Annotated in this window: 96 protein-coding genes and 5 pseudogenes (2 of these 101 cut by a window edge); 44 read left to right on the top strand and 57 right to left on the bottom strand. The window is 67.9% G+C overall.

The window, feature by feature from the left end:
• From OV079_RS02955 to OV079_RS02940, 4 genes and pseudogenes are all read left to right on the top strand, one after another.
• Positions 1-1,262: the 3' portion of a DUF4215 domain-containing protein gene (locus OV079_RS02955; RefSeq protein WP_267766098.1), read on the top strand. It extends 985 nt beyond the left edge of the window; 1,262 of the gene's 2,247 nt are visible here — the last part of the coding sequence; the start codon falls outside the window, past its left edge; its stop codon occupies positions 1,260-1,262.
• A pseudogene (locus OV079_RS57135) lies at positions 1,156-2,472 on the top strand (DUF4215 domain-containing protein); the annotation flags it as partial. The gene OV079_RS02955 and the pseudogene OV079_RS57135, both read left to right, overlap by 107 nt.
• Before the next feature lie 238 nt (positions 2,473-2,710).
• Positions 2,711-3,655: a DUF4215 domain-containing protein gene (locus OV079_RS02945; protein ID WP_267766096.1), complete on the top strand. Its 945-nt coding sequence runs from the start codon at positions 2,711-2,713 to the stop codon at positions 3,653-3,655.
• Between the two features lie 101 nt (positions 3,656-3,756).
• A pseudogene (locus tag OV079_RS02940) lies at positions 3,757-4,008 on the top strand (VOC family protein); the annotation flags it as partial.
• A gap of 9 nt (positions 4,009-4,017) precedes the next feature.
• On the opposite strand, the gene OV079_RS02935 reads toward OV079_RS02940, so the two are convergent.
• From OV079_RS02935 to OV079_RS02825, 23 genes are all read right to left on the bottom strand, one after another.
• A complete protein-coding gene (locus tag OV079_RS02935) occupies positions 4,018-6,111 on the bottom strand; it encodes a S9 family peptidase (protein WP_267766094.1) in 2,094 nt (697 codons plus the stop codon).
• Positions 6,112-6,256: 145 nt separating this feature from the next.
• Complete coding sequence (locus tag OV079_RS02930; protein ID WP_267778441.1) at positions 6,257-7,846, bottom strand: right-handed parallel beta-helix repeat-containing protein; 1,590 nt, start codon at positions 7,844-7,846, stop codon at positions 6,257-6,259.
• A 2-nt stretch (positions 7,847-7,848) separates the two neighbouring features.
• Positions 7,849-9,786, bottom strand: coding sequence for a DUF6519 domain-containing protein (locus OV079_RS02925; RefSeq protein ID WP_267766093.1), 1,938 nt, complete (start codon positions 9,784-9,786; stop codon positions 7,849-7,851).
• 40 nt (positions 9,787-9,826) lie between these two features.
• On the bottom strand, positions 9,827-10,117 hold the full coding sequence (locus OV079_RS02920) for a hypothetical protein (RefSeq protein WP_267766092.1): 291 nt from the start codon (positions 10,115-10,117) through the stop codon (positions 9,827-9,829).
• Between the two features lie 48 nt (positions 10,118-10,165).
• A complete protein-coding gene (locus tag OV079_RS02915) occupies positions 10,166-11,710 on the bottom strand; it encodes a right-handed parallel beta-helix repeat-containing protein (protein WP_267778439.1) in 1,545 nt (514 codons plus the stop codon).
• Positions 11,711-12,578: 868 nt separating this feature from the next.
• Positions 12,579-13,730 carry a hypothetical protein gene (locus tag OV079_RS02910; RefSeq protein WP_267766090.1) on the bottom strand — a complete coding sequence of 384 codons (1,152 nt, stop codon included), beginning with the start codon at positions 13,728-13,730 and terminating at the stop codon, positions 12,579-12,581.
• A gap of 40 nt (positions 13,731-13,770) precedes the next feature.
• Positions 13,771-17,262: a right-handed parallel beta-helix repeat-containing protein gene (locus OV079_RS02905; protein WP_267766088.1), complete on the bottom strand. Its 3,492-nt coding sequence runs from the start codon at positions 17,260-17,262 to the stop codon at positions 13,771-13,773.
• A gap of 805 nt (positions 17,263-18,067) precedes the next feature.
• Positions 18,068-19,477: a hypothetical protein gene (locus OV079_RS02900; protein ID WP_267766087.1), complete on the bottom strand. Its 1,410-nt coding sequence runs from the start codon at positions 19,475-19,477 to the stop codon at positions 18,068-18,070.
• Between the two features lie 15 nt (positions 19,478-19,492).
• The gene (locus OV079_RS02895) at positions 19,493-21,967 is read right to left on the bottom strand and encodes a baseplate J/gp47 family protein (RefSeq protein WP_267766086.1); all 2,475 of its coding nucleotides are present in this window, start codon (positions 21,965-21,967) and stop codon (positions 19,493-19,495) included.
• 77 nt (positions 21,968-22,044) lie between these two features.
• Positions 22,045-22,407, bottom strand: coding sequence for a hypothetical protein (locus OV079_RS02890; protein WP_267766085.1), 363 nt, complete (start codon positions 22,405-22,407; stop codon positions 22,045-22,047).
• Between the two features lie 623 nt (positions 22,408-23,030).
• Positions 23,031-24,620, bottom strand: coding sequence for a baseplate J/gp47 family protein (locus OV079_RS02885; protein ID WP_267766084.1), 1,590 nt, complete (start codon positions 24,618-24,620; stop codon positions 23,031-23,033).
• An 865-nt stretch (positions 24,621-25,485) separates the two neighbouring features.
• Positions 25,486-25,860 carry a GPW/gp25 family protein gene (locus OV079_RS02880; protein ID WP_267766083.1) on the bottom strand — a complete coding sequence of 125 codons (375 nt, stop codon included), beginning with the start codon at positions 25,858-25,860 and terminating at the stop codon, positions 25,486-25,488.
• A 13-nt stretch (positions 25,861-25,873) separates the two neighbouring features.
• The gene (locus OV079_RS02875) at positions 25,874-26,194 is read right to left on the bottom strand and encodes a hypothetical protein (RefSeq protein WP_267766082.1); all 321 of its coding nucleotides are present in this window, start codon (positions 26,192-26,194) and stop codon (positions 25,874-25,876) included.
• Entirely contained in the window at positions 26,101-26,634 is a 534-nt protein-coding gene (locus tag OV079_RS57130; RefSeq protein ID WP_420829492.1) for a phage baseplate assembly protein V, read from the bottom strand. Before OV079_RS57130 ends, OV079_RS02875 begins: the two co-directional genes overlap by 94 nt.
• Positions 26,635-26,749: 115 nt before the next feature.
• Entirely contained in the window at positions 26,750-27,868 is a 1,119-nt protein-coding gene (locus tag OV079_RS02865) for a phage late control D family protein (RefSeq protein ID WP_267766079.1), read from the bottom strand.
• 1 nt (position 27,869) lies between these two features.
• Positions 27,870-28,142: a hypothetical protein gene (locus OV079_RS02860; RefSeq protein ID WP_267702643.1), complete on the bottom strand. Its 273-nt coding sequence runs from the start codon at positions 28,140-28,142 to the stop codon at positions 27,870-27,872.
• Entirely contained in the window at positions 28,135-28,677 is a 543-nt protein-coding gene (locus tag OV079_RS02855) for a hypothetical protein (protein ID WP_267766078.1), read from the bottom strand. The genes OV079_RS02860 and OV079_RS02855 overlap by 8 nt, the downstream gene beginning before the upstream one ends.
• Positions 28,678-28,825: 148 nt before the next feature.
• A complete protein-coding gene (locus OV079_RS02850) occupies positions 28,826-29,062 on the bottom strand; it encodes a hypothetical protein (RefSeq protein WP_267766077.1) in 237 nt (78 codons plus the stop codon).
• Positions 29,055-31,085, bottom strand: coding sequence for an ATP-binding protein (locus tag OV079_RS55515; protein ID WP_267766076.1), 2,031 nt, complete (start codon positions 31,083-31,085; stop codon positions 29,055-29,057). The genes OV079_RS02850 and OV079_RS55515 overlap by 8 nt, the downstream gene beginning before the upstream one ends.
• The gene (locus tag OV079_RS02840) at positions 31,082-31,885 is read right to left on the bottom strand and encodes a hypothetical protein (protein ID WP_267766075.1); all 804 of its coding nucleotides are present in this window, start codon (positions 31,883-31,885) and stop codon (positions 31,082-31,084) included. Before OV079_RS02840 ends, OV079_RS55515 begins: the two co-directional genes overlap by 4 nt.
• A gap of 38 nt (positions 31,886-31,923) precedes the next feature.
• Complete coding sequence (locus tag OV079_RS02835; RefSeq protein WP_267766073.1) at positions 31,924-32,400, bottom strand: Pvc16 family protein; 477 nt, start codon at positions 32,398-32,400, stop codon at positions 31,924-31,926.
• Between the two features lie 15 nt (positions 32,401-32,415).
• Positions 32,416-32,841, bottom strand: coding sequence for a hypothetical protein (locus tag OV079_RS02830; RefSeq protein WP_267766071.1), 426 nt, complete (start codon positions 32,839-32,841; stop codon positions 32,416-32,418).
• A 430-nt stretch (positions 32,842-33,271) separates the two neighbouring features.
• Entirely contained in the window at positions 33,272-33,397 is a 126-nt protein-coding gene (locus OV079_RS02825; RefSeq protein ID WP_267766070.1) for a hypothetical protein, read from the bottom strand.
• Between OV079_RS02825 and OV079_RS02820 the strand changes: the two genes are divergently transcribed.
• A complete protein-coding gene (locus tag OV079_RS02820) occupies positions 33,392-33,694 on the top strand; it encodes a hypothetical protein (protein ID WP_267766069.1) in 303 nt (100 codons plus the stop codon). The two genes, OV079_RS02825 and OV079_RS02820, sit on opposite strands and share 6 nt — an antisense overlap.
• A 466-nt stretch (positions 33,695-34,160) precedes the next feature.
• On the opposite strand, the pseudogene OV079_RS02815 reads toward OV079_RS02820, so the two are convergent.
• Positions 34,161-34,652 (bottom strand): annotated as a pseudogene (locus OV079_RS02815) (phage tail protein); the annotation flags it as partial.
• Between the two features lie 49 nt (positions 34,653-34,701).
• Positions 34,702-36,759 carry a phage tail sheath family protein gene (locus OV079_RS02810; protein WP_267766068.1) on the bottom strand — a complete coding sequence of 686 codons (2,058 nt, stop codon included), beginning with the start codon at positions 36,757-36,759 and terminating at the stop codon, positions 34,702-34,704.
• A gap of 969 nt (positions 36,760-37,728) precedes the next feature.
• Between OV079_RS02810 and OV079_RS02805 the strand changes: the two genes are divergently transcribed.
• Entirely contained in the window at positions 37,729-38,211 is a 483-nt protein-coding gene (locus OV079_RS02805; protein WP_267766067.1) for a hypothetical protein, read from the top strand.
• Between the two features lie 322 nt (positions 38,212-38,533).
• Positions 38,534-40,846, top strand: coding sequence for an Eco57I restriction-modification methylase domain-containing protein (locus OV079_RS02800; protein ID WP_267766066.1), 2,313 nt, complete (start codon positions 38,534-38,536; stop codon positions 40,844-40,846).
• Here the strand turns inward: OV079_RS02800 and OV079_RS02795 are convergent.
• Both OV079_RS02795 and OV079_RS02790 read right to left on the bottom strand, forming a co-directional pair.
• A complete protein-coding gene (locus tag OV079_RS02795) occupies positions 40,824-41,072 on the bottom strand; it encodes a hypothetical protein (RefSeq protein WP_267766065.1) in 249 nt (82 codons plus the stop codon). The genes OV079_RS02800 and OV079_RS02795 overlap by 23 nt on opposite strands.
• Positions 41,057-42,172: an AraC family transcriptional regulator gene (locus tag OV079_RS02790; protein ID WP_267766064.1), complete on the bottom strand. Its 1,116-nt coding sequence runs from the start codon at positions 42,170-42,172 to the stop codon at positions 41,057-41,059. The genes OV079_RS02795 and OV079_RS02790 overlap by 16 nt, the downstream gene beginning before the upstream one ends.
• A gap of 514 nt (positions 42,173-42,686) precedes the next feature.
• On the opposite strand from OV079_RS02790, the gene OV079_RS02785 reads away from it, so the two are divergent.
• Both OV079_RS02785 and OV079_RS02780 read left to right on the top strand, forming a co-directional pair.
• Positions 42,687-43,484: a hypothetical protein gene (locus OV079_RS02785; RefSeq protein WP_267766063.1), complete on the top strand. Its 798-nt coding sequence runs from the start codon at positions 42,687-42,689 to the stop codon at positions 43,482-43,484.
• A gap of 657 nt (positions 43,485-44,141) precedes the next feature.
• Positions 44,142-44,489, top strand: coding sequence for a tyrosine-type recombinase/integrase (locus OV079_RS02780; RefSeq protein WP_267766062.1), 348 nt, complete (start codon positions 44,142-44,144; stop codon positions 44,487-44,489).
• A gap of 1,266 nt (positions 44,490-45,755) precedes the next feature.
• Here OV079_RS02780 and OV079_RS02775 read toward each other — a convergent pair.
• A complete protein-coding gene (locus OV079_RS02775; protein ID WP_267766061.1) occupies positions 45,756-46,244 on the bottom strand; it encodes a protein kinase domain-containing protein in 489 nt (162 codons plus the stop codon).
• Between the two features lie 183 nt (positions 46,245-46,427).
• The gene (locus OV079_RS02770) at positions 46,428-48,053 is read right to left on the bottom strand and encodes a serine/threonine-protein kinase (protein ID WP_267766059.1); all 1,626 of its coding nucleotides are present in this window, start codon (positions 48,051-48,053) and stop codon (positions 46,428-46,430) included.
• Between the two features lie 432 nt (positions 48,054-48,485).
• Between OV079_RS02770 and OV079_RS02765 the strand changes: the two genes are divergently transcribed.
• Positions 48,486-49,793 carry a metallophosphoesterase family protein gene (locus OV079_RS02765; RefSeq protein WP_267766058.1) on the top strand — a complete coding sequence of 436 codons (1,308 nt, stop codon included), beginning with the start codon at positions 48,486-48,488 and terminating at the stop codon, positions 49,791-49,793.
• A gap of 291 nt (positions 49,794-50,084) precedes the next feature.
• Positions 50,085-50,816 (top strand): CHAT domain-containing protein, encoded by a 732-nt coding sequence (locus OV079_RS02760; protein ID WP_267766057.1) that lies wholly within the window; start codon positions 50,085-50,087, stop codon positions 50,814-50,816.
• 7 nt (positions 50,817-50,823) lie between these two features.
• Here OV079_RS02760 and OV079_RS02755 read toward each other — a convergent pair whose 3' ends face one another.
• The gene (locus OV079_RS02755; RefSeq protein WP_267766056.1) at positions 50,824-53,256 is read right to left on the bottom strand and encodes a serine/threonine-protein kinase; all 2,433 of its coding nucleotides are present in this window, start codon (positions 53,254-53,256) and stop codon (positions 50,824-50,826) included.
• 514 nt (positions 53,257-53,770) lie between these two features.
• Here OV079_RS02755 and OV079_RS02750 point away from each other — a divergent pair.
• Together OV079_RS02750 and OV079_RS02745 are read left to right on the top strand one after the other, a co-directional pair.
• On the top strand, positions 53,771-54,109 hold the full coding sequence (locus tag OV079_RS02750; protein ID WP_267766055.1) for a hypothetical protein: 339 nt from the start codon (positions 53,771-53,773) through the stop codon (positions 54,107-54,109).
• A 663-nt stretch (positions 54,110-54,772) separates the two neighbouring features.
• Positions 54,773-56,998, top strand: a complete 2,226-nt coding sequence (locus OV079_RS02745; protein WP_267766054.1) for a hypothetical protein — start codon at positions 54,773-54,775, stop codon at positions 56,996-56,998.
• Positions 56,999-57,215: 217 nt separating this feature from the next.
• On the opposite strand, the gene OV079_RS02740 is transcribed toward OV079_RS02745, so the two are convergent.
• Positions 57,216-57,977, bottom strand: coding sequence for a tetratricopeptide repeat protein (locus tag OV079_RS02740; RefSeq protein ID WP_267766053.1), 762 nt, complete (start codon positions 57,975-57,977; stop codon positions 57,216-57,218).
• Positions 57,978-58,562: 585 nt separating this feature from the next.
• On the opposite strand from OV079_RS02740, the pseudogene OV079_RS02735 reads away from it, so the two are divergent.
• Positions 58,563-59,938 (top strand): annotated as a pseudogene (locus OV079_RS02735) (IS3 family transposase); the annotation flags it as partial.
• 118 nt (positions 59,939-60,056) lie between these two features.
• On the opposite strand, the gene OV079_RS02730 reads toward OV079_RS02735, so the two are convergent.
• The 4 genes from OV079_RS02730 to OV079_RS02715 form a co-directional block, all read right to left on the bottom strand.
• Positions 60,057-61,931 (bottom strand): serine/threonine-protein kinase, encoded by a 1,875-nt coding sequence (locus OV079_RS02730; protein WP_267766052.1) that lies wholly within the window; start codon positions 61,929-61,931, stop codon positions 60,057-60,059.
• Between the two features lie 21 nt (positions 61,932-61,952).
• The gene (locus OV079_RS02725; RefSeq protein WP_267766051.1) at positions 61,953-62,555 is read right to left on the bottom strand and encodes an RNA polymerase sigma factor; all 603 of its coding nucleotides are present in this window, start codon (positions 62,553-62,555) and stop codon (positions 61,953-61,955) included.
• Between the two features lie 216 nt (positions 62,556-62,771).
• Positions 62,772-63,731 (bottom strand): hypothetical protein, encoded by a 960-nt coding sequence (locus OV079_RS02720; RefSeq protein ID WP_267766050.1) that lies wholly within the window; start codon positions 63,729-63,731, stop codon positions 62,772-62,774.
• Between the two features lie 287 nt (positions 63,732-64,018).
• Positions 64,019-64,216 carry a hypothetical protein gene (locus tag OV079_RS02715; RefSeq protein ID WP_267766049.1) on the bottom strand — a complete coding sequence of 66 codons (198 nt, stop codon included), beginning with the start codon at positions 64,214-64,216 and terminating at the stop codon, positions 64,019-64,021.
• A gap of 45 nt (positions 64,217-64,261) precedes the next feature.
• Here OV079_RS02715 and OV079_RS02710 point away from each other — a divergent pair, with 45 nt between their 5' ends.
• From OV079_RS02710 to OV079_RS02700, 3 genes are all read left to right on the top strand, one after another.
• On the top strand, positions 64,262-66,160 hold the full coding sequence (locus tag OV079_RS02710) for a DEAD/DEAH box helicase (RefSeq protein WP_267766048.1): 1,899 nt from the start codon (positions 64,262-64,264) through the stop codon (positions 66,158-66,160).
• Positions 66,161-66,328: 168 nt separating this feature from the next.
• Positions 66,329-67,498 (top strand): AfsR/SARP family transcriptional regulator, encoded by a 1,170-nt coding sequence (locus tag OV079_RS02705; RefSeq protein WP_267766047.1) that lies wholly within the window; start codon positions 66,329-66,331, stop codon positions 67,496-67,498.
• The gene (locus tag OV079_RS02700; protein WP_267766046.1) at positions 67,414-69,234 is read left to right on the top strand and encodes a hypothetical protein; all 1,821 of its coding nucleotides are present in this window, start codon (positions 67,414-67,416) and stop codon (positions 69,232-69,234) included. The genes OV079_RS02705 and OV079_RS02700 overlap by 85 nt, the downstream gene beginning before the upstream one ends.
• A gap of 266 nt (positions 69,235-69,500) precedes the next feature.
• Here OV079_RS02700 and OV079_RS02695 read toward each other — a convergent pair whose 3' ends face one another.
• The 7 genes and pseudogenes from OV079_RS02695 to OV079_RS02665 form a co-directional block, all read right to left on the bottom strand.
• A complete protein-coding gene (locus tag OV079_RS02695; protein WP_267778437.1) occupies positions 69,501-69,881 on the bottom strand; it encodes a DUF6339 family protein in 381 nt (126 codons plus the stop codon).
• 163 nt (positions 69,882-70,044) lie between these two features.
• Positions 70,045-71,419: pseudogene (locus OV079_RS02690) on the bottom strand (IS3 family transposase); the annotation flags it as partial.
• 506 nt (positions 71,420-71,925) lie between these two features.
• Complete coding sequence (locus OV079_RS02685) at positions 71,926-72,264, bottom strand: hypothetical protein (protein ID WP_267766045.1); 339 nt, start codon at positions 72,262-72,264, stop codon at positions 71,926-71,928.
• Complete coding sequence (locus OV079_RS02680; RefSeq protein WP_267766044.1) at positions 72,261-73,238, bottom strand: hypothetical protein; 978 nt, start codon at positions 73,236-73,238, stop codon at positions 72,261-72,263. The genes OV079_RS02685 and OV079_RS02680 overlap by 4 nt, the downstream gene beginning before the upstream one ends.
• Positions 73,235-73,732 (bottom strand): hypothetical protein, encoded by a 498-nt coding sequence (locus OV079_RS02675; protein WP_267766043.1) that lies wholly within the window; start codon positions 73,730-73,732, stop codon positions 73,235-73,237. Before OV079_RS02675 ends, OV079_RS02680 begins: the two co-directional genes overlap by 4 nt.
• Positions 73,733-73,936: 204 nt before the next feature.
• Positions 73,937-74,749 (bottom strand): hypothetical protein, encoded by an 813-nt coding sequence (locus tag OV079_RS02670; protein WP_267766042.1) that lies wholly within the window; start codon positions 74,747-74,749, stop codon positions 73,937-73,939.
• A 20-nt stretch (positions 74,750-74,769) separates the two neighbouring features.
• Positions 74,770-75,078, bottom strand: coding sequence for a hypothetical protein (locus OV079_RS02665; RefSeq protein WP_267766041.1), 309 nt, complete (start codon positions 75,076-75,078; stop codon positions 74,770-74,772).
• A gap of 228 nt (positions 75,079-75,306) precedes the next feature.
• Between OV079_RS02665 and OV079_RS02660 the strand changes: the two genes are divergently transcribed.
• The 3 genes from OV079_RS02660 to OV079_RS02650 all read left to right on the top strand — a co-directional run bounded on the left by OV079_RS02660 (position 75,307) and on the right by OV079_RS02650 (position 77,820).
• Positions 75,307-75,849 carry a hypothetical protein gene (locus tag OV079_RS02660; RefSeq protein ID WP_267766039.1) on the top strand — a complete coding sequence of 181 codons (543 nt, stop codon included), beginning with the start codon at positions 75,307-75,309 and terminating at the stop codon, positions 75,847-75,849.
• 87 nt (positions 75,850-75,936) lie between these two features.
• Positions 75,937-76,569, top strand: coding sequence for a hypothetical protein (locus OV079_RS02655; RefSeq protein ID WP_267766038.1), 633 nt, complete (start codon positions 75,937-75,939; stop codon positions 76,567-76,569).
• A gap of 555 nt (positions 76,570-77,124) precedes the next feature.
• Positions 77,125-77,820: a hypothetical protein gene (locus OV079_RS02650; RefSeq protein WP_267766037.1), complete on the top strand. Its 696-nt coding sequence runs from the start codon at positions 77,125-77,127 to the stop codon at positions 77,818-77,820.
• 66 nt (positions 77,821-77,886) lie between these two features.
• On the opposite strand, the gene OV079_RS02645 is transcribed toward OV079_RS02650, so the two are convergent.
• From OV079_RS02645 to OV079_RS02615, 7 genes are all read right to left on the bottom strand, one after another.
• Positions 77,887-78,825: a PIN domain-containing protein gene (locus tag OV079_RS02645; RefSeq protein WP_267766035.1), complete on the bottom strand. Its 939-nt coding sequence runs from the start codon at positions 78,823-78,825 to the stop codon at positions 77,887-77,889.
• Positions 78,826-79,029: 204 nt separating this feature from the next.
• Positions 79,030-79,827, bottom strand: a complete 798-nt coding sequence (locus OV079_RS02640; protein ID WP_267766034.1) for a hypothetical protein — start codon at positions 79,825-79,827, stop codon at positions 79,030-79,032.
• Positions 79,817-80,869, bottom strand: a complete 1,053-nt coding sequence (locus tag OV079_RS02635; RefSeq protein WP_267766033.1) for a peptidoglycan-binding domain-containing protein — start codon at positions 80,867-80,869, stop codon at positions 79,817-79,819. Before OV079_RS02635 ends, OV079_RS02640 begins: the two co-directional genes overlap by 11 nt.
• Positions 80,870-81,233: 364 nt before the next feature.
• A complete protein-coding gene (locus OV079_RS02630; RefSeq protein WP_267766032.1) occupies positions 81,234-83,243 on the bottom strand; it encodes a sigma-70 family RNA polymerase sigma factor in 2,010 nt (669 codons plus the stop codon).
• Positions 83,244-84,169: 926 nt separating this feature from the next.
• A complete protein-coding gene (locus OV079_RS02625) occupies positions 84,170-85,045 on the bottom strand; it encodes an AAA family ATPase (protein WP_267766031.1) in 876 nt (291 codons plus the stop codon).
• A gap of 64 nt (positions 85,046-85,109) precedes the next feature.
• Entirely contained in the window at positions 85,110-86,117 is a 1,008-nt protein-coding gene (locus OV079_RS02620; RefSeq protein WP_267766030.1) for a hypothetical protein, read from the bottom strand.
• 118 nt (positions 86,118-86,235) lie between these two features.
• Positions 86,236-86,571: a hypothetical protein gene (locus OV079_RS02615; RefSeq protein ID WP_267766029.1), complete on the bottom strand. Its 336-nt coding sequence runs from the start codon at positions 86,569-86,571 to the stop codon at positions 86,236-86,238.
• Between the two features lie 708 nt (positions 86,572-87,279).
• Between OV079_RS02615 and OV079_RS02610 the strand changes: the two genes are divergently transcribed.
• Positions 87,280-87,579 carry a hypothetical protein gene (locus tag OV079_RS02610; RefSeq protein WP_267766028.1) on the top strand — a complete coding sequence of 100 codons (300 nt, stop codon included), beginning with the start codon at positions 87,280-87,282 and terminating at the stop codon, positions 87,577-87,579.
• A gap of 149 nt (positions 87,580-87,728) precedes the next feature.
• On the opposite strand, the gene OV079_RS02605 is transcribed toward OV079_RS02610, so the two are convergent.
• The 3 genes from OV079_RS02605 to OV079_RS02595 form a co-directional block, all read right to left on the bottom strand.
• Complete coding sequence (locus OV079_RS02605; protein ID WP_267766027.1) at positions 87,729-88,010, bottom strand: hypothetical protein; 282 nt, start codon at positions 88,008-88,010, stop codon at positions 87,729-87,731.
• Entirely contained in the window at positions 88,007-88,165 is a 159-nt protein-coding gene (locus tag OV079_RS02600; RefSeq protein ID WP_267766026.1) for a hypothetical protein, read from the bottom strand. Before OV079_RS02600 ends, OV079_RS02605 begins: the two co-directional genes overlap by 4 nt.
• A 121-nt stretch (positions 88,166-88,286) precedes the next feature.
• Complete coding sequence (locus tag OV079_RS02595; RefSeq protein WP_267766025.1) at positions 88,287-88,514, bottom strand: hypothetical protein; 228 nt, start codon at positions 88,512-88,514, stop codon at positions 88,287-88,289.
• A gap of 335 nt (positions 88,515-88,849) precedes the next feature.
• Here OV079_RS02595 and OV079_RS02590 point away from each other — a divergent pair, with 335 nt between their 5' ends.
• The 5 genes from OV079_RS02590 to OV079_RS02570 all read left to right on the top strand — a co-directional run bounded on the left by OV079_RS02590 (position 88,850) and on the right by OV079_RS02570 (position 93,501).
• A complete protein-coding gene (locus OV079_RS02590) occupies positions 88,850-89,548 on the top strand; it encodes an RNA polymerase sigma factor (RefSeq protein WP_267766024.1) in 699 nt (232 codons plus the stop codon).
• Between the two features lie 11 nt (positions 89,549-89,559).
• The gene (locus OV079_RS02585; RefSeq protein ID WP_267766023.1) at positions 89,560-90,903 is read left to right on the top strand and encodes a serine/threonine protein kinase; all 1,344 of its coding nucleotides are present in this window, start codon (positions 89,560-89,562) and stop codon (positions 90,901-90,903) included.
• Positions 90,904-90,980: 77 nt separating this feature from the next.
• Complete coding sequence (locus OV079_RS02580; protein ID WP_267766022.1) at positions 90,981-91,805, top strand: hypothetical protein; 825 nt, start codon at positions 90,981-90,983, stop codon at positions 91,803-91,805.
• A 14-nt stretch (positions 91,806-91,819) separates the two neighbouring features.
• Positions 91,820-92,263 carry a hypothetical protein gene (locus tag OV079_RS02575; RefSeq protein WP_267766021.1) on the top strand — a complete coding sequence of 148 codons (444 nt, stop codon included), beginning with the start codon at positions 91,820-91,822 and terminating at the stop codon, positions 92,261-92,263.
• Entirely contained in the window at positions 92,251-93,501 is a 1,251-nt protein-coding gene (locus tag OV079_RS02570) for a hypothetical protein (RefSeq protein WP_267766020.1), read from the top strand. The genes OV079_RS02575 and OV079_RS02570 overlap by 13 nt, the downstream gene beginning before the upstream one ends.
• Positions 93,502-93,509: 8 nt before the next feature.
• Here the strand turns inward: OV079_RS02570 and OV079_RS02565 are convergent, their stop codons facing one another.
• Entirely contained in the window at positions 93,510-94,589 is a 1,080-nt protein-coding gene (locus OV079_RS02565) for a hypothetical protein (protein WP_267766019.1), read from the bottom strand.
• 1,790 nt (positions 94,590-96,379) lie between these two features.
• Here OV079_RS02565 and OV079_RS02560 point away from each other — a divergent pair.
• From OV079_RS02560 to OV079_RS02550, 3 genes are all read left to right on the top strand, one after another.
• Positions 96,380-97,222: a hypothetical protein gene (locus OV079_RS02560; protein WP_267766018.1), complete on the top strand. Its 843-nt coding sequence runs from the start codon at positions 96,380-96,382 to the stop codon at positions 97,220-97,222.
• Positions 97,223-97,599: 377 nt separating this feature from the next.
• On the top strand, positions 97,600-97,788 hold the full coding sequence (locus tag OV079_RS02555; RefSeq protein ID WP_267766017.1) for a hypothetical protein: 189 nt from the start codon (positions 97,600-97,602) through the stop codon (positions 97,786-97,788).
• Positions 97,789-98,019: 231 nt separating this feature from the next.
• On the top strand, positions 98,020-98,469 hold the full coding sequence (locus OV079_RS02550) for a hypothetical protein (RefSeq protein WP_267766016.1): 450 nt from the start codon (positions 98,020-98,022) through the stop codon (positions 98,467-98,469).
• A 54-nt stretch (positions 98,470-98,523) separates the two neighbouring features.
• Here OV079_RS02550 and OV079_RS02545 read toward each other — a convergent pair whose 3' ends face one another.
• A complete protein-coding gene (locus OV079_RS02545; protein ID WP_267766015.1) occupies positions 98,524-99,435 on the bottom strand; it encodes a peptidoglycan-binding domain-containing protein in 912 nt (303 codons plus the stop codon).
• Positions 99,436-99,816: 381 nt separating this feature from the next.
• On the opposite strand from OV079_RS02545, the gene OV079_RS02540 reads away from it, so the two are divergent.
• Complete coding sequence (locus OV079_RS02540; RefSeq protein WP_267766014.1) at positions 99,817-103,215, top strand: Clp protease/crotonase-like domain-containing protein; 3,399 nt, start codon at positions 99,817-99,819, stop codon at positions 103,213-103,215.
• A 129-nt stretch (positions 103,216-103,344) separates the two neighbouring features.
• Here the strand turns inward: OV079_RS02540 and OV079_RS02535 are convergent, their stop codons facing one another.
• Positions 103,345-103,809, bottom strand: coding sequence for a hypothetical protein (locus tag OV079_RS02535; RefSeq protein WP_267766013.1), 465 nt, complete (start codon positions 103,807-103,809; stop codon positions 103,345-103,347).
• A gap of 12 nt (positions 103,810-103,821) precedes the next feature.
• On the bottom strand, positions 103,822-104,529 hold the full coding sequence (locus OV079_RS02530) for a hypothetical protein (RefSeq protein WP_267766012.1): 708 nt from the start codon (positions 104,527-104,529) through the stop codon (positions 103,822-103,824).
• Positions 104,530-104,941: 412 nt separating this feature from the next.
• Here OV079_RS02530 and OV079_RS02525 point away from each other — a divergent pair, with 412 nt between their 5' ends.
• From OV079_RS02525 to OV079_RS02515, 3 genes are all read left to right on the top strand, one after another.
• Positions 104,942-106,570: a hypothetical protein gene (locus OV079_RS02525; RefSeq protein WP_267766011.1), complete on the top strand. Its 1,629-nt coding sequence runs from the start codon at positions 104,942-104,944 to the stop codon at positions 106,568-106,570.
• Positions 106,567-106,929, top strand: a complete 363-nt coding sequence (locus OV079_RS02520) for a hypothetical protein (RefSeq protein WP_267766010.1) — start codon at positions 106,567-106,569, stop codon at positions 106,927-106,929. Before OV079_RS02525 ends, OV079_RS02520 begins: the two co-directional genes overlap by 4 nt.
• A 377-nt stretch (positions 106,930-107,306) precedes the next feature.
• On the top strand, positions 107,307-107,879 hold the full coding sequence (locus tag OV079_RS02515; protein ID WP_267766009.1) for a hypothetical protein: 573 nt from the start codon (positions 107,307-107,309) through the stop codon (positions 107,877-107,879).
• Positions 107,880-107,962: 83 nt separating this feature from the next.
• Here OV079_RS02515 and OV079_RS02510 read toward each other — a convergent pair whose 3' ends face one another.
• Positions 107,963-108,094 carry a hypothetical protein gene (locus tag OV079_RS02510; protein WP_267766007.1) on the bottom strand — a complete coding sequence of 44 codons (132 nt, stop codon included), beginning with the start codon at positions 108,092-108,094 and terminating at the stop codon, positions 107,963-107,965.
• 689 nt (positions 108,095-108,783) lie between these two features.
• Between OV079_RS02510 and OV079_RS02505 the strand changes: the two genes are divergently transcribed.
• The 11 genes from OV079_RS02505 to OV079_RS02455 form a co-directional block, all read left to right on the top strand.
• Positions 108,784-108,912, top strand: a complete 129-nt coding sequence (locus OV079_RS02505; RefSeq protein ID WP_267766005.1) for a hypothetical protein — start codon at positions 108,784-108,786, stop codon at positions 108,910-108,912.
• A gap of 823 nt (positions 108,913-109,735) precedes the next feature.
• Positions 109,736-110,206 carry a hypothetical protein gene (locus tag OV079_RS02500; protein WP_267766003.1) on the top strand — a complete coding sequence of 157 codons (471 nt, stop codon included), beginning with the start codon at positions 109,736-109,738 and terminating at the stop codon, positions 110,204-110,206.
• A gap of 81 nt (positions 110,207-110,287) precedes the next feature.
• Entirely contained in the window at positions 110,288-110,665 is a 378-nt protein-coding gene (locus tag OV079_RS02495; protein WP_267766002.1) for a hypothetical protein, read from the top strand.
• Positions 110,662-111,012, top strand: coding sequence for a hypothetical protein (locus OV079_RS02490; protein WP_267766001.1), 351 nt, complete (start codon positions 110,662-110,664; stop codon positions 111,010-111,012). Before OV079_RS02495 ends, OV079_RS02490 begins: the two co-directional genes overlap by 4 nt.
• 298 nt (positions 111,013-111,310) lie before the next feature.
• Positions 111,311-111,805, top strand: a complete 495-nt coding sequence (locus tag OV079_RS02485; protein WP_267766000.1) for a hypothetical protein — start codon at positions 111,311-111,313, stop codon at positions 111,803-111,805.
• A gap of 9 nt (positions 111,806-111,814) precedes the next feature.
• Complete coding sequence (locus OV079_RS02480) at positions 111,815-112,540, top strand: hypothetical protein (protein WP_267765999.1); 726 nt, start codon at positions 111,815-111,817, stop codon at positions 112,538-112,540.
• A 36-nt stretch (positions 112,541-112,576) separates the two neighbouring features.
• Positions 112,577-113,002: a hypothetical protein gene (locus OV079_RS02475; RefSeq protein ID WP_267765998.1), complete on the top strand. Its 426-nt coding sequence runs from the start codon at positions 112,577-112,579 to the stop codon at positions 113,000-113,002.
• On the top strand, positions 112,999-113,319 hold the full coding sequence (locus tag OV079_RS02470; RefSeq protein ID WP_267765997.1) for a hypothetical protein: 321 nt from the start codon (positions 112,999-113,001) through the stop codon (positions 113,317-113,319). The genes OV079_RS02475 and OV079_RS02470 overlap by 4 nt, the downstream gene beginning before the upstream one ends.
• Before the next feature lie 191 nt (positions 113,320-113,510).
• Positions 113,511-114,755 (top strand): hypothetical protein, encoded by a 1,245-nt coding sequence (locus OV079_RS02465; RefSeq protein WP_267765996.1) that lies wholly within the window; start codon positions 113,511-113,513, stop codon positions 114,753-114,755.
• A 14-nt stretch (positions 114,756-114,769) separates the two neighbouring features.
• Positions 114,770-115,165, top strand: coding sequence for a hypothetical protein (locus OV079_RS02460; protein WP_267765995.1), 396 nt, complete (start codon positions 114,770-114,772; stop codon positions 115,163-115,165).
• 51 nt (positions 115,166-115,216) lie between these two features.
• Positions 115,217-115,343: the 5' end (the start) of a hypothetical protein gene (locus OV079_RS02455; protein WP_267765994.1), read on the top strand. Its footprint extends 188 nt past the window's final position; only the first 127 of its 315 coding nucleotides appear in the window; the start codon lies at positions 115,217-115,219; its stop codon lies beyond the right edge, outside the window.

Here is a 115,343-nt window from a genome sequence, read left to right as displayed (position 1 = left end):
GCACCGATTGCGCGCACAACGTCTGCGGCGACGGCGACCTCGGCCCCGGCGAGGCCTGCGACGACGGTGACCTCGTCGGCGGCGACGGCTGCACCGCGACCTGCACGCTCGAGGCGTGCGGCAACGGCATCGTCGATCCCGGCGAGCCGTGCGACGACGGGGCCGACGGCGACCAGGACGACGGCTGCACCGACGAATGCACCGTGCCCGCGTGCGGCGACGGTCACGTGCAGGCCAGCCTCGGCGAACAGTGCGACGCCGGCGTCGGCAACAGCGACGGCGGCGCCTGCACGCTGAGCTGCGAGCACGCCGTGTGCGGCGACGGCCTCGTGTGGCTCGCCGAGGAGCAGTGCGATCAGGGCGCGAACAACGGCGCCGACAAGCCGTGCAAACTCGACTGCACCGGGGCGCTCTGCGGCGACGGCGTCGTCGGCCCCGGTGAGGCCTGCGACGACGGCGACGAGGACGACGACGACGAGTGTACCAGCGCGTGCAAGGCCATGACCTGCGGCGACGGCGTCGTCCAGGTCGGCGAGCAGTGCGACGACGGCCCGGCCAACGACAACGCCGGCGCCTGCACCCTCACCTGCTTGCAGGCCAGCTGCGGCGACGGCTTCGTCCAGGCCGGCGAGCAATGCGACGACGGCGACGACGACGACAGCGACGCCTGCGTCGCCTGCCAGGCGGCCGCCTGCGGCGACGACGCGCTGTGGGTCGGCCACGAGCAGTGCGACGACGGCAACACCGTCAGCGGCGACGGCTGCAGCGACGACTGCACCGTGCCCAAGCGCGTGTTCATCACCGGCATCGGCTACACCGGCAACCTGGGCGGAATCGCCGGCGCCAAGGCCAAGTGCCAGGCCCGCGCCGACCTGGCAGGCCTCGGCGGCGTCTGGGACGCCTATCTCGCGTCTTCGGTGAGCGCCCCCGCCAACCGCTTCGCCCACTCCGCCACCGGCTACCAGCGCCTCGACGGTACCATCGTGGCCGACGACTGGAACGACCTCGTCGACGGGTCCATCGACGCGACGATCAGCGTCAACGAATTCGGCGGCCACGTCGGCATCGAATGGGTGTGGACCGGCGCCGGCGCGATGCTGGACAACTGGTGGTACACGACTTGCAACGATTGGTCCATCAGCGACCAGATCACCAATGGTCGGGTCGGCCAGACCTATTTGCTCGACGCCCAGTGGAGCCTTCATTCCAACCAGATCCTCTCGTGCAGCGAGCCCCGCCGCCTGTACTGCTTCGAGCAGTGACCCGTCCGCGCGACCCCAATACATCCCAGGAGACTTTGACATGAAGAACCACACCATCCTTCGTACTCTCGGCATTCGCGCGGCCCTGTTCACCGGCGCCCTGCTGCTCGCGGCCGCCGGCTGCGACGCCGACGTCGCCGTCGACCTCGACGTCGACCCACCGAACCTCGGCGGCGGCGGCGGCAGCCTCGGCGTCTGCGGCGACGGCCAGCTCGGCCTCGGCGAGCAGTGCGATCACGGCCCGAACAACGGCCCCGGCCAGCTCTGCCGCAGCAACTGCCAGCTCAACGTGTGCGGCGACCTCGAGCTCGGCCCCGGCGAGGAGTGCGACCAGGGCTCCGCCAACGGCGACCACAAGCCCTGCACCTCGCAGTGCCTGCACGCCGTCTGCGGCGACGGCCTGGTCGGTCCGGGCGAGGCCTGCGACGACGCCAACACCGTCGACGGCGACGCCTGCACCAACGCCTGCGTCCTCGCCTCGTGCGGCGACGGCATCGCCCAGCCGCCCGAGACCTGCGACGACGCCAACACCGTCGACGACGACGCCTGCCGCAACACCTGCAAGGCGGCCAGCTGCGGCGACGGCGTGCTGCAGACCGTCGTCGGCGAGCAGTGCGACCTCGGCCCGAACAACGGCCCCGCCGCGGCCTGTCGCGCCAATTGCCTGCTCAACGTCTGCGGCGACGGCGACCTCGGCCCCGGCGAGCAGTGCGACAACGGGGCGAACAACGGCGACCACGCCGGCTGCAAGCTCGACTGCACGATCAACGTCTGCGGCGACGGCCACGCCGGGCCCATGGAGGGCTGCGACGACGGCAACGCGGTGAACGACGACGGCTGCACCAATACGTGCGCCGTCCCGACCTGCGGCGACGGCATCGTCCAGGCCACCGAGGCGTGCGACGACGGCAATCCGATCGACACCGACGCCTGCACCTCCGCCTGCACCGCCGCGGCCTGCGGCGACGGCTTCCTGCAGGCCGGCGAGGCCTGCGACGCCGGCGCGGGCAACAGCGACGGCGGCGACTGCACGCTGGGCTGCGCGCTCGCGGTGTGCGGCGACGGCCTCGTCCACGATCAGGGCAGCGGCGACGAGGCCTGCGACAACGGCCCGAACAACGGCCCGAACAACGGCTGCCTCGCCGGTTGCCAGCTCAACGTGTGCGGCGACGGCAAGCTCGGCCCCGCCGAGGGCTGCGACGACGCCAACCTGATCGCAGGCGACGGCTGCAGCTCCGTATGCACGCTCGAGACGTGCGGCAGCGGGGTCGTCGATCCCGGCGAGCAGTGCGACGACGGCGTCGATCACGACCAGGACGACGGCTGCACCGATCTGTGCCGCCCCCCTGTGCGGCGACGGCTTCACCCAGCCGAGCCTCGGCGAGCAGTGCGACCACAACGTCGCCAACAGCGACGGCGGCGCCTGCACCCTGAGCTGCCAGCAGAACGTGTGCGGCGACGGCCTGCGGTGGGTCGGCGTCGAGCAGTGCGACGGCGGGGCGGACAACGGCGAGGACAAGCCCTGCAAGCCCGACTGCACCGGGGCCATCTGCGGCGACGGCTTCGTCGGCCCGGGCGAGGCTTGCGACGACGCCAACCTCGTCAACGAGGACGGCTGCACCAACGCGTGCAAGCTGCCGACCTGCGGCGACGGCTTCGTCCAGGCCGGCGAGCAGTGCGACGCGGGCGCCGGCAACGACAACACCGGCAGCTGCACCCTCGCGTGCAAGGTGTCGGCCTGCGGCGACGGCTTCGTCCAGGCCGGCGAGGGCTGCGACGACGGCAACCTCGTGCAGACCGACGACTGCCCGAACCACTGCCAGTTGCCCGTCTGCGGCGACGGCTACGCGTGGGCCGGCCACGAGCTGTGCGACGACGGCAACGCCACCCAGGGCGACGGCTGCTTCGAATGCCTGCCCGCCAAGCGAGCGTTCGTCACCAGCACCACGTACGACGGCAACCTCGGCGGCCTCGCAGGCGCCGCGGCCAAGTGCCAGACGCGGGCCGACGCGGCCGGCCTCGGCGGCACCTGGGACGTATGGCTCAGCACCGACGCCAGCTCCCCGTCGACGCGCTTCCTGCCGTCCCTGCCCGGCTATCGACGCATCGACAACGTCATCGTCGCCAACACCCTCGCCGACCTGACCGACGGGACGATCGACATCGCCATCAGCGTGACCGAGCTCGGCACCACGCCCAGCGCCTCGGACGTGTGGACCGGCTCCGGCCCGAACGGCCAGGCCACCACCGCCACCTGCACCAACTGGACGACCAACAGTTCGGCGGTCACCGGCGAGTACGGCCGCAGCAACGGGTCCAATGCCGTGTGGAGCGACAACGGCAACCCTGCGACCTGCAACGGGCTCCGCCGCCTGTACTGCTTCGAGTTGTAGTCGCGACGAGAGCCCGCGAGTCGCAGGACTCGCGGGCTTCGATCGGCGCCGCGAGCGCGCTATCTACGCAAAATTCCCGATGGACACCGTCCCGATGCAATAACTGGTTCAGGGTGATGGCATACGACGTGCCCGCTCGCCTGCCGTGGGACCCCGGAACGAACGCGTTCCTCGTCTCGGTGCGCGGCGACTCGGCCGCGGAGATCGCGGCGCTGTGGGACAAGCTCGCCGAGGGAGCGACCGTGGCGCAGCCGTTCGCGCCGTCGGGCTGGACGCCCCTCTACGGCATGCTCAAGGACCGCTTCGGCGTCACCTGGGTCCTGGACGTGGCGACCGAGTCCAAGGCGCCCTGACCCGCCCCATCACTTGCCGCGGGCCTTCAGCGCCTCGGCGAGGCCCGGCACGTGCTCCGCGCCGACCTTGACCTCCAAGGTCGCGCCATTCTTGAAATCGTCGCCGATCGGCTGATAGGAGCCGCCGAGGCAGCGGGCGAGGAACGCCTCGGTGACCGCGTTGAACGAGATCTCGTTGGCGGGCCGCTGGAAGCCGTGGCCCTCGTCGGGATACAGCACGTAGGTCACCGGCAGGCCCTTGGCCTGCATCGCTGCGACGATCTGGTCCGACTCGGCCTGCTTGACCCGCGGGTCGTTCGCGCCCTGGCCGATCAGCAGCGGGCGCTCGATCTCGTCGACCCGGTGCAGCGGCGAGCGCTCGTGCAGCAGCGCGCGGCCCTCCTCCGTGCCGATGTCGCCGACGCGGGCGGCGAACCGCGCCGCCTTGGCGGCCCAGTACGGCGGCACGCTCCGCAGCAGCGTCTCGAGGTTCGAGGGGCCGACGACGTCGACGCCGCAGGCGAACGCGTCCGGCGTGAAGGTCAGGCCGACGAGCGTCGCGTAGCCGCCGTAGCTGGCGCCCATGATCGCCACGCGGGCGGGGTCGCTGATCTTCCTGGCGTTGGCCCAGGCGACCGCGTCGAGCAGGTCGTCGTGCATCTTGCCGGCCCACTCGTGATCGCCGGCGTTCAGGTGGCGCTTGGTGGAGCCGGTCGAGCCGCGGAAGTTGACGCTCATCACCGCGTAGCCGCGGCTGGCGAGCCATTGATGCAAGGGGTCGAAGCCCCACTCGTCGCGGTACCACGGGCCGCCGTGGACCAGCAGGACCAGCGGGACGGGCGCGCTCGGCGTGCCGTCGCCGTCGGGATCGGCGGCCGCCGGCAAGGTGTAGAAGCTGACCAGCTCGAGCCCGTCGCGCGCGGGGATGACGACCGGGTGCATCGCGCGGAGGTCGAGCGCGGCGAGCTCGGCGTCGGCGACGAACAGCAGGTCGGCCCGGCGGGTCGTGCGGTCGTAGCGGTAGTAGCGATTCGGGCCGGTGTCGAGGCGGTAGGCGACGATCCACTGGCGGCCGTCGAGCGTCTGGCTGGTGACCGTGAAGTCGCCGCCATGGACCTCGCGCAGCGCCGCGAGGTCGGCCTCGACCGCCGGGTCGAGCGCCTGCCACCGCTGCCGCGTATGCGTGAAGGTGACCGCGAGCGGGCGATGGGTCCGGGGCTCGGTGAGGACGAATTCGACGCCGGTCTTCGCGTCCTCGGCGAGCACTTTCTGCGCGCCGGTGCGGACGTCGCGGGCGACCAGCGCCGCGGTCTCGCGGTCGCGGCTGTCGAGCAGGTACAGCGTCCGGCCGCTCGCGTCGACGCCGATCGGGCTGGTCGTCATTCCGTCGGCGAGGTCGATGGCGAGCACCCGCTGCCAGTCCTTGCCCTTCGGCGCGAGCAGCTCGCTGCTGCCGTCGGCGAGCTCGCGCATGGCGAAGCGAAGCTCGTACTGATCGTCGGCGATGTAGCGGGCGATCCGCTGGTCGTTGCGGTGGACCAGGGTGCGCGCGCCGGTCCGCACGTCGACGCGGTAGAGGTCGTGCCAGGCCGGATCGCGGTCGTTCATGCCGACCAGGATCTCGCGCGGCCGACGCGGGCTGATCTCGACGATCTGCGCGCGCACGCCGGCGTGCGGGCTGAGGTCCCGCGACTCGCCGGTCGCCGGGTCGACCGCGTACAGGTGCCAGTTCTCGTCGCCGCCCCGGTCCTGCAGGTAGAGCACGCGATCGCCGTCGGCGCTCCACTCGGCCTCGTAGATGCCGCGAAGACGGTCCTGGGTGATCGGTCTGGCCGCGTCCGGCTGATCGGCGGGGCCGACCCAGACGTTGAGCACGCCGTCGACCGGCGCGAGGTACAGGAGCCGCGCGCCGTCGGGGCTGAGCTGCGGGGCCTCGCGGTCGGGGTTGCCGAACAGCACCGCGCGCGGGATGAGCGTCGGGTCGGCCCGCCCGGCCGGAGCCGCAGCGGCGGGGGCGACCGCCGGCGCCTCTGCGGGCCCGCTCGCGGAGGCGCCGGGGCGCAGCGCGCAGGCGAAGGCGGTCAGGGCGAACGAGGTGAGCAGGAGTCGGGGGCGGGCGAGCATCGGTGGACCGCGCCGGCGCGCCGGCGAGGATGCTTGGACCCGAGGTCGGCGACGCGCGGTTTCAGGTCGGCGCCCGCGGCCGCAGAACCTCGCTCGCGCGGCGAGTCCGCTCGCCGCGCGATGGGCCGACGGTCCCGGCAGTCGCTCACGGCCCGAACAGCTCCGCGAGCGGCGGCATCGCCGTGCAGTCTTCGATGTCGAAGACCTGATTGTCGTCGTCGATCGGGCTGTCGGCGTCGTCGTTCTCGGGCAGCCCGTAGACGTGAATGCAACGGGTCGCCTGATTGAGGCTGGTGACGTTCATGAAGCCGACCGTCGTCGCCGACACCGTCGTGATGTGCGGGCCGGATCGAGTGATCCGCCCCGGCGGGTCTTCCCAGCGGTTGAGAGTGACGCGGGTCGACCACCCGGCCACCACCGTGTCGTGCAGCAGCAGCCCGTCGTCGGGCGCGAGGTTGGTGAAGAACTGGTTGCCCAGCACCGCGACGTCGCCGTACGACAGGATCCGCGTGGCGCTGAACACGTCGAGGCCGGCGCGCGCGACCGGGCTGAAGCGGACCTGGTTGCCCGTGAACAGCACCCGCCCGTCGTGCAGGGTCCACTCCGGCGAGATCGGCCGGGGCAGCGCCGGCCGCGGGAACGTGGTCATGAACTCCGGGAACGAGGTCAGCAGGATGAGCTCGCTCGATTGACCGATGTTGTGGATCTCCACACAATGGCCCGCGAACCTGCGCTCGTCGGGCGACAGGCCGACGAGCCCCTCGCTGACGAGCACGTTGCCCTCGACGAACATCGGGCCGACGCCATAGATCTGCAGCGCCCGGCCTGCCGGCTGCGCGACCACGTTGCCGCGGACGCGCGCCGCCGGCAGCCCGCTCTCGGCCTCGACCGTGAACGAACTCGGGCGCTCGCCCGGGGTGACGCGCCGGCCGACCTGCTGCAGCGCGATGCCGGCGCGATGCCCTGATTGACCGCCATCGTCGGCGACCCGCGGCCCGTTGCCGCGGATGTCGTTGTTCTCGATCACCAGGTTCTCGCCGTGCAGCACGTAGATCCCGCAGACCGGGTGGCGGTGGTCGCCGCCGTTGTTCCAGACCTTGTTGTCGTGGATCCGCAGCCGCTCGACGTCCGCGAGGACGATCCCGCCGAACGCCACCACCGCCCGCAACCCCTCGTCCGGGGCGCGCTCGCTGGGGTGCGCATAATTGTTCTCGATGACGTTGTCGGCGATGACCAGCGAGCTCACCGCGATCTGCTGCACCACCCGCCCTTCCTCCTCCGGGAAGAAGCCGAGCACCGAGATCCCCGAGCTGCCCATCTTGTGGATCCGGTTGTTGTAGATCCGCACGTCGGAGGGTCCGAGGTCGGCGAGGAGCCGAACCGACGCTTGATCGCCGGCGTCGAAATCGGACAGCCCCCCGCCGACGCCCGGGCAATCTCCGCCCGGATCCACGGCGCTGGAATTATCGGGCGGAGTCGTGGGTGGCGTGCTGGACGGCCCGCCCGCGGCGGGCACCCGCCGGACGCTGCCGAGAGTGATGCCATGACCGAGGCCTTCGCGGATCTCGCAGCGCTCGACCAGCACGTCGTGGCAAAACCCCGCGATGTGCAGGCCGCCCCAGGCCCGGCTGATCGCCGCGACCCCGGGCGGGGTGGCGATCAGGCAGTCGCGCACCACGACCTGGGCCGACGCGACGAGCAGCACGTTGGCGGCGGCGCTGAGGTCGCCGATCATCGTCAGCTCGCAGCCGAGGATCTTGAGATCGATCGCACCGATCGCGCCGACCGTGCAGAGCGGGAACGCGGCGATGTCGTCCGTGATCGCCAGGTCGTCGACCGTCGGCCGATCCTGCGTGGCGTCGCGCGAGGTCGTGACGACGAGGTCCTCGAGCGTGATCCGCGTCGAGGGCACCGGCGCCGCGCTGCCGGCCACCACCCCGCCGACGACCCCGATCCCGAACTGACCGACGGCCTCGACGGCGAAGCTCCGCGCTGGATGTCGTCGCACCGCTCGAGCGTGAAGATCGCCTTCGACAGGGTGTCGCCGGGCGGCGATCGCAGGATCGTGCGCGGACCGCAGCCCTCCACCACGATGTTGCGGCGCCCGACGACGTGGACGCGCTCCTCGTAGACGCCCGGGAGGACGCAGACCTTGCCGGGCTCGTTCGGCGGCAGGGCCAGGATCGCCTGCTGGATGCTCGTGTAGTCGCCGTGGCTGGTCGCGCCGTCGCCGACGGTGACGCTGCAGCAGCCCGACAGGCGCGTCAGCGGCCGGAAGGTGCGACGGCACGACTCCGCCGCGACCTGCAGCACTTCACCGGCGAGCGTCCAGCGGACGATCGCCAGCGGACAATAGAAGCGCCGAGGGCCGCTCGGGGCCGCGCCCGTCGACTTCAGCGCCCACGGGACGACCTCCTCGGGGGTGTTGGGGCGGGCGGCGACGATCCAGTAGTCGCCGACGATGCCGACCTGATTGAACGCGACCTTGATCCCGGTGCCGGGCAGCGCGACCGCCGGATCGTTCGGCACGAACACGGTGCCGTACGTGTCCACGCCCTCCGGCTTCGGGCCGCCCGGGTTCCACACGCGCAGGTAGAGGAACCGGTCGGCCTCGGGGATCGGACCCAGCCAGGTGAGCATGTTCGTCAGCAGGGCCGCGTCCTCGATGCTCGCCTTCAGCGTCTTGGTGCGTGGGTTGTACGAGGTGGTGACCCGCGCGAGCACGCCGCCGCCGATGTTGGCGTCGATGCGGTGATCGGCGACGCGCTCGCCGTTGGCGATCTGCGCGCCCCACGGCAAGATCTCGAGCACCTGCCCCTTCAGCGGGAACTGCTCCTGCTGCCACGGCGCCGTCATGAACTCCACCGTGACCTCGCTGCCGGTGACGCTCGCGCGGACGCGGAACAGCGGCGCCGCGTTGTCGTAGCTCCACAGGTACATGTTCGGCGCGAACAGCTGGATCCGGATCGCCTGATTCTCGTGGCCCCTGTAGCCGTTTCCGGCCGGGCTGCACAGGTCGTCCGGCGTCGGGACGGCTTCGAAGCTGACCGTGAGGCGCGCGCCGGACTTGAGCTCGCCGCTGGCCCAATCGTACGAGTGATTGAGCGCGATGAACGGGCCGACGAAGCCCTCGAAGGCCGCGGCGCAAGTGCCGGCGGTGCCCGTCGCCACCAGCACCCGGTCCATCCGCCGCATGCGATCGCTGGTGTCCAGGCCGCTCAGCGCGGCCTCGAGCAGCTCGCCGTCCTCGGTCGCGCTGACCGGCTGCTCCCAGCCGACGAGGTAGACCAGGTCGTTCCGCGGCCCGACCGGCTGGCTCGGCAGCGTCACCCCGGGGCGGTTCGATTGCAGCCAGTTGCTCTGCTTGCGGAACGTCTGCGGCGCCGTGGTCCCGGGCGAGCTCCCGATCTCGTGGCGCATCCCGCCGAGGTAGTAGGTCCCCGAGCCGATCGTGAAGTCGTAGGGCACCTTGGTGACGTTCCCGATCGAATAGCCGAGGTTGGGCGAGCCGTGGCGCCCGACGACGTCGACCACGACGAGCCGCTGGGACTCGTCGTCGAGGATCTCGCCCTCGTTGAAATCGGAGTCGAGGATCACCCGCCCCTTTTGCGAGCGAGCGCCGCTGTAGTGCTTCTCCGGCTGATAGAGATGACGAGAGATGTCTTGCGTGGCCATGAAAACCTCGGGTATCGATCGCACCGCGTCGCTGCGGCGATCACTTGAACTTCTGCTCGTCCAGCTGGGCCCGCAGGGTGATGGCCTTGCCGATCACCGACTCGAGCTTGTCGTAGTTGCCCGCCAGCGTCTTGCGGCGCTCCATCTCCGCCTCGAGCTTGGCGAGCTCCTCCTTGGGCGTCCCGCCCTTGTCGAGGTCGTCGATCCGGCGCTGGAGCGCCGCGGCCCGGCCGCGCTGCACCTGGGCGGCGCGCGTGAGGAGCTTGCGGGACAACTCGTCGGCCGCGCCGAGCGATTGATAGAATTGAAGAGCTTGCTGCTTCGGATCCATGGCGATGATCTCCTTGAGGGCGAGCGAAGGTGAAGCACTCGGCGTGGCTCACGGCGGGGCCAACGGGACGGGCTCCTCCTCCTCGTCGTCGCATGCGGTCAGGGTCTGGTTGTAGTCGACGGGGTTGCCGGCGATCGCGGGCAACACGCCGCTGATCATGACGTGGATGCAGCGGGTCGCCTGGTTGAGCGCGGTGATGTTCATGCGCGCGGCGGTGGTGGCCGAGGCCACGGTGTAGTACGGCTCCGCGACCGCGGGATCGACCCAGCGATTGTTGGCAGTCCGCGTCGACCAGGCGACGACCGTGGTGTCGTTATCGATGCTCCCCGAGGTCTCCGGGGGGAAGTCCACGAAGAACTGGTTGTCGAGCACCGCCACGTCGCCGTACGACTGGAACCGATTGACGCACTGGATCCCGCCCGTCTCGGCCCCCTCCGGGCTGTAACGCACCTGGTTGCCGGTGAAGAGGACGCGGCCGTCGGCGAACATCGGGTCGACGGGCAGCGGCTCCGCCGGGTCCCACAAGAGCGGCGGCGTCGGCAAAAAGCCGAGATCGCCGGGGATCGACGCGGAATCGATGAGCTCCGGGGACTGGCCGAGGTTGTGGATGTCGACGCAACGCCCGGTGCTGTCGTCCACGACGGGGACCCCGCGCGCCTTGGCGACGAACACGTTCCCCTCGACGAACATCGGGCCGATGCCGTGGAGCTGCAGCGCCTTGCCCATCGGATGATGCACGACGTTGCCGCGGACCCGCGCCGCGGGCATCCGCGCGTCGCCCTCGATCATGGGAGCATCCGGGAGCCCGCCCAGGCGGCGGCCCACCAGCATCAGCCCGATCCCGAAGCGATGACCCAGGAACGGGGTGTCCGTCGTCGGGCGCTTGCCGTTGCCGGTGACCCGATTGTTCTCGACGGCGACGTTCTCCCCGTGCATCAGGTAGATCCCGCAGATCGGATAAAGCGTCTCCTCGGCGCCGTTTCCGAGGATCGCGTTGTCGTGGATGCGAAGATTGTCGGAGTCGGCGAGGACGATCCCACCCACGGCCGCGTAATCCACGTGATCCGGCGACGGCGGGCCGTCGAAAGGGTACGCACAATTGCCGCGGATGACGTTGTCGGCGATCTCGACGTCGGGCGTCTCCATCGTGTCGTACGCCTCGAATTCCTCCTCCGGCGCGGCGTGGAAGCCGATGACCGAGATCCCGGAGCTGCCCATGCCGGTGATGGTGTTGCGGAGGATACGAACGTCGCGGCAGTAGGTGCCGTAGCCGACATCCACGAGCGGGCCTCCGCCTCGCGGCTCCGCGGTCTCGCGCAGGCTCGCCTTGGAGTGGTAGAGGGCGTCGTCCGCAGCGACCAGGACGAAGCGGCCCACCGGATCGAAGATGTCGAGGTCGCCCGGCACCTCGTCCCCTGCAGTGCCCGTCCCGAACGTGATCCCGTAGCCGCTGCCGCCCTCGATCCAGTTGTCCTCGACCAGGACCCGCTCACAACCGAAGCCGATCTGGACGCCGCCCCACGCGAGCCGCTTGCCGCCGTTGTTGTTGACCGTCTGGAACCGGTTGCCGCGGACCGTCGTGTCCGTGCACATGACGAGAGAGATGTTCGGCGCCCCGCTCAGGTCTCCGACCATGGTGTTGACGCAGCGACTGATGACCAGCGCCTCGACCTGAAACGCGGCGATCGTGGACATCGGGAACGGCGCCGAACCGGTGAGGGGCATCCAGAGCTCGTCCAGGGACGGATCGCCCGGCGAGCCGTTGCGCGTGCTCGTGATCGTCAGCCCCTCGAGGCGGATCCTGCGCTGGGGGGCCCGACTCAGGTAGCCGACGAGCGGGTCGGCGATTCTGACCCCGAACTGACCAGTCGCCGCGATCGTCAGGTCCTTGACGACGATGTCGTGGCTCGCGGAGATCGAGATCAGCCCGTCCACGGTCGGGCTGGTCGCCGGCGAGCTGAGGATCGTGGTCGCCCCGCAGCCTTCGATGACGAGGTGGCTGCGCCCGTGGATGACGACCCGCTCGGCGTACTCGCCCGGCAACACGCAGATCTTGGCCGGCTGGTCGACGGGGATCGAGGCCAGCGCCGCGGTGATGCTGGTGAAGTCGCCGAAGCTCTTGCTCTCGTCGCCCACCGTGACGGTGCAGCAGCCCTTCTGACGCGTGAGCGGCCGGAAGGTCCGGCGGCACGAATCGACGGTGACGGCGCGGCCGAGGGCCGAGGAGAACGTCCAGTGGAACATCGCCAGCGGGGCGTAGAACCGCCGCGGCCCGTGCGGCGGCTCACCGCTGCGCAGCGTCCACGGCACCACCTCGGTCGGGGTCGACGGCCGCGCGGCGATGATCCAGTGATCGCCGACGATCCCCGGCCGGCTGATCTTGATCCGCAGGCCGGTCCCGGGCAGGGCGACCTCCTCGTCGATCTTGAAGCCGAGCCCGATCGGCCCGCTCCGGCTGCCGTCACCGGGGTTCCACACGCGCAAGTAGAAGCACCGCTTGTCCGGAGGCACCCCGTTCGGCTCGAACCATTGCGTCATCGCCGCGAGCGCATCCGCGGACTCGAGCTGGACCTTGACGGTGCGGCGCACCGGGTCGTACGCATCCAGCACGCGCGCGAGCACCCCCGCCGATGTCGAAGGCGATCGGATAATCGGCGGTGTACTCGCCGTTGGCCAGCCGGGCGCCGAACGGCAAGATCTCGAACACCTGCCCGGCCACCGGGTAGTGGGCCTGGTCGCGCGGCTGGGTCAGGAACTCGACGATGGTGGCGTTCGGATCGTCCGAGGTGCGCACGCGGTACAGCGGCGCGGCGTTGTCGTAGCTCCACAACAGACGGAACCGGTCGATCACCTGCACCCGGATCGCCTGATTCTCCACACCCGAGTAGCCCGGCGGGATCGCGGGCTCGCACAGGTCGCCGGCGCCGGGCTCGTCGATCACCACGGTGAGGCGCGCGCCCGACTTCAGCTCGTGATTCTCCCGGTCGAAGGTGTTGCCGCCGGCCTCGAGCGATTCCACGAGCTTCTCGAACGCCTCGTGGCAACCCTCGGGGACGTTCGGGTGGACGTAGACGCGATGGCCGCGCCATTCGCGGACGGTGGTGTCGGGGCCGCCGAGCGCCATCTCGTGGAACTCGCGGTCCTCGACGACCGAGACTTCCTGCTCCCAGCCGACCAGGTACACGAGGTCGCGCCGCGCCTCGACCGGCAACGACGGCGGCTGCGGGAACGCGTCGCTGCGAGTCGCCTGCACCCAGTCGCTCTGGGCGCGGAAGCGCTGCGGCGCGGCGAAGGCGACGCCCGCGGCCGTGGCCGTGCCGCTGGTGGAGACGGTCGTCCCGACGATCTCGTGCCGCAAGCCGCCGAGGTAATAGCTGCCCGAAAGGATGGAGAAGTCGTAGACGCCGGTCGACGGGCTCTGGATCTCGAAGCCCATGTCGGGCGAGCCGTGCGGCCCGATCACGTCGACCGCGACCGCGCGCTGGTCCTCGTCGTCGAGCATCTCGCCCTCGCTGAAGTCCGAGTCGAGCATGGGCCGGCCTTGCTGCATGCGCAGGCCGACGTAGCGATTCGCGGGGCGGAAGAGGTGGCGGGAGAGGTCGTGGTTTGCCATGGTCGAGACTTCCGGGACAGGAGCGTGGGCGAAGGTTCGCTCAGGGCGTGGGGGCCAGCAGCGCCGCGAAGCCGGGCACGGTGTCGCAGTCCGTGTAGGTCAGGTTGGTCCCGTCGCCGTTGTTGTCGATCGGGTCGGTGAGCACGCTGACCTGGACGTGGATGCAACGCGACGCCTCGTTGAGCTTGGTGAAGTTCATCACCCCGAGCGTCGAGGCGGAGATGTCGGTCTGATAGGAGCCGTTGGGGAGCGTGCCGATCGGATCCTCCCAGCGGTTGTGATTGGTGCGAGTCGACCACGCGGTGACCACGGTGTCGCACAACATGTCGCCGACGCCGTCGGGGAAGGTCGTGACGAACTGGTTGTCGAGCACGGCGACGTCGTCGTACGACTGCAGGCTCACCGCGCGGCGGATGTTGGCCGAGGCGCCGGCGACCGGCCGGAAGTGGACCTGATTGCCGGTGAACAAGATCCGCCCGTCGACGGTGTCGGGCGACGGCGGCGGCTCGTCCGTCGGCAAGGGCGGCGCAGGCAAGTAGCCGAGGTTGCCCGGCACGTAGCCCAGGACCCCGATCTCGGCCGACAGCCCGATGTTGTGGATCTCGATGCAGTGCGCGCGCTCGGACGACACCGGGTGGGTGAGACCGCCGCTGCCGAAGACGTTGCCCTCGATCAGCATCGGACCTACCCCGTAGAGCTCCAGGGCCCGCCCGGCCGGCTGATACACGACGTTCCCGCGGATCCGCGCGGCCGGGCGCAGCGAGTCGGGCTCGGTCTCGTAGCTGTCGAACCCGTACGATGTGGCGAGACGACCCACGAAGCGCAGGGCGATGCCGGCGCGATTGCCCGCGAAGGCGGAGCCGCCGACCCGCACGCCGTTGTCGCGGACCTCGTTGTTCTCGATCGCCAGGTCCTCGCCGTGAAAGACGTAGATCCCGCAGATCGGATAGCGATGATCGCCGCCGTTGCCCACGATCCGGTTGTCGCGGATCCGCAGGTTGTCGGTGTCGGCCAGGACGACGCCGCCGAACGCGACCAGCTCCCCGTAGTGCAACCCGGGCACGCCGTGATAGGGGCGCCGGCAGTTGGCCTCGATGAGGTTGTCCTCGATGAGGAGGTTCGGCGAGCGGAACATCCGCTGCCCCTCGACATCCAGAGTGAGGTAGTCGGGCCAGAATCCGGGCACGGAGACGCCGGAGGCGCCCATCTCGCTGATCCTGTTGCCGCGGATCACGACGTCGGCCTGGGTGCTGGCAGTGAGCGTCGTCGCCGGACCGTCGTCTTCGTCGATGCCGTCGGGGATCTCGCTCGTGACGCTCGGGCAGTCCGGATCGTCGGCCATGCTGAACCACCCGTTGGGCTCGAAGGCGGTCGCGTAATCGTTGTTCATGTAGCCGGTGATCACCCGCCCGAGGGTGATGCCGTGGCCGAGGCCGCCGCGGATGATGTTGTTCTCGATCACCACGTCGTCGCCGCCGCCGGTCTGCAGGCCGCCCCAGGCCTTGCTGACGACGTCGCCGTCGACGGAGGGCGTGAGGATCTGGCAGTCGCTGACCCGCGAACGGCCGCAGTGGCTGAGAAAGACGTTGGCCGCGGCGCTCAGGTTGCCGGACATCTCGAGGTAGCAGCGGCGAATGGTCAGGTCGGAGAACCGGTGCGCGGCGATCGTCGACACCGGGAACGGCGCCGGGCCCGAGGCGGGCAGCCAGAGGTTCCACCACGGATCGGGCGCGGGCACGTCAGGATCGCGGCGGGTGGTGACGCGCAGGTCCTCGAGGATCGCGCTCGTCAGGGCCACCCCGTTGCCCAGCAAGGTGATGCCGAACTGACCGAACGCCTCGAGCGTGAGCTTGCGGATCGTGAGCCGCGTGCCACGCGTGACCTCGATCAGCGCGCGCGCGCTGTCGTTGCCCTCGGGGGTGCGGAGGATCGTGCGGGCGCCGCAGCCCTCGAGGATGAGGTCGCTGCGGTCCGTGAGCACGACGCGCTCGCGGTACTCGCCGGGGAGGACGCAGATGCGGCCCTTCTCGTCGCGCGGGAGGGCGTCGACGGCCGCCTGAATCGAGGTGAAGTCGCCGAAGCTGGTCTTTCCGTCGCCGACGGTCACGGTGCAGCAGCCGCGCAGGCGCGTCAGCGGGCGAAAGGTGCGGCGGCACGAGCTGACCTCGGCGACAGCCCCGAGCGTGGTGTGGATCGTCCAGCGGAGGACGGCGAGCGGGCTGTAGAACCGCCGCGGTCCGTGCGGCGGACCGCCGTCGCGCAGGTTCCAGGGGACGATCGGCTGCGCGGTGGCGGGCCGTGCACCGAGGATCCAGTAGTCGCCGACGATGCCGAGGCCGGTAAAGCCGATCTCGTAGTCGGTGCCGCGCAGGCGGATGGGCTGATCCAGGGTGATGCCGATGCCGAAGGGACCGGCGACGTCGTCGTCGCCGGGCTCCCACACGCGCGCGTACAGGTACGCCGAGGCGATCGTCTGGTACCACGCGGCGATCTTCGTCAGGCGCGCGCTGTGTTCGACGGCGACGACGGCGGTGATCTTGCCCGTGCCCGGGTCGTAGGGAGTGATCACGCGGAGCAGCACGCCGCCGCCGACGTCGCCGGCGACCGGGTGATCCGCGACGTGCTCGCCGTTCGGCAGATCGGCGCCCCACGGCAAGAGCTCGAGGATGTGACCGACGCGCGGCGCATGGGCCAGGTCGCGCAGCGGCGTGGTCAACGTCAGGGTGACGTCGACCTCGGAGATCGCCATGGTGCAGCGGACCATCGTCGAGGCGTTGTCGAGGCCCCAGATGAAGCGGTCGGGGGCGATGAGCTGGACGCGGATCGCCTGGTGCTCGGCGCCCGCGAGGCCTTGCAACACCTCGGGTTTGCACAGGTCCTCGGCCGGCTCGACCGGGCTGCGGCGCGAGCCCATGCGCGCGCCCGACTTGAGCTCGAAGTTGACGCGATCGAACTGGTGGCCGCCCGCCTCGAGCGAGGCGACGAGGCCGTCGAACGCCTCCTTGCAGGTGCCCGGGCCGTCCGCGAGGACCATCACTCGCTGCATGAAGCGCTGGCGATAGCCAGTGTCGTGCCCGGCGATGGCCGGGTCGTCCAGCTCCTGATCTTCGACCGCGCCGACGCCCTGCTGCCAGCCGAGCAGGTACACGAGGTCGTTGCGCGGCTGGGTCGGCACCGGCGGCACCTGGACCGCCCGCACGTCGTCGCGCAGCAGCTGCCGCCAGTCGCGCTGGCCGCGGAAGCTCTGGCCGCCGCCGATCTCGTGGCGATAACCACCGAGGTAGTAGGTCCCGTCGGCGATGTCGAAGTTCCAGGTCAGGCCGGCGACGGTGACGTTCTCGACGGTGAAGCCGCGGTCGGGCGAGCCGTGCGGGCCGACGACCGCGACGACGAAGTGGCGCTGGTCCTCCTCGTCCAGCATGCGCGCCTCGTTGAAGTCGCTGTCGAGCACCACCCTGCCCTGCTGCATGCGGGTGCCGGTGTAATGATTGCTGGCCTGGAAGAGGTGGCGAGAGATGTCGTGGGCGGACATGGCGATCCTCGGGTGCGTCAGTTCTCGCGGATGAAGGCGGCGATCCGTCCCATCGGCATGAATTCGTGGACCTTGGCGCGCACGCTGTCGTGCTTCAGCGGGTTCAGGAGCCGGCTGTAGGCGCCGATCTCCGAGCCGTTCTCGGCGCCGCGGACGACGAAGTCGGGTGCGCTTTCGGACAGGATGTAAAAGCCAGGATCGCCGAAGCGGGTCGAGACGAAGAAGTGCGGGAAGACCTCGGCGACGCCGGGCGGCGGGTAGACCGGCGAGGTCTCGCTGCCGGGGGCGAGGACGCTGTAGCGCACGCAGCCGTGCTGGTGGTCGGTGACCTTGACGGGCTTCTGCGCCAGCAGCTCGGTGGCGTCGACCCGCAGGCCCACGGTGGCGATCGCCAGGGTGCAGCGGGCGAACTCCAGCTCGGTCTGCGGCAGGTCGATCGTGGCGGTCGCCACGGCCGAGGCGATGATGCTGTCGCGCGCGCGCAGGGCGTGCACGGCCCCGCCGAGGGCGAGCTCGATGCTGGCGACGATCGAGCTCTCGATGACGAGCTCGTCGATGGTGCCCTGGACGAGGATGTCGGCCGGAACCAGCGCGTTGCCGTCGGCCTTGAGGCCGCCGGGGTCGAGGGTGCAATGACGAATGGTGACGCGCGCGTAGTCGCCGGCCAGCACCAGCTTGCCGCCGCCGTACCACAGACCGTCGAGCGTGAGCTCGGCGTCGGTGCCGGTCGCGGTGAACTTCCAATTGTTGCTCTCCGCGACGGCCTGGCGCAGGTAGGGGCGCTGCTGCGAGGCGGCCTGCAGCGTCAGGTCGGTGAAGCCGCTGATGTCGTCGACGAGATAGGTCTTGCTGTCGGCGAAGGTGTAGACATTGGCCCAGGCGCCCGGCGGGTCGTAGACGCCGCCGCTGAAGGTGTCGTCGACGGCGGTGAGGACGGTGGCGCGGCGGTCGTAAGTGCCGGCACCGAGGTCGCCGGAGAAGCCGTAATAATAGTGGGCGACCTTGGTGCCGGCGGGAGGCACGGCCTCGGGGAACCAGTAGCGGCCGCGCACGGGATCGACCATGAGCTGCTTGCCGGTCGCGACGGTGAGGCCGGTGCCCCATTCCCGAGGTCGCCGGCGAGGGTGCGCTCCGGGGCGATCTGCACGTCGTCGGTGTCGTCGAGCCGGGTGATCTTGAAGGCCCGCGCGTCGCGGACCAGCGCGGCCTTGGCCGAATCCTCGGTCAGCGCCGCGGCGAGCAGCGTGTGCAGGTTGTCGGGATCCATGAAGTCGCTGCTGTTCGCCAGCGAGGACAGCGTGGCGCGCAGGCGATACTCGTCGCGGAAGCGGACGCCGATCCAGTCGCGCAGCTCGGTCAGCGCGGGGGCCGGCAGCCCGCCCTCCTGCATGGCGTCGAGGACGGCGTCGGTGATCTCGTACTCGGCGTGACCGAGCAGGCGGCAGCGGATCGGCGCGCTCACGTCCTCCTCGTGGCGCCGCCGGCAGCCGTCCTCGGGCCGGTAGGACGGTCGAAACAGCGGGATGTCGCGCCCCGACGGATCGAAGGTATAGCGCCGGGTGGTGAGCTCGAACGGGGTCGGCGCGTCGACCCGATAGGCCTGCATGCGGTAGAGGTGGTGATTGAGCTTGGGGATCGCGTAGCGCCCGGCGTGGCCGCGGTGCTGCCAGAGATCGGCTGTGTGCGACAATTCGTCGAATGTCCCGTGGGCCAGCTCGACGCCCCGCGGGCGGCGGAGGTCGGCGATCCCGCCGACCGGGGTGGCGGTGAGGCGACCGACAGGGTACGGCTGCGGGTCGAGGCCGTGGTGGGTGCGGCCGAGGCGGCGAAAGGCCTCGACGACGGCGCCGTCCCAGCCGGCCATGTCGAGGATCAGCTGCTCGAGGACGGTGACGGTGCCGGCGCGCCGGCGATAGTAAATGGTGCGAGCGACGTCGACCCGCCGCGCGCGGGCGTTGAGCGCGGGCACGAGCCGGGTGGCGACGAGGTCGCCGATGTACGGGACGACCCAATCGTCGCAGTACTCGATGCTCTGGTCCTCCCACAGGCGATCGATGCTGCGCCGGGCGACGGCGGCCTGCTCGGCGACGGCCTGGATCAGGGCGCGAAGGACATGCTGGTTGGGCGCGGCGGCGTCGAGCTCGCGGTAGACGCCGGGGATCCAGTCCCACAGCTTCTCCGTGAAGTATCGGGCGAATTGGTCGTTGGCGGCCATGAGATGTCCTTTCGGTCAGGAGACGAGGTCGCGGCAGCCGCGCGATTCGGCGTGGTACGCACTGACGACGAGGCGGACGGCGTCGAAGTCGCCGAGGTCGAGGTACTGCCCCGGGTCCAGCGCGAGCCCCGGCGTGGGGAACGGGACCGGGGGGTGATCGAAGGCGAAATACATCGAGGTGACGTCGAGGACGCCGGCGATCGACTTGGCGGCGCCGACGATGAGGCTGCGCGACAGGGGACCGCCGATCGGGGTGTTCTCGACGGCGAGCGGGCCTCTTTCGGGGTCGAGCAGCGCGGCGCGCACGGCCGACTCGACGTCGGCGGGCACGCGGTCGCGCTCGATCTCGAGGTTCAGAAAGAGGACCTTCTGCTGCGCCGTGGCGGCCTCGGCACGGATCGGCGTGCCGGGCTCCGACATGGCCTGGAGGTCCGCGACGATCTGCTCGTCGAGATCGGCGCCGGGGTCGTTCGGGATGTACCAGACCTTGATCCCCGCGGTCTGCGAGGGCTCGTCCCAGGCGTACTCGACCTTGCAGCTCCGCACGCCGGCGGTCATGGCAGTGCGCGCGGCGAAGTCGGCCAGCGAGACGCAGCGCCCGAGCACGAGCGCGGAGGCCGGCGCGTGCCTGCGGATGTCCTTGCTGGTCTCGGCGTCGCCGCCCCCGCGCGCGACGATCGGGCTGCGCACGCTCTTCAGGCCGGGGACGGTTTTGATGATCTGATTGATGGCACCCGCCGGCGGCGCCTCGGCGCCGGCCCCGTGGCGATATTTGGCGCGCACGTTGCCGCGTCCGGTAGGCAGCCGGAGGCCGCGGACGCCGTCGCCGAAGGTGATGAAGGTGTTCTGGTCGTCGTCGTGGCGGACGATGTAAACGGGGTCGTTGGGGCCGGCGCCGTAGAAGCTGGGCCGCTCGCGCCACAAGATGCCGTCGACGCGGACCTCGAGGGTGCTGACGACGCCGCTGGCAGCGCCGGGCTGCGAGAAGTAGGTCAGCGGGGTCTTGGCGAGCTTGAAGGTCTGGTGCGCCTGGGTCGGGTCGCCGTCGCCCAGGACCTCGTCCTGCACGGTCTCGCCGCGCGAGATGTCGAGGACGTTGCCGTAGGCCTTGACGGGGACGCGCAGGCCGCCGTCCCACTCGGGGCCGCTGATGGTCAGGGTGGCGCTGCCGTTCGCCTGGACGTCGAGCTTGCCGTTGACGAGGACGCCCTTGCCGTCGGCGTCCTCGAGGATGAAGCGCGTGGGCGGGTCGGCCGGCTTGTCGTGGATGCCCTCGAGCGGGAGGGTGTTCAAGACGACGCCGGGCGTGAGCTCGGTGTGCGCGAGCCGCATGATGCGGCCGACATCGTGCATGTTGTAGTGGATGATGAGCGGCCCCGGTCTACTGAACGAAACCTTGTCCGCATCAATCGCCGGGTTCAAGTACAGACGCGTCACAGGGATCATGACGCCAGGTTCAGCCGAACCAGCGAGTCGGAGTTGCTTCTCCTCGGTCCACACCACTCTATGCGCCGAGAAATAGTCATTGTACTGGACCACAACAAAGTCACCAGCATAGATCGAACGATACACACTATCAAGATCGACCGAGGTCTGTTTCTTCTCCGAATCCGTAAAGTCACTTCCAGAGACAGGGTTGACAACGTTCCCCAGGTGACCAGCGATCGTCACGCCGAAACCGTTGTAGAGCGCCCCGATCTCGGCGTCTGAAAGTGGAGGAACTTCGTGAATCGCCGACTCTTCCTCATTTTGGTCATTTACGGCATTATCAAGGAGCTTGGTCTTGACATAAGCGCGCTGCGACGGGCTGAAGAGCGCCACGCTCTTGTAGCCGACCGATGCGGAGATTGCGGGCTTCTTCGCAACTCTGAGCTCGACGTACTCTTGGGCATCTCTCCCCTTGAATGACGAAACATCCAAAATCTCCGTCGCACCCTGCCGTACGATCTTGTCGTACCAAAGGAACATGAGCGGCCGCCCCCGCACTGCGCTGGCGGTGGCAGGATCGAGCAGCAAGCGGCTCTCGTCAAACTCTCCGAGTTCAGGGTCCACCACGGAGCCCAACGTGTATTCATTGACCTTTCCCGAGACTCGGCCACCATTTGATTCAAACACCTGCCCCGGCGTTGATGATCTATAGGCCACGGCAGGCAAAGCGCCATGTCTATCAGGACCGACAAGAACGGCGACCTCCGCCACCGAACTGACAGCCGGATGGAGCTTGTAACCCAGCAGGCCCGCCAAGCTTCGCAACGACCGACGGTTCCTCGCGGTCGTTACGGTCGCCTCCGCCATGATCACACCGTTGTAGAGGCCAACGACATCACCGACATATGCCCAGAGCTCGAACAGCACCATGCTCAGATCGGAGTGCGGCGCCCATGAAGCCAGAGGCTGCAAACCATCGACTTCTTGCTCAGGGATGGCGGCTCCAAGCGAACGTCGCAGCAGGTCGAACCTGAGGCCTGGCGTGGGGTCCAGCGGACTCATCTCCAGCGTAACATTCCCGGTCGTCGAAGTCGTCAAGCACGGAGCGCAGGTGAAATTCTGGGGCATGGAAGTCCTCTTCAGACGGATTTACGGTCAGTTGCGCACCAGTCATGGCTGTGGCAGGATCCGAGCATGACGCTCCGGCAAGAAATCGCGATCATCCTGGCTCTCGCGGCAGCATGTGGCGACAATGGAGACACTGGAACTACCGCTTCTAACACCACGCCGACGACGGTCCAGATGACCGACAGCCCGTCGACGCTCACCGAGAGCGATACGTTGAATACGAGCTCCAGCTCCAACACGAACTCTGGTCTCACGGATGAGACGATGACCTCCCCGACGGCGAGCACGACGTCGACCGGAGAGAACGCTCCGGTCTTCCTGTCGCTGGGCACCAACGTGAATGCCATCACGGAGGGAGAGTCGGTCGTTTTCACGGCGCTCCTGACCGACCCCGATGGCGTGGACGACATTGTGGGCGGAAGCCTTACGAATGAGGACGGAGCGATCGATTTTGGGCCCTTCGTAGCCGCTGGACAGGAAGGGACTTACTCGATCACGATTTCCTGGGCTCAAATTCATCAGGCCGCCCCCATTCAATTTGAGGACGTAGCGGAGACCAGAGTCTTCCACGCCCGTTTCTTCGACCAGGCCGCGAACAGCTCTACCAAGTCGGTTTCGGTGAATCTTCAGTGCGCGGGCGGTTCGGCTTGCGGCGGAGCCTGCACTGACCTTGCAGTCGACGGCGTAAACTGCGGAACGTGCGGCCACTCTTGTATGGCGATGGGTTGTGAGGCCGGCAACTGCAAACCGGCGTGGAGCGAGTGCTTCACTGTCGCGGATGGCTTCAGCAGTTGCGATGAGATGTGTCAGAGCCTCGGGGAGGCTTGCGCAGAATCGCAATGTGCGGGCAACACGACTAGGTACCTCGGCGCTCAGTCGGAGTGTGGAGAGGACATGGGCGGAGTTCCCCAGGACGATTCCTGCAGCAAGGTGCAAGATTGGGGTTTCCCGCCATCAAGTGCTGCTGCACCGACTCGAACTGAGCAGCTAGCCCCCCTCATACCCCGCCCTCCGTGATGACGCGGATCGAGCCGCGCTCGGGCGTGCGGGGGTCGCTGGCGAGGCGGAGGATCTGGTCGTCGGGGACGACGTACAGGTCCTCCATCGGGCGCATGTGGTGGACGGCGCGGGCGCCGATTCGGATGTCCTTGACGGCGAGGACGCCGGGCACGGCGCCGACGACCGCCTCGATGGTGAGGCGCTGCAGCGGGGCGCCGAAGGTGAAGGTGTCGGGGGCGAAGTAGCCGGGGGTGACGCCGTCGCCGCGGAGGCGGCGGATCACGGCGTCGCGCACGGCGCTGGGGATGTGGCCGGGCTTGATGCAGATCTGGACCTCGAGGTCGATGGCGCGGAAGCGGGGGTCGCGGACGAACACGTCGCGGCCGGCCTGGCGGACGCAGTGCATGAGGCCGTCGAGCTCGTCGCGCTGCTCGTCGGTGAGGGCGTAGGCGCCGACCGGGTCGGGCGTGACGAAGGTGGTCGGCCAGCTGCCGGTCCACCGCTGGCGCACGCCGGCGACCTGGACCCAGTCGAGGCGCCTGGCGATCTCGCAATAGTCCTCGGGCTTGACGGCGCGGTGGGTGACCGCGCGGAACTCCTCGGGCGCGAGCTGGCGGATGTCGTCGAGCGGCTCGGGATCGACGCCGTCGCTCACCGGCAACGGATTGGCGATGCTGACGACGGCGCCGGACGAGATGAGGCTGGTCTCGCCGGTGACGGGATTCTTGAGCAAGCGGACCGCGCCGGGACCGACGTTGCTGCGGGTGCCGGGGCCGGTGCGGTAATCGACGCGGAACAGGACGCCGTCGGCGGGCATCTTGCCGAACTCGCCGTCGCCAAAACGAATGGTGGCACCTTCGCCGCTCGCGTAGTCGAGGTGGACGAAGTCCTTGTCGACGGTGGCGCGCTGGAAGCCGATGACGCGCCGCCAGATGCCGTCATCGAGGGTGTAGTGCTCGTCGAGCCGATCGGAGGACAGCAAGGTCCGGCGCCAGGTCCAGTCGCTGAGGTCGAGGTCGAGGTCGGGGCCGGTGACGCGGGCGACGCGGAGCTCGGGTACGGTGGCGCGCAGGTCGGCGCCGAGGCGGCCGAGACCACCTGTCTCCGAGGACAGGAGGCTGTGGAGGAAGGTGACGCTGCGCTCGCCGGTGATGGCCGACAGAGGGCCCTCGCGCTCGATCGCCTGGCGCATGTCGACGGTGCCGCCGCGGACCTCGAAGTACTCGGTGAAGCGCTCGCCGGCGGTCGCCGGGACGATGTTGCCGTGGACCGTGGTGCCGGCTCCGACCTTCAGGCACCACGGCAGGGCGTGCTCTTCCCGCCAGGACAGGCGGAGCACCCGCAACGGAGGCGTCAGCGGCGGCCGCGGGAAGTTGTCGACGATCTCGTCGACGTCGGTGACGAAGACGAGGTGACGCCGCGCGGGCTCGCCTGGCTCGACCGGGTCGCGCTGGATGAGGACCCACTTGTTCTTCCACTCGTCGCCCGGAGCGACGACGGCGTCGGGATCCTGGACGAAGAGCTCGGTCGCACCGGCCGGCAATTCGGCGGCGTCCTCGTCGAAGAAGTGCGATTGGAGGAGTTCCACTGCGAGCGGACAGGATAGGCCGCGCCGGCGAGCGTGTCGGCGAGGCCGGTCCCGATCTCGAAAGTAATCACCTCGCCGTCGTCCCCGCCGGCCCACACGCGATGGCCCGCCCGCACGGGATACACGACCGGCAGCGCGGCCTGCACGTCGAGGAAGGTGGCGCCCGAGCGGCCGTCGTGGATGTCGTAGTCGACGAGGCGGGCGAGCCGGCGGACGCTGCGGCGCTGGGTTGCGGTCTCGAGGAAGGCCTCGCGGGCGATGCGGTCCTGGGTGTACGAGAGCTCGTCGCCGAGCGCGGCGAACAGCTCGAGCAGCATGACGCCGACGTCGGCCTCGACGAGCTCGCGCCACTGCGGGTAGCGCTGGCGGGCGAACTCGAGGAGGGCTCCGCGCAGGCTGAGGAAGTCGCGGGCCATGTAGTCGACCGGGAAGTCGACCAGGTCGCCGGGCTGGCAGGCCTCGGGGACCGGCTTGCAGTCGATGCGGGTGTCGGCGCAATTGGCCTTGAAGGTGAACTCGCTCGAGCGGAAGAAGTAGTCGAGCCGCGCGTCGGTGATCGTCAGGCGATAGCGCGAGAAGTCGCCCGGCTTGTCGACGGTGAGCACGAGCACGTGGTGGTCGTCGTCGGTGTCGTCGAGGCTGACGTCGGTGACGCGCACGACCGGTACGCCCTCGCCTCCGGTGGTGCTGACGATGGTGATGTCGGCCGGCGCCGGGTCGTCGTCGGCGAACGGAGCGGCGAGGTCGCCGGGGTTGCGGTGGAAGTGGACCCGCAGCACGGTCTGGCTCGGCTCGACCTCGACGAAGTCGATGCCGGTCAGCGGCGGGTCGGATGCCTTGATGGCGGCGATGCGTGTGGCGTACATCAGGCGACCTCGACGTTGAGATATTGACGGGTGCCGCGCGCGAGCACGACGTAGGTGATGGCGACGTCCAGGGTGGCGTCGCGCGGGGTGGCCTCGACCTTCTCGACGCGGATGAGCGCGCCGAGCCAGCGGTCGAGGGCCTGATAGACGGTGGTCTCGGCCAGAGCGGCGCCGCCGAAGCTGTTGAGGGCGAAGACGTGGCGCCGCAGGCCGCCGCCGAAGTCGGGCCGGTGGACGCGCTCGCCGGGGCCGGTGAGGATGACCTGACGGATCAACTGCTGAATGTAGGCGTCGGGGTTCGGCTCCTCGCGGAGGCGACCGAGGCCCTGATCGACGGCGAGCGGGAACTTGAGGCGAGCTGTACTTTTGGCCATGGGATAAGGAGCCTCAGGTGTTGTGGATCTTGCGGTCGCCCTGGCTGACGAGCAGCGGGCCGGTGACGACAGGGCCGGTCATCGTGGGCATGAGCGCGAGGCCCTGGCTCGAGCGGCCGACGGTCGGGACGCCGCCGATCGACACGCGGGTGTTGGGCACGGTCCAGATGCCGTAGACCGAGGGCGCGCCGCCGAACAGCAGCTGGTCGCGGGCGGTGCCCATCATGCCCTTGGCGCCGCTCACCCGCGTGTTGGGGGTGATGACCGCGATAACCCGCTGGTTGAACGAGTCGGAGACGCCGAAGGGCGGGATGGTGACGACGGGGCCGGGCATGTTGCGCTCCTCCTACGATTAGAAGATCTCCTGGGTGCCATCGTTGATGGACACGCGGGCGGGATCGACGGAGATGTTGCGGGTCTTGGCGCTGGCCTTGACCTCGATCGAGTCGAGCTTGATCGAGAGGGCGTTGATGGTGATCTTCGAGGCGCCGGTGTCGATGACGAGCTCGCCCTTGAGGTCGTCGATCCGCAGCGAGACGCGGTCGGTGCGGATGAACTTGACGCTCGGGACGGCGTCGGCCGGGTCGATGTCGCCCTGCGCCCAGTAGCAGCCGCTCCAGATCGGGTACGAGGATCGCCGGCCTCGAACTCGACCCACACGCCCGCGCCCGCCGGCGGCAGCATGTGGAGGCCGACGTCCTTGCCGGCGTACGGGACGCACGGCATGGCCCACACGGTCGCGGTGCCGAGCACCGCGGGCACCTGGACCTGCACGCGCCCGCGCAGGGTCGGGTCCGGCGTCGACGCGGCGACGAGGCCGCGGTACTTGCCGAAGTAGCGGCTGCGCAGCAGCTCGAGCATGTCGCGAGAGGTCGGGTCGTCGTGCATGTCAGACTCCGAGGGCGTTGCGCGCGAGGGTGAGGTCCATGGAATGACCGTTGACGTCGAGGGTGTGCGAGACGCCGGTGACGAAGTAATCGCCGCGGTAGCGCAGGCCGAGGCCCTTGATCGGGACGACCATGTGCGGCTGGAGGACGCGGCCTTCGAGGGCGAAGCGGGTGGTCCGCGCGCGCGCCTGGACGAACCATTCGGCCTCGGACAGGGCGGCCTGGGCGCGGGTGGTCAGCTCGCTGGGGTCGCCGGCGGTGGTCAAGAAGACCTCGCGCATGACGCCGGAGACGAAGGAGGCGATCGGGCGGGCGCCGAGCGGCAGGTTGGGCGGGGCCGGGACGACGGCGGGGGTGGCCTCGTTGACGCCCTCGAGCACGCGCAGGCCGCTGCTCAGGACGGGGCGATCGAAGTCGACGTCGATGTCGAGGCTGAGCATGGTCTGCTCGCTGCGGTCGCCGACGTTGATCGAGAGGCTGGGCCCGAACGGGTCGATGACGGCGGGCGCGGCGGGGACGTCGGGGCGCGGCGGCGAGGGCTTGAAGTTGCCGACCTCGACGACGGCGAGGCCGGCGGTGCGGTAGGAGATCCAGAAGTGGAAGCCGTTGCGCCGCGCGAGCCGGTTGAGGAAGTCGAGGTCGCTGCCGCTCTGGTTCTGGGTCTGGCTGAGGTCGGAGTGCAGGCGGGTGGTCTGGGCGACGTCGGGCACGAGGCCGTAGCCGGCCAGGACGGCGCCGACGATGTCGCTGTCGCGCCCGGACCAGGCGACGGTCCGGTGCGCCCGCGCCATCTCCATGCGGCGGTCGCCGCCGCTGATCTCGAGCCAGGAGCCGACGTTGCCGCTCTCGAAGTGGATCTGGTGGCGATCGATCGGGCCGCGCACGAGGCAGGCCTGCTGACCGACGCCGTCGTCGACGATGACGCTGACCACCGCGCCGGGCCGCAGGCGCGGGTCGACCAGCAACGGATAGTCGCGGACGAGCTCGTCGAGCTCGGCGACGAGGCGCACGCTGAACCGCGCCGGCTCGCTCAGGCTCTGCTCGACGCGCACCGAGTCGACCAGCTCGAGCAGGTCGACCACCGGGACGTTGTCGATCAGGAGGATGCAGTCGAGTGCCATGTCAGGTTCCAATCGGGATCGGGATGGCGCGGGCCTCGCTGAGCGCCTCGGGGTGCATGACGTCGGCCAATTCGGCGATCTTCCAGTAGCCGTGCGGGTCGCCGAAGTAGAAGCCCGCCAGGTGGTCGAGCCGCTGGCCCTGCCGCCGCAGGTGCTCGCCGCGGAGCTGCAGCTTCGGCGCGTCGGGGACGAGCACGACCTGGACGGTGCGCCCGCGGTGGTCGGTGACGGTGCCGGTCGGCACCCCGTAATAGCGACTGGTCCGATCAAACATAGTCCCTCAGATCACTGACGACGGTGGCGAGGTGGGCGAGCGCGAGGGTGTCGCGCTCGAGGGCGTTGAGCTTGTAGGCGGCGACGGCGAGGACGATGTCCGGGTACGGCTTGGCCCGCAGCTCGTGCGGCTGGATGACCTGAAAGTCGAGCTGGACCTCGGCGTGGATCGGCATCAGCGCGGCGTTGTGAAGGGTCTCGGTGACGCTCATCGAGCTGATCCACACCGGGAGGACGCGCCGCCGGCCGAGCGCGAGCAGGACGATCGGGACGGTCTGACGCGAGGGGATGTCGTCGGTGGCGCCGTTGAACAGCGAGACGAAGCTGTCGGCGAAGTCGCCGAGGATGCCCTTGGGCGAGTAGACGAGCCGCTCGAGCGCGGCCAGCCGGTCGGACACGCCGACGGCCCGGGTCATCACCCGCCCCTTCTCGAGGTCGTCGGTGGCGTCGATCTCGAGCTTGAACGAGTAGCTCTCGGTCGGCGGGAAGGTGTAACGATTGCGCTCCTCGAGGCCGTTGTTGCCGTCGCCCGGCATGTTGACCTGAAAGCCGCGCGAGATCGTCTCGGGGTTGTATTGAAACAGGGTGATGTGCGGGATGACCCCGACGACGTCGCGGTTGAGCTGAATGAGCGCGCCCGGGTGGAGCCGCGGAGAGCTGGGATTTCCGGAGATGTCAGCATGGTCACTCCTGATGCAGGGCCTGGATGAGGGCGCGCTGGACGGCGCGGAGGGTCTCGGCCTCGCCGGCGTCGTGCGGGACGGTGACGCGCAGGCGCACGGCGCCGAATTCACGCGACCTGGCGATCGGGACAGCTTGCAGTGATTCGTGAAGGCCGGCGGCCAGACGCTCGCCGGCGCCGCGGTCGTCGCCCGGGACGCGGACGCTGAGGCTGCCGATCCGGAGCTGGGGTTCAGACATGCACGACCAACCTCTCCCGGTCGCGCCGCTCGAGGGCGCGGCCGTCCTTGTCGAGCTCGCGCTCGAGGCCGCGGACGAGCTGGCCGACGCCGAGCGGGCGCTTCTCGCTGCGGGCGACGAAGGTGGCGGCGAGCACCGCGTTCTTGATCTGGGCGCCCGAGAGGTCGACGCCGCCGAGCGTGTCGAGCGCGGCCGGCGAGACCTCGGCGCCGAGCTCGGACAGGACCTGCTGCCAGATCTGCCGGCGCGCCGCGGCGTCCGGGCGCGGGAACTCGAGGACGTGGCGGATCCGGCGGATGAAGGCGGGATCGATGTTGGCCTTCTTGTTGCTCGCCAGGACGGCGACGCCGGCGAAGTCCTCGAGCAATTGCAGGAGGTAGTTGGTGTCGCTGTTGGCGTGGCGATCGTGCGAGTCGCGGACGTCGGTGCGGCGCGCGAACAGGGCGTCGGCCTCGTCGAACAGCAGGACCGCGCTCATGCCGGCGGCGACGCTGAAGATCTTGCGCAGGTTCTTGGCGGTCTCGCCGATGTACTTGGAGACGATCGTGGCGAGGTCGATGCGCACGAGGTCCTGGCCGAGCTGCGCGGCGAGCACCTGGGCGGCCATGGTCTTGCCGGTGCCGGCGGGGCCGGTGAACAGGGCGACGAGGCCGGTGCCGCGCGGGTACAGCCGACGCGCCTCGGGCCGCTCCCAGAAGTCGGCGCGGTCGCGGGCCTCGAACACGAACTCGGCCAGGTGGTCGCGCAGCTTGGCCGGGACGACGAGGTCGGCGAGGTCGAAGGGGCAGCGCAGGACGTGGCCGAGCTCGCCGAGGCGGTGGCGCGAGCGCTCGCGGCACAGCTCGGCGGCCGCGTCGACGCTGGCCGGGCGGCGCAGACCGACAGCCGCGAGGTCGCCGACCGGGAGGGCGTAGCGCCGCGAGACCTGAAGGACATGTTCTTCCGGCCATGTCCTGGTGGTCGGGACGAGGCGCCGCCACAGCGCGGCCCGCTCGGCGAGGTCGGGCGCGGGCAGGTCGACGCGCAGGTCGACGACGCCGTCGACCGGGGCAGGACGGTCGTGCGCGGCGCAGGCGACGGCGGCGAGGCCGAATTCGCCGGCCGCCGCCGGCAGCGCGCGGGCCTCGGCCGGCAGGTGCCAGATCGGGATGGCGTTGAGGATGCGGGCGTGGCGGACGACGAGGCGGCAGCGCTCGTCGAGATCGGGGTCGGCGAGCGCGGCGACGTCGACGACGAAGCCGGCGAGATCGAGCGCGTGGAGCACCGCGGCGGCGAAGCTGCGGCGGCCGCTGCCGGGCTGACCGGCGACGACGAGGCGGACCGAGACGCCGGCGTCGAGGGAGTCGACGAGGGCGTCCAGGACCTGGCGCACGGGCCAGCTCGAGAGCGGCTCGCGGATCACGGGGCGGGTGACGACCGCCGCGAGCTCGGCGGGGACCGGGACCTGTCCGATAAGCCAGCCGGTCACCTGCGGGTCGAGCTGCAGGACTGCGGGGACCCCGGGCCCGGCGTCGCGCTCGCTGACGAGGCGCCAGTGGCGGAGCGCGCCGGTCGAACGCAGCAGCGGCGCGAGGGAGCGGCCGAACAGGTGGCGCACGAGCTCCTCGGTGACGCCCGGGACGCCGGTGAGCCGCTGCAGGGCGGCCGCCAGCGCGGGGGTCCGCTCGGCCGCGACGCAGGTCTGCAGCAGCTCGAGCTCACCCGAGTCGAGGCCGAGCGCGTGGACGAGGTGCCGCAGGGGGCTGTCCCACGCGTCCTGGGCCAGGCAGGCGTCGAGCTCGGCCTCGACGACCGCGAGGCGGCGCTGCAGACCAGCGAGCTCGTCGCTCGCGGCGTAGAAGCGGGCCTCGTGCGCGGGCAGGTCGAGGCCGAGGCGCGCGAGCGGGTCGGCCTCCTGCTGCTCGAGGTGGCGCACCCACGCGAGCCGACGACGCACGCGGAGGACCACGCGCTCGCACACGAGGTCGAGCACGGGCGGCGCGTCCGGCTCCGGAGCGCGCGTGGCGGCGGCGAGGCGGTTCACTCGGCCACCTCGATCCAGTAGGGCGGCGCCTCGGCGCCGCGGACGATCAGACGGAAGGGATGGTTGCCGGCGTCGCCGCTGCCGAAGTGCGGGCGGATGGTGATGTGCTCGTCGTCGGTGATCACGAAGGTCTTCGGAGCGACCGCGCCGGACTCCTCGTAGGCGAGGCCGTCGACGTAGACCTCGATCTGTCCGGCCAGCGCCGGATCCGTCAGGTTGCTGCCCGGAGCGACCTCGACGGAGACCGGGTCGCCGACGACGCCGACCGGATCGTTGTCGGTGACGAACGGTGTGACCGCGAAGGCGAGCTCGTTGGAGCGCGAGGTGACGGTCTTGCTCAGGCCGCCCGGCAGGTCGACCTGGCTGCTGACCTGGACCGAGACGCCGTAGATGCCGGGCAGGATCGTCCTGAAGTCGCCTTCGAAATCGACGCTGGGCTGGATCCGCGCGGTGATTCGCGCGGAGGTGACGAGAATGTCCCAGGCGGAGTTGTCCGCGGGCTCGACGACGATTTGATTGTTGGCAGTGTCGAACAGCGGGCTGCGCAGGACCAGCCGACCGCCGCCGAGGCGGCTGCCGCGGAGGGTGAGCTGATTGTTCGGTACCTCCGGACTCGGCGGCGTGGTCGGCTCGAGGGCGACGCGGGCCGGCGAGGCCGGCAAGGCGATCGGGTCGCCGCCCGGCGGGGTGAAGCGGACGACGCTGTGCGAGCTGGCGAGGTGCATCACCCCGGTCGGGAGGATGTAGTTGCCGACCGAGAGCACGTAGCCGGGGATGTGCGTGACCGGCTCCGGCTTCATCAGGACGACGCGGACCTCGTAGAAGGCCGAGAAGCGGATCAGGCGCTGATCGTCGCCGTTCCAGAAAGTAGCAGACTCCTCCGGCGCGACCGGGCGGTAGATGATCTGCAGGCCGTTGTCGTTGCCCCCAGCTCCTCGTGAAGGATGTCGACGGCGCCGATCTTGGTGTCGTCGCCGACGAGCAGGTAGTCGTGCAGGGCCTTGAGCGCGTAGCCCAGCAGCTTCTGCTCCTGCAGCGGCTCCGGCTTGTCGTCGTCGCCGTAATGGTGGGCGGTGACGACGTAGAACAGGCTGAGCGCCAGCGGGGTGTGGAACGGATTGGAGGTGCCGTCGCGCGCGACGGCGTTCTTGTGGTGGGCGTCCTCGCGGGCGTGGTAGAGATAGACGCTGATCGTGCTCTTGGTGGATGTCGGCAGCTGATCGGGCGCTTGCGCGACGACGGTGGCCGAGCCGATCCGGGTCGTGAGCAGGGTGATGAGCGTCTCGGTGACGAGGGACAGGTCTTCGAGTGCCATGATAATCTCCGTCGATCAGAGCTGCCCCAGGCCGAAGATGGTGCGCCGGCGGGCGCCGCCGGCGGGCGCGGGCGCGGATGCGGCGGCCCGCGAAGGCTCGCGCTTGGGCGCTTCCCGCCGGGTGGGCGCGGGCGCCGGGGCGCGCACGACCTCGATGTGCAGGCTGCCGATCACCACGCGCGGAGTGACGGGCTCGGGCGCGACGACGACGGGCGGGCCCGGGTCGCGCGGCCGCGGCTCGAGGCGCGCGACCGGCTGAGTCGCCGCGATCGCGGGTGCTGTGGTGGCTCGCGGCTGCGGTCGCGCAGGCGGAAGAGCCTCGGCGCGGGTCTCGGTGACGCTCGCCGGGCGGGGGTCGAGCCTGGGCGCGTCGGGCCGCTCGGCGGCGATGATCCGTCGCGTGGACGGGCGCGGCGAGTCGGCCGCGATCGGGGGTATCATGTCCTGAGGGACAGGTTCGGCGACGGCCGGGGTCGACGGCGCGGGGGTCCGGGCCGGCGCGGGCGCGAGCGACTGGACGACCGGCGGGGCGCCCGCCGGGGTCGGCGCCGCGGTCGCATGAATGTCTCTTCGGACAGGTTCAGGAGTGATGGCGGGCCGGGCGGCGACGGGCTGAACGTCGCGGGTGCGCTCCACGATCCGCTCGAGGCGGCGCTCGACCACCGGCGAGGAGAGGCGAACGCCGGCGGCGCGCTCGCCGAGACGACCGGCGCGGGCCAGGTCGCAAGCGAATCGTCGCCGCCGTCGTCGCCGGGGTCGCCCATGGGCGAGGCGGGGCCGAGGCGCGGGTCGCTCGGCCGCTCGAAGAGGTGCGGCAACATCACCGCTCCCCCACCCTCCGTGCGCCGCTGCAGGCGTGCGGTGAATTCGGTCATGCCGGCCTCCGGCGCGCGGCCGTGTCGGCCTCGATCAGCGTGACGTGGAGCTGCCGCTGGCTGCGCGGGAGATCGAGGATCTCCTTGTGCGACCAGTGATAGGCGACGGCGATCCGATGCACGTCGCGGGCGAGCCACTGCCCCTCGCGCTGGAGCGCGGCGAGCAGGAAGGATTGCAGGTCGAAGTGGACGAGGCCGTCGCGCTCGCACTCGGGGCAGCGAGCGTCGAGCTCGAGGTCGAGGACGGGCGCCTGCCGCTCGAGCGCGGCGAGCAGCGGGGCGGGATCGGCGTCGGGATGGCCGCTGACGAGGCAGCGGATAGCGAGGGTGCGCCGGGCGTCGGCAGGTTCGAGGCCGGCGATGGCCTGCTCGTCCGCCAGCTCGGCAGGCGAAACACCCGCCCGTCGGCCAGGCGGTAGTGCCCCGAGCCGTCTGGCCCTTCGGCCAGGTCCTCACCGACGAGGCTGTCCTGCAGGGCGGCGAGCGAGAACTCCAGGTCGAAGGGGTGACCGCAATGGACGCAGCTGGCGCGGGTGTCGATGCGGTCGCCGAAGGTGGCGCGATAGACGGCGGCGAGCAGGCGATCGCGGTCGCAGATCGCCAGGTCGCCGGCAGCGCCGGGCGGGACGGCGTCGTCGGAGCCGGAGACGAGCAGCCGGTCGAGCAAGGCGACGGCGACGGCGCTCGAGGTGCCGCGCACGAGGCTCTCGTCGTGGCCGCAGAGCTCGCGCAGGCGCGCCCTCCGTCCATTCGCCAGACCTGGCTTCAATGTCAGCTCCAACATCCTCGCCCTCCCCACGCCGTACCCGCGCGCCGCTTCGTGGCGCGCCCCCTGCCCGCTCACGCCCGGCCGCGAGGGCCGGGCGATTCATGCGACCGCGCCGTTCAGGTCTCCAGGACCTCGACGACGTCCTGATCGCGCTCCCAGCCCTCGTTCTCGAGCACGATCGACTGGATGGCGACCGCGTCGCCGTTGGCGTCGAGATCCGGCAGGGCCGTGTACGAGCTGACCCAGCAGCGGAACACGTTGTACGCGGCGACGACGGTGCCCTGCAGGTTCAGCATCTCGATGCGCAGGTTCTCGCGGAAGTTGAGCAGCGAGACCGCCCCGTCGCCCTCGGTGCTGTGGACCCGGTTGGCCCAGTTCTCGAAGTCGCGGTCGTGGGTGACGCCGCGCTCGAGGGTGATGGCCTCGAACTCGGTGCGCCCGGGCGACTTGCGCGACGTGCTGGGATCGCCGCCCTCGCGGTGCTTGACGACCTCGGTGGTCCGCTTGAGCGACGAGACCTTGCTGACGCCCGCGACGACCGTGCCGTCCTCTCGCTTGACCCTGAACTTGAAGTTCTTGTACGGGTCGAACCGGTGAGCGTTGACGGTGGATCATGGCATTGTCGATACTCTCCTCGGAAATGTCGGTTGCGCTCGCTCAGGTCTGGATCTGGCCGGCGATCTGCTTGAGCTGGACGACCACGAACTCAGCCGGTTTGAGCGGGGCGAAGCCCACGATCACGTTGACGATGCCGAGGTTGATGTCGTTCTGCGTGGTGGTCTCGGCATCGACCTTCACGAAGTAGGCGTCGGACTTCTTCTGGCCCTGGAACGCGCCCTGGCGGAACAGGCCGTGCATGAAGGCGCCGGCGGCGAGGCGGATCTGGGCCCACAGCGGCTCGTCGTTGGGCTCGAACACGGCGAACTGCAGGCCGCGCCGCAGGCTCTCGGCGAGGTACAGGGCGAGCCGGCGGACCGGGACGTACCTGTATTCGCTGCCCGAGTTGTCGTAGCCGTCCATCGTCCGCGCGCCCCAGCTGACGATGCCGCTCGGCAGCACGCGAATGGCGTTGGCCGCCTCGGGGTTGAGGGCGCCGTTCTCCGGATCGGAGAGCTGCCGCTCGGTGCCGAGGATCCCGCGGATGTCGGCCTCCAGCCCGGCGGGCGCCTTCCACACGCCGCGCTGGCCGTCGGTGCGGGCCCACACGCCGGCCATCGCGCCGCTCGGGTCGACGGGCTTGACGAGGTTGAACTCGTTGAGGGCGTACAGCCGCGGCCAGTACAGCACGCTGTGATCCTTGACGAGGCCGATGCGCAGGCCGCCGATGCCGGCGGTGACGTCGGACGCGGTGACCCAGGTGCTCGGCGGATCGACGATCAGCACGGCGCGCCGGCGCTGGCAGAACACGCTCGCCGGGCCCCACAGCTCGAGGCGGTGGGCGTCGGTGGCCGCAGCGTCGCGCGGCAGGACGAGGATGTTGAAGATGTCGACCTCGCGGTCGATGAGCTCGTAAGCCGCGGCGTAGTCGGTCGGGGTCGGCCGCCCGCCGTCGACGCCGTCAGTGCCCGATTGATACGTACCGGCGCCGCTGGTCCCGAGGCTGTAGTAGCGGACGTTGCCGGCGTCGGTGAATCCGGCGCCGTCGAACAGCCCTGCGCTGGCCGAGATCGCCGTCGCGCCCAGACCGAGGTTGGCGCCGCCGTTCAGGCGCCGGAACACCAGCGTGTAGCCCTCGACGTGGGCTCGCCAGGCGAAGTTGGCCTTGGCCTGGGCCTTCGTGTTGAACTGGGCCGCGAGGACGTGCAGCTTCTCCTGCACGTTCAGCAGCGAGTCGACCGGGCTGACGTTGCCCTTGTAGAACAGGCCGGTGCCGGTCGTGTTGAGGTTGAAGTCCTCGAGCGTGACGCCGTCGACCTCGATGTCGATCTCGTCCTCGCCGTCGAAGTCATCCTGATCGAGGGCGGCGAATTCGCCGAGGTTGGCGTGGCTGATCGTCGTGAACAGGCCGGACGGCGCCGGGCGCTGCGCGCCGTACGGGGACTGCTCCAGACCGCCCCGCGCGGCCCCCATCTGCATGTACGTGGCGATGTCGTTGGCGCTGTCGGACGGGATCACCTGCACGGTGCTGGTCGTCGCCGTGAGCGTGAAGAGGACCTTGCCGGTGCCGGCTTCGACGACGCCCGGCGCGATCCCTGCCGGGAGGCCGGGCGTGAACGTATTGGTGGCAGTATTGAAGACGTGGGTGGTCGGACTCCCGCCGTTCACGGAGATCCGCAGGGACGAGCCGTCGGGGATGGCCGCGTCGGCGAACGTCGTGCCGTCGACGACGCGAGCACCGACCGAGAAGCCGTTGCCCAGCGCCACGGCCAAGCGCTCGGCGGTCACGAGCGCCGAGTTCTGGCCGACGATGTCGTCGACGAACCGCGGATCGCCGGGCCGCATGCTCAGGTTCGAGTGGACCTCGAGTTCGGTCTCCTGCAGGCTCGTCAGATCGACGTGGAAGACCCGCAGGTTGAACGTCTCGTCGGGGGTCGGGGTCGCGTAGTCGACGGCCACCCGCAGCTCACCGCCGCGGGCGCCGGCCTCGCGGGAAGTGACCCTGAGGACGTCGCTGTTGCCGAGGCTCTTGAGCGTGACCGAGGCCTTCGTCGCCGCGGTATCGGAGATCCGGGTGATGATCGCCACCGTGCCGCCGTTGGCGAAGAACAGGCGCACCGCGGTCGCCAGCTCGCTCTCCTCGGTCCCGGCGCCGAAGAACCGCGTGAACTCGGTGAATTGAACACTCGCGTCGGCTTGTTCATCACGCCGCGCTCGGTGCGACCGACGAACAGCGCGGTGGAGGTCGAGACCCCCGTGATCGTGCGTACACCCGAGGGGACCTCTTGAATGTATACACCAGGATACGTCAATGCAACCATGAATCCTCACCCTCCCTTTCACGCACTGCGTGGTTTTGCCGACGATGCAACGGCAAACTAGGAGCCGTGGTTCCCGCGGGCAAGCGGCGATTGTGCGCACCTCGATCGGCCGCGCGGCCGCCGGACAGAGCGGTGCGGCGCGATGTCATGACATTGCGCGCTCCCGGACCGCCGCGCCGCTCGAGTCGGCGTATAAGGAGGCGACGCTCGGCGACGCGACGAGGCGCGCAACTAGACAACACCGACGGTGACGCGTCGCAATGAGGGGTGTCGACCTTTGCGCGAGCGACGCGAGACCGCGTCGCTAGTTCGGGGGACGCGGCGACGAGGGGCGGAGCCGAGCCCATGCACTCAGATTCTGTGATTGGCCGCACGGATCTGGAACGGACACCCGGCGAGATCTCCTCGTCTCCGCGCGGACCGCGGGCCGCCTGCCGGAGCGCCGAACGGCCCAGAACGGTCGTACAACCGGGTTCTGGCGGGGACTCGGGCGGGACGGCCGGCCGTATTGGGCGTGGACGTCCTCGCGGTCAAATGTCCGCGCCCCCTTCCATCGGCGGACACGCGGTATTCACGATCCTTGTAAGCGCATCGGGTTTACCGCGGAACAGCCCCCGGTCGACCCTTGGGGAATTTTGCGCGGGCGACGCAGGCTGCTGCCGACATTCGCGGCGAGCCGGACGCGGCCGCGAATCGTACGCGGCCAATGCAGTGTCCCGGCGGCGCCGCGCCGCGGAGGCCGGTCCCATGATACTCTGCCGGGCCCTTGTCCCGCTCCGGCAGACGCTCCGAGCTCGTCGCGTCCGCGCGGCGATCGCCGGCGCTCGCCGAGATGGCGCTGCAGGCCCTCCGCGAGCTCGTGGGCGGCATCCCTGCCGCGGCGCCGGGCCCGGACGACGACCTGCGGCCGCTGCAACGCGGCCTCACCGGGCTGGTGACGCGGCTGGTGTTTCGCCTGCACGCGGAGGCCCGCGGCCTCATGTGTGGTGATTCGCTGTTCGACCTGGCGGCGCGCCTCGACGCGGACGCTCCCGGCGACCCGAAGGGTCCCGAACAGCGGCACGCGTCCTGGGAGGAGCTGCTCGCGCGGGTCCGCGAGCTCGGCGGCGAGGCGCTGTCCTTCGCGTCCGCGGGCGCGAACGACCCCGGCGTACGGCGAGCCCTGCGGGCCCTGCTGGGCGTGGAGAGTCCCAGGAGTGGTACGGCGCGCTCGACCTCGAGGCGCTCGGCGGGGTCCATGAATCGCTGATGGACTACCGCCTGACGCGCACGCGTGGGCCGGGGCTGATGGCGCGCCCGGGGCCCGTGGTCGTCGATCTGAGCGAGATCCTGGCTCATGCGCCAGGCGTGCGCGGGCGCCGGTGCGCGGCGGCCGGGCTCGTGCTCGACGCATCGCTGCAGCGGGCGCTCGCGGGCGCCGACCGGCCCGAGGACGTGCTGGCGGCGGTCGGCGAACGCGGCGGGGCGCGAGCCGTCCAGGGCTGCCGCCGGGCTCGCTGTATTGGCGGCCGGGCGAGGAGCGGCGGCGGGCGGGCGCTCATTACACGCCGCGCGGGCTGGCCGACCCGATCGTGCGCACCGCCCTGCGGCCAATACTGGCGGCGCTGGGCGAGCGTCCGACCCCGGCGCGGCTGCTGGCATTGAAGCTGTGCGATCCGGCGGCCGGTTGCGGCGCGTTCCTGCTGGCGGCCTGCCGCCAGCTCGGCGAGCGGCTCGAGCAGGCGTGGCGCGATCACGGTGTGGTGATTGCGCCGGGCGTCGACGCCGGGGCGCTGGCGCGGCGCGAGGTCGCCCTGCACTGTCTGCACGGCGTCGACAAGGACCCGTGCGCCGTGCACCTGGCGCGGCTGTCGCTGTGGCTGCTGACCGGCGCCGAGGGACCGCCCGGCCCGTTCATGGCGTCGGCGGTGCGCTGCGGCGACGCGCTGGTCGGGCTGAGTCCGGCGCAGATCGCCGCGTTTTCGTGGGACGGCGACGGAGGAGGCCCCTCGTCGCAATGGCTGGAACCTCGGTCCGTGGACCTGCCGGCCGCCGTCGGCGCCCCGGACTGCGTGCATTCCTCGGACCTCGCGCGGGCCCGTGAGCCGCGAGCCGCCGGTGCGATGGACTCCCTGCATTTCACGACGCCCGCGCGCACGGGCTCGACCGCGCCGGGCGTCGGAGACTGCGAACATTCCCCGGCGGGAGCGGGTCCGCCGGCCGACCACGAGCATGCCTCGATGCGCGAGCGGGCGCGCCGGATCGGCGATGCAGCGATCGCGGTGTTCTTCGCCCACGACGGCGAGCGGCGGCGCGAGGAGCAGCGCGACCGGCTGGCGCGCGCGACCGTCGAGCCGGCGCGGCGCGGCGACCTCCACGCCCTGGCGGCGCTCGATCGGCTGGCGGCCGGGCTCGCCGGCCATGCGCCCGCAGTGCTGCCATTCCACTGGGCGCTCGAATTCCCGGCGGTGTTCGCCCGCGACGATCCCGGCTTCGACTGCTTCGTCGGCAACCCGCCGTTCTTCTGGGGCAATCGCATCAGCCGCGCGTTCGGCGACCGCTACCGCGATTGGCTGCTGCGCTGCTACCCGGGCTCGCACGGCAACAGCGACCTCGCAGCCTACTTCCTGCGCCGATCGTTCGCGCTGCTGCGCCGCGGCGGCACGCTCGGCTTCGTCACCACCAATTCGATCGCCGAGGCCGACACCCGCGAGACCGGGCTGGGGCCGCTGCTGCGCGCCGGGGGAATCGTCTACGAGGCGGTGCGCAGCGCCGAGTGGGACGGGAGCGCCAACGTCCGCGTGGCGCACGTGTTCGTCCGCAAGGGCGGCGACCCGGGCGAGCGCCGGCTCGACGGCGAGGTGGTCGCGGAGATCGGGGCCGACCTGCGGCGGCCGCGGGCGGCGTGGACGGCGGTGCGCCTGCGCGAGCGCGCGGAGGAGAGCTACAAGGGCGTCGACTTCGGCGGCACCGGCTTCTTGCTGACGGTCGAGCAGCGCGACGCCATCGTCCGCGCCGCGCCGCACGAGGCGGCCTGCATCTGGCCGGTGTTGAACGCCAGCAACTTCACGGCGTCGCCGCAGCAGCGGCCGGCGGGCTTCATCATCAATTCCACCGGGCTCGGCCTGGCCGAGGCCGAGCGGTTCGAGCGCTGCATGGCGATCGTCCGCGAGCGGGTGTTGCCGCGCCGGGCGACGGACAAGCGCAAGGCCCGGCGCGAGCGCTGGTGGCTGTACAACGAGGCCTGCGTCGGCCTGTACCGGGCGATCGCGGGCAAGGCCGCGGTGCTCGTGTGCCCCGTGGTCGCCAAGTACGTCACGTTCGCGCTGGTCGAGGCCCGCGCGGTGTTCACCAACGCGCTCAATGTCTTCACCTTCGACGACCACGCGTCGCTGGCGCTGCTGCAGTCGCGCGTCCACGAGCTATGGGCATTGACGCACAGCTCGAGCCTGCGGGCCGACCCGCGCTACAACCCCTCCGATTGCTTCGAGACGTTCCCGTTCCCGGCCGGGTGGCGACATTCTCCCGCGCTGGCGGAGGCCGGGCGGCGCTACGACGAATGCCGGCGCCGCTGCATGCTCGCCGGCGGCCACGGCCTGACGAGCCTCTACAACCGCTTCCACGACCCGGACGAGCGCGCCGGCGACATCGCCGAGCTGCGCGAGCTGCACGCGGCGCTCGACCGGGCAGCGCTGGCGGCGTACGGCTGGGCCGACCTGGCGGCGCGGGCCGAGGCGGCGTTTCGCACGCGCGACGAGGGCGGGCGAATCACCCGACCGACGATTCGCCTCGAGTGGCCGGCCGCGTTCGCCGACGAGCTGCTGGGGCGCCTCCTGGCGCTGAATCAGCGGCGCGCCGGCGCGGAGTCGGCGAGCGCGGCCGTCACTCCTCGTCCGGAAACGTGAACCTGAGGCTCACGTCCTCACCGCCGGCCTCGGCGACCCGCTTGCGCAGGCGCGCCTCCGCGGCCACCGACCAGTCGCCGAACCCGCTGATGATGACAGGCCCGGTGGTGTACGCCTCCATGCGGACGATCGGGTTGCGCGGGCCGCCGCCGAGGATGTCGACGATCACCTCCCGCTTGTCGAGCCCCTCGTCCTCGTAGGCCCACGCCTTCAGAGCGGCGAACACCTCGTCCTCACGCTCGCGCGGCCATTTCCCGACCTTGGCCACGAATTCCAGGTTGACCGACATGTTCGCGCCTCCGCAGTGGCGGCGAAGTTAGCACGCGACAGCGCTCGGTGGGCGACGGTCGGGCAGCTCGCGCGGCCCTGCGTCTGCGTTCGCTGACGCGGCAGCCACCGTTCACGCGAGCGGCAGAAAGAGCTCGGTGTGCAATTGCTCGGGCGGCGCATTGGTGGGGTTGTTGCGATACACCTCGTAGCTGTGGCCCTCGCCCACCCGCTGCCGCTGCGCGGCAGCCATTCGCCCATCAGCCGCGACCAGGCGTCGCCTAGCTGGGTGTACGGGCCGATGTGGGTCGTCCGCGCGTAGCGACCGGCGGGGAGGCGCTGCTCGCCGAGGCCGGCGGGCAGGTCCACGCCCTCGGGGACCACCAGGCCGGCGTCCGAGCGCAGCTGCTCGGGCGGAGTGACCTCCGGGTCGTCGTAATAGATGGCGACCATCGCCGCCGCGGGGGTCGCGAACAGCCCGGCCGGCCCGGCGAGCGCCCCCAGGCGGGCGAAGGCCTCGGAGATGCGATTGTAGGGACCGACGTGGGTCACGGTGGCGACCCGCAGCGCGGGCTTGGTCTCGATGTCGACATGCATGATGGACTCCTTGGTGGCAATGTGAACAGTGAGCGCGCGCGCCGGGTCGTCGCAATAATGCACCCCCGACGGCGCGGCGAGCTCGGCCTGCGGCGGACGCACGCAGCCGGTCTTCGGATCGGTGACGCCGTGGCGGAACGCCGAGGGCGACGCGCCGTAGGCCTGACGAAAGGCGCGGGTGAAGGCCTCGTGGGTCTCGTAGCCGGCGTCGAACGCGACCGCGGTGACCCCGACGTCGCTCGTCAGCAGCGCCCGCGCGGCCCGCTCGAGTCGCAGGCGCCGGTGCATCTCCAGCGGGGTCTCGCCGACCATGCCGCGGAACACCCGGTGGAAGTGAAACGGCGACAGCGCGGCCCCGCGGGCCAGCGCGGCCAGATCGAGGGCCTGGTCGAGCGTCTGCGAGATCTGGACGACCGTGCGCAGCACCGCCGCCTCGTAGAAGGTTTGCGTCTCCGCCTTCACGCTCCGAGACGTAGCCCAGCCCGGGCCCCTCGACTTGACGGCCCTTGCGAATTTGCCCGCGCCTCGCTCAGGACGGCGAAATCGCTGGCTACTGCGGCCATCAAGGAAGAGAGTGCGAGATCGCGCACTCCGACCTCGGCGACCGGCGGCGACCACCCGCGGCGGCAGGGGCCGGGCGTCACCGTCCGCGTGACGAGGTCGGGCCGAGCCGACCCACGTCGCTCTCGCCGCCCTCTTCCGCGGCGCAGAGGCAGGGTGGCCCCGGCGGTCGAGCTGGCTTGACCGCCCGCGCCTGGACTGTCCTGGAATGGTATGAGGAGACATACAAGGCGGCGCGCGAGCTGGGACCGGCCACGACGCCGCATCGCCGCTTACGCGTGCTGAGCTGGCCCCGGCAGTATCCTGCCGCCGCCCGCGCAGATCAATGCGGTGATGTCGCCATCTTCCGCGGGAGCACCCTTCAGGCTTTGGCTCTGCCGCGCTGAGTCCGCCCGTCTCTATTTCGTACAAGTGCATGATGTCACTCAGCGTCTCCATCCTCTCCCTCCTTCTCCTGGAACCGGCGCCCGCCGCTGGCGAGATCAGGACGCCGACACCGCCGTGTTCTATGGCGTTGTCCCGGCTTTCGCATGCGGCAATCAGCCTCGGCTACTCTATCGATGTAGACGGGCTCACGCTCAGCGGGACCAAGGGCACAGCTCGATTGGAGGCCAGATGCGCCGACCAACGCGTCGCGCTGGAGCTCGCCGAGCCGGATGGCAGCATGCTGCACATCAACTTCAACCACGAGAGCGGCCGGTCTTTCTTGGAACTCGTCGGCAGATACCCCGGGGTCGGCGTAGTGTCCCGGGTCTCTATCGTCGATGATGCCGGTGCCGAGCCTCTCACGGGGTCCACCGTGTTCGGCGCCGAGACGCCCAGCGAATCGGCCTTCGTGGAGCTCGACTTGTCCGGCGAAGTTCTGGCCGAAACCGGGGATGCACGGCTTCTGAACGCTGAGTTTGAATCAGTTCTCACGACTTCCACAGGATGGTCTGACGCTCATGTCTTGATGTTCGCGCTCGCTGGCACGGCCAGCACTACGGAGGCTCAAGCAATGGCCGAGCTCATGCTGGCCTCCGTGGTACCCCGCCCTCGCGGCACCAAAAGTATCCTCGCTATGGGGGCAGCCTGCGGAGCATCTGCCGTGACGTGCACGCTCGCGGCGACCTGGTTTGCGCCGCTTGCGGGCACATGCATCAAAGAGAGCGTCGTTTGCGGCGGCATGATCGTCGCCGCTGTCGGCTGCGCGGTCTACGACTGCGAGAGCTAGCCATGCCCGAGCGCCCCGCAATTCACCTCTTGTCTCGCAGACAGCCCCTTGGCTTTCTGCCGACGTGGAGGTTCTGGAACGACGAGGAGCGGCAACGCCTCGTCATGCCGCTTCTCTTGGCGGTCACCGTGCCCGAGTCCCTGCTGGCTATCATTCTCTTCATGTGGCTGGGCGTTCCGTGGCTCGTGCCCCTTTATGCCCTTTTGTCGACGCAAGTGTTCTATGGACTCGTCGAGCGCCGAGTTCGTCGAGAGCTCCTTCGCGGAGGACTGCGACCCGTACCATCATCCGAATCACTCCGGCCCCATGACTGGATCTGGCTCGCGTCCATCGGGGTCGTCAGCAGCGTGCTGCTGATATGGGTAGCGGTGGCGTGGGGTCCGGTGCCTGCGCTCTGCGGCACCCTGGCAATGACCGCGTTCCTTACCAGCGCAGGTACGACTTCGAGTCGCGCGCGCTTGGGACTGCAGTCAGTGAAGACGGCTCTCCCGGAGCACGCGCCATGAGGGGGGAATCTGACCCCATCGGGCCCGCGCTACCAGCGGCAACACCACCGCTTGCTCGCAGCGGATCGTCACGACATCAAGAGCGGGGTGCGAAGAACGGTTCGCTGGCGTGGGCCCGCTTCGAGCCGCTGCAGCAGCCTCACGTCAAACGATGTCCAGCGGGCCCAAGCTGGCAGGCATCGAGCGCCGCGGCCCACACAGCCTGCGGCACTCGTTCGCCACGCATGCGTTGCGGGCTGGCGCCGATCTCAAGACCGTGCAGGAGTCGTGCGGACACGCTTCACCGCGCACCACGGAGGTCTACCTGCACGGCAGCAAGCGCACGCGGCGCGATGCGATCGCCAAGATGGCCGCCACCGGACGAGCCTCGCCACCGAGAGTGGCACAAATCTGCCACAGCCCGGGGCGACGCGAGGCGGCCGCGCCGAATGCACCGCCAACCCCGCGTAATCACAGACGTTTCAAGTGGTGCCGTGCGCGGCCAGCCACTTGTGCATGAACTGTCCAGAACATGGGGCAAGTCCCGCGCCAACACCAGCGCAGCCCTCAAATCTCTACCATGGCGCGGACTTGCTCATCGCAAAATTACTCTGCAGGCCTCTCACTTGCTCTCGCTGCCTCCCCGTCCGTGACACAGCATGGGCCTGTGACACGAACGAGATATCGCAACTTGAAGTTCGCAAGTATCCCCGGCGCAGCGGCCCGCGGCGGACGACCCCCTCGAGCGCCTCGAGCCCCAACGCGAACTCCGGTTCGCCAGCGAGTGCTTGCTCTTGACGCGCGGCGCAGGCTGGCGCGAGCGTGGAAAAAGTGGACCGCGGCCGCCGACGAACTCCGCGTGGCGCCGCAGGAGTGCGAGCCTCGCGTCGTCCACCTTCACCAGTCGATCGCCGGTCGGACCATGATCAAGGTGCACACCGCGAGAACTCGCGCTCGAGCAGATCGTACTCGAGGCCGCGTGATCTGCGTCTTCCGCGTTGTCATCCACCCGCGGCATCGCCCTTGCCGGCGTCGGTCGCTGTTTGTGACGCGCATCGTGCGGCCGAAGTGTAGTCGGTTCTCTGGAGCGGGATGATCCGCGGCAGCGTACCATGCCACGTCGCGAACGAGGTGATCCCGGACGGCTGCCTGAGCGACGCCGGCTTGGACCCCGCGGTGCCGCATGGCGGCGCGTGCGTTCATACGTCATCCGTCCCGCCGGCACCTCCCGAAGAACGATTTCGGTTTGTAACCATTTCGGCGATGAGCTCGTCACGAAGCAGGCGGAGTTCGGTGAGGAGTCGGAGCACGGGCACGGCGCTGCGCGTACTCCGGTCAGAAGCATAGCTCTCGGGCCGACCTCGAACCATTGCACGCAGAACGATCTCCATGAGATCGTCACAGTGAGATGGATATAGGATTGCGTTCCTCCGAGCAGGTAGGTGTCGCGCTTTTGCAAGGCGCGCCAGGTGAGGCGGCACGGGGACTCCTGGACCGAGCCGGCAAGCATGCCGAGTTGGAAGACCTGATCGTGGCTTCCAGTCAGCAAAAAATAGAAAATCGCACCCAGCGCATAGACGTCGTGGGCTTCTCCGAGAGGACGGATAATCACATAGTGCCTGACGGGCTTTGATGGAACCTCTCCTTTGACGTACGCAAATTTTGCGCCTGGCGATATTTCGATACGCGTCACGACTAGGTCATGCACGTGGTCCGCATCGTGGGGGTCGGCGAGGATGTCCTGCACTCGTATCGATGCGTACGAACGATCGAGGGAAGCTGGAATTCAGAACCGGTGCTCGGCGGCATCAATCTCGATCGTGTCGACTACTTGGATGTGATACTGGGCTTCAGGGGACAAGTACGGGACTTGTTCAGCTGGAGGTCCGATGTGCTCGGCGTCTTCGTACCACGAACGCGAGGGAGTCTGACGATCCGAAAGTCCGAAATCGATCACGCGGGCCTGGTAGCCGGATGCCGTTCCGAATAGGGATGGTTCAGACGCTCGTGCGTCAGAGCAGATGCGCCGCAACATAATGTTATTCGGGGCGAGATCTTTATGTACGACCTTCTTCGCGTCGTGTAACCATGCAATAAATTCGACAATCTGAATCATGATGTTGAGCTTCTCACGGAGGTCTGATTTTTGGCGCAAAGACTGCTCTTGCATTTGCTTTGACATGAGACCGATGCGCTCGAGAAGCCCAGCAGGGTGTACCGGGAGGACCGGGGGGCGATGGCACGCGACATAGTCTTCCAGGCTGAATTCATTCATCTCAAGAACAACGGCCTGGCGTGTTACGAAATTGATGATGGCCCCAATTCGCGTGTCGACTGTCGACCTTACAGCAAGGTTTCGCCTCAGCACAGTACAGCTCGTGCTCGCGCATCTGGACGAACTCCGCGCTGAGCATGTAGTTACATTCAGGACACATCAGGGACGGAGAAGGCCTGTTCGTCAACTCGCCGCGTTGAAGGGGGAGATCGCAGCCGCGAGGGCAGTGCGGGGTGTACAAGACGCCGCAGGCACACATAACCAACGGATCGAGGGTGAGCACATCGAGCAGTTGTGCGAACCCCTCATTTCTCTGGGCCGAAAGCTCGCAATTAGCATGATTTCTTGATGAAATAGGCGCTCATGTCGGAGGTCCGCATGGTCGTGGAGGAGCTTGATCGCCACCGGCCTGGCTGGCATCGTAGCGCTGGTCTGCAGCGCTGCGAAGACCTTGCCAAAGCGTCCGCTGCCTAGGAGCCGGGGCCGGACGACTCCATTTTTCGTGGTCTTGAGCCATTCGTACTCGAAACTAGGGCCTCGCGTGACGTCTGTCTGACGAGTCCTCGGGGCAGCGACCGGCATTGCGGTCGGGAGGAGTGGTGGTTCAGGTTCAACTGGTTTGGCGGCGTCGAGTGCTCGCTGCCCCTCTGCGAATGACCGCCCGCTCGCACGCCACACCTGCGCCTCGCTCAAGGCTCGCCGTAAATCTGAGCAGAGCGCTCTCATGTTTGTATAGCGCCTATTTCGATCAAGTGAGCAGGCCTTATAAAGGGTCTCGCAGATTAGGGGATTGCACGACAGTTTGTTGATGAAGGCGCCAGGATCCATGGCTGCCGGATCATTTAGGCTCGCAGGGGGCTTGCAACCCGCGAAGATGGCCACGAGTGTCATCCCAAGGGAGAATATATCGGCTCGGCTATCGAGTTGATCGAGCCCAGCCTTCCATTCGGGAGCAGAATAGGGGTCCGTGAAGGGCATACCATGCGTGGGCACGGTCATTGAGTCCTGGGCGGGCGCATACACGAGATCGAAATCCACTAGGACTGCCTGGAATTTTCCTGTCTCTGGGCGAATGATGATATTCTTGGGCGAAACGTCGCCGTGCAATATTCCATTCTCGTGCATCAGTGCTAGGGCCTCGCCGATGTCGAGCAGCGATGCAGCAATGTCGATGGGGGAGTCTAGGCGTCTGGCGGCAATTTGTTTGTGAAGTTGATGTCCCTCGACGTATTCCTGAACACAGTAATCGTACCCCTGCTCGTAGCGATGCGCATCCAACACACGTGCAATGTGCGGGTGCTCCAGCCCGGCGATGCGCCTCGTGCCGGTGATAAAGCGCTGCCTACGCCACATGTAGTCTTTTGCAGGTACCTCGCGCGACAGGATCTTGATCGCCACGTAGCTCTTGGTCACGTTGTCCCATGCTCGCCAGAGCGTAGCGAAGCCGCCATAGGCGGCCAACTCTTCCATACGATATCTCCCACCGCACAACAGCATCCCTTCTAGGGATTTGGGGACTGGCCCTGGTCCCGGAAGCAGGGACAGCATCATCAGATTTATCCGTTCGAGCTGCCGGGGCCGTTCTTGAGCGAGGGCGCTGAACAGGGTGTGGTCCAGCAAAGCTCGTCGCTCCAGCATCCGCACCAGGTGAAATGCGATGTCGCGTATACTCGCCGGGGGTTGAAGCATATCGAGCGACAGGCTCGCGCCCTCTGAGAGACTACGTACAAATCGGACCAGTTCGTCGCTCGTAAAGCATTCAGCGATGAACTCTACCAGTGCGCTCTGTGGATCCGATTGCTCACCCATATTTCTCAGAATATTACCGAGGTCGGAGGCCTCGTGTAAGCCAAATTTTCAACGCCATGTCTTCTGATGAGGAACATGGATAACCTCACGCGCAAACGCCGCGCGGGGGGGGCGCGGCGGAGGATAGCCTGTCGGCCAGGCCTCCCGTTCCCCCCAAATAGTAATCCGTGGGCGTACACCTGCATACCGCCTGGCGCTCGGGTCGAGCCCCATGCAGCCGTCAGCTCGTATTGTCGGGCTTCAAGTTCTTGATCCAGCTCGCGGAACTGCCGCGACTCACGTCCCAAATGTACGAACTCAAGCGCTGCTAACCAGGCCGTGACATGCGGCTGCCGAATAGGCGTCGATTCACGTTATCGTCGCACGTCGTCATGCTCTCGCCCGCGCTGATCATCGTCATCTCCGACCTCCACCTCGGCGGCTCCCCCCGCCATGATGTCGAAGCCTGACGTCCTCGCTGACTTCATCAAGGGCCTCCCCGCCAAGCTCGCTCCCGGCGAATTCCTCGAGCTCGTCCTCGCCGGCGACGTCATCGACTTCCTCGCCATCGAGCTCGACGGCCGCACCGACCCCTGGACCGCGAACCCCGACCACGCCTGCGCCAAGCTGCTCTCGGCCCTCGAGCGCGACCGCAGCGTCTACGAGGCCCTCGCCGATCATCTTGCGCAGGGCCACGGCCTCACCATCCTGGTCGGCAACCACGACGTCGAGCTCGCTCTCCCGATCGTCCAACGCGAGCTCTGCAAGGCCCTGCGCTGCCGCCCCGGTGCCGTCCACTTCGTGGACGACGGCCGCGCCTGGCGTTACGGCGAGGTCCTCGTCGAGCACGGCAACCGCTACGACCCCGCCAACGAGAACGACTGGGACAGCCTGCGCGAGATCGCCTCGTGCCAGAGCCGCGGCGAACAAACCATGTCACGCCTGAGGCCCTCCGAAGGCAGCAAGATCGTCCATAGAGTCGTCCAGGAGCACAAGAACGTCTTCGAGTTCATCGACACCCTGCAGCCCCAGGGGGCGATCGTCGCCTACCTGATGGCCGCCCTCGATCCGAGCCTCCTCGACCGTCTGCCCGCGCTCGCCCGAGTGATGTACGGCCGATGGCTCTCAACCCGTAACGCCGCCGGGCTGCCGCCCAAGCGCCGCGCGGCCCGCGGCGTCGGCGACGACGACGTCGACATCGAGAACCTAGCGCTGGAGGCCCTGCTCGGCGAGGTCCCAAAGGCCACCCGCGGCCCCCTCCTCGACGTCCTCCGCGAGTCGCTGAAGCCCACCGACAAGTCACTGCTCCACATGATCGTCAACAGGATCGAGATCCCCGACGACCGCCTCGCCAAGATCCAGAAGGTCCTCGTCCACATGCTGAAGGACGACAGGTCCCTCGACCCGCAGGGTCCGGCCGATCAGTTCGGCAAGGCCGCCGCGCGGCTCCGCGACGCCACTGGCGCCCGCGTCGTCGTCATGGGGCACACCCACCAGGCCCGCCATATCGGTCCCCCGGACATGGCCGAGTACATCAACACCGGCACCTGGGCGGACCTCGTCACCGTCCCCGAGGCCGCCCTCAAGCCCGACTCCGCCGGCCTTGCGGCGCTCCAGACCTGGATCGTCGACCTCGCCCTCGACACCAACCTCCGCACCGTCGTACCCACCTGGGCCGAGATCCGCGTCGATGCGGAAGGTCGCCTCCTGAGCGCCCACCTCGAGCCGCGTCCCGAGCCGCTTGCAACCCCACAAACCTGACGGGTATCCTCTGTTGGTGCCCTCGCCCACCCAGTCCGAGCTCTTCGGACGGTTCGCCAGCTATCTGCTCGCCTGCTTCGCCGCCGGCGAGCTTCGCCGCCTCATCAGCTACCTGCCGGAAGGTACCGAGATGGCGAGGAATCTGCCCTCGAGCGAGGTCTCGGCCGCCGCGATAGCTGCGGTCGCCGTCGAGGTGCTCCACGAGAACGGGTATCTGCACGGCAAGAAGAGCACCGCGTTCTGGGACAGCTTCAAGCGGGCCCGTCCACGGCGCATCGATGAGATCAATCAATGGCAGGCCGCGCTCCGAATCGATACCCCGGGGATATCCTGCCGGGCGGCGCTGCCGCCAGCCCGACCGGCGAACCCTCCGCGCCGGAGAAGCTCGAGATCCTGCTGGTCTCTGCCAGCCCGCTCCGCGCGAGCAGGCAGCTCGCCGTCGACGAAGAGTTCGCCCGGATTATCGAGAAACTGCGACATCGTAGCAACCTCAAGATCACCCAGCGTACCGCGGTGACGTTCGACCGCCTGCAGTCCGCGCTCAACGACTTCACTCCGCAGATCCTCCACATCAGTTGCCACGGCAAGCCCGGGTACCTCTATTCTGAATCCGAACGCTCAGGAGACCCTTCCACGGCGATCCACCAGGATGCCCTCGTGCAGACGCTGGACGCCCTCGATCCGCCGCTTCGTCTGGTCGTCCTCAACGCGTGCGACTCGCTCTCGATCGCCCAGCGGATCGTCACCCCTGACGCGCGGGTGGCCGAGTGGGCCATAGGGATGAACGCCCCCATCTACGACCACGACGCGATCTCGTTTTCTGCGACGCTCTACGACACGATCGCCGCCGGTCGCTCGCTCGACGCCGCCTTCAAGACCGCCGTAGCCCGGCTCATGGCCGACGCCCCCCCGGGCCAGGATCCCGATGCCCCCCACGCGATCCCTCGCCTCGTCCCCGACGACCGCGCCCAGGCGAAGAAAGCCGTGCTCGTCGCCCCCTCGGCGAGGGCGCGCATCGAGTGACGCGGACTCAGCCCCGCTCCCGGTCAATTCGGGCGAGCAACAGCTCGGCCCGGCCCGCCGCCTCCGCCACCGCCGACTGCCACCACGGCAGGCGGAGCCATGCCGAGAAGTCCGTCAGCAGCGCCACCGCGTCGCGGTGGAGCGACTCGGCCGGCGGCTGAAACCACTCCGGCAATCTCAGGCTCGACCAGATCCTCCGCAGCTCGGAGACCCCGTACCGGCGCAGCTGCTCGTCGAGCGTTCCCCTCGCCGCCTCGTCCAGCGCTTCCGTCGTCGTCTTCCCTCGCCACGGCCCCCGAACCTCGCTACAAAGGCGCGAAAGCTGCGCCTGCAACTCGCCGGGATAAGCAGTCTGCCCTTGACCCGAACGTTCGGGTGGCCCGGCCAGGATCACGAAACGCAGGTCGTACCCCGGCTCCCGCGTCCTCGAGGGCGCGATGTGGAGGTTCATCCGGAGCGACAGCTCCGCCAGCAGGTCCTCCGGCAACGCCTCGATCTCGGTCTCGACGTCGATGACCTCGTCCTCGTCCGGCGCGTCCGTCGACACCGCGGCCGGACCGACGAACGACCGAACCGCGTCCCGTAGCGCCTGCAGACACCATGGCGCGGTGTGCTCGATCAGGGAGCGGACGACGGTCGCCCGGTTCGCGTTCACCACGAGCATGCAGGGCAGCATGAACCTCGCCCACACCCCCTTCCATGCTGCCGCGTCGAGGCGACAGAGCGTCCGATAGAGCGAGAACCGCGGCTCGACGTCGGCCGCGAGCGTCAGGCGAGAGCGTGCACAGACGTCGATCGCCGCGCGCACGAGCGCCTCCGCCTGATCGACCAGCGGCAGCAGCGACAGCGGGAAATCCGGCTTGTGCGGGATCTTCAGCAGTTCGCGGTCCAACTGGTCGTAGTTCCGCGTCGACACCAACCTGTCGAACTCTGCGGGGTCGATCTCGCTCACTCTCACGAGGCGCTCCAGGGCCACCCGCATCCGCTCGTGGATCCAGCTCAACCGGACGTACGGCGTCGTCGGATCCGGGGGCGTCAGGCGCTGCTTGAAGCGACGGACGATCCCGTGGATGTCCGCGAGGAGTCGCGACTCGGCCGCCGGCCGAGCGCATGCCTCGACCAGTGCCGCGGCTCCGGAGAGCTGGGACGCGTCGCCGCGGGTGGTGATCACGTTCTCATAACCGAGCAGGAACCCCTCGAACCATTCCCGAGGGAAAGAACACAGCGCGACGAAGGCGTCCTCCCCGGTCTGGACCGGCGTATCGGGCTCGGCCGCCGGCCCGGGCGGCTCGCGCGGCACGGCCTGCTCACGGATCTTCGAGAGGAGCCCTTCGTCCTGGGTCCGCCTCGCCCTGTCGAGCAGGTCCGCCGCCCGCTGCGCCTGCGTACCTTCGCGGCAGCGCCACGCGTCCGTCTCGGCCGAACGGACGAGCGCCCCGAACGCCTCGGGCGACATCCGCTCGAGCTTGAGGAGCATCGCCAGCGCGTCGTCCCGCGCACCGTAGCGCTCCCAAATCTCACGGTCCTCGACGCATTCGTGCAGGTCGTAGCAGAGTTCGTCGACATCCCTGTAATAGCTGTCGTGCGGCGGAGCGGCGAGGGCACGCGCCAGGTGTAGACGCAGGCTGCGCGGACAGTCGAGGCGTTCGAGAAGCGCATAACGATCGCGTTGGAACGCCTCGACGTCGGGATCCGACCCCGTCAGCGCGAACACGGCCAGCATCGCCAGCGCGTGGATCTCGGAGCGAACGGCGACATCCAGCGCGTTCTGGTGCTGCGTCGACGGGGAGTAGCGATACGGATCCCGCTGTGTCCCGGGCACGACGCGCCCGGCCTCGAGGTCACCTAGCCGCGCCCGTCCATCTGCGATCAAGACGTTGTCCGGCCGGACATCCTCGCGGATTTTTCCGGTCACCCGTGTCTTCGACAGGGTGCGCCCGACCTGCACCACCATCAACAGCCGGAGCGGCGGCAACGACAGCTGGGACCAGAGCTCGCGCAAGCTGGCCCGCGGCGATTTCGTATCGGCCCGGGCCCCGTCCGGTCGACGCGCCCCGCTCCGCCGCTCCACCAGCACGTACTCGTCCGCCCGGACGCCGTCCCGGACGAACAACCGGGGGATCTCATCCGGATTGTCGCGCCCGATGTCCGGATTGTTCGCCCGCAGCAGCAGCAGCGCGACGCCGTGCGCCGTCCCGACGGAGAAGCCGTCCGCGATCATCGAAAGGAGGCTGCTCGCGTACACGATCGCGTCCTCGTCGTACAGCCGCGCCTTCGTCCCGATCGCCACATCGATCGAGCCCGCCCCGTCCCCCACCAGCGCCTCGGCGAGCTCGAGCGAGAAACACGCGTTGGCCAGGACCAGTCGGAGCTCCCTTCCGACCCGGCGCAACAGCTCCTGAACCACATCGTGGGTGAACTCCGTCGGTCCACCGAGCACGAGGGGCGAAAGATCAGGTGCCCGGCGACCCCGTGCAAACCGAGGGTCAGGACATGAGGGTCGAACTCGCCGAGGTCCCCGGTCAGACGCTCGAAGTTCAGCGCCGAGCGTTGATCGACCAGGATGCCCTCGCGGCTGCCGACGCGCTCCCTGATCCGGCGAAACTCCTCGGCGACGTCGATCCTCGCGTGCGTCACGGAGTCGGCGGACTCCAGCAGGATCCGGAGCCCGTCGGCCGGGGGACGTCGTGGCCCGCTCGGGGGCGACGAGGAGCCGCGCTCATGCCCGCGATTATGCCCTGCCGCGGACCGAACCGAAACAGTCCGCCGCGCCGCCTGCTCCACGCCCTCGTCTGCGACGCCGCGCGAGCAGCAGCCGCTGGTGCGCAACGCCTAGCTAAGCCCTCAGCCCAGCATGACCCGGAGGCCATCGGCTCCACGAGATCGAGCTCGCGCGGATCGAGGCACGTAGACGCCATGCACAATCGACCTGGCGGCCGCTGCCGCCCAAAAAAGTGCTAGCTCTGCGCGCCCGCTGGCGGCGGTGTTTCGACCCGCGGTCGTCCCCGGAGGACCGTGACGCTCGGCAAACGGCTTACCGGCTGCTCGAGCACGTCTTCGACAACGTGATGGCCATGCGGCGCTGGTTCTCCACGTTGCCAAACGCTGACGCGATTCGGCGCGAGTGCCCGGAAGGCGATGGATCCCTCGCTAGCTTGGTCGACCAGTTCGTCGCTTACATGCACAAGACGAAGGAGGACTCCTGGATCCAGGCGCTCGCGCCTCTCGCCCATCAGGAAGACATCGAGCGGCTCGCATCGTGCTGGAAGGAACCGGCCGAATTGCCACTTTGAAGGGGCTCGGCCCGTCCACCCCACGGTGTATGAGCCGAGCGTCCCGCAGGCTGAGATCCTCCACGACCCTTGGGGGATCGGCCCACCACGCCTCGGCCGCGCGGCGAAACCGCAGCATGCGTCGTCCGCTAAGCGTTCGGCCACGGTCGTTACGGCGATGCCCCCGATGTAACCGCCTGTGCACGCCGCCGGACCGGGCCCTGGTAGGGCTGGCTCCAGATTTACCGAACCCCGCAGCTCGCAGATCCCCTCAGTCGCGCGCCTTGGCCGAGCAACACCGGCTCGCTGGTGGGGCGCCGGGGTGATCGGTCCGCCACGTCCGGCGCGGCGTCGACCGCCGCGTCCGGCAGTCGAAAGCGCTCCCACGCGCCACGTCCCATGCTGCTCGACGCGCCACCCCGTTGGGATCTACCTCGTGGCGCTATATTGAGGGCAACATGAGCAACCCAAAGATCCCAAGAACCCCGGCCCGCCGGTGCAGGGGCGGCTGCACGCAGCGCACGACTCGTTCGAGCACTCGCGTCGGCTGGTTGCTGCGCGGATGGCGAAGATTGCCGCGCAAAGGACCACTGAGGCGGCGCAAACGTCCGAGGCGCACGCGCGCGAGGCTACCGTTGCGGAGAAACCGTCACGGAGCGAGCATGACGGCGCTCGCAACCGAGAATGACGCACCCTGAACCCTCACCGGACCTGATCCTCCAACTCCGGCGCGCTTGTGACGAAGCCAACCGCGCCGTCATCGACGCGATCGAGAAGTACGAGGGCGATCTCGGCGAGCAAGCGAGCGCGATCGTAGACGCCAGGCGGGAGCACTTCCTCGACCTGTGCGACACCCTCGCCGAGGCGCTTCTGCGTGTGGGCGACACGACAGACTATCGCGCTCGATACCATGCGGACTTCTCGGCTTACCTCCGCGATTGGACCGATATCATTGACGATGCGGTCAAGTTCCCGTCGCTGCGTGAGCTGAGCCGGCGCTGGGACGCGGGACCCAATGGCTCGCCGCACGCGCTTCCGCCGATCGTCGCCGAGTCGGACGCCGATCCGGCGGCCGCCCTAGACGCGCTCTTGCGCGAGCTGTTTTCCTCGACCGCCGACCTGCGGATCTTCCTCAGGTACATGCCGCAAGGAGTAGAGCTCATTCAGCACGTGCCCGGCGACAACACACCCGTGGCGCACGCTGTGTTCACGGCGTGCGAGGTACTGCGCGTACGCGGGCTCGTACGCGAAGCGGTACGCCGGCTCGCCGAGCACCGTCCGTCGCAATTCGAGCTCATCCGGGCGGTCGCCACGCGCTTCGCCGTCGATCTTCCTACCGTAGGACCAAGCACCCCGCCGGCCTTGCCCGTCCCGGAGCCGGCCGCCGTCGCGGCCCCGCCCGTCACGCCGCCCTCGCCGAGCGCCCCGCCCACATCACCCGTCCGGGAGTCTCCCGTCGATCCGCCACCGCCTGTCATGCCGCCGCCAACCCGCGAGCGGGGAGCGGAGCGACCGCAGGATCTCCGCTTCCCCTTGTTGAGCGAGCTCCTGTCGTTTCCGGGCGGGCGCTGGCTGCTCTCTGGCACCGCGGCGCGCGTGCGGCGATTTGGACGCGCGGTGACTATCCTCTACATGCTCTTCGGTGTCGTCGCGCTCGCGCTCGCCAACGCCGCCGGTGCGGCGTGCGTCAAGGTCGTCGTGGACGCAGGCGAGCGCAGCGACTGGTTCATCTACGGCTATCTCGCAGAGCTACCGCATGGCCTGTGGTACCTGACGGGAGCGCCGCTGTTCCTGTTCGCGTTCGGCGTATTTCTCCAGCGCGCGACCCTGTACTTGAAATCGGCGGCGGAGACCCGGCGGCTTGAGGTCGCGGGCTCGTCAGACAACGGACCGCGAGAATCGGCGGTTGTGTGGTACGCCAGGATCAATCGCCGCGTATTTCGCGTGCTGACACCGCTCCTCTCCCTGCTCGCGGCGACGCTCGTCGTATACGGCGAGTATCAGAGCTGGAACCACATGGTGTTCGGTTGGGTTCAGGCCCGCCAAGCTCCGCTGCTGGAGGGCTACTCGCTCGGCGAGCTGAGTGCCGGCGGGATCTCGCCGCTGCCAATCGAAGCCGACCTGTGCCCCGCCGACCGCGACGACTGCTTCGTCCGCACGATCACCGGCGGCTCGCGCGACGAGCACCAGCGCGGTTGGTTCCTCCCCTTCGTCGGGATCGGGCTGCTGATCCAGACGACGTTCGTCTTCATATGCCTCTATGCCGTGGCCAAGCTGCTCTTCTTCATCGGCGTGCATGTGTCGGCGATCAGCGAGATGGGGCGGCTCAAGCTACGGCTCGATTTCTCCGACCGCAATCATCGCATGGGGCTCGGGCGGCTCGACGAGCCACTGCTGGCAGCGCTGTGGCTCGCTGCGATCGGCGGGATGTGGTCCTGCCTTGTATGCCTGTCGAACAACGAGAAGGGCTCTCGCTTCTTTCTCGCCGGCCCGGCGCTGGTTCCGGCCAACCTGTCCCACGGCGTCGGATTATTCATCAACGTCGTCCTGTGGATCGCGCTGTTCGGCGTTCCCATCTGGTACTTCGACTTCGCGTGCCATCAAGCCCTGGCGCGCGAGCGGAGGAAGCTGGACCAGGCGCATGCTGAGGCGAGTGCGGACGAGAAACATGGCCTCGAAGCCAGGTTGAAGCTCGTCGACGAACAGCGCGCACGGCCCCACCGGCTGCGCCTACTGCTCGTCGGATGGAGCATGATCATCCTGTCAGTGCTGCTCCCGATCCTTCTCTGGGTCGGTTCATCCTGGCACCCGGTCGAGTTCCTGCGCGGCGTGCTCGCTCGCCGGCTCCCGCACGGCGTCTGTTACATCCTCGGGCACGTCCCCGAGATCCCGCGACAGCCGCGAGCATGAACGAAGTGGACGCCCGACCCCGCGACGGACTCGCACGGCGGGCTGTGCCTCCTGCGCGACGGCGAGGTCGGCCGGCATGCACCCGCGGCGGGGCTCACGCCCCGCCTAAATCCGGGCCCTGGAACGCGAGCCGCTCCACGCGCGATGCTTTTCGAGCTGCTGGCCTCGCCGGCCATCGACCTCGGCGCGGGCGGCGGCTCCTTTCGCTACCGGAATTCTACATCGCCCGTCCCTTCTGTTCGCGTTTCCACCGCGGCGCATTGGTCCACATGTTGAGCCGGGCGGGGGCCGGAGTACGCAACGGCTCACTGATGGCCGCCGCATCCGGATTCTCGCCGAACCATCGCTCGAGCTCCGCACGATAAACGGCGCAGTAATAGCACGGTTCGCGCGGATGCTCGAGCTCAAACTCCGATGCGCGGATCAAACGGAGCGCCCGCTCGCGCTCGAGGCCCGCGCCCCACAGGGCGAAGCCGAGAGCGAGCCGAGTCTCCGGCAATTCGTGCGGCAGGTCGAGGGCCGGGTTGCCCTCCCGCAGAATCAGCGCTTCTTCGAGGTACTCCGCAGCCGCGCGAAAGTCCCGGCGAGCGAGTTCGACCTGCCCGAGTCCAGTCAACGACTCGGATAGAAACGTCGTCACAGGGAAGAAGTAGTACTCGTTGAGCGCGATGCACTCCTGGAATACTTCCGTCGCCGCGGTCAGGTCCCCAGCGTGAAGGAAAGCTCGGCCGAGCGCGTTGTAGTTCGACATCGGACCATAATCGCGAGACGAAATCTGGTGGCCGAACATCTCGATGCTCTCCGCAAGCCAAGCGGCCCCGAGCTCGGGGAAGCCGCGCTCGACCTCGATCTCGCCGCGACCGCCGAGCGCGATCGCCTGGTAGGGCGAGCCTCGCCCGTAGGTCTCTATCGCCACCTCTTGCAGTTGAAGGAATGCCGCCTCGGCAAGGTCGAGCTGTCCGAGGTTGGAGAACAGCATTTGGGCGATACCCCCTACCTGACAATGTCTTGTGAGACACGGTCCCCGCGAAGTTTAGAGAGCAGGGCGAGTCCGTGAATCCAGAGCATGAGCAAACCAACCATCCAGAGAAGCGGCAACCCGGAGCAATCGAGTAGGCGTTGTGTGAGCAGGACGAGGTCGTTGGCCGCCGATGCAACGAGTCAGCAACGGCGTAGTCTGGTCGAAAGTCTTGCTGCGCCTGCGGCGGCATCGAGCACCAGGAGGGTTTTCCAAGAGAGCGGCAGCCCGGAGCAATCGCGTAGGCAGGGTGTGAGCAGGACGAGGTCGTCGGCCATCGATGCGACGAATCAGCAACGGTGTAGTCCGGTCGAAAGTCTTGCTGTGCCTGCGGCGACCACGAACATCAGGCGCGCCTTCAGAAACGAGGAGCAACGAGGAGCCGTCGAGTAGGCGGGATGAGAGCGGGTCGAGATCGTCGGCCGGCGATGCGACGAGTCAGCAACGGTGTAGCCCGATCGAAATCCTTGCTTCGCCGGGTTCGATGCCCCGCGAAGAGCACCTGAGGGTGGAGTTCTACCTGGAATCGGGCGATGCAACGGAGGCATGGACCTGATGGCGACTCAAGCACGAGAGCCTAACCCCGAGACCGCCGAGAAGACGCCGCGACGCCGCTTCACGCCCGCGTACAAGTTGAAGATCCTCGCGCAGACCGACCACGCGAGCGAGGGACAGATCGGCGCCATCCTGCGCAAGGAGGGCCTGTACAGCTCGCTGTTGTCGACCTGGAGGCGCCAGCGGGACGAGGGTACCCTGGGGGCGTTGAAGCCGAAGAAGCGTGGACCGAAGCCGAAGCAGGACCCCGAGCAGAAAGAACTGGAGCGCCTGCGCCGCCGGGTGGCGCAGCTCGAGCACAAGCTCGAGACGGCGGAGCTGATCATCGACGTCCAAAAAAGTCTCGCAATTGCTCGGGATCCCGCTCGCGACGATCGAGCCGTCCGAGAAGACCTGATCGCGCAGGCGGGCGAGCTGTCTGAGAGGACAGGTCTGCGGCAGGCGTGCGAGGCGCTGGGCGTCTCGCGCGCCACCGTGTACCGCCGTCGCCGCCCCGCGCCGGTGAAGTCGCCGAGACCGCGGAGGACGCCGCGAGCGCTGAGCCCTGGAGAGCGCCAGGAGGTGCTGGAGATGCTGCACAGCGAGCGCTTCGTCGACAAGGCGCCCGAGGTCATCGTGGCGCTCCTGCTCGACGAGGGGCGCTGGGTGTGCAGCGCGCGGACGATGTATCGCCTGCTCGCGCAGGATGGCGAGGTCCGGGAGCGCCGGCAGCAGCGGCGGCACACCGAGTACAAGCGCCCCGAGCTGCTGGCGACCGCGCCGAACCAGGTGTGGTCGTGGGACGTCACCTGGCTGCGAGGACCGACCCGGGGCCAATACTACTACCTGTACGTCCTGCTCGACATCTACAGCCGCTGCGTCGTCGGCTGGACCCTGGCGCACCGCGAGAGCGCCGACCTCGCCGCGCGCCTGCTCCGCACCACCTACGACAAACAACAATTAGACCTGATCAATTGACCATTCACGCCGATCGCGGCGCCGTCCAGACGTCCCGCGAGCTCGCCGACCTCTACCAAGCCCTGGGCGCCCGCCGCTCGCACAGCCGGCCCCACGTCAGCGACGACAATCCCTACTCCGAGGCCCACTTCAAGACCCTCAAGTACACCCACGACTACCCCGACCGCTTCGCCTCCTACGACGAAGCACACACCTTCTGCGCCCGCTTCATCGACGGCTACAACCACCACCACCGTCACTCCGGCATCGCCTTCCTCGCCCCCGCGGACGTGCATTACGGCCGCACCGAGGCCGTCCTGTCCGTCCGGACTGCCGCCCTCCACGCCGCCTACGCCGCCCACCCGGAGCGCTTCGTCCATGGAAGACCCACGCCGCACCGGCCTGCCGCCGCGGTCTACATCAACCCTCCGGGCCGCCCCGAGCGCGGCCCTCGCGAGTACGAAGTCCATGTCCTTACGGACAGGTGCATCGCGATGGATCCACCTTCGGAGCACCTCTCCGGTGAAATCTCACATTCACTAAACCTGATCAGCACCGTGTCTCAAAGTCATTGACAGGCTCCGTACCCGTCATCGGGCGCAGCCTCCGGCGCGAATTGGGTCCGACCGCGTCCTTGAGCTTGCGGACGGCCGCGCGGTTGATGGCGAGCGCCTCCTCTATCCGGTGCTTGCGACGGGAGATTCGAGCGCGCTCGATGTCCACCCGCCCGCTGTATACGTCAGGCAGCGACTCACGCTCGATCAGCACTTCGGCGTCGTGAGCGCTCGCCATCGCCTCATCGTACCGCAGCAGCTTGAAGCCGAGGACGTGCGTGCGCATCGCCGCCGCCTCGACGGCGATGTCGTCCGCCTTGTGGGTGAAGGCCAACTCGTACGCCTGCTTGAGCACGTCCGCGGCGGCCCCAAGCCGCTCACGCCACACGAGACTGGTGCCGTACAGCGTCAACGCCCGGCTCAGGAGTCGCGGATCGCCGGCACGATGGATCTCCGGCAGGAGCGCCTCAATCATGTCGCCGGCCTCGCGGCGACGGCGGATCAGCTCGAGGGTTTCGGCCTCGGCAAGCCTGCGGCGTAGCGGGGCGATGTCCCGTATCTGCACGAGGATCGAGCGGTCGCCGATAGTCGCGCCGAACTCCGAAGCGGCTCGACAAGCGTCGGCTTGCGGGATGTCCACAAGCAGCGTAACGACGTCGACGGCCGTGACGGTCATGTCGGTCTCGGCCAGGCTGAGCATCGCGCCGAGGCGGCTGCGAACGTCCTCGAGGCATGTCCTCTGAGCTAGGTACTGCTCGGAGCCAGTCACACCGCCCATAGCCAGGGTACATAGCTCTTGGCTAACGCCCTGGTATCCGGCGCGCAACGTATCGATCATCTCGTCGATCCGCGGGGCCTCTGCCGGAAAGCGGAGGTCGAGCAACTCGCGTCGGCGGTCGAGGTCGAGCACGTCGAGATCGTCGCGCGTCGCCTGGCACGCGGCTTCGACGCTGAAGCGCTCGCGGCTCAGTAACATGCCGAGGCTGAGGCCGATGATCAGGAACAGCACGGACGACAGGATGATCGCTGCGCGACGGCGTGATTTGGGCTGCAGAACGCGAAGTAGTTCGCGCATAGAGGCCCATCGCGTCTCCGGCTGCTCTTGCAGGCCGCGGCTGAGGGCACGGACCAGCCCCCGAGGCACCGGTGGCGCGCGTACGGGAAGTAGCGACCCGCCGAGCGCCAGCCACAAGGCAGCACAGAAGGCGTACTGGTCGCTTCGTTCCGTCGCTCGCCCTCCGGAACGGAGTTCGGGGGCGCTGAAGGGGCTGTCCAAAAAGTAGGTGGAGCTTGCTCCGTCCCTCGGCGCCACTTCCTCCTGTCGATCTACGTACCGCCGCGCCAACCCGAAGTCGGCCACCTTGACGTTGCCCGCGCCGTCGACCAGCACGTTCTCGGGCTTTAGGTCGCGGTGGATGTACCCCCGCGCGTGGATCTGCGCGAGCCCCTCGCCCGCGGCCAGGTACGCGCCGAGGATCTCCGTCCACGTGCGGCCGGGCTCGGCTTCCCAGCGTGCGAGCGTCGTCCCGTCGACGTACTCCATCACGACGTACAACGACTGGTCGACGCTCGCCACCTCGTACAGCGTGACGATGTGAGCGTGCTGGAAGTTGGCCAGGGCCTTCGCCTCGGCCATGATCGCGGCACGTGTCTCGGCCGTCGCGGTCTCGTCAAAGACCTTGACGGCGACGTTTCGGTTCAGTTCGCCGTCACGGGCGCAGAAGACAGTCCCGTAGGCCCCCTCTCCCAGTTCCTCAATGATCTCGTACTTGCCGACAATCGGGTTCGGCGCGCCGAGCAATCGCGCGCGCACGAGGCTGAGGCCCAGCTCCGCGGACAGACCGCGGGTCTCTTCGTCGTCGGTCGCCACAACGTCACCTCTTGCGGCGGATCAGGTCCCGCAGACTGGCCAGCCAGGCTTCGATGTCCCCCGATTAACGGGGCGAGCCAGGAAGCGACTCTTGGACAGCTTCTTGAGCAGCTTCTCCCGGCCCTGCTGGGCGCGCGATCTCGTGGTACCGGGCGGGATCTCAAGGATCACCGCGATCTCATCCATCGAGCAGTCCTCCCAGTAGTGAAGCTCGAGGACAATCTGCTCTTTCAGCGGGATCTCGCGCAATGCCTGGGCAAGGCGCGTGTGCTCACGCGAGCGGCTGACGAGGCTGCTCGGAGAGGCCCCGAGATCGGCCAGCCCCTCGAGGTCGAAGTCGGCTGATTCACGCACGTGCTTGCGGAGGTGGTCAATCAACACGTGATGCGCCACGCTAAACAAATACGTACGGAAGGACGACTCGCCGCGAAAGTTGGCACGGTGCTTACAGATCCGCTCGAACGTCAACTGGCGCAGGTCGGCGCCGTCGCGGAACAGCTTGTTGCGGAAGAACCGATCGAGCGCGTCGAAGTGACGATTGATCAGCTCGCTACCAGAGGCCTTGTCGCCTTCGTTCCAGCGCCGAACCAATCCGTAGTCACTCAGTGGGTCCTGGATCGCCATGGAGGGGGTCATGCTCCCGGCTGACGTCTTAGCCTAGGTGCTGGATGGAAAAATCTTGCCGCCGGCTGCTTGCCGCCGGGCTGCGCCGCGGGCTCGCCCGCACGCGGGCGACGGCCTCGTAGCTCGAAATAGCGCGCGCTGGACTGGGTCGCCGAGTAACCCCTTCTACGTCTGACGACCAGCGCAGCTTCGCGCGCTGCGCTGGTCCTCGATTCGTCACGGAGTGAGCACCAGTGCGCCACCCAGACAACGACCAGCGCCGGAGATGCTGGTCGACGACGTTCCGCCGCCAAGGAACATCCTCTGGCCCTCCCGCCAAACGCCGACCCATGCATTCGAGGCGCCGAAGTTGCCGCTGACTCGGGTCAACGCACACGGCAGATCGTGAAAGCTTTCGAGTGAAAAAGGCTTCTTCGCCTCCCCCTGCTTCCACTTGAGCTCGGAGGCCGCGGGGTCCGGTCCGCCGGCACCGCCGACCCAGGTCGCACACACGGCGCTGGCGCGCGCCGGGCCGGGCGACAACTCGCCCCTCGACCCACCAAGCACCCAACCGCCGTTGAGCTGAAAGAGCGCCACGCCGTCGCCGGCGTCCCGGAGCGGCCCACTGATCTCGGTCAGGAAGCAAACACGTCTCCGCAGAGACTGGCCCTCAAGCTTACGCACGAGGCCGAGCCCTACCGGATCTCCATCCCTGATCCAGGACACGATCCCATCCGTCCCTTGCGAGGTGTCCCGCGCCGCGAACTCCTTACGGAAGCAGTTCACCGAGAACGACGAGGGCTCCCCCTTCCCTTCCGCGTACCAGACACCGTTCTCGGGCCACACCCGGACGCTGTCCGTTTCTGCCGCGAGCTTGCCGTGGACCTCGCTAAGGTAGCAGGTGTTGCTCGAAGCGTACGCCAGGGCGACCTTGCCCTTGCCCTTACTCCATACGGTACTCGTCATGTTCGCCTCGCCCTGCGCCGCCGGCCTCAGGCTGTCCATAAGCGCCAGCGACTCCGCAGGAGGCAGTTCGCGCGGAGTTGCCTCCTGCTCGACCGTATCCTCCGCTTCGCCACCCGACGTCCCGCTCCTGCTCGTCGTCGACCCTCCGTCCATGCCTACGCCGTCCGCGTCCGCTGCGTCGCACGCCGTGAGAATGGCCAGGATAACAGTACTCGTCACCAACGTTCGCATGATGTCCTCTCTCCTCGTCTTGCTCGCGGCTTCGTCGACTATTGCCGAGGCGTCTCCTCGGGCGAGTGTGTCGTTCGAGCGCGGCCGTATCGATGGACGTCTCGGGCCGCCTATTGGATTGCCTTCTGTCGATCACGGCCCTGGCCCATTCAGCGGGCCCGGTTCGGCGGGTTGGAGAGCGGTATCGCGCCACCGGGCCTGGAACTCGTGTTATCCGCCGGGCAGGTAGGGAGGCGCTTCTCAGGGAAGAGGCCCATGGAGCCAGCAGAGGGTAGCAGCCCCCACGCTCACATGTACAGCACCGCGTGGGGTCGGAGAGCGCGTGGCGCCGGACCGGAGATCATGCACGAGGAGCGGGGGCCGATCGCCGAGGTGAGGGCGCTGAACTCGCCGAGCACCACGCCCGGATCCTCGGCCGACAGGCGGGCCTCCGCGTGTCTGCCCTCGTCTGGACCTACCTCGCAGCGGTGAGGTTCCAGTATCATTCGCGCGTGCCCACTGCGTCCGCCGTCACGTGGCTTAGCCAGTTTTTGACCGACCAGTTCGACGCAGACGAGTTGCGGCGGCTCGCCTTCTCTCACGGTGGGTCGGAACTCTACAAAGCATTGCCTCCGTCGCCCAGTTCTACCGCTCAACTTGCCTTCGACCTCGCCCAAAGGCTTGGGGACCGCGGCCTGCTCAATCGCGACTTCTTGGCCGCGTTGGTCCGCGTGCGACCCACCTTCAAGGACGTACTGGTCCAGCAACATGAGCTCTTCGGCGGAGCGTCGACGCTGAACGACGACGCGCGGGCCTGTACCGAGAATGTCTCACCGCTCGGGCCGTCGCTGACGGCCCCGAAGGTCCCCGGCTCCTACTTCGACGATGTCCGAGACAGGCTGAACCTCAAGACCCTGCGCACCTGCCAGAAGGAGGCGTTCTGGGCCCTTGCCGACTACTACGGCTCGGGCAGTCGGAGCGCTGCGTGCGTGATGGCCGTCGGCGCGGGCAAGACGGCGCTCGGCATCGCGGCAGTACTCGCGTTCACGCGGCGCCGGGCACTTATCGTGTCCCCGGGCAACATCATCCGCAGTACGTTCGACAAGGCGCTCGATCACACCGCACTGGGCAACGTCCTCTACGGCCTGCCTGGCGGCCCGCTGATCCCCGGTCTGCGCCCGCCCGCTGTTTTGACGCTCGACCGCGACGAGGGGCCCTTCCGCGAGATCGCCGGCGACGCGCTCAGGGCCGCTGACATCATCATCACCAACTTCCATTTGCTGGGCACCGGCGGCGACGCCGACGACCTGCTCGCCAAGCTCGCGCCGCACGACATCGACCTCATCGTTGTCGACGAGGCGCACATCGCCGCCTCCGAATCCTACCAGCGCCTATTCGCGCACTTCTCCGGTGCCCGGACCCTGCTCATGTCGGCCTGCTTCCAACGCCTCGACGGCAAGCCCATCGATGCTGACATCGTCTATCGCTACCGCCTCATCGACTCGATCGCAGACGGCAACGCGAAGAACCTGCGCATCCAGCGCTTCGCGCCGGAGAGCGACGAAACCGTCTATGAGATGGTCTGGCCCGACGGCGCCCGGGAGGAAATCGTCGGGCGCGAGGCGCTGCTCGCCCTGATCGGCGACGAGCGGAAGCTCGGGCGGATCGTGGCGAAGTCTGACGCGTCCATCCGCCAGGTGATGTGGGTGGTCAGGGACTGCCTCGACCGACAGCGCGAGGTCCTCGCCCCGGTCAAGCCGCGGGTCCTCTTCTCGGCACTCGGCGAGTGGCACGCCGCGCAGATCACACGCATCGCCAAGGCGTACGGGATCGCCGCGGCCTACCTGCACCACGCCATGACCGATCGCGCGATTGGCGCGGTGCGAAGTCGCTTCGAGCAAGAAAGCGGCGACCTCGACGCCATCGTTCAGCTCAAGATGCTTGGCCAAGGATACGACTTCCCGCCAATCAGCATCGTCGTGCCGATGCGTCCATATGGCTCGTTCTCGGAGTTCTACCAGTTCGTCGGTCGAGGGATCCGCGTGCTGCTTCACCCCGCGGTTGTTGGCCGTGTCGGCCCGGACCAGCAGTTTCTCGACGTCGTGTACCACGCCGAGTTCGGGTTGGACGGCCACATCGACACCATCTACCGCGAGAACGACATGGACTCGTCCACGGTCCACACCTCGCGGACCTGGGGCAAGTCCGGGCCCGGCGATCTGCCCGGGTCGACGGGTGTGGACACGGCCACGCGTCCGGACACCTTCGTGTTGTTCGAGCCGGGCTCCATCATGAGTCGTGTGGTCCACGACCAAGCCCGCGTCGAGCAGCGGCGGCTCGAGCGGGAGCGGGAGGCCCTCGCCGCCCGATACGCGGCATACGCATCCACCTCGGACAACCCCGTGCCCTTTGACAAGTTCACCCAGCTCCTGAAGGTGATCAGTGAGTAGCGAGGCCGCCCGCAGGATCGCGGCTCAGGCGATCGAGGCAATCCAGCAGGGCGACTACGCGAAGGCAGCCGGCCTCTGGCGCAAGGCCCTCGAGGCCGAACGCCGCCTCGCGACCGCGACGACAAGTTCGGGCTCCGGTACATCGAGGGCCGGCTCGGCGACGCGCTAATGAACGCGGGCGACGCCATCGAGGCAGAGCGCGTGCTCGCGGCCTCCGTTGCCGCAGGTTCCAACATCCCGGCGACGATTGGGATGCTGCACCAGTTGTGGCTCGCCGGAGACGAGTACGACAAGGTCGAGCAGGCCGTTAGGACTGACGCGGAGAGGGTGCGAAAGGCACAGGGGCCCTTCTGGCACGACGCGAGCCTGCTCGTGCGACTCGCGGATCGGGCCGTCCAATGGGCCGAGGCGGGCCGTGACCACAAGGATCCGCTCGTCCGCGCTGAGACGCTCGCCCACGAGATCGGGAACCGCGACGTTGAGTGGCTCGTGCGCCACAGGCGAGGCCTCGCCGCGGAGGCCCTCGGCGACACGGATGGGGCCATCGCGTGCTACCGCACGCTCATGAACGAGGGGTGCGACCACGAGGAGACGATCGAGCGGCTCCTGATCCTCCTCGAGCGGACCGGTCGCAGTTCCGACGCCCTGCAGATGTCTACCTCGCTAGCGACGCGGCTCCGTCCAGGGACGCTCCGCGACAGCGTGGCGAAGCGCGCGACGCGTCTCGCCAGAGAGGTCGGCAAGGTGCCGGCAAAGGCGCGCAAGCCCAAAGCCATCACCCGACAGACCTTCGGCGCCCGCGTGGCCCTTACCGAACTCCCGACCGACGTCCTGGCCCTTGAGGACACCAACAACAGATCCGCGAGGTTCCATGCTCTCGACGCACTCACCGGCCGTTTGCTCGCTGCGAGGCTCGCCGGCCAGCCAGTAGCGACCGGGCAGAGTAACAGCGACCGGATCGGGATCCCATCGCTGACGCATGAAGAGCGCGCCCTCATCGTCGAGGCGTACTCGGTCGAGCGGATCGAGTCGCGCGGATCGTGGTTCATCCCCGACGAGATCCGCGTGCCGGGCTCGGTCATGGACCCGAACCGAACGGAGATGGAGCGTGGACGCTCAAAGGTGAAGGGCAACCCGGAGGCGGTTTACCTATGGGCAGTACTCGCCCCAGCATTTGCAGCAATGCACTCGCCGATCGAGGTCAGGAGCGCGTTGGGAGTTCGCCAGCACAGCAGAAGGCCCAGTGGCAGGGCGTGTACGACCTGTTTGAGCAACTCGGCGTGGACGTCCGTATTCTCATGGACCCAATGCGTTACGGCGGCGGTTGGTCGCGGTTGACCGTCGATCAGCGCGTGGCCGTCGTCACGCGTCTCACCGGAGCGCTGTCGGAGTGGGCGCCGGAGGCCGCCCGGCGCTGGCGCGCCCTGGTCCTGCGGGACCTCGTTCGCGCCTACTACGCAAAGGCGGATGCCGACGGTCGGGCGCTGCGCACGCGCGTCGTCACTGCGAACCTCCGACTGGGCCTCGTCGCGTACTTCGGGGGCGACTGGCTTGCCTTCCTCGACTACCTCGGCGAGGCCCCGCACCCCGACGAGCAGATCGCTACCGCGCTCCCTGAGCCTCGCGTGCTGGTCGCGGGCGCATCGAAGGCCGCGGCCGCGGCAGCCGCCCTCGGCATCCCGCCTGAGGAGGCGGCCAAGATCGCCGCCTCCTACTGGTCGGCCGACTCCGGGGTCTCGCCCGTGGAGGACCGCGTGGTCGCCCTGAAGCGCTACTGGGCGACCTTCGACGAGGTCCACGCGCACCACGCGAAGGGCATGCCATCACTGTGGGGCCTGGTGGCCGAGCAGGACCTGCCAGTCGACCACGGTGGGTTCGACGACGGGCGATCGACCCCGTACGCGTTCGCGGCGCTCCTGCCGCCTGATCTGCTCGGCGAGATCAACCGGCTGTGGGGCCGCCAGATGTCGCCGACGAGCCCGGACGTCGTCATCAGCAACCCATCGCCTCACTACACCGTGGCACAGGCCCTCGGGCCCGCCCTGAACTTCTGGCATGGCGTCGCCCTGACGGCATGGTTCATCTGCGAGGGCCCGTACAGCCGCACCAGCCTCGAAGACGCCACCGAGTACTACGCCAGGAATCTCGCCGAGCTAGAGGCACTTGGGGCCCCGGTGGACCGCGCACTCTTTTCTGACCTCGTCGCGGGGAAGCGCCACCTCCGGCCGCGAGCCCGACGGTACAAGGACGAGGGCCCCCGCACCAACGGTCCTGCGATCGTCATCACGATGTCGGTCGACGGCGACCAGTACGACGGGTTCGAGCACCTGCGCGACGTGATCACGCGCTACCGCCGCGCCTGGGCAACGACCTATCTCGACGTTTACCTGCGGCGCCGTTGGGACGCCTCGATCCGTGATGCCTCGGTCCTGTACCACCGCCTCCTGAACGAGAAAGGGCGACCGCCTACGCTCAAGGTCTACGGGCGGAAGGTCGCGGCCACGACCAACGCCTGGTTCGGCGGCGACGTATCGATGCTCTACGCGGCGATCGGCGAGAAGTGCCCCGGTGCCGTGCGGGCCGCAGTCCGCATCCTGCCCGCCGACCCGCGCACGCTCTGGCTCGGCATCGCACCACTCGTCCCCGCCCTGCCCGCCGCCAAGGGAACAGACGAGGAGTCGAAGCGGTGGGACCAGCTAACGCTGGCTGCGTCCATCGGCCGCTTCGCGTACCGATGGGTCGCCGTGTGGGAGACCCTCGGCCGCGAGCCGACCCTAAAGGAGGCGGGGTCCGGACCGTTCATGACCGCGCAGACCGTCCAGCTCCGCTACGAGAACTACCGCGAGTACCGGGTGTTCGGACTCGACCCCGACCAGGCGTATGACCGCTTCGCTGAAATCACCCGCCAGGCACTCGCAGCCCCACCGCCCGACCCGCCGACCCTCCGGACGTATGAGCGCGCGCCGGACACCCGGATGACGATCCCAATCGAACTGCCGTCGCCGCAACCGCAGTCGACGGGGCTTGTCGGCCGGCTTTTTAGGTCGCTCCGAGGCAGTCGCCGCCAAGGCTGAACTCCTGGCATGGGACCGGTGTGTACACCAGTGCCATGCACTCCCCGCGATCGCTCGAGGTCGCCAGAGCTATAGCGCGACGGGAGCGTTGCTCGCCAGCGGGCAGCACTCGACCCAAGACGCCGCTAGTCATCGGAGCGACTCAAGCGTCAGCCGCGCCGACGAGCACGCCGGCCGTGGCGACCTTTCGCGTCGTCGTGATGGACTGCATGGCGACCTGGCCCGCCGGCCGCGAGACCGTCACATGCGCCCTGCCTTGGCACGCGTCACCTCATCGCGAGGATCTCGGCGATGTCGGAGTCCGACAGCGCCTCGCGTGGGAGGAGCGCCAGCTCTCGGTAGAGCTCGCGTACAGCGCGGGCTACCACCTCGCCCTGCTCTTCCGCAAGAACCTCGGCGCACGCTTGAACCGCCGGGAAGTAGTGGGAGAGGCTCCGCACGAAGATCGCGGTGGCACGGGCCTGGCCGCTCAGGACCTTCCGAGTGCGCTCGTAATCGCCGTCGGCGCCCGAGGTCAGCTCGGCGATCCACCACAACCGCGAGTAGTAGTTGCTGTCCGGCCGCGTCCCTGGCCGCCAGAAGCGCGAGCGGAAGGTCTTCTCCTCCGCTCGCCAGCGACGCCGGATCAGCTCAGGCGCGACGACGATGGCGAGGTAGCGGAGCCTGTCAATGACTTTGAGACACGGTGCTGATCAGGTTTAGTGAATGTGAGATTTCACCGGAGAGGTGCTCCGAAGGTGGATCCATCGCGATGCACCTGTCCGTAAGGACATGGACTTCGTACTCGCGAGGGCCGCGCTCGGGGCGGCCCGGAGGGTTGATGTAGACCGCGGCGGCAGGCCGGTGCGGCGTGGGTCTTCCATGGACGAAGCGCTCCGGGTGGGCGGCGTAGGCGGCGTGGAGGGCGGCAGTCCGGACGGACAGGACGGCCTCGGTGCGGCCGTAATGCACGTCCGCGGGGGCGAGGAAGGCGATGCCGGAGTGACGGTGGTGGTGGTTGTAGCCGTCGATGAAGCGGGCGCAGAAGGTGTGTGCTTCGTCGTAGGAGGCGAAGCGGTCGGGGTAGTCGTGGGTGTACTTGAGGGTCTTGAAGTGGGCCTCGGAGTAGGGATTGTCGTCGCTGACGTGGGGCCGGCTGTGCGAGCGGCGGGCGCCCAGGGCTTGGTAGAGGTCGGCGAGCTCGCGGGACGTCTGGACGGCGCCGCGATCGGCGTGAATGGTCAATTGATCAGGTCTAATTTGTTGTTTGTCGTAGGTGGTGCGGAGCAGGCGCGCGGCGAGGTCGGCGCTCTCGCGGTGCGCCAGGGTCCAGCCGACGACGCAGCGGCTGTAGATGTCGAGCAGGACGTACAGGTAGTAGTATTGGCCCCGGGTCGGTCCTCGCAGCCAGGTGACGTCCCACGACCACACCTGGTTCGGCGCGGTCGCCAGCAGCTCGGGGCGCTTGTACTCGGTGTGCCGCCGCTGCTGCCGGCGCTCCCGGACCTCGCCATCCTGCGCGAGCAGGCGATACATCGTCCGCGCGCTGCACACCCAGCGCCCCTCGTCGAGCAGGAGCGCCACGATGACCTCGGGCGCCTTGTCGACGAAGCGCTCGCTGTGCAGCATCTCCAGCACCTCCTGGCGCTCTCCAGGGCTCAGCGCTCGCGGCGTCCTCCGCGGTCTCGGCGACTTCACCGGCGCGGGGCGGCGACGGCGGTACACGGTGGCGCGCGAGACGCCCAGCGCCTCGCACGCCTGCCGCAGACCTGTCCTCTCAGACAGCTCGCCCGCCTGCGCGATCAGGTCTTCTCGGACGGCTCGATCGTCGCGAGCGGGATCCCGAGCAATTGCGAGACTTTTGGACGTCGATGATCAGCTCCGCCGTCTCGAGCTTGTGCTCGAGCTGCGCCACCCGGCGGCGCAGGCGCTCCAGTTCTTTCTGCTCGGGGTCCTGCTTCGGCTTCGGTCCACGCTTCTTCGGCTTCAACGCCCCCAGGGTACCCTCGTCCCGCTGGCGCCTCCAGGTCGACAACAGCGAGCTGTACAGGCCCTCCTTGCGCAGGATGGCGCCGATCTGTCCCTCGCTCGCGTGGTCGGTCTGCGCGAGGATCTTCAACTTGTACGCGGGCGTGAAGCGGCGTCGCGGCGTCTTCTCGGCGGTCTCGGGGTTAGGCTCTCGTGCTTGAGTCGCCATCAGGTCCATGCCTCCGTTGCATCGCCCGATTCCAGGTAGAACTCCACCCTCAGGTGCTCTTCGCGGGGCATCGAACCCGGCGAAGCAAGGATTTCGATCGGGCCACACCGTTGCTGACTCGTCGCATCGCCGGCCGACGATCTCGACCCGCTCTCATCCCGCCTACTCGACGGCTCCTCGTTGCTCCTCGTTCTGAAGGCGCGCCTGATGTTCGTGGTCGCCGCAGGCACAGCAAGACTTTCGACCGGACTACACCGTTGCTGATTCGTCGCATCGATGGCCGACGACCTCGTCCTGCTCACACCCTGCCTACGCGATTGCTCCGGGCTGCCGCTCTCTTGGAAAACCCTCCTGGTGCTCGATGCCGCCGCAGGCGCAGCAAGACTTTCGACCAGACTACGCCGTTGCTGACTCGTTGCATCGGCGGCCAACGACCTCGTCCTGCTCACACAACGCCTACTCGATTGCTCCGGGTTGCCGCTTCTCTGGATGGTTGGTTTGCTCATGCTCTGGATTCACGGACTCGCCCTGCTCTCTAAACTTCGCGGGGACCGTGTCTCACAAGACATTGTCAGGTAGGGGTAGCGCCACACGCCGACGTCCGCCGCCTCGCGCCGGTGAAGCCGCAGGCTCCTGTGGATCTCGACCGCCAGCCGACCGTCGGCTTCGGCCTTGACCTGCCCGCTGCTGGACGCTCGTTCGACGACCTCGCAGAAGGCCTCAATGCTGATCGAGCGCTCGATCTCCGCGACGAGGCCGGCGCACTCCTGCTCGGACCAGTTCGGGCGCTGTCCGTGCAAGAACTCGCTCGTCAGCAACCGGCGCCCCTCGGGGAGTAAAGTCCGCAGGATCACGAGAGCGCCTCCGCGAGAAGACGGGCAGTCCTGGATTGGTCGTCGCGCTGGAGCGCCGCGTTGATCTCGAGCACGAAGCTCGCAGGCGTCTCCGTCGCCCGTTCCGCGAGTTGTTGCACCTCGGCTTCGAGCTCGCCCCGCGGCGCGCCGAGCCGCTTGGCCCATAGCCGCAGAACGTTCTCCTGCCACGAGGACACATCGCCCTCGCCGTCGAGCCACGCGCGCGCCGCATAGAGCAGCAGCGCGGGCCAGATTGCCGCGTCGAGCCGCTCGTAGAGCGCATCGCGGACGGCCGCTCGTCGTCCCTTCGCCGAGGTGTCATGCAGCGCGCGCATCACTTCGGGTTGCTCCTCGTTGAGGAGCAACCGCGGCGCTCCGCTGTCGAGCTGCAAGAAGAACCAGTTGGCGCGGTCGGCGGGCGGGACCTCCTGCGCCTCGGAGAAGCGCTTGCGGAGCACCTCGAGGTTGTCGCCCACGCGAGGCTTCGGCTCGTCGATGAGGACGGTCCAGGGTTCCCCCGTCGCCAGCCACGCGCCGCGCCTCCAGGCATAGCCGGGGCGCCGGGTGCCGCTGCTGGTACGCACGAGATACGGCGTGACCGCGACTTCGCCCCGGAGTTCTTCACGTCGCGCCGCGAGTATGCACTCGTAAAGGCCCGCGGTCGGGTCCGCGAGCGTGATGCGGTGCGAGCGCGACAGGAACGCCTCGCGGCACCGCAGCGCGAGCACCAACGCCACCGGCGGTCGCGGCATCTCGTCGGGATGCACCACCCTCTCAAGGATCTGCGGGTTCAACTCGAGGTGAACCGCGAGCGTCAGCTCGCGCCACTCCATCCCTGCTGTCAACAGCGAGCCCGACGCGAGCTCGCCGCGCGCCTGGCCATCGACAGCCGCCCGGACCGAGCGGAATTTCACCCCCTCGCGGTCGCACGCATACGGCATGAAGCGAGCGATGTGCCGGCTCTTGGAGCTCATGCGCCTCCCTTCGCCAGGAGCTCGCCCCGGATCTCGAGGCCGAGTTCGCAGAGCTGATGAGGGTCCGCCAGCGCCTCGCTGACCCCGGAGAACTTGAGAGCGTCGACGCTGGCGCCCGCCGAGACAGCCACGGTCCCGTCTTCGCAATGCTGGAAGCTGCCGCGCTTGCCCTCGCGGAGGGAAAACTCCGCGATCCTCAGGCGCTCGACCTCGACGCCGTCCTCCCCGAGCATCTTCAGGGCGATCGTTGCCGTCCATGCGCGACCGGACGTGGTCAGCTCCACCGCGCCCGAGAAATGCCACTGCCCTTCGCTGAAACTCGCCTCGAGCCCCTTGAATTCGAACGGACTGGCGCCGGTCGGCGACGCGGGGTCGCCTACCCCGCCGAGCGGGTAGCGCCGTTGCAGCAGTTCGGGCCCTCGTTGGGCTTCCGTGGTCGCCGGCGACAGGAGCTCGCGCACCTCCTTCCGCACCTCTTCGAAGAGCTGGAACAACTTCGCGCCCCTCCCTGGACGTAGTCTTCCTTGAGTCGCGGCGTCACCTGCCACTCGTCATGGCCTGGCGGCTCGCTCGTGCGGAGGAACGCCTCGGCGTACCGGTCACTGTCCGTAGCGCTCTTGGGGCCCGCCCTTCGCCGCACGACAGAATCGCATGGAAGCGCCGTGCGCCCGCCGGATCGACCGGCAAGTACTTCACGATCATTCCGGGGCCCCGGAAGATGGCAACCGTGTTATCCAGCTCACTAGGTCTCTCGGGCTCTGCGAGCCGAACCACGAGCTCGCACTGCCCCCGGTGCTCTGGACGCTCTTTTTCTCCTCCCGACGGCGTGGCAGATGGAGCGAGATCGATCGGCGCGCCACGTCGCCAGGCTTCTCGAGGCGGCCCTTCGCCTGATCGCGTCCCTGCCATGCAATCACGAAGGGACGAACCTCGTCTGTCGGGACCACGGGCTCGCCCCCGACGACGATCCGCAGCGGGCGAGGGAAGTGCATCGCTGGCCAGAAGAAACGCGCCGCGCTCTCCCTGATCCGCTGGAGGAGCTGGGCGGCGTCCTCCACAGCCTCCTGCGTCGGGTCCCGGAAGCCGACCACGAGGATCGTCGTCCCCGTGACCTCCGACGGCCGAGCGAGCCGGAGGCGCTTCGCCAGGCCGAGCGCCTGCTGGTCCCACAATGACTCCGCGCGCACGCCGTTCTCGACGCGGACGCAACGACCGAACCAACCGGGACCGCTGAAGCGGCGCTCGTCCACCGCGTGGCTCGGCAGCTCCACCCGACCGATCAAGCGATGCCGGCCCGCATGCTCGCCCGAGGCGAGGCACGAGTGGAACACGACGGTCGAGAACGCCGAGAACCGCCAGTACACCGACTTGCCGAGCCCGTAGCTACCTCCGGCCGCCTCGCTCTGCTTGTGGCTGAAGAGGGAGTCGCGGCACAGCGCACAGAAATTCGACTCGCTCTCGTCCTCGCCTCCGACCAACCCGGACGTATCCCGGTCCTCGACTCGCAGCAATAAGAGCGGGCTCGATCCACTCAAACTGTCCGCGAGAGCGCGGAATTTCCGGACCCCTTCACGGCCGCCGCTCCCTGAATGTGGCGGACGAGCGTGTCCCACTCGATCGCCGCGCGGAACTCCTTGAGCTCCGCGCCCTTCAGCTCCTCGACGTCGAAGTGGACTTCGGCTCGCGTGCTCCCGGACCTCAGGCTCTGATCGTTCGCGTTCTGCAGAGCTTCCCGCACGAACGTGTGTAGCGTGCCTGGGAACGCATACTCGGCGGGGTCACCGCCCCGGCGCGCACCCGAAGGTGGCAACGCATCAAACTCCCACCGAGGGGCCTGCATCGTTCCTTCATCGCACGCCGGATACCCGGCGGACAAGCTGCGAAGCTGCTGTCGCACGCGACCTTCGTCGCTGCCTCGCTCCCGGACTCATGACAACGGGGGCAGACCGAGCGAAAACGCTCGATCGGTCGTGCTGCATCCATCAACGGGCGTACTCGCGCCAGGTCGCGGGGGACCGAAGGGCACACGACGGGTCAATGCCGCGCAAATTCTCTATCATCACGGTCGATGTTCGACGAGGAGGCCGAAATCCAACTCGGTGTGAGCCGGAGAATCCGGGTGATTCGATCCTGGGGGTGGGGCGCGCACGACGGACAGCGGATTTCGCCTGCAGATGCGGCCGCGATCGCGGATGCGTTGTTGCGGGGCTCAGTGGGGACGTACAGATTTCGTGAACTCATCGCCGCCCTGGCCGCCGGAGGCCGCGATCCCCGACCTGCCCTCGAGCGGCTGCTGGTGGACAACTTCGTGTTGATGGAACTACCCGACACCCACGGAGAGTGGCAAGGGCCCGGCGTGAGGCGGCTGGAACAACCCGATCCAGCGCTGGAGCGGGCGGCGCGCAGTGCGCTGACCTGGGTCTCGGTCACCGTCGTGGACGGCGACGAGCCGGGGCGCTCCTTCGCCGGTGCGCAGTTCAAGCTGCGACTCCCCGACAACTCCGTGCGGGCCGACGCGCTCGACGGTGCCGCCGGCGTGCGAGTCGAGGACATCGAGACGGGCAAGTGTCGGTTTGAGCTGACCGACGTGCCCCGCACCCCGGGGCCGTGACCACCCTTCCCGCAGGACCGAACGATGCCGACGGATGCCGACATACTGGTCACGTGTACCCACGCTGAGTGCTCGCTGAAGGTCAGAGTGCCGCTGCTCGACCTGGCGACCCTCAAGCTGCTGTACGAGCACGACGCCATCCCCAGCCACGACGCCGCCGAGGCCGACAAGGCCGCGGTCCCCTGCCCCGCCTGCGTGCGGAACGGCCGCGACGGCCTCCTCGTCTACCTCACGGATCACCTGCGTAAAGCGCCGCCCGATCTCGAGGTGATCGTCCCGCTCGTGTTCGACGCGGCGGTGGCGTTGTGGAAGCGCGCCTCGGAGCGCTGGACCGTCCCCGGCAAAGCGGCGGACTATTCGCCGGCGAAGGTCGGGCCAGCGGTCGGCGTTCGCCTCGGCATCCGGCCCTATGGCGGATACGTCCTCCGCCCCGGCAACAACGACAATCAGCCGCAGTACGGCGACTCGCCCCCGCTGACCGCCAAGGTCAATCCGCGCTACATCCGCGAACTCAAGCACGACCTGCTGTATCTCGCCTATTACGGCACGCGCGAGCGTCTGGCGTCGCAGCCGCTCGGCGGCGTCCCGGTATTCGAGGCCACCACCGTGGGCGCGATCCTGGCGCTCAAGTTCGATCTGTCGTTCTTCTACGGGGTACCGACGACCACCGACCTGACGCAGTCGATGGTCAGCGACGACGAGCTCCGCACACGCGGCTAAGTTGTCCTACGCTCGCCTGCGCACTTGACGGCTCGTTGCTCATCCCCGTGTCCGGCTCCGCGGCGATGTCGCGGCGACAGGACTCCCACGGCCCCCTCGCGGCGCTTCGAGCAGTTCGTCCGGGACGTGAACATCTCCATAAGCAGACGAGCACAACGCGCGTAGGTTCTGCACGACGGTAGCTCCTCACAACGGAAAGCCGGGCAGTTGGATTCGCAGACCTGCCAGGATACTCTTGACAGGATTTTCCCCGGACAATTTCCTCAACGCAGACTCGCTTCAAGATCATGAATTCTGAACAAGTCAAGCTCCGCATCCTGCTCCTCGGAGTTTCGCCTGAGTTTGCCTCGGCGTTATGCGCCTGGGTCCGAAACTCCGAGTTCGTCGAGAGCGATCCCAATCACGCAAGATTGAGCGAGGCCGTTGAGATGCTGAGCTCAGGAAAAGCAATTGCATATTCCTGAACCCTATCGCGTTTGCATGGCCACCCACGCAAGAGCTACTGCAATCTGCACCCTCACATTTCCCGTATGCCTAGTCCTAAGTGCATCAGAGTTGGCCACCCTAAAAGATGTCCCCTCAAGCTGGCGGAACCGCCTTCGAGAATACTACAACATCCTGTCTGACTCCGCCGCCTCTGAACTGCCCAATCAGCTCGACTACGTCGTCCGCGGCTGTCACCGCTATCTATTAAAGCGGGCAATCAGAACAAACGTTAGACAAATTGCCACCGGAACGTCACCTGCTGGACAGCTGGCTGTTAAGGTACAGGAAGTGGAAAAGGCTCTCGAGGCAATTGACAAAACCGACCGAACCGAGCTCGAAGTCGCCATGGGCTTGAACGCGACACAGATGAGGGCCCTCGTCGACGAAACCCTCACGCACACACGCGAATCTCTTAGGCGAGGGCAGTTGGCTAACATCGCGGCCTTGTCAGCGGGGTTATTCTTGGTGCTCGCTACAGCGATTTCCGTGTTTGCTGGCGGCGACGCAAATATCTGGACCGCAGCCACTGGTGGCATGGGAGCCGCAGCGACGATTGCTGCGCTAATAACTGCTCCGCGCCGAAACATCGAAAATGGCGCATCACGCCTGATATACATTCAGACCGCATATTTTAGCTTTCTCACCCAGATCCGCCTTTTAGGCATACCGGGTGAAGAAACAACATTGCAGCGGAGCGAACGCCTCGAGGCCGCCACAGCGAAATTGCTGGACCAGATGATGGCGATAACCAAAGATGGCACATAGACGCGCGGCCACTCGGCTACGCACGTAACCAGCGCGCCGTGCTCTCGCGCTCCCTCGGCGACGAACTCATTCCTCGAATTTCTTGCGGGCACTGAGGGCTCCGCTTCGAGGGCGCGCCGGGTCATACGGCAGCTCGACGTTCCATTCGATCGCCCGTACCTCGACCAGAACGTAATTCTCGGTAAATATCGCCTCCACGAGACCTGATACGGGTTCAGAAAGATCCCACTCATGCTCAAAAGCGTCAAAGACATCTCCCGAACCTTGCGCGACGAACGAGGCCCGGGCGATGAGCTCACAACCAGCCTTCCGGATATTTTGCACAACCACTCTCACCGAGGAGACAAGATCCACCCTGACTTGGAAACCCTCTCTGATGCCTGGCGTGACCGCCGTGAGTGCTTCGAGAAGTTCAGACTCCGCTCGTTCCAGCTCTTCTGCGACCCTGTCACCGTCGAGAGCTCTGCGCTCGACGTCCATCTTGTGCAATTCGCTGATCACGTCAGCCAGCGCCACCCGCTTAAACCACGGAAAATCTGGGGACCCAGCCCAATCCCCGTCTTCTGATACGGTCAGCACAAAAACCTTGTTCGTCGCGGCCCAATGATGCAACGAAAGCATCGCAAGAGCGTCTCGAAACTGAGGCTTTTTGCTCTTCTTGAAGGGGAGCCGGCATCCAACATACAACTCAATCAATTTTCCGAGATCGGCTCCGGCACCGTCGTGCTCGAATCCGCAACATTTACGATACGCATCTGGCACGAGATGATGCTCCTTCCACTCATCCTCTCGAACGACCCGCGACACCTTAGCTGACAGGTGTCGAATCTCTCTAATGATAACATTCATACGCTCATGCAACTCTAGCATCGTCAGTTTCGTTGTGTGCAACACAACCTCATCTGCATCCAGAACTTTTCGCAGATGGGAGGAGTTGAGATCAAACCTAAATTTCTCCAACGTGCAAGTATCGATGAAGACATGGATCTTTTCGCCTTCGTTCATGGTCGAACCGCCGTCGCGCGCGCCCAGCGAGCAATTTCGCTCCATCGCGCCCGACCCAAGTTTGTTCTTAACAGTTCATAGAGTTCGTGCCAACGCTCGCATCCGCGCACTCTTGCATCTCTTCGCTCGATATCTTCACAGCAGCTTCCCGCGAGCAGCGCACCGAGGCGGACTCGCGCCACGTGCGCAAGCGGCAGTGACGGCTCAGCGGCCCGGATCGGGAGTGTTCACGCCCTCGACGCGCAGATTGCCGCCCTTCAGCTGCTTGCGGGTGTCGGTCCGGATCGTCCGCACGAACCACCCATCGCGGAATTCGACGTCGGCGTCGATCGCTAGCTTGCCGTCCCAGAACTGTCGCAGCCACACCCGCTCCTCGCACAGGTTACGGTTGGACAGACAGTACCGCAGGTCGTGGCCGCCCTCGGGCGAGCGGCACTCGATCAGCAGGTCGTCGCGGCCATCGAGGTTGAGGTCGGGGTGCATGACGCGGACGACGCCCTGATCGGGGGCGAGCTTCGGCTCGCGCGTCTGTACCGCACAGACGATGTCCGGCCAGCGCGGTGCGTCGGCGCCGTCCTCGAACGAGTCCAGCGGCAGCTCCATGCGGACCCAGCGGCCGTCGATGCGCTTGAGGACGTGCCATTGGTAGCCGGTCATCGAGGGCGCCTGACCGAACAGCCGGACCAGCAAATAGTCGGGGAGCGGGCGGGTAGCGTCGCACTGGAGCGGCGCGATCGGGCCCAGTTCCTTACAAGCCGCGGTAACCGCCGCCCGCTCGGCCTCGCCGAGCTCGAGGTTCGGGGCGAGCTCGCCGGGAATCTTCGCCGGCGACTGAAACGCCACGCCGGACTTGGCGGGCGCCGCGTCGGGAGGATGCACGGCGTCCGGCGCCGGGGCCGCCTGCGGGGCAGATGCTTCCGCTTTGGGCGCGGGCGCCTCGGCCTCCGGCGGCCGGGGGTTGCAGGCGATCAACAATAGACCCACGAACGATTCACGGCGCATGCTCTTCATCCTCGGCGAGAGAGCCCCAGACGTCGTCGTCCTCGTCGACCTGCTCGTCGTCCGGTGCATCTTCGAGATCTTCGCCACCCTCTACGTCCTCCGCCATGTGCTCGTCGTGGGCGGCCTCGAGATCGAGCAGGTCATCGTCGTCGTCGTCCTGCGAGCAGACGTCGCGGATCTGGTAGAGGTCGTGGAACAGCACCGGTGCGCCGTCGGCAAGACGGAGGGTCACCGTGCCGGGCGGCATGTACGGTTCGGCGAGCAGGCCCTGCTCGTCGGTCTCGCCGAAGCGGGTCTCACCGGCGACCGACAGCTCGTACGCCTGGCGGACGAGCGGCTGGCCCCACTCGTCCAGCAGACGGATCTCGAGCACGTGATAGGCCGGCGCGTGGGCCTCGACGACAGGCAGCTTCAACATCCGCGCGATGGGATAGAGCCCGGCCCCTACGGGCTCCCGTGCGAGCTCGTACCGGTCGGCGAACGGGATCGCCAACAGCTGCACCCATCGTCGTCCGTCATACCCGGGATCGGCGCGCATAACCTCGCTGGCGTCGTAGAACTGGAGCGCGTCGAGCGAGGTCTCGTTGCGCTCCAGCCAATGCACGAACTCGGTCTTCGCCACCTCGAACAGGGCACCGAGCGTCTGCTCGCCGATGATCCCGTCCTCGAAGATGTCTGCCCGAAAGGCCAGGTTATACGTGCGCTGGAACTCCTCGACGGCGCGCGCCGTGGCGGCGTCGGCGACGTCGGAGATGGCCGGCACCCCCGTGGGCCAGCCGCCCACGCGGTGGAGGTAGTCGAGGTAGCTCTGGGTGTCCTGCACGCGGCCGTGCGCGGCGGCGAGCTCGACCCACGCCTGCTGCTCGTCGCGCAGGAAGTGCAACACCGCGCGTGCGCGAAGCTCGCCGAAGTCCTCCGGCTCCCCTGCCTCCCGGTGACCGACGATCAGCCCGCCATGCTCAAGATGCTGCTGCCCGTGGCGCAACCACGCGACGAGCGCCGCCCAGGGGTGATGAGGACCGACCCGCGGCAGCAGCAACACGCTCGCAGGCAGGTACGAGGTCCACGCGGGCTCAGAGGTATAGACCTTCGGCCGATGCACGACGAGCGTGGTGTGCTGCCCAGTCGGGATCGGCGTGCGCTCGACCGTGCCGTCCGCGCGCAGGTTGACGTGGACCTCGCTGCTGCCGGAGGACATGCAGCAGCAATCTTGGGGATCGCGCGAGGTCCCTGTCAAGCGTGACAACAGCTGCGAACGCGACCTCGGAGTGGGGGTTCAGCGAGTTGCGGACGATCCGCTTCACCGGGCTGCGGTCGCGCGCGTTTCCTCCGTGAACGTGACGACTAGCACCCGCAACTTCCCAAACCGCTCCGGCTCACGTTCGGTCGTCTCCAGACAGGCAGCGTCACACGTTCCGCGGGTTCTTCGCATCGACGTGCCCGCGGATCTCCAGCATCCATGCGTCAAAATCGGCGTCCGCCAGAGCGTGTCCAGGCTGCACGCGCGCCCACTCGCGCTGCAGCGCAGCCTTGGCTACGCGCAGCCGCCCGGCCACCGTCTCACGCGACTTCAGCTTGAGCACCTCCTGGATCTCAGGCTCTGTCAGGTCGGACCAGTAGCGCAGCTCAAGCACAGTCTGGGCGTTAATCGTGAGCCTTCGCAAACACTCGAGCAGCATGCGCGCCTGCTCGTTCGCTAACACGTACGACGACATCTCCGGCAACTCGGTGTCGACGACGGCATGAACCTCCGGGTCGAACGACTCGAAGTCTCTGCGCCGGCGCTCCTGCAGGTGGCGACAGAGCACGCGGTAGGCGATGGCGAACAGGTAGCCGCGGAAGGTGATATCGCCGCGGAAGTTGTGCCGCGACTTTATACACTCGAGAAAGGTCCGATTCGTGAGGTCCTGGTAGTGCTGCTCGTCCTTGCTGAGGAAGAACCGCCGCAACCGCGCGTAGTGGCGCTTGGCCAGGACGTTGCCGGCCCTGAGATCGCCGGCGCACCAGGCTTCAAACAGGTTGCGATCGTCCTCTTCCGACGCCAGGACCGTCAAACCGGGTTGTGCGCCAAGCTCCTCCAGCTCAGACGGCTGGGGCTCTCGCTCATCCGGCTCTGGAAACGCGTCTTCAAAGTCGCCTCGTTCTGGGTCGTCGGATTCGGGTAGAGCATCACCGGCTTTGGGCGTCTCGGACTCGTGGTCGTGCCGTCTAAATTCGCCTGGCTCGGACTCCTGGTTGTTGGTTTCGGACGACTCAAACTCGAGTTCGACTGGCTCCGGCGATTCGGGCTCGTGGTCTTCCGGTGCAAAATCGTCAACTTCTGGCAGATTTTGGCCATCGGGTTCAGACGGCTCGGGCTCCGAGTTTTTCGGCTCGAAATCGTCTTGCTCGAGCGGTTCGTGATCGTCTTCATCGTAACCTTCGCTCGGTTCCGACGAGAGTATGTCAAGTTCATCGTGGAAAAAGTGCGAAGAATCGATGTGAATCTTTGGAATGCCGGACAAAGGATGAACAGTCTCCGAGTCTGTCCACACCTCAAAGCCGGTATTCCAACGGACCTTAAAAGTTGCCGTTTCGTAGACTGTCTCTGCATTGTGCCACGTCCCGTCCTCAGAGTCGGAGATCGCGTTGTCGTAGTCCGTGCGGCTGAAGGAGCCCATGAGCATGGCCTTTCCCGAGAGGTGTACGAGCGCGCTCGCCTCGTGCTCCGCGACCTCGATGTGGTCTATCGAGAGCTCGAGCTCGACGACATCGGTGATGTCGACCGGCTCGTCGGCCTGGTCGACGCTCAAGTCGAGCTGCCGCAGCCCCATTTCGACGATCTCACGGAGCCGCTCGCGCTCACGAAACACCACTTCACGGATGGACGGCGCGGTGTGATTCCGCCGCGTCACAGGACGCACGAGCTCTGCGCTTCCATCCATCAGCGTCCGCAGTTTTTCATGCACCACGAAGCCCGTCGCATTCACCCATGCCCTGAGCTCGCCGATCCTCCCAACCTTCAGTTCGACCCCTTCCGGCGGCGCCTGCCGGTTGTGAAGGGCAACCAGCAGCGGAAGGCTTGGCAGGCAGAGCCACGGATCGGTATCGAGGCCATCCTCGACGTAGCGGATCACGTAGTTGAGGATGCGCGGCAGGTCGGCGCGGGGCAGCCAGCGCAAGCCCTCTCTTCGGGCTTGCTCCGACACGAAGGCGATCACAGTGGACTCACCCTCCCCACTGCGACGAAAGAGCCCGCTGGTCATCGCCTCGGCGAGGTGCGTCGGAGTGATCCGGCCCATCGTCAGCTGGGTGCCGAGCGCTCGCAGCAGGTCCAGATCGACGCAGCCTGGTACCCCCGCCGCGAGGCCCACCGCGGCGCGACTCAACGGATGGGCCCGGTACTGGAACGCCGCGACGAGTTCGCTCAGCTCCACGAGCGCCCCACTTCGCCCACGTCGAGGTAGCTCCACCCCGAGCAGTCCCCCCGGTCCGCGGCGCTGCGCCCAGGGAGTGAGCATCTCGAGACCCGAGCCGGTCAGCGGTATCAGTGGCAGCGCAGTGCCTCGCGGAGGAGGACGACCGACCCGTAATCCAGTGACCGGCGTGCGGATCCATGCATCCTGATCCCACGGGTGGATCCACGCGATCAGGCTCCCGGGCGGCGCTCCGTCCAGCCATCGACGCAAGCCACCGCCGCGGAGCGCTGGAGCACGCCCGTCCTGCACGAGCAGTATGACCATCGGCTGTCCGCCGGGACAGACGCGCCACGGACGGGGGGCCTCAACTAGGTCTGGTTGCGACAGGCTAAGCCCCATGGATTCAACGCGAATGAAGCGCCTGCCCCTTCGCGCAGCCCGTATCAACTCCTGGATCTGCGCCCGGAACGGCGCCATGCTGAGAGCCCGATCCTCGAGCACGACAAGATAGCCCACAGCCACACGTACGCGCGCAAAGACGGGGAACCGCATACCCCCCAGGCGGGCACTGAACTTCAGACTGGCCGACATATCGACGACGGGTGCACCGACCGACGCACGCGGGCCCAATCGATGCAAGGCTCGGTCGACGAGCCGATGAGCCTCGCGTTCCCGGAGACGCGGAGGCCGTGCCTGGGTGCGAGCCCCGGGGAGCCCGGGGACGCTGTCCTCTTCCATGCCCTGGCCTCGCGGCACGCCCACCTCGGCACTGTCCTGGCCCGCCTCACCTCCCTGCGATGCTCGGCGGTCGCGAGGCTGCGATCGAACGTGCGCGCCCGGGGCTTCGTGCAGCGTGACCCCCTGCTGCGCCAACCACAGCAGCTCAGCGACGTCCTGGGCGATGGCCCCCGGGATCCGCGCGAGCAATTCGACCAGGCGGTCCTTCACTCGGCCTTGCCCTCGACCACGCTACGCGCGATCTCCTCGAGCGGCGTCTCGTGGATTCGGGTGAGGAAGAGGGCCTGAAGCAGTCTGTCGGTGGGTTGACCCCCGAGGTTGGTGAGCACTTCTTCAAGGCCATCCGGCCCGCCGAACCACCGATCGATGATCTGTCGGATCTGCTCCGGACCAGGCAGCTGAAGCCGCAGCTCGACGCAACGTCGCAAGAACGCCGGCGAGAACTCGCGCTCGTCGTTGCTGGTGATCACGACCACCGGATGATGATGACAACGGATCTCACCGTGGCGGACGCTGACCCTACGTCCGTCGACGGCATCCACGACCGCGTCTCTCTGCTTCAGCTCGGGGATTCGGAACGCCCCTTCCTCGAAGGCGTGCAACAGGTCGTTGGGCAGATCGTACGACGCCTTGTCCAGCTCGTCGATCAGCACGCAGGCCGGTCGCTCGGTCGGCGCCAAGGCTGTACCGAGCGGTCCGAGGCGAATATGGTCCTCAATGGGCGCCTCCCGTCCCTCGTGGAAGTGACCCACCGCGTCGTAGCTGTAAAGGCCTTCTTGGAGGGTGGCATTTGAATGGATCTCCCAGCGGAAAGGTCGGCCGAGGCCGAGCCGCCAGGCGATGTGATACGCCAGAGTCGACTTACCGAGTCCCGGGACGCCACGGACCAGCAGTGGCCGGCGAAGCAATAGGGCGAGATTGACGCGACTGATTTCCTCCTCCCCCGAACTCACATAGCGCTCCGCCCGCGTACGATCGCGCAGAGCGCCCTCGTCCCCCTCGTCCTCGAAGCGCCACGTCACCGGGTCGACCTTGTCCTCGCGCTGGGCCCAGGTTTTCTGCGGACGACGCCAGGGGGGCACTTGTCCGGAGACAACCACCGGTCGTCTAGATTGCGCGCTTCGGGGTAGATGTGCCATTCATGTGTCATTCGAGGGAGTCTCCGGTATACAGGAAATAGCGGCGGTCGGTCCAGACGAGCCGAGCTCGACCGCGAATCTTGTCGAAGAGGTGTTTGAGGGAGGTGGGACCGTCGTCTGGGTGAGTGTCCTGGATGAGCCCGCGGAGATCCGCATCGGCGAGGACGGCGAAGTAACGCCGGTTGTGGGTGCCGAGCACCGCGCATTCGCAGTTCGCCGTCCAGCACTCCTGACTAGCCCAGATCCCCAGCGAAGCACTCCGCCGCTCCTGACGGTTCGTCGGCACTCGCTCCCAAAGCGCGACTTGCCCTCCTGCAGACGGGGCGGGCAGAGCTCCGTCGTGGAGGCAACCTTCGACCGGGACCCCGTCGATCTGAGGCCACCAGGCGACCGCGGCCAGCCACTCCTCGAGCGTGTCTTCGGTCCCAGGGACTCGCGCCGCCTGGGGACGAAGAGCGACGGCGACAGGATCTGCCTGGATCACCAATACCAGTTCATTCGAGGATGTCAGGCGCAGTTCATGGATGAGCCGGCGGACCGCTCGGACGAGATCATCACCAGAGCGGATTGTGATGCCAGGCGGGGCGCCCGGAGACGAAGCCGGGAGCGACAGGTGTCGCGTACGCATTCCGAGGACCCGCAAGGAGGCCGAAGTCAGACGTTCGCCGCAGAGGACCAGGAAGAGCACAGGCGGCAGAGCCGGCGTCTGAGTGGTAACCCCAGGGGCGTGATATTCAAGCCAACGCGCCAGGGCTTTGCCACGAACCGCGTACTGCTTCACGAGCTCCAGGAGATCGGGGACGTCGTAGACATCCATCGACAGCTGGATACCGTCTTCGCGGAAGGCCTGCTCCGCCAAAGCCGGACGAAATAGGGCATCGATCTTGTCTTGGGCATGGGGGTTATCGCGAAGCAGGACCTTATACAGCTCCGAGAGCTGAGCTCCGCTCCTGAACCATGCGTCGAACGCGTGCGTACAGAAGCTTTGCTGCGGAATTTTGTCGCTGAGGAACATCCCCTGCATCGACTCGCATGCCGACACGAGCGTGCGACGAAGCCGTTGGTTGTCCGCCTCGGCCTCCCCCTGGCATACAGATCGAGTACGAGCGACTCGAGTCGCCGGCGCACCGGTCCTACCTCCACGTCGACGTCACCCTGTCAGCGAGCTGCGCACCGAGGACAGCGTTCGGGCTCCCGGGATGGGTGCCGCGTAGCCCCTGCACGATCTTTCGGGTCGAGCCGGGGAGCGCCGGCCTGCAGCGCGACCCGTACCAGAGGTTCAGCGGCGACAGGCTTTGCGACACCTGGAGCGCGTCGACACCCAACCGCTTGACCAGCGGAACGGCCTCGCACTGGCCGGGATAGAACTTCGCAACGAAGCGCAGCTGTTCCTGTGCCAGGGGATGGGAGAACGCGAGCGGAAAGTCGTCGACGAGCGGCTTGGGCACACCTGTCACCGGCCAGTTCATGATCGCCGGTCTGCGGCCGCAGGACAACCCGCTGGAGTCCGGCTCAGTCCTCGCGGGGCTCGACCACTGCAAGCCGCCACCCCCGACACTGGCCGCGCTCGGTCTCGGTCGAATAGCTCGGCCGAGATCGCTCCAGCGGACCGTCGGCTGGGCGGCTGGGCGGGTCAGACTGAAGGTGGCCTCCCGCCGTTTGGGGCTCGCGGTATCCGCTTGGTGGCCGAGAGACCGTCTCGAGCCTTCCAAGTCGATGTAAATCTGCGTCGAGCTCAGGCGCGTGGGGCGCAGCACAGCTCGAACGACCAAGCCGTGTTGGCCGTCCGCCACGGCTCGCCTTGGCGACAACGGGCGTCATCTCCGTCGCGCACATGTCGCACTTTTCGGCAGCGCGATGTGGACTTGGGCGTCGACGACCGAGGGCGCCAAGGACAGGGCGCCACGATCAGTTCGGGCGGGGCGCAACCGTCAACTTTGCGAGCTCGATGGTCACCCAGCCCGCGGTGGTGGCGGTGCTCGGCTTGTTGTTGGTACCGCCGCTGTTCCCGAGGCGGCCGCCGGCACAAACGGTGCCGGTTGGCCGACCCGGCCTAGCCGAGGCGGCGATGGAGACGAGAACGGCTGCACGGAGCATCCGACTTAGCGCCGCGCTCGGGGCGCCCTGAATGAATGTTCCCTTGCGACCGGCCCCGACAATCATCGACGCTCCGGTTGGTGTTCCAGCACACAACCGAGGCGCTCGCACTGCACGCCGGCTTCGCCAAGGACACCATTCTCAAGTGGCGTGCCCTCGGGTTGTTCGACGGCATCGAGACCAGCCTCACCGGCGGCGGCAAAGGCAAAGGCGTCCAACTCCTTTGGCACGCCGACGCGATGGCGCGGGTGGACGAAATCCTGGCGCTGAAGAGCCAGGGCTACAACATGGAGCGACTCCAGGCCAAGTTCCGGAAGCGCCCCGCCAAGAAGCGCAAAAAAGCGAAGAAACGCAAGGCGAGCAAACGCGCTACGCCTTGAGCATGCCGGCCTCGACGATGCATCGGCGCTGCACCTCTTCGACGCACGCCTTCAGGTTGGCCAATCCCTGTCGATCGGTCGCCGCCTCGGCGATCACGCGCTGCAGCTCTGCATCGCCGCAGAGCCGGGCGAACCGCCGTGCTTGCGACTCAGCGAGGCATGCGTTCTTGTAAGCGCTTCGGCCCCCCCGGCTTGTCCGGCAGGCTGAGGATGCGGTCCAGCTCCGCGTCAGAACACACCTCGGCGATGCGCCGTGCGTCTCGCTCGAGCAGGCACGCCTCCCGGTAAACGCGACCGAGCGGGGTGTCGGGGGCGAACGCGACCATCCGGTCCAGTGCTTCGCCGTCGCAGCGCTCGGCGAACTCCCGCGCCCGCTGGTCTGGACAAGCGGCGCCGCCGCTGGACTCCGGGATGTCGATGCGCTGATTCATGGTGACTCCGTCGCCTGCCCGGCCTCACCCAGAGCCCTCAGCGCCGAGTCGCGTTCAGCCAGCGCGCTGGCCAGCTTGGCGCCCTGCACCTTCAACTCCGTCTCGAGGCGTTGCTTCGCGGTCGCGAGGTCGTCGATCTCCCTGATCAGCGCCACGGCCCAGTTCGAGGCGCCCCCGATAATGACAAGCAGACCGGCCCCACGAAACGCACATCCTCGCGAAGAATACCGGCCGCAACCAGTGCGGCACCGAGGACAGCCGTCTCCATCACCAGGCTCACGCGACGATGAGATGGTGAATCGCCGCGAAGCGCGAGGAGAGCTCCTCCATCTTCTCGACCTCCTTCGCGGAGAGCGGCTGCTGCAGCCTCACCTCGCCTCGCTCGAGAGCCGCCTCGAGGCGTCCGTGAAGGTCGAGGCCGCGGAACAGTCGTGTGGGGTCGTAACCGCCGGGAAAACTGAAGTCGTGACCGCCGGTGAAACGGATCGTTGGGCCTTGGCTCATCGATTCACCCTTGATTCATAGCGGATATATCATGGATTCATTCCGGATCAAGAGCGTTTTCGCATATCCGCTGCTTTAGGAGGTGTAGGTGCTACTGCATAACCCGCGCAGATCCCGCATCTGCGGCGAGCAGCCGCGAGCCCTCACCTCGGCTGTCGACCTCCTTACAGGAGGTGCAGAGGTGCCTTGCAGCAAGGAAGGTCCAACCTCGGTCCGCGGGGCAGCGAGTTCGCCACGCCCCAGAGAGCAGACCGCGAAGACGGCGAAGGACGCGCCGGCCGTCGAGTCGTGATGACGGTTCGCGTGTGCGCCGGATTATGGCAACTTCGAGCGCGATGACGTCCGAGCCTCAAGCTGAAGCCGAAGTCGCACCGGCTGAGTTCGTAGTCCCCGAGCACGTGCATCCCCTCGTCGTGTCCTTCGCGGCCTGGATGGCCGGCACGGCTGCTGGTGGTCGGGAAATGATCAAAGACGCCGCGATAGGGCCGGACATGGACCTGCACGCCCAGCTCGCCGTCGTCGCCAAGGTCCTGCCGCGGTTCACGCTGAAGACGAACCTCGACTCGTTGCTGCGCAATGACCCCACCGGCATCGACGTGGAGAGCCATCCCCTGATCGGCGGTGACAAACGCCGCCTGCACGTCCTGCAGCGCGAGCTGCAGCGAGCGTGTCTCACCGCAACGCTGCTCAACCTCCCGGTCGCTCGTCGTGCGACCTTCATCCTGATCGAGATCTTCCGCCTCCCCGAGGCGGACGTCGCTAAGATCCTGGACAGCACTCCCGGCGGCACGCGGACGGCGATTCACCGCGCTCGCCGGGACCTCACGTACTACCTCGGGCCGCGGTGCGAGCACATGAACCCCATGAACCCGTGTCACTGCGAGACCCGCCTCGGCCCCGCACTCGACCGCGGGTTCATCACCTGGCCGGACCGCGTCGACCTCAACGGTGACGAGCCCCTCGTGAGTCGCAGAGTCTGCGACGACGCCGAACTGTTGTACCGGAAGCTGCCGCCTCCTCCCCCGCCTCGCTGACCGGAGACGCCATGTCGCGCGACGACCTCGTGTTCGGCCGCTTCAAGCTCGAGCGCCAGCTCGGCATGGGAGCGATGGCCGTGGTTCATCTGGCGCACGACGTGCGGGGCCATCGCGACGTCGCGCTGAAGCGGATGCACCGCGTCCTGCCCCTCATGGTCGAGCGCTTCAAACGGGAGTACCGCGCGCTGGCCGGCATCCGGCACAAGGGCGTGCCCGCCATCTTCGACATCGGCGAGTCGGAGAGCGGCGAGCCGTACTTCACGATGGAGGTGGTCACGGGGGAGACGCTCGAGAGCCACATGCATCGCGGTCGGATCGACCCGCACCGCGCGCTGACGCTGGCGATCGAGCTCGGACGCGTGCTGATGGCGGTGCATGCAGCCGGTGTCGTCCATCGGGACGTGAAGCCCAGCAACGTGATCATCGAGCCGGGCGACCGGGTTCGCCTCCTCGACTTCGGGATCTGCTGCCTGACCGACGACTACTACCGCCAGCCGCATCTCCGCGCTGTGACCACCGAGGCCGAGCGCTGGCACACGATGGACCTGCGCGCCCTCGGCAACAAGCACTACGTCGACCCGCAGCTCGCCACCGTGGGGACCTCGCCGCAGAATGACGTGTTCTCGGTATGCGTCGTCCTCTACGAGCTCATCACGGGGCGGCCCCTCTTCGACGCCGACACCCAGCGCTTCGGCACGATCGAGCCGGCCGAGTTTGCGCCCTCGCTGGCGCCCCTCGTGGCCGAGCTGCAACGCGGAGTCGCCGAGCCCCTCGAGCGCCATCGGAGCATGGCGGAGCTGGTCAAGGCTCTCGAGGTGGTGCGCGGAAGGATCGCCGAACCCCTCGCGGAGCAGACGCGTGCGCCCGCTCCACCCACGCGCTCGTGGCGAGCGCAGGCGCTGTGCCTCGCCATGGGGTGCCTCGTCGGGGCTGGGTTTGGGCGCTTGGCGTTCGATCGGGAGTCGCAAGTCGACCGCGACGAGCCGCAGGTCGCGGCCGCCGCATCGCCACGACTGGCTGACGCCGCGGCGCCTTCGATCTCGCCGAAGCCCGCCGACGCCCTGTTCGCGGCGCCATCGCCCCCGTCGCCGCCCCAACCATCGCCGCCCCAACCATCGCCGGTGCCGACGTCCGAACCTGCGCCGAAGCAAGCGAAGCGCCCGGTCGGGTCGTGGGACGAGCGCGTGCGGCAGGCGGAGGCGCACGCCCGCCGGTGCCTGGGAAAGTCGAATACGAAGCCCCGACCGCTCGACGTGACCATCACCGCCGACCGGGCGCCGAGCGTCTGGGAGCGGCGTCCGAATCCCCCGAGGCGCGCTGCATCCTCAAGGCGATCGACCGCGTCAAGCTGAAGGTCGCACAAGGCCAGCGACAGCACACGTTTTTCGAGGAGAGCTGATCATGATCCTCCACCTAGCTCGCCCTCAGCATGCTCGCGCCGCCCTCGTCGGTGCCTCGGCAGCCGTCCAAAGCGGCCGCCCAAAAGGCGTTCAACGATGGCGAGTGGGAGACGGCGCTGGACCTGTACCTCGAGCTCGCCAAGGTTCCCGGCGCCCATCCTCCCCATGTCCTGATCGGCGCGCACGACAGCCTTCGCGCGCTCCATCGGGCCGAGCCGACCGAGACGCGCCACCTCTGCCGAGCCCTCGACCTCGCCCGTGAGGTCCTCCGCCGCGACGACCTCAGCGTCGACGACCGCGCCTACTGGCTCGGGCTCGAGGCGGACGACGCCCAGCTCGCCCCCACGTCGTGCGAGCCGACACCGAACGAGACCAGCGAGCCACCGCCGACCGAACCGCCCCCTGAGCCATCGCCGTCCGAGCAAACTCCCGCCTCGGAGACGCCCGACACCACGGCCGCGGTGCCCGAAGGGCCAGCCGTCGCACCCGCCGCGGAGGTCAAGCCACGACGGTCGATCGCGCGGATCGCCAGCGGCTCGGTCCTCTCCGCTATCGGCACGGGGCTGCTGGCGGGGATGGTCGGCGCCCTAGCTCGACGTGGGCAGACGGACTCGGAGATCGCTAGCCTTACGGCGAACGTGCTCACCGAACAGCGCAGCCCGACCGCGGCTGAAGAAGAAGCAGTCGAGGCCGCGAACGCCAGCTACAAGCGACTCGGGACGACGGCCTGGGTGCTCGGGAGTGTCGGGACCGTAAGCCTGCTTACAGGATTGGTCGTCCTCCTGGCCCCGGCGCGTGCGCCTTCGCTGGCGCGACTTCGCCCCAAGGCCGGGGGGCTCGTGTATTTCTTCTAGTGGAGATTCGCCTCGTGAAGCGCCGACTCCGCCGACCCACTGTCCTCGCCCTCGTCCTCGCCGGCGTCCCGGCGCTCGCATGCACCGCCGACGCGCCCTCCTACGCGGCCTTCACCGCGGCCGCGGAGCTGTCCGACACGGGCACGACGAGCAGCAGCTCCGCGAGTTCTGACGCGCCGCCCCCGGGCATGCCGTCCAGCTCGACAACGACGGGCAGCTCCGAGACGACGCTCGTCGGCAGCGAGAGCGACGGCGAGTCCGGGACGACGAGTGACGACGGCAAGGCTCTGCCACTCGACGTCGAGCTGATCTTGACGCCGCCCTCGGTCGGCGCGGTCGGTGAGGTGCAGATCGACGTGTGGACGTCGAGGCCGGTCGCGTCGATCGACCTCTTCGACGACGACGAGCCGCTCGTCCTCGGCGCGACGCCGAAGTCCCCCTCACCGTGCTCGAGGTGACGTCCGATGACGTGCCCGGCGACGGGCTCCACACGATCCGCGCTGTCGCCCACGCCGCCGATGGCGTGAGCGGCCAGGACGAGAAGGACCTGTCGATCGATGTTGCGCCCGGGGGGACCGACGTCTGGCCCCCGCATGTGACGCCCCCGGGGCCGTTCAGTGGCTACACGGGCGTCGCGCTGCTCGACAACAACTCGATCGCGGCCTCCGGCTTCCTCGAGACGCAGCAGGGTCTCATGGCCGTCGTGGTGCAGCTCGACGGCGCGACGGGCAAGGTCGAGGCCGGGCCCGTCTCGCTGGGCAAAGTCGCCATCGCCGACGCGGGCAGCGGGCCGGCGATCGCCGCCGGCGACGACGGCTCCGTCTATGTGGCGTCGACGCGCTCCGGGCCGACGTGGGCGGTATCCAAGGTTCGGCCGACCGACGCGCTGCCGCTGGTGTGGACGGCGGGCGACGAGGTCAAGTCCACCAAGGCCTTCGGGGTTGCCCTCGCCGGCGACCGCGTGGTCGTCGTCGGGGCCTGCGAGGTGGCGCCTGGTACCCATGACCTCAAGGTCTGGTGGGTCTCGGCGGAGGACGGCGAGGTTTTGCTCGAGCGAACCTTCGCAGCGCCGCAGAAGGACGATGAGAACAACGCGCTCGACGAGCTCGGGCGCGGCGTGGCGGTTGTCGGCGATCAGATCGTCGTGGTCGGCGAGCGCACGATCAAGGGCAAGTTCGACAAATTATACCGGCGCGCGGTCGTGGTGCGGTACTCGCTCGACGGAGAGCTGCTCGGTGAGTGGACCTCGGGCGGGGGGCAGTTGGAGGAGGACGGAGCGATGGGGGTGGCGGCGCTTCGCGACGGCGGCTTCGTGATCGTCGGTTGGGGTCGTGACTTGTTTACGATCCGCCAGGTGATGACGCGCTGGTTCTCGGCCACGAACGAGCCGGGCCCAGTGCGGATCGAGTCGACGCCTGGGAGCGACGCGATCGCCTATGCGATCGATGAGGACCGCGAGGGCAAACTCGTCATCGCGGGGTCTCGCAAGGCGCCAGCCACCGACGCGGACGCCTGGATCTTCGCCATCCCCGGCCCGCTCGGGGATTACGCGTGGGAAGTAATCCGCAGCGGACCCGGCAAGGGACCTGACACGGCCGCCGCTCTGAAAGTCGGTCCATGGGGCCACGTGTCGGTTGTGGGCAGCGAGTTCGCCGAGCTACAGCCGCGAGCCTTCGCCCTGCAGCTCTACCCGTAGCCGCCCCTCTACTGCGGCACGAACACGTCGCACTGCGCCTTGATCTTCGTCGCCGCCTCCGCGAAGTAGGCGGCGTATCCTTGCTCGTTGCAGATCGATCCGAACACTGAGTGCGGGAGCAATTCTGTCCACGTGCGCAACTTGTGGTAGCCCGGTGGGATGCCCGCGTAGCCGCACAGCCCGTCCGGATCATCGATGTCGTTCGTGATGACGAGAAGGACGACCGCGTCCGCGTCCCCGCCCTTGGCCTCGACCAGAGCGTCGGCCCAGTCTTGTGCCGTGCCGTCGCTGAACTCGTCCCACGTGTCCTGGATCGCCACGACCACGAGGAGCGCGTCGTCGCGGAGAAAGCCGTCGTTGCAGCCGCCCGGGGCGTTGATCTCGTCGGCGAGCGCCCTCACCGTGACATTGGCGACCTGGTCGGCGCCGTCGATCCCCACCGACGCGATGCAGGAGAACGCGCCCTCGAGGTCCGGCTGGCCCGCGGTGATATAACGGCGGTCGCTGGCGAGGTCGCACCGCTTGTTGCTCGCGCCCTCGCCGATCGGATACGTCACGCCCGCCCCACGGACCATGTCGCAGGGCTCCGGCGCGACGCCGCAGGGGTACTCGGGCACCTCGGGGCACATGTCCTTGCAGCCGGCGCAGAGGACAGGATGGCCCCACAGCGGGGACGTGTTCGCCGAGACGATGTGGTAGTCGAAGTCCGCGAAGTCGCTCTCGAGCGTGTCGATGAAGCCCGGGAAGCTCGCCTTGAGCCACCCCTGCGCGTCTTCCATCGTCCAGTCGGAGCTGATCGTGAAGACGAGATCGACCTTGCCCATGCAGCCGAGCGGCGGCTTGTCGCCGCCGTCCGGCGGGGTGCCGCCGTCCGGGATCCCGCCCGCCGAGCTGGTGGAGCTCGCCGCGGCCGAGTCCTCGCCCGAGCCGCTCGAGGTGGTCGAGGTCGAGATCGACGAGGTCGACGTGTCGGCCCCGCTCGCGGCCCCCGGCGGCGGCGTGGTCGTGATACTCGTGCCGAATCCCGACTCCTGCCCGCTGCCGCCGTTGCAGGCGACTATAGCGGCGGCGGCGGCAAGACGGCGCATGGCTGTCAAGCATAGCGCGACCGGCGCGCGAAGTCACGCAGCCAGCGCGGCTCGGATCTGTTCGCCTCACCCGGCTCGCCCGCGCCGTGACCCTTCAAGGGCATGCAGCGGGAGACGACAGCTTTGGCCAGCCGCGAATGATGCTCGGCTCGGTGGAGAGTGAGGCCCCGCGTCATCCGCTCGGTCGGGACGGCGAACCGCGCCGCATGCGCCCGCGATCGCCGGGTCGAGGCGCCGCAGGTCGGTGCCTGCGCGACCGGAACGCTCCGGGGTTCGCTAAGGCACGAAGCTGTGAGCAGCCACCATCGCCCCTGAAGTCAAACTTGGCCATCGCCCTGAGTTTCTCCGAGTCTTGCCTCCTCCTCCTCGATTTGACCAGGGGGGCAGCTCACCAGGTCGCGGAGAGCTTGGGCTTTATACGAGCCTGTGGTCCCCGGCATCAAGCCATCCCGGAGGGCAATGGATGAGCTGGTCCCTTGAGAGATGGTCCGCAGCGAAGACTTCTCGGCAGAATGCCTACCGAATAGAGGCGGTGCGCATACTGCTCGTCACCGATGTCGACATACATCAACGATGATGCCAAGAGTATTGTTTGGGTCGTGTGGAGGCGCCGAACCCAAGGCGTGCGCGTTTGCGCAGGTGCCGACAGTGGCATTATTAAGCCCGGCGTCAGTCTCCCAGATCTCACCGGGCTGCAAGATTCTGCCGGAGAAGTTGCCGCCTTCTCCACGGTTTGTATTCCAATTGTACCTACCGAAGCCGCACCTGATGCGTTGTCAGCACGTCGATATCGGACCTGAATACTGTTGTAGTTGCCGAAGATGTTGTGCCCGAGCCTGACGCAGAATGTGTCCCCTGGCTGGAAGGGGACGAAGCCGCAATGATACTCGCTCGCTGGGGCAAAGTGCATCCATGCATCATTGTTCTGCATCGCTGTCATCGTTCGGGTGACGGGCAGGACGCAGACGTCGTCCCCAGCAACCGCCTCTCGCCAGACATACCCCTGAATGCACGTATGAGGCCCGTATGGGCCATTTACCCAACGGCTCGCCGCCTGTTGGTTGTCCAAGGCGGCGAGCACCCAGAACGCAGGGAAAACACAGACATGGTCGTTAGGGACTGCTTCGCGCCAGACGTAACCTTGCTCGCACGAATCAACCCCGTGATAAACGTCCGCGCGGACCGGAGCAGACCACCCGAGCAGCGGAAAGCTTGCAGCCATCACCAGTACAGTGATGTGACGGGAAACGCGGGAAATCCCGCTATTCTTGGTATATCCAAAACGTTCTCTCTGAATTCTCTGCCCGCCGGCGAACTTCCGCGAAAGCAGCGCCATCCATGCTCTTGAAGATTCAGGGCTCGTCATCATCCACTCTCCTGATTATGTGGCAATCATTAGGTAGCGTCGAGTTCTACGATGTCAACCGGCGTTCGCTCCGCTTGCGTCTCGCGCCGAGCAACCCCTACCTATTCGTGAAACCGCATGTCTTGCGCCTTCCTGAGAGCGGCAGCGGTGGTACCGCCGCATGAAGCGTTCACAGGCCCTCAGCCTCAGCGCGCCTCTCGCGGTTTAGTTATGCGCTTTAGACAGAACTCGCGGTACGCCGAGCAACCCGGCGCCGACACCGTGGCGCTCGAAGCACCGGCGGCGGTAGACCCGCGGAGCGCTCTGGGCAGCTAGACCTTTGGGACCCAACTCGAAAGGTTCAGACGTTGTCGTTGACCGGGACAAATAACCGATCCAAGTGATCCGGCGCGGCCAATGAACCGGCCGGTGAACAGGAGCGAAGATGACGCACAGTTCTAACTATCCCTCCATGTCATTCGACCAAATCACATCCAGAGTGTCGGCCTCGATGCGCGCGGAGGCTCAGACCGCGTTGGCGCGTCGGGTCGAACGGGCCGTCCTGGATCGTCGCTCGGCGCAGGACAGGGTTATCCGGGCGATTCACTTGACGCATGCCGCCGTGCGCGGCGTGCTGGAGGCGGACAACGGCTACCGCCACGGCATGGCGCAGCTGTGGCAGGAGACAACGGAGGACCTTCGCCGCCTCAGGCTGGACCCGCTCGAAGCAACGCCTCCCTCGCGCGCCGCCGAGTTGACGGACCGCGCGGCGCTGAACCTGTTGGGCGTTCCGGAGCTACTTGCTGCCGCGGCCACCCGAAACCACCTCGACATTTTGGTCCCTCCCTACGCGGACAGCTGGAACTATTCGGAGGGGAGCGGAACGCCGCACGCTCGGCAACAGACCTGGGCCAACGCCGCCACAGGAGAGCTCGGTTTCGATTATCTGATTTTTCCCGAGAGCGGCAACATCTACTGCGGGGCGGCGGTGTGGGTTGACTTCATGCGCCAGTCTCCGGGCTCGCCGCCAGGGCAGGGTGCACCAGGGACAGCCCAGCTACGCGTCTATGCACCGTATAATTACATGTGGCATAACATGTGCAGCTTGCAGGCCGCGCACTCCGAAGCGGGGTTGGGATTTACGTGCTCAGCTGGGACCTCAACGGCGGAGACCATGTCGTCGAACAGGATTATAGATATACGGCCTGGAATGATACGTCCGATTGGAACTGGAACCACGCCAACCAAAGCTTTCCGAGCATGGATTCCGACGTTGCGTTCGGAGTAAGAGCACCATACTTCGCTATTCGCCCCGGTCGCATGTATTCCGCAGCCATCTGGTCCTTCGGATCCGGATTCGCCGCTGGCCAAGTGACAGAATGGCTTGCGAGTCTCACCGAGACCCGGCTCGCCGCGAATATTCGCTTCGTGGTGGTCGATCAGCAATAGCGCAAGAAGCCTCCCGATCAACCTTTTCCCTTCGCTGATGGTGGTTCGTATGCCCCACTGTCGCGGTGGGTCCCTATGACGTTAGCACTGGGCGGGGCACATGAATCTGGATGGGTCGACGCAAGATTACGTCATACGTGTCCACACGCGCAGGATTTGTCTTCTTCGCCACTCACAGCAGTTCGTACGCCTTGAGGCTTGCTGAAGCCGCCGTGTTTGAACCATCCGCCCGCGTCGTCTGGAGTGACGAGAACTGCCGGTGACGACGAGCCTGCGGAGGCACTACCTGGGCTCGACATCGACTTGCCGCCGCCCGCCGCGTTCGAGATGGATGACCAGTGGCAGCAGTGGAAGGCCTACGGCGCCCCCCAGGTGCACAACTTCCCCCTCACGGGCCTCGCCTAATCGCCGCTGCGACCCTGATCACCGATGACGTCGCAGCTACCCGTCATCCGGCGGTCCTCTGGCCTGTGCTTCAGGACGCCGGGCTCGCCGCCGGCCACTGCCGGCACGATGGCGACATGAACCATCGCAAAAGTCTTGTGCGGGCTCATGTTCCACCGACGCCGATACTTGTGACCCGTGGCCCGAACCGCCGTCTCGACCTCCGGCGGAGGTTCTGCGAGTACAACATCGGTGTACAGCCACTTCGCGCCCACCCGTCCGGGCCGTGCCGTCGCTGGATTCATCCCCCGTGTCCTGGATCGCTACGACGAGGCGCGTCATCGCGGAGAAAGCCGTCGTTGCAGCCGCCGGGGGCGTTGCAGTGCCGAACGGCGGCTTGTCACCGCCGTCTGGCGGGACGCCGCCGTCCGGATCCCACTCGCCGAGCTCGTGGAGGTCGCCGCGACCGAGTCCTCGCCCGAGCCGCTCGAAATTGTCGACATCGAGGTCGACGAGCTCGACGTGTCGATCCCGCTCGAGGTCCCGAGCGGCGGCGGGGTTATGATGACGCGCGGCTCGGCGGAGAGTGAGGCAAGACTCGACTTCTGGCGGCGACCCGCGCGAGCGCGGCCCGTCGCACCGCCCGGGTCGTTGCGAGCCCGGCGCGGCCATGCGGTCCAAGGACGCCTGCGAGTCTGGTGAGCCCGCGTCGACCGACGACGCGGTGAATCGGCGACGCGCGCGCCGTCTCCGGCGTCATCGGAGGACGAGGGCGCGCCAGGTCTGGAGACCGACGATTCCGTCCGCGGTGAGCGGCTGGCCATTCCGGTCGACCGCCGTAGCTTGAAACGCACGCACCGCCACGTCCGTACCTTCGTCGAAGGTACCAGTGGGAGACATGCCGAGCAAGGCCTGGAGCACCTCCACCTGGCGGCCGGTCGTCCCCAGCTTCAAGGTCGGCCAGATCGCCTGCCTCGGCGCCAGGCCCATATCGAGGACGGTCCCGTCGCTCCGGAGAACATTCGGGAAGATCGGCGTGTCATACGGCAGGCCGAGCTTATGGACCCGATCTGCGTAGACGAACATCAGCTCGTTCGCCCAGTTACGCGCGCGCATGTTCGGGTTGTTCTCTTCCGAGATGTGTGATTCGTGCGCGGCCGCGACGAAGTCCCACGCGTCGACCGCGGCGCGGAAGTTGGGGTACCTGCCGCCTTGCGCGAAGGCTCCTCCCAGGGGATAGGCCATGCTCAGCAGAGCCATCTGCGCGTCGGCCGGCCAGAGGTCGAGGTCGCTGAACTCCGGGGTCTTCCGTAGCTCCGTCGCCAGGCTGTCGAGCATCTCGAGCACCAGGCGCGCCATCTCGTCGTTGCTGATATCGAGCTTGGTGCGGTCCTGGTAGGCCTGTTTCCCGAGCCCGGGGGCCATGCTGTTGACGGCGTGGAAGTCGGCGCGGATGTCGTCGTGCGTGGCGAGTTGGTCGGGCTGGCCGCGGAAGAAAAACTGGATGCTCAACGCTTTGTCCATCATCCGGCCGTCGGGCGCCTCGATCAACGTGCCGATCCCCACGGTCACGAGACCCTTGACATCGAGATACATATGCTCGACGGCGCCCTCGAGCTCGGAAGTTGCGGTGAAATCGACATAGGCCGCGCGGACGGATTCGTACATGAGAGCCTCCGCTCTTGTGTGGGTCATCCCTCGCAAAGGTGGTAGTGCTCGAAGGCACAGGTCCACGGCTTTCGACCGGGTTCGCCAATCCGCGGACCGCGCGCGTGGTCCGACCGCCGGGCGTTTTCGTCGGTTCGAGTCGCCCTAATCCGACCGAAATCGAGCCACGCGAAGTTGCCCATGCTACCACCATCCAACGGCGGAAGCGCTCGCCTGTACGACCGTCCTCGCCGGTCGCTTCGCCGACGATCGCCAAGCGCCGCGCCCGCCCTTGCACGCGGCGAGAAGAGAGGGCATCTCCGAATCAGGCGTCACCTCAGCCCTGTCCGGCGGGTGTCTCCGGAGTCCGCCATGCCGCTCCTCCCTCCCGGAACCGATCCATTGGCCGCACCCGGCGCCGTGCCGAGGTATGGGCCGACCGTCGACGCGACGGCCACAATCGTCCGCCCCGAGGACCTCTGCGTCCTTGAGCTACGATTCCTCAACCTGCGCTCGGACGACGGCGTGAACCTGCTCAAGGTTCGCCCCGGGGAGCCGAGCTACATCGTCGTCGAGCTCCCGCCGCAACACATCGCCGAGCAGATGGTGCTCGTCGGTGAGCCGGTGCCGGCGTTGCCGTTGGCGGCGCACATCGCCGGGCCCACGCGGCTCGTCTTCTCCGCCGAGGGCGGCAGCATCGCCTATTTCCTCGAGCACATCCTCCACGACATTTCGTCGATGCGGCTGAGCGTGCCCGCGAACGCGAAGCCCCCGCCTCCGCCCCCGACGCCGCCGCCCCCACCGGCCGGCAGCGGATTCGAGGGGCTCCTCGCGGCTAGCGCGAGCGCGCAGGCCCAGCGAATCGCCGCACTCGAGACCGGCGGCGCCGAGCCCATGATCTTTCCCGACGACCCGCGCCCGCCCACGCCGATCAGCGAGCCCTCGCCCGAGGAGACGGTGATCGAGCTGCCGCTCCGCCTGCTCCTCTCTCCACACGTCGGCTCGGGCTTCGCACATGCTTCCACCCCGTACAGGCCCGAGGGCGCGACGCGGGTCGAGCTGTGGAACACCCGCCTCGGCGTCCGCACCGGCAGCGCGGGCGCGTGGCGAATCGACGAGCGCGGCAGTGGAGCCAACACCGTACGCGCGGTGTGGGCCGCCGACTTCGCGACGCCGCCCGAAACCGGCTTCGCCACCCTGCCGTCGGCCGAGCACCGCAAACAGATCGTCACCCAGACCGCCGATTTCGCCGCGGCCCCGCCCGACCAGCCGCCCGTCCCCGTCGAGGTTCGGCGGCTGATCTTGACCGCGCTCGGCGGGACTCTCGACGCGCTGGTCTCGTTCCCCATGGGAGATCCGGAACACCCGCTGCCGCTCGAATCGTGGCGACAGATCACCATACTCGGCCGCGATCAATACGTGCGGGTCGTGAGCCGCGGGTGGCTCTCGCTCGGACATCAGGCCGCACTGGTCGAGATCGCAGAGCGGCAACTCTTGCCTGCACCAGGCGTCGACGCACAGGTCGCGGTCCTCGTTAAGCGACAGTACCTCGTGGTGCGCCAGCCGTTGCTCGACTACGACGAGGGCGCCGACGTGCTCCAAAAGTGGCTGCGCCGCGCCTTCCCCTTCAGGACGATCCGGATCACGACGACGAACACTCCGGACCTTAGCAATGAATTCGTCAACGAGCCCTTCTGGCCCGAAGTGGACGGCCAGCCGTGGCGCTTCTCCTGCATCGGCACCGACATCGCCGGCAACATTCTGCGCTTCGACGTCAACCTCGCCTACTTCCCGGCCGGGATCGAGATCAGCGACGAATTGTACCAATATTTCATGCGGAACCCCGACGGGACGCCGCGCAGCAACGCTCCGATGTATGGCCAGCGCCTCGCCGTCGCGCCGCCCACTCGACCCGGGAACACCACCGTCGACGTCGACACCCTCTCGTTCCTGGTCACGGGCGAGGACAGGTACCTTGTCAGCGGCGCCCCCTTCACTCCGTACATTCCTTCGCTGGCCGCCTCGCTCCCCGCGCTGCGCCAGAGCGGCGGGCAAGTCGAGGTGCGCACATTCGTCTTTCCGGACTATTACATCGGCTACGGCTTCGACGACAACGCACAGGAGATCTTCCTCAAGCTCGCGGATCCGACGACGCCGCTCATGCTCGACTTCACCGGTCAGAGCGATCGCTCGGGCGGATTCATCGCTCCCAACCTCGCCGTCACTGCCGTTTCGCGCATCTGCGGCCCGTACGCGGGCCCGACCGAGGACAAGGACCATCCGTCGCTCGAGCTGCCCGCGACGCGGGAGGTCGACCCGGCGCGGTTTTTCTCCGGGACCGACGCGATGCTGCTCGGCTTGTTCAAGCTGACCGACATCATCAAGATCGGTGATATCGCTCAGGCGGCGCCGGCGTTCGTCACCGACGTGCTCGACGAAATCGGGTCGCTGTTCTCGCTGCTCGTCGCCCTTGACGCGGCCGCGCTGCGCCTCGCCGACGCGCTCGTCGGCCGCGATGTCCCCGCCGTGCAGTCCGCGCTCACGCGCGTGCAGGACGCTCTGACGGCGATCCTCACCGCCCTCCAGGCCGGCCTCGACCATCTCACCCCGCCGGTGGTGCAGAAGCTCGTTGAATCGAGCGACCACCTCGTGCAGGCGCTCGAAGCCGAGCGTGCCTCGGCCGACCCCGCCGGGATCCCCCAAAGCGTCGCACAAGACGCTCTGGCCGCGCTGCGCAGCACGCTCGGCTTCATCGGCGCGGCGCAGGACCTCCTCGCACGCCTGCACGCCGCGCAGGACGCGGTCGAGGGCGCGCGGAGTCTGACCACGACCCTCGAATGGCGGCCCGCGCTGCAGAAGGCGGAGCCGTTTTTCTACCCGCAGGCGGACAGCCGGCTGCTCCTGCGGGCCGAGATCCGCGCCAGGCAAGTCGGGGCCAGAAAGCCGGGCACGGACCTCCTGGCATCACTGGAGAACATCGACCTCTCGCTCTTCGGCGAGCACAAGGTGATCCGTGTCGGCTTCAAGCGCCTGCAGTTCAGCATGGAGGCCGGCAAGAAGCCCGACGTCGACTGCGTCTTCACGGGGCTCGAGTTCCTCGGCGAGCTCAAGTTCCTCGAGATGTTCCAGCGCCTGCTCCCGCTCGACGGGTTCAGCGATCCGCCCAGCATCACCGTCGATGCCGACGGGATCACAGCGGGCATGTCGCTCGCGTTCCCCTCGCTGGCGGTCGGTATCTTCAGCCTCGAGAACATCGCCTTCAGCGCAGCGCTGAAGATCCCGTTCATCGGCCCGCCGCCGCAGTTGCGCTTCGCCTTCTGTTCGCGTGAGAACCCGTTCCGTCTGACGGTCTCGCTGCTCGGTGGCGGCGGCTTCTTCGGTCTAGAGATCGGCACCAATGGCGTCGAGATGCTCGAGTGTTCGCTCGAATTCGGCGCGTGCGTCTCGATCAACCTCGGCGTCGCCAGCGGCGGGGTCTCGGTCATGGCCGGCATTTATGTGCGCATGCGGCAGGACGACGTTCACCTCGCCGGCTACGTGCGGATCCGCGGCAACGTCGAGGTGCTGGGCATCGTCTCGATCTCGATCGAGGTCCGGCTCGAGCTCGGTTACAAGGAAAAGAGCGCGTACGGCCGAGCCGACATCATCCTCGAGATCTCGATCGCGTTCTTCAGCGTCAGCGTGCGCGCCAGCTGCGAGAAGCGCTTCAGCCAGAGCAACCACGACCCCACGTTCGCGCAGGTCATGGCGCCCGACGGCGATTTCAAGCCGTGGAACGAGTATTGCGCGGCCTTCGCCTGATCCGGAGCCACCATGCCTCAAGCTGTGACCTTCATGTGGACCGCGCTGCCGCGCCGGGTCCGTGACAACAAGCTGGAGCTCACCGCCTTCCTGTCGATCCGGCTCACGCCCGCCAGCGACTTCGGCCAACTAGCTGAGTTCTCGCTGTTCGACGCCTGGCCCGCGCAGCTCGCGGCCGCACAATTCGAGGTGCGCCTGTGGGGCGACCCGGAGCTGAATATCACGTGGGGGCAACCGAAACTGGTCGGCGACCCGCAGCTGTTCGTGCAGGTCTTCCCGTTCACGACGCCCGTGCGTCCATTCGGCTTCTCGTCCGACCTGCTCGACAAGGAGCTTCTGAGCTTCGACGCCCGCGTGCTCGCGGCCACCCTGCGCGACGTCTACGGCAAGACCGCCGCCGATTTGCAGCTCGCCGGCGCTCCGCCGAGATTGCAGGACGTCGAGTACTTGCAGGGGCTCGTCACCCAGATCGGCTACGGCGAGCCGGACGTGTCCGACATCGCCAAGGCGGCCAGCGACTTCGAGTTCTTCTATCAGCGCCACTACGGCGCCCCGTTCTACAGCGCGCCGATCCGTGAACAGTTCGAGTTTCACGAGCGGCTCTCGCTACTCGGCGACTTCCCGGAGCTGTTGCGCCGGTTCGGGCTCTGCGTCGATCTCGAGGTCGACCTCGCGCCGCTGCCGAACCTCGCCTCCGCTGGTCAAGTCGCCGTGCAAGCACTGTGGCTCGAAGGTGGCGGGCCGGAGCCCGCGCCAGTGATGCTGCAGAATCGCACGGCCTACCGCCTCGACGTCGCGCAGGGCGTGTTCTGCCCAGCCGAGCGGCCGGGCGGCGGCGAGGTGCAGGACGCCATGCTGCGGCTCACCGATCCGCAGTGGTCGCTCCTGCAGGGCGAGCTCGACGGCGCCGCGTCGAAGCTCATCGACCTGTGCAAGAGCTGGTTTCCGCGCCTCACGCAATCCTGCCCGGGTGCCGGCGAGCCGTTCACCCTGCCGGCGCTGCTGTCGGGCGGATTCACTGTGATCCGCAACCAGCGCAGCGACGCCCTGTTCGCGACGATGGAGCGCTTCCGCGACCTCGACCAGCAGCCGGCCGACGCCCGCGACGTGCTCTACGCCGACGATCTCGTGCGCGGCTATCGGATCGACGTGCAGCGAAACGACGACCCGTGGCGCTCGCTGTGTCGCCGGCGGGGGCGGATCATCCTCGGGGACACGCTTGCCGTCCCGGTCGACGACGAGGGCTACGTCAAGGTCGCCAGCGCCGGCATGCGGCTCAACGCCGACGCGACGCCGACGTCCGTCCTGCTGCACGAGGCCGTGTTCGGCTGGGACGGCTGGTCGCTGTGCGCGCGCCGGCCGGGCCGAGCCATCCTCGATCCGAGCGACTCCAGCACCCCACGCGACCCGAACAACCCCGACGTCGGCCGGATCGAGAACAAGGCGCCGCCGAGGCCGGCTTCTCGATGGCGACCGATCTCCGCGCGGCGCCGGGAACGCTGCCGCGGCTGCGCTTCGGCGACCGCTACAAGCTGCGCGCGCGCGCCGTCGACCTCGCGGGCAACAGCCGCGAGCACGCCGAGGTCACGGACGACCACGCGACGGAGACGCAGACCTACCTGCGCTTTGAGCCGGTGCCCTCGCCGGCGCTCGTGCCGCGGGCGCGGTTCGTCGAGGGGAGTCGCTGGAGCACGTCGTCGTCCGCAGCTTCATCGACGACGACGCGTTGCAGGCGGCGTTCCCGGACGTCCCGAAGGACAGCAGCGACCGCCACGTCGCCCCGGCCAAGTCGACCCAGATCATGGTCGAGACGCACGGGCTGCTCGACGCGCTCATGGTCGACGATCCGGCGGCCGCGTACGCGCTGTCGCTGCGCGAGCAGGGCACCTTCCTCGATTACCAGCTCTTCGGCGACGAGATTGCGGTCGAGGCGCCTCCGGGGGTCTCGACCGCGTTCCCGGCCAACCGCGGCGACCCGATGGCCCCAGGCGCCTACGTCGTCCATACCGGCGACAAGGTGAGGGTGCCGTATCTCGCCGATCCGTTCGCCGCCGGGATCGCCCTACGCGGCCCGCTCGGCGAGCTGACGCGGATGTTCGATGGGACATGGCCCGACGTACAGTCGCTCCGCCTGCGGTTGCGCCGCACGGGCGGTGGCGAGCCGCAGCTCACCGTCGGCGCCGGCGCGGCCCCGATTGAGATCGGCTTACCGCCAGCGACGATCGTCCAGCTCCGCATCAGCGCGGCGCTGCGTCCGGCCGACCTCGAACAGACGTGGGTGTGGAGCCTGATCAAGGACCTCGCGCCGCCCGAGGCGCTCGAGGAGCTGCGGGCTCTGGCGACCGGCGGCGGCCACTGGATGCTCACCCCGTTCCGCACGCTCGAGCTCGTGCATGCGGTGCAGAAGCCGCTGCGCGCGCCCAAGGTCGAATCTGCCTCGCTCGCGCGGGTCGCGGATGGGACCTTCGTCGATTACTCCGATATCCACATTGACCTCGACGCGCACAGCACCGGCATTGTCGATGTCACCGCCGAGTGGACCGACGAGGTCGACACCGGCGGCGAGCATCGGGTCATTGCTCGCACCGGTCACGCCTTCCAGGTGCGGGTCGCGTACGACGACGTCGCGGGGGTATTTCCGGTGGCGCCGGACCCGTGCGCCGAGCCGGCCCCGCCGCGCACGCGCCAGGAGATCGGCGATACCCGGCACCACGTCGTCAAGCTGCGCGCCACCGGCACCACGCGCTTCCGCGAGTACTTCCCGCGCGAGCTCTGGCTGGACGAGCAGAACCTCACCCGCACCGGCGAGCTGTCGCAGGAGATGCACATTGTCAGCACGCGGGCGCCTGAGCCGCCCCGCATCGCCTACATGCTCCCGACCTTCGAATGGAAGGACGTCGGCGAACTCGAGCGGCACCGGATCGGCGGAGGCCTGCGGATCTACCTCGAGCGTCCCTGGTTCTCGACGGGCGAGGGCGAGCAGCTCGCTGTCCTGATCGCAGCACCAGACCTAATGATGAGCGACGCCGACAACAAGTACATATCCCGCTGGGGTCATGACCCGATCTGGCGACCCTCGAGCCCCGACGCGCTGGCGAGCCAGCTCACCGCAGCTCACCTGTTCCGCGCAGACGGACCGCTGGTCGTCGTCCCCAACAAGCCGGATCTGCAGGTCACCGCCATCGCCTTCCACGTGTACTTCAGCAGCGAGCGCGGCCTGTGGTTCTGCGACATCGAGCTCGACCCCGGCGCAGCGTACTTCCCGTTCGTGCGCCTAGCGCTCGCGCGCTACCAGCAGCATTCGCTGCCGGGACGCGAGCTCTCACGCGTGATTCAGGCGGACTTCGCCCAGTGATGCCCAATCGCGCCGCCACCGTCACCCCGACCGGCGACGGGACCGGCGCCGAGGTCATGCTCAAGGGCCCGAGCGCCAGCAACACCTTCGAGGCCGATGGCCGGCGCGTGACCGTCGTCGTACAGAGCCGCCCTGCGCTCGGCAGCGAGCTGTTGTGGCACGACGAGGCGGACGAGGCCACGGATCTGGCGCTCGCAGAGGTGGACGCCGGCGGAATCGCCACGTGGAAGGGCGCCGTCCCCCTGCCGGCGCGCGAGGCCGGGCGTGAATATCAGCTCCTCATCAAGGAGCACGAGCACTTCAACAGCGACTCCGGGCCCCGTTCGCGGGTCGTCTATGCGGACGCGTTCAAGGTTTAATGATAGTATCACATGTTCACGAAAGGAGTTCTCATGCCCCCCAGTTATCTCGTTCCACACACGTTTCTCGGCCACTCGTGCGCCGGTGGCGTCAATCCGGAGATGCAGAGCCGGCTGGTCACCGTGGAGCAGCACCTTCAAGCAGTGCACGCGCAATCGGGCGATCCGACGCCCTTCCTCGATTGGTGTGCGATCCGCGAGGACCATAAGGCCTGGCGCCCCTATGCCGGGTATCATTCGTCGGGCTCGGCCATCGATATCAATTACACCACGTGTCCGTATATCGTCACGCGCTCGGGCGCTGTTCTCGGTGGGGAGGCGGGGACTCGAACGCGCAGGCCGTCCGCCAGCGAGCCGTCGAAGTCTACGACAACGCCGTGCGCTTCCGCTGGACCTCCGCGGACGCGGCCGATGTGAGCATCCGGGTGCACGATACGATTGAAGTGACGTACGACCGCTTCCGCCTCGTGTCCGACGCCTTGGCGTACTACTTGGGCCACGTCATCTGGACCGTCGATCCGACCATCGCTCGCTCGATCACTAACCTCGATTCCGTGCCCGACGGCGATCCGGCCTTCGCCGCCATTCCCCTGACCGAGCGGCTCGACGAGACGAACGGAGTGATCGCGCTGGAGGCGACAATGCACGACCCCGCATGGCAGGCTAACCACCCCGGCTGGTCGCTCTCACCGGCGCAGCAATACTGGCAGATCCTGCGCGACTTCGAGGCGCTGCGCGTGCCGTTCCTATTCGGGAATCCTGCCGCGCCCATCACCACGACACGCAACCCATCCCTTGGATTTCTCGACCTGCGGAGAGAGGTCGTCGTCGCTCTGGTGAGCGTCGGCCACCTTCGCTGGGGAGCCTCTGACTTCGGGGTGAACCAGAGCGGCGACGTCATGCACTTTGATCTGAATGGGCACGCGGGTTATCCGCCGGCGGACAGCTAGACACAGGCGCCGTGCGGGGCTAGCCGCGGCAGGCAGCCCTGATTGGCGGAACCGACAGTTGAACTGGCTCGCCGATAACAGCGTCACCCCTCGTCGAAGGCCCGGCGCGCGCCGCTGCCGTCGAACACGCTGGAGAGGTCGGCCAGGACCAGCGGAGTGCGCGGGGCCGGGGCGGCCTCGTCGCTAGCGCGTCCGAGGTGGATCCAGCCGAACATCTCCTCGTCGGCGCCCAGGTCGAGGACTCGGGTTAGCGTCGCGCCCAGGTGAACGGCACGCTCTTCCAGTTGGCGCCGAAGCCGAGCGGACTTCCGGCCGAGGCGGCCGAGAGAGCCGACGAACGAGTCCGGCGTGCTTGTGCTCAATCGCGGCGCTCCAACGCCTCGAGCATCACGGTCCGCGAGGCCGCGCATTCCTGCTACTCCGCCGTCTCCTTACATAGCTGGGCGTGCAGAGCCGACCGAGGATCGCGCATGCCGCTGAGTCGAACGCGCCATATCCGCTCATTCCGTTTCCGCGCGATGAGACAGGTTCTGGTATCTAGCATCAAGTTCAACACGTCCGCGAAAGCATCATTGCTGATCTCGAACTCCGGGACCTGCTCCTTGATCACTGCGATGAGCTCTCCCGTGCGCCCCACCAGGTCGCCACAACCGGCGAGGCATAGTTTGAGAAGGACCTCGAGTACGGGACGAAGCTTCGTCCTGCCGCGAAATTTCTCGCCGGTCCGCCTTCGACTCCAAGCTCGTCGCTGGATGTCAAGGAAGCACGCCTCCAGGACCTCGGGGAGCGCGGGACCCCGGCCTACGTCGACGGACACTCCGTGCACGATTTGAGCGTGCTGTGCGGCGATCGCTGAGGACGGCTGGACCTTGGCTGCCCCACCTTCTTTCGGCAGAGCAAGTTGATGGAAGCCGAGCATGCGGTCCGCGTCGACTTCACGGAGGCCGAGCGGCGGCTTGATGTCGAGAACCACTCTCGCGCTGTTCTCGAGATAGACGACCGCGAGTTGCTCGCCGATCGCGCAGAGAAGTAGCGCGGCCTTGCCTGCCTGCGCGACGCCGACGAGCGAGCGCCCCTGCGTGGCGCGAATTGATGGACACCTGCCCCGAGGCGCGCGACTGGGGGCGGGAATAAGTCGCGGTCCTCGATTTTGGCCTGCGCCCGGTCAAGCCGCCTGAAGGTCGCGCACACGTGCTCGAAGGAGCCCACGGCCAAGGGCGTAACGACGCGGTCCTCGCCCCGGACAAGGAGACCGTCCAGCGGGACTTGTCTTCCGGGATTCCGCAGTACTGCAGTTCCCCGTCAGGCGCTTCGAGAACCCGCACCGAGGGTCGCAAGGTCCCCGCGCGATACGCCTCGTACTCCGCGACCGCCTGGCTGATGAGCCAGTCGTCTGTCACCGCCGCCTCTCCCACGTCCCCCTCGTGCCGCGGGACGCTAGCAGCCGCCGTGCATGCTCGCCAGCGGTTGAGAGCGATGCACGCCGAGTTCCTCCACGGACTCCAGTTGGGTAGACCCAACGCCAGTTGGTGATCGGGGATGCATCGGGGACGCATCGTGTCCGTAGCGGGGACGGATCGTGGACATATCGGGGACGTATCGTGGACGTATCGTGGACCGAGCTCAGAATAACTCGTAGTACGCGTCGGTTCAGTGTCACAATCGCGCATTGCCCCGCCGAATAAATTTCGAAATTAGCTTGCGTCGCCTCGATCCGTCGGCTTCTTTCTCGCCGCAACAGGGGTGTGGGATCGATGAGGCGGATCGTTGTCACTACAGCGAGCGGGGAGTTCGTCACAGAGATGGATGTCGAGGAGCACGAACTCGTCGGCGCTCTGTCCACGTGGGTTCGCGCGATGCCCGACGCTGGCATCTATATCGAGGGCGAGCTCCTGCCCGAGGAGATGCGCCTCGCGCTCCAACACGCCCCGCCTCCTTCCGCGCCGACTCCGAGCGAGCGCCCGGTCCCGCCGCCCGAGCCCGAGAAGCTGAGGGACTACGCCGAGACCATGCAGCACGCCTTCGAGGACGTGCGCAAGGGCTACGTGCAGAACCTCCGAGACATCCAGGACTGCGCCAAGCGGTTCAGCGAGCTGTGGATTGAGCGCGAGCAGCAGTTCGCCAACGAGGCCGCGCGCCAGCGGGAGCTGATGCACAAGAGCCTCGCCGACGTCGACCTTCTCGGCCGCAGCGTCAAGGCCGTCCAGCTCGACGACGTCCTCGCCATGTCGAGCGTGAACACCTCGGCGCGCAGCCGTCGCAGCGATGGCGTCACGCTTTTGGACTTCGTCGGCGGGCTGTTCAAGACGATAGCGAACGACAGATAGAAAGGATACGAACATGGCCCAAGGACATCATGGACCGCAGGACAAGTCCTCGCGCAGGCCGAGGGCTCGATCGGCACGACGGTGCGCGCGGCAGTCGCGGATTACTACAAGGGGCGCGACCTCAGCACCGCGCAGACGATCCGCCGCGCCGAAAGCGACACCGAGGCTGCGCGCTACATCGCCGCCATCCGCCAGGGCCGCATCCCGGAGGTCCTCGCGGTCGCCGCGAGCGCCGTGACGGGCGTGGTCGTCGGAGCATTAGCCCAGAAAGCCGTCAACAACGCGACGGTGGGCGGCGTCCCGCCGGTGGCCGCCCTCGGGCTCGTGCCGGCCGTCGCCGGCATGGCCTTCCCGCTCAGCCTGTCGGGCCGCTCGGTGCTCACGACTGGCGGGCTCACCTACGCCACCGGCGCCCTGCTCTACAAGATGCTGGTTCCGAAGGCGGAGGCATCGCCGTGACCGGGCACATCTCCGCGCCGGTGCGGCGCATCCTGAAGGGCCACTCCGACCGCGCGTTCATCCACGCAGTCGACGACGCCGGCCTCGAGTACAAGATCGAAGTCCCGCTCGCCGCGGTTCAGGACGTCGGTCCCGGACAGCGCCACGTCCTCGTCCTCTCATGGTCGCTTCAGCAGGTGCCCGCCGAGGTCGGAGCCGTCAACGCCCAGCCTTCGCCGCCCTCGCCCATCCGAGCGGCCGCCCCCCTCGAACGCCGTCGATCGGGTGTTCATGGCGTTCATGGCCCAGCCCTCCAGCTCGACGCCCAACAGCTCCGAGCGCGCCTCAGCCGCGCGCACCACGCCTGAGCCCGATGCATCGCAAGGCCTCGCCGAACTCCTCGGCAGTACGGCCCCTGGCGGGCGCCGGTCCTAGCATTTGAGAACGACCAACCGACATGAACCGCCCTACTCGAGGCGGCCACTCACTCATTCTCGCAGTCAGGAGACACTCATGGATACAGAATCACAGGAAAAGCTGGACTACGTCGCAGACCGAATCGCGCAACAGCTCAAACAACAGTGCGATCCCACGGCGGCTCTTCCCGCCGTGCAGACGGATCCGCCGTCGTGCAGCTCGCACTCGGAACGAAACGGTTGCGAGAACTTGCTCTACTCCGAGATCACCCTGCAGGAGTCCAACCGCAGCGGTCGCACGGTCTTCAAGATCGTCGAGGGGAAGAAGCCGGTCGCCCCGGGCTCGTTCATCGTTTTCGAGCAGCCGGCGAGGCCCGGGTGGGCCACGGGGTGCTACGTGTTGAAGTACCGCCTCGCCAATAACGGCAACAACCACGATGACATCCAGATCGAATGGTTCATCGACGACTATCCGCTGGACGCGGTGCACTACGGCGACGACATCTACCAGCTCAACAACACCTTCATCGGGGACGGCAAGCTGCCGGTCCCTCTGGCACGCGGCAAACACTGCTGCATCGGCGCCAACAATCGCCTGCGCGCCAAGATCTCGCACATCGGCACCTCGAACCAGGTCGAGAACATTCGCCTCTACGTCGAGCACGCGAACGCGGTCAAGTGCTGCAGCGGTTGTGCGGCCGGCCGCGGCTGCCAAAGCGGATGCAAGAACGCCAAGGACGAGTAGGAGACGCCCATGAACAAGCTGAAGTTCGTCGTACGCGGCGGGTTCGACGGTCAGACGGCCGTCCAGCAGAAGCCGACCTTCACCCTCGTGGAGGGCTGGAAGCAAGCCGAAATCCAGGGACCCGTGGGCGTCCTGCCCGCGGCGCTCTGGGACGAGGTCCCCGCGGGCGACCCCTACATCCTGCACGCCTGCATCCTGACCGTGCAGCCCATCGATCCGCAGGCCCTGCTCGAGGTGCGAACCGGCGAGCCCACTCAGGTCCGGGCTCACTACCAGCCGAGCGCCGACAACATGCGGCTCACCCTGGTGCGCCCGAGCGACGAGCTGCGCCTCGTCACCTCGCCGCAGGCCCAGGTCAAGCTCGAGCTGCTCGTCGAGAGCATCGGCGGCGTCAACGAGCTCGGCTCGCGGCTGTACCAGTGGGCCGACTCGACGCTCAAGGCGCGCGCCGCCGGCGTCCGGACCGCGCGGTTCACCGGAGCCGCCACGCTCCCCGGATGGCTCGGCACCTTCCACGTCATCTACGACAGCGTCAACCCCGGCACCCTGCTGCTCCCTGCCCGCTCCGTGGTGCCCCTCGACGCGCTCCTAACCGTCACGCGCAAGGGGCCAGGCATGCCGTTGCTGCAAGCCGCGCCGGGGGACACGTTCGCCGGCGGCGCTTTCGCCCAGGCGATCCAGCGCAGCGGGTTCATCGTGAACAACGGCGAGCAGTGGACCTGGATCGCCGATTGATCACGCATCCTCGCGCCGATTCGTAGGAGTTCCGCCATGGCCATCATCGATCGACATCGCGTCGCCCGCCTCGTGGAGCTGTCGGCGGCAGAGCGCACCCTCAAGGGGCCCGAGCGCCAGCTGCGGGAGGATGACGTCAAGCTGCTCATCAAGGCGGCCTACGACGACGCCACCGAATCGGCGCGCGCCGACTTCATGGCTCGGGTGCAGAAGATACCCACGAGCGCGTGGCCGTGGTCGGCCGTGCAGGCGATGTTCCCGCGCAACGGCGGTGGCGGGGCCAGCCTCGGCGTCGTCGTCGCCCTGCCCAAACCTGTCACCACGCCGCCACTGCTCGCGCTCCTGCGCGGGCAGGCGGACTCCCTCGACCTCGACTCCGGCAACCGCCTCCCGACCGCGGCACCCTGGAGGCTGCGGAGTGGGAGCCGCTCTACAAGGCGCTCGACGCTTGGGACACCGTGACGATCACGAAGTCGATCGGGCCCCAGGGCTGGGTGATCATGCTCGGCAATACCTCGGGACAAGCTCCCGTCGATACGGGTGCTGGGGCGGCCAGCGACGCGTCAGCGGAAGCTCCGGCCTCGCCAACCCCGGCGGACAACGTGCCCGCCTCTCAGGCGCCGGCAGTCCCGAGCGTCAGCGCCTGGCAGCAACAAGCCATCCTCGCGGCCGGCGTCGTGGTGGTCGTGGTCGGCGGCGTCGCCATCTACTCGCTGGGCCAGAACCGCAGCCGCCGCGAGCTCGAGGCGATCCTCAAGGAGCAGGAGGAGAGGACATGAGCCGCGGCACCTGGATCACGTGGGGCACGGCGCTCGGGGTCGCCGGCGCCGGCAGCCTTTTGTTGTACAGCAGGCGCGCGAGCGCGGCAGCGACGTTGCCCTCGCCGGCGCCCGCGCCGGACCGGCAACGCCGCCCATCGAGCTGGCGCCGCTCCCCCGCCCCGGCGACGTCAAGGGTGACCTCTCGACCAGTGGGGCAACACGCCAGTCGATCTACGCCCGCTCTTCATGCTGATGGAGGAAGTCGCTCGAATCCCGGGCTCGGCACGAGTGTTCGCGGTCATCGCCTCCCGCGAGTCGCAATTCGTCGCCTCGGCTCACAATGGCAACGGCAAAGACGAAGCGAAGAGCGTGATTCGTCTCGCCGCGCCTACGAGAACCACAAGGACGGCAATCCCGGGCTCCGCTATGGCGAGAAGGCGGCCGACTTCGGAAGTGGAGGGCTCTTCGGCGCGCTCGCGCCCTATTTCCTCTGGACGGGCGCGCCGGAGGTCCGCGGGAAAGCGCCGCTGCTCAATGCCCCGCCCGAGCTGGTGTTCCAGCCGCGCGCCGCAGCGTTCGGTGCCGCCGTGTACCTGCAGCGCCTCCTCAAAGCCCACCGCATCGACGACATTCCCGACATCAAGGTCGGCTGGGCCAATCCATCGCTCCTCGGCAGTGGCCGCGGCGGCGCTGAATACCACCGTGTCCGCGGCAACTTCCTCTCCGATGCCACCCAGCTCAACGTCGACCTCACCGACGCGAGCACAATTCCCGAAACTCGTCGCGTCCGCCTGGCCCGGCGTCCCCGCCGTCTTCGCCGGCCTCGTCGGCGCCCTCCCCAAGGAGTACACATGACGATCGACATCCAATGCTACGGCGAGGACATCAAGGGACTCGCGGACCTCGTCGGCGACTTCGACCTCCGCTCTCCGATGGATGTACACGCCTGGTACCGCGTCGAGTGGCAGGCCATCGCCGAGCTACTCGGCTTCTCCCAGGAGCTCGAGGCGACGCTCGCCCCGATGCGAGCGGTCCGCGACCGGGTGGCCGCCACACAACAAGCCGGCCTCGACGCGTTCGCACGCTGGCTCCGGCGGCAACGCCCGAGCATCAGCGAGCCCCACGCGCGCACGCAGGACAGCGTGCTCGCCCAACTGCTCGCGGCGGGTCAGGCGCGTGGTGAGCTGTGGCGCGTCTCGGCTGACCCGACCGCTCTGGCCGCGGGCGCCTGCTACGACGATGGGGACCAGCTCCGTCGCGCGTTCTACCCGGATACCGCGCCGGGCTACTTCGGCGACGGCTGGAGCGGCCCGCCGCCCAGGGCCGAGAGCGCCTGCGGCTGGACCACGCCGCTCGTTCTGCACCTCGGCACGTTCCCGTGGGTCTACAGCTCGCGCATCGACGGGCTCCCCCCGGTACGCGCTGGCTCGCAGCCGAGACCCCACCCGCGTTGACCGGGATGCGGGCCATGGCGCAGCTCTTCGAGCCCGCCGGCAACCTCCGCCAGGACGCCCGCCAGGTCGCCGCGATCTACGAGCACTTCGCCGCCCACACCGCGCCCCTGGTCGTTCGGCTTCCCGTCTACGAGCCGGGCCGCGCCGTGGCGGGCCAGCTCTACCGCCGCGCCGGCTTCCTGTATGTGCATCAGGGCAGCCTCCACCTCGAGGGACTCAGCGGCCCTCGCGGGCGGATCGCCGCGCCGGCCTACAACTACATCCTTCGGCGCTTTGCCTGCTTCTTCGCCGTGCGCCGCGCCGCTCTCCGAGCCCTGATCGCACTGCCCTCCGACGTGCAGCGGATCGCCGAGGCCTCCAGCGATCCCTGCGTGCGCCAGCGAGTCGAGGAGGTGGCGCGTGCGGGTTGATTTCCCTTCAGCGGACTCGACGGGCGGAATCGCGCCGGCTATTCTCTCGCTATGCGCTGCACCCTCATCCTCCCGGCCATTCTGTTCCTGCTTGTCCACACCGTCAGCTGCAGAGAAGACGACCGTAGCAGCTTCGGCGAGCCATGTGCCCCCGGCGTCTGCGGTGATGGCCTCACCT

The organism is Nannocystis pusilla (assembly GCF_026626665.1).
In the GTDB taxonomy this organism is placed as follows: domain Bacteria; phylum Myxococcota_A; class Polyangia; order Nannocystales; family Nannocystaceae; genus Nannocystis; species Nannocystis pusilla.
Note: the sequence above shows the minus strand (reverse complement) of the source record. Positions and strands in the feature narration are given on the sequence as shown.

What these genes read in the sequence shown, in the direction of transcription:
- OV079_RS02605 (WP_267766027.1), bottom strand. Translation starts at nt 88,010, where the DNA reads ATGAATCAGCGCATCGACATCCCGGAGTCCAGCGGCGGCGCCGCTTGT.
- OV079_RS02705 (WP_267766047.1), top strand. Translation starts at nt 66,329, where the DNA reads ATGAACGCGGGCGACGCCATCGAGGCAGAGCGCGTGCTCGCGGCCTCC.
- OV079_RS02565 (WP_267766019.1), bottom strand. Translation starts at nt 94,589, where the DNA reads ATGCGCCGTCTTGCCGCCGCCGCCGCTATAGTCGCCTGCAACGGCGGC.
- OV079_RS02620 (WP_267766030.1), bottom strand. Translation starts at nt 86,117, where the DNA reads ATGTTCCTCAGCGACAAAATTCCGCAGCAAAGCTTCTGTACGCACGCG.
- OV079_RS02665 (WP_267766041.1), bottom strand. Translation starts at nt 75,078, where the DNA reads ATGCAGGCCCCTCGGTGGGAGTTTGATGCGTTGCCACCTTCGGGTGCG.
- OV079_RS02930 (WP_267778441.1), bottom strand. Translation starts at nt 7,846, where the DNA reads ATGATCGGCGACCTCAGCGCCGCCGCCAACGTGCTGCTCGTCGCGTCG.
- OV079_RS02875 (WP_267766082.1), bottom strand. Translation starts at nt 26,194, where the DNA reads ATGCCCGGCCCCGTCGTCACCATCCCGCCCTTCGGCGTCTCCGACTCG.
- OV079_RS02760 (WP_267766057.1), top strand. Translation starts at nt 50,085, where the DNA reads ATGGCAGGCCGCGCTCCGAATCGATACCCCGGGGATATCCTGCCGGGC.
- OV079_RS02850 (WP_267766077.1), bottom strand. Translation starts at nt 29,062, where the DNA reads ATGTCTGAACCCCAGCTCCGGATCGGCAGCCTCAGCGTCCGCGTCCCG.
- OV079_RS02820 (WP_267766069.1), top strand. Translation starts at nt 33,392, where the DNA reads ATGCACGTCGCGGGCGAGCCACTGCCCCTCGCGCTGGAGCGCGGCGAG.
- OV079_RS02745 (WP_267766054.1), top strand. Translation starts at nt 54,773, where the DNA reads ATGACGCACCCTGAACCCTCACCGGACCTGATCCTCCAACTCCGGCGC.
- OV079_RS02770 (WP_267766059.1), bottom strand. Translation starts at nt 48,053, where the DNA reads ATGGGTGAGCAATCGGATCCACAGAGCGCACTGGTAGAGTTCATCGCT.
- OV079_RS02905 (WP_267766088.1), bottom strand. Translation starts at nt 17,262, where the DNA reads ATGTCCGCCCACGACATCTCTCGCCACCTCTTCCAGGCCAGCAATCAT.
- OV079_RS02840 (WP_267766075.1), bottom strand. Translation starts at nt 31,885, where the DNA reads ATGAAGCCGGAGCCGGTCACGCACATCCCCGGCTACGTGCTCTCGGTC.
- OV079_RS02480 (WP_267765999.1), top strand. Translation starts at nt 111,815, where the DNA reads ATGAACAAGCTGAAGTTCGTCGTACGCGGCGGGTTCGACGGTCAGACG.
- OV079_RS02660 (WP_267766039.1), top strand. Translation starts at nt 75,307, where the DNA reads ATGTTCGACGAGGAGGCCGAAATCCAACTCGGTGTGAGCCGGAGAATC.
- OV079_RS02900 (WP_267766087.1), bottom strand. Translation starts at nt 19,477, where the DNA reads ATGGCCGCCAACGACCAATTCGCCCGATACTTCACGGAGAAGCTGTGG.
- OV079_RS02740 (WP_267766053.1), bottom strand. Translation starts at nt 57,977, where the DNA reads ATGCTGTTCTCCAACCTCGGACAGCTCGACCTTGCCGAGGCGGCATTC.
- OV079_RS02830 (WP_267766071.1), bottom strand. Translation starts at nt 32,841, where the DNA reads ATGATACCCCCGATCGCGGCCGACTCGCCGCGCCCGTCCACGCGACGG.
- OV079_RS02510 (WP_267766007.1), bottom strand. Translation starts at nt 108,094, where the DNA reads ATGTTCGGCTGGATCCACCTCGGACGCGCTAGCGACGAGGCCGCCCCG.
- OV079_RS02545 (WP_267766015.1), bottom strand. Translation starts at nt 99,435, where the DNA reads ATGTACGAATCCGTCCGCGCGGCCTATGTCGATTTCACCGCAACTTCC.
- OV079_RS02860 (WP_267702643.1), bottom strand. Translation starts at nt 28,142, where the DNA reads ATGTTTGATCGGACCAGTCGCTATTACGGGGTGCCGACCGGCACCGTC.
- OV079_RS02935 (WP_267766094.1), bottom strand. Translation starts at nt 6,111, where the DNA reads ATGCTCGCCCGCCCCCGACTCCTGCTCACCTCGTTCGCCCTGACCGCC.
- OV079_RS02765 (WP_267766058.1), top strand. Translation starts at nt 48,486, where the DNA reads ATGATGTCGAAGCCTGACGTCCTCGCTGACTTCATCAAGGGCCTCCCC.
- OV079_RS02780 (WP_267766062.1), top strand. Translation starts at nt 44,142, where the DNA reads ATGTCCAGCGGGCCCAAGCTGGCAGGCATCGAGCGCCGCGGCCCACAC.
- OV079_RS02560 (WP_267766018.1), top strand. Translation starts at nt 96,380, where the DNA reads ATGACGCACAGTTCTAACTATCCCTCCATGTCATTCGACCAAATCACA.
- OV079_RS02920 (WP_267766092.1), bottom strand. Translation starts at nt 10,117, where the DNA reads ATGGATCCGAAGCAGCAAGCTCTTCAATTCTATCAATCGCTCGGCGCG.
- OV079_RS02680 (WP_267766044.1), bottom strand. Translation starts at nt 73,238, where the DNA reads ATGAGCTCCAAGAGCCGGCACATCGCTCGCTTCATGCCGTATGCGTGC.
- OV079_RS02775 (WP_267766061.1), bottom strand. Translation starts at nt 46,244, where the DNA reads ATGAATGAATTCAGCCTGGAAGACTATGTCGCGTGCCATCGCCCCCCG.
- OV079_RS02475 (WP_267765998.1), top strand. Translation starts at nt 112,577, where the DNA reads ATGGCCATCATCGATCGACATCGCGTCGCCCGCCTCGTGGAGCTGTCG.
- OV079_RS02895 (WP_267766086.1), bottom strand. Translation starts at nt 21,967, where the DNA reads ATGAGTCCGCTGGACCCCACGCCAGGCCTCAGGTTCGACCTGCTGCGA.
- OV079_RS02580 (WP_267766022.1), top strand. Translation starts at nt 90,981, where the DNA reads ATGCTCGCGCCGCCCTCGTCGGTGCCTCGGCAGCCGTCCAAAGCGGCC.
- OV079_RS02865 (WP_267766079.1), bottom strand. Translation starts at nt 27,868, where the DNA reads ATGGCACTCGACTGCATCCTCCTGATCGACAACGTCCCGGTGGTCGAC.
- OV079_RS02590 (WP_267766024.1), top strand. Translation starts at nt 88,850, where the DNA reads ATGACGTCCGAGCCTCAAGCTGAAGCCGAAGTCGCACCGGCTGAGTTC.
- OV079_RS02910 (WP_267766090.1), bottom strand. Translation starts at nt 13,730, where the DNA reads ATGGCAAACCACGACCTCTCCCGCCACCTCTTCCGCCCCGCGAATCGC.
- OV079_RS02880 (WP_267766083.1), bottom strand. Translation starts at nt 25,860, where the DNA reads ATGGCCAAAAGTACAGCTCGCCTCAAGTTCCCGCTCGCCGTCGATCAG.
- OV079_RS02720 (WP_267766050.1), bottom strand. Translation starts at nt 63,731, where the DNA reads ATGCGAACGTTGGTGACGAGTACTGTTATCCTGGCCATTCTCACGGCG.
- OV079_RS02915 (WP_267778439.1), bottom strand. Translation starts at nt 11,710, where the DNA reads ATGTGCACGGACACGACGGTCCGCGGCAACCGGTTCCAGACGGTCAAC.
- OV079_RS02925 (WP_267766093.1), bottom strand. Translation starts at nt 9,786, where the DNA reads ATGGCCACGCAAGACATCTCTCGTCATCTCTATCAGCCGGAGAAGCAC.
- OV079_RS02500 (WP_267766003.1), top strand. Translation starts at nt 109,736, where the DNA reads ATGCCCGACGCTGGCATCTATATCGAGGGCGAGCTCCTGCCCGAGGAG.
- OV079_RS02585 (WP_267766023.1), top strand. Translation starts at nt 89,560, where the DNA reads ATGTCGCGCGACGACCTCGTGTTCGGCCGCTTCAAGCTCGAGCGCCAG.
- OV079_RS02615 (WP_267766029.1), bottom strand. Translation starts at nt 86,571, where the DNA reads ATGAACTGGCCGGTGACAGGTGTGCCCAAGCCGCTCGTCGACGACTTT.
- OV079_RS02725 (WP_267766051.1), bottom strand. Translation starts at nt 62,555, where the DNA reads ATGGCGATCCAGGACCCACTGAGTGACTACGGATTGGTTCGGCGCTGG.
- OV079_RS02715 (WP_267766049.1), bottom strand. Translation starts at nt 64,216, where the DNA reads ATGATACTGGAACCTCACCGCTGCGAGGTAGGTCCAGACGAGGGCAGA.
- OV079_RS02785 (WP_267766063.1), top strand. Translation starts at nt 42,687, where the DNA reads ATGATGTCACTCAGCGTCTCCATCCTCTCCCTCCTTCTCCTGGAACCG.
- OV079_RS02855 (WP_267766078.1), bottom strand. Translation starts at nt 28,677, where the DNA reads ATGCCGGGCGACGGCAACAACGGCCTCGAGGAGCGCAATCGTTACACC.
- OV079_RS02505 (WP_267766005.1), top strand. Translation starts at nt 108,784, where the DNA reads ATGGAAGCCGAGCATGCGGTCCGCGTCGACTTCACGGAGGCCGAGCGG.
- OV079_RS02460 (WP_267765995.1), top strand. Translation starts at nt 114,770, where the DNA reads ATGGCGCAGCTCTTCGAGCCCGCCGGCAACCTCCGCCAGGACGCCCGC.
- OV079_RS02835 (WP_267766073.1), bottom strand. Translation starts at nt 32,400, where the DNA reads ATGGCACTCGAAGACCTGTCCCTCGTCACCGAGACGCTCATCACCCTG.
- OV079_RS02640 (WP_267766034.1), bottom strand. Translation starts at nt 79,827, where the DNA reads ATGCGCCGTGAATCGTTCGTGGGTCTATTGTTGATCGCCTGCAACCCC.
- OV079_RS02645 (WP_267766035.1), bottom strand. Translation starts at nt 78,825, where the DNA reads ATGAACGAAGGCGAAAAGATCCATGTCTTCATCGATACTTGCACGTTG.
- OV079_RS02595 (WP_267766025.1), bottom strand. Translation starts at nt 88,514, where the DNA reads ATGAGCCAAGGCCCAACGATCCGTTTCACCGGCGGTCACGACTTCAGT.